Below are 115343 nucleotides of genomic sequence, written 5' to 3'. Positions count from 1 at the left end.
TTGCTGGCTTTGCCCGAGTTGGCAGGTCTCGGTGACAAGGCCGATGCGCATGCCAGTAGCATAAATCTGGTCGAACATTTGCCGGGATGGGCTCATGCGCTGGTAGTCATTGGCGCAATCGGTGCTGTGATCGTTGGCGGAATTTTTCTGAGCAAACCCTTGTTTCGATATGTCGCGCAGTCGGGCCTTCGCGAAGTCTTCACGGCTACGGCCCTCATGCTTGTGATAGGAATTGCGGCGCTGATGGGGCTGGTGAGTCTGTCGCCCGCGCTTGGGGCCTTTCTTGCCGGGGTCGTATTGGCGAACAGCGAATTCCGCCACGAACTCGAGGCTAATCTGGAGCCCTTCAAGGGCCTGCTGTTGGGGCTGTTCTTCATTACTGTCGGTGCCGGCATCAATTTCGACATCCTCGCAGCGGAGTGGGGGACTATCCTCGCGCTAGGTCTGGCGGTCATAGTCGTGAAGGCCAGCATTCTTCTTGGGCTCGCGCTGTTGTTTCGCATCAAGGGTAGTAACGGCTGGCTATTTACGCTGAGTCTCGCCCAGGCTGGTGAGTTTGGCTTCGTTCTGCTGACTTACAGTGTGCAGAATAAGGTCATTGCCGTTGAAACGTCTCAGATTCTTTCTGTAGTGGTCGCCTTCTCCATGTTCCTCACGCCGGCCTTGTTCATAGTGTACGACCGGGTAGTCCTGCCGAGATACCGAAGTGCGCAGAATGAGGGCAGGGAAGCCGATACTATCGATGAGCAGGCCCCGGTCATCGTCGCTGGCGTCGGTCGCTTTGGCCAGATTGTCTGTCGCTTGCTGCGTGCCAACAATATCCCCATCGTGGTGCTGGATCATGAGATCGCGCAGATCGAAAATGTGCGTCAGATCAATATCAAGAGTTTCTTTGGCGATGCCAGTCGTTCGGACCTGCTGGAAACCGCAGGAATAGAGCACGCCCGTTTGCTGGTCGTGGCAATAGATGACCGGGAGCGTGCGGTCGAAATGGTACAGCACGTGAAACAGTATCATCCCGGCGTCTGGATACTCGCGCGGGCTTTTGACCGTGGTCATGGATACCGGTTACGCGTCGCTGGCGCCGATGATATTGTCAGTGAGACCTATCATTCCGCGCTCGAGGCCGGCAGCCATGCGCTCACGGCCATGGGCGTTCATCCACTTCGAGCGAGGCAGATGACCGCCGCATTCGTGGACAACGAAAAAGCGCATGAAGATGAACTTTTTCAGGCCTGGCAGGAGATGGATGGCAGCATCGATTTCAGCCCCCGCTATGGGGAGCTGTTCATGAAACTGGAAGAGGCCTTGAGTAGTGCGATGCAACAGGACTGGGAAACGCCAGAGCAGAGAGAGGCGCCAATATGGATGCCACCAGAATCAGATACGGAACGCTGATCAGGCTGTGATCGAGGCCAGTGCCTCCCGGATTGTTCGATCATTGATTGGCCGGACCAGGCGGTTGATCTCCTGCCCATCCCTCAGGAAGACCAGCGTCGGCCAGAGCTTCACCTTGAATGACCGGCCCAGAGGCTTGCCTTTGCCATCCTCTATCTTGATGTGCGGCACCTCTGGATGCGTGTCCAGCGCAGCTTCGAGATGAGGCTGCGCAGCCTGGCAATGGCCACACCAGGGCGTGCCGAATTCCAGGACCGCTGGCCCATCCATCGCTTCCATCTCTGCGCGTGTAGGTTCACTTGGCTCGTAGTGGGTGCTCATCGTCATGCCGTGTCTCCCTGGTGCCTTGCTGGCTATAGCTTACGACTACAAGGCTTCATGGTTTCAAACAGATAGTGAACCTATATTATCAGATTTGCAGGCCGAAGATCTGAATGAGACCGATAGCGATGAGGTAGATGGCTACCACATAATTCAGCAGTTTAGGGCTCAGCAGAATGAGGATGCCGGCCAGGATGGAAAGCAGTGGTATGAGCTGTATATGTAAGGTCATGTCGTTTTCTCTGAAACAGATGAGGATGCTGGTATAACGCCCTCTCATAGTAGCAGTCACACGAGATTCTCACATTGACCGCTTGGCTTGAGCGGCCACAATATTTTCTTCGGTTGCTCCTGCCCGATAGCCGCTTTAGTATCGATGCTCCCTGTTTCTGGTGAACACGCGAGGATGGAACGATGTCGAAGTGGTGTATCGTTATAGGTGCTTCAGAGGATGAAATGGGTCAGTCGAAGCTCGAGGCAGCCTAGGGTTTGAAAGCAGAGGTCGCAACAGCCCACGCCCTGGTGCTGCTGGCCACTCTGCTCGTTGCGGGCTCATTTATCGCATCGGCCAGATTGGCAAGTGTACTGAATCCGTATTCGCTCACCTTGCTACGCTTTGTATGCTCTGTAATCATTCTGGCGCCGGTCGTTTTGATGCAGCCTTCGCTGCGCGCTCGAATTTTGCCCGCAATGCCACGGGCGCTCATCATCAGCTTCTTTTTCTCCGCATTTTTTGTGTGCATGTTCGAAGCCCTGAAGACGACCACCGCCCTCAATACCGCGGCGATTTATACGCTAGTGCCGTTAATGACGGCGATCATCAGTCGGCTTGTACTCGGGGAAAAGTTGGCGCAGAGCCGGGTCTGGATCTATTTACTAGGCGCTGCAGGCGCTTGCTGGGTTATTTTTACCGGGCGCCAGGCCGATGTTCTCTCGCTGAGCCTGAATACCGGTGACCTGATTTTTTTCGGCGGCGCGGTGCTGATGGCCTGTTATGCCGTTTCGATGAAGCGGCTCTACCGGAATGATCCCATGATCGTGCTGGTGCTGGGGATTCTGTTGGGTGGTTGCTTCTGGATGACCATTGCCTTGCTGGCGACCGGCAATACGCCGGACTGGCAGCTTCTGGACCGCCAGGCGGCCTGGCAGATGGCCTATCTTGTCGTCGGCGCCACGATAGGCACGGTGTATCTCTTCCAGCGTACGATCGTGGTTCTGGGCCCCAGTCGCGTCAATGCCTATATCTACCTCAATCCCGCCTCTGTCGCGCTGCTGAGTATAGTAGTTGGGGACGGGCCGATTCCGCTCATGACATTGCCGGGAATAGCGATCGCCATGCTCGCTACCATTCTGCTTCAGAAGAGAGCGCAGTCTGCGGTGCCTGTCAGCACGCCATCGCGTTATACTGATTAAAGTCTGCGACCACGTGGGTTTTCGTATTAACAGACTTGCCCTTGCGGTATTCGCTTCACCAGAACAGGAACGCACAGATGACCGGAATTGATATTGGTATCAACAAGGACAACCGAGTAGCCATAGCTGAAGGCCTCAGCCGCCTATTGGCTGACTCCTACACGCTGTATCTGCAGACTCATAACTTTCACTGGAACGTAACAGGACCGGCTTTTCGTGAACTCCATCTGATGTTCGAAGAGCACTACACTGAACTTGCGGCTGCTGTTGACGATATTGCAGAGCGAATAAGAACGCTGGATGTTGCTGCGCCCGGGACCTATAAGGAATTCGCCCGTCTCAGTTCAGTCAAGGAAGTAGACGGTGTACCGAGCTCGGATGAGATGGTGGATCTGCTCACCAAAGGTCATGAGCAGGTGGTAAGAACATCGAGAGAAGTGCTGAAAGTTGCACAGGAAGCTGATGATGAATCCACAGCGGCGCTGGTATCCGACAGGATGCGGGTGCATGAAAAGACCTCCTGGATGTTGAGAGCCATTCGGAAGTAGACAGAACAGCTGTATGGCAGGTCGAGCATGAACATCGGCGTCATTGCTGATACGCATGGCCTGCTGCGTCCGCGGGCAGCAGAAGCGCTGGCTGGCTCGGATCTGATTATCCACGCTGGCGACATCGGGCAGGACGCTGTGCTTGATCGCCTGGAACATATCGCGCCGGTCATTGCTATTCGAGGTAACATCGATACGAGCGGTCGCGCTGCCGACCTTCCTGATACCCGGGTGCTAGACTTTGCAGGCCATCAGCTCTTTCTACTTCACGACGTCAAGACATTGGACCCCTGCGCAGCCGCTGGCTGCAGGATCATCATCGCTGGCCACTCTCACAAGCCGCGCAACGATGTCCTCGACGGTGTACTGTACTTCAATCCGGGCAGTGCTGGTCGCCGACGCTTTCGCCTGCCGATCACCGTCGGCCGGCTGACACTGTTGCCCGGTACTGCCAAGGGCACCATAATTCCGCTGGATCTGACCTGAGTTGAAGTGCAGATTCTGCTCTGGTGGCAGCAATGTTGGCGCCCGACTGATCTCCTCCATGCTGGTCTTACTGCGTATTATCTGACGTACACCTGTTTGGACTGCCGGGCCAGGCCCTGCTTGTACTCAGAATGCTCATCAAGGAGCTTGCCTACAGGATGTTGGGATTTTTGATACTGCACATTGCCGCACTGCTGTTCTGGGCGGCAGGGCTGCTTTATCTGCCGGCTGTCATCTCCGGAAGCTCCGATCGACGCCGATCGCTCGCGGGTGGCGAAGTGAAGGATGTCGAGATTGCCCGCTTCCTTTTCACACGCATTGCCACCCCAGCTGCGCTCATCGCTATTGTCGCTGGCACGGGGGTTTTCGTTTTGAACAAGACCGTGGACGCCTGGCTCATCGTCAAACTGACGCTGGTGACCGGACTTGTGATCACACATGGCGGCCTGGGTTTTCTGATAGTGAGGGCGGAATCGCACAGCGAAAAATCAATAGCTGTCTGGTGCTGGCTGTCTGCCGCAATCACAACCTTGCTGATGACAGGGATTATTCTGATCGTACTGGGCAAACCCGAAGTCGGGAACTGGATGTGACAGTAGTGCCTTTCAAGCCAGCTTCAACCGTCGTGTCTGCGTTCCGCCATCTTGTCCGGCGATACAGCGACAGCCTGATCGTAAACGAGCAGGCCACCAAGCAGGCTGGCCAGACCAATCATCAGTCCGCTCAGCAAGGACAGGTACAGACCCCATGGCATGATCACTTCGTCAAAGGGGTTCACCACTCGAAGCAGCCAGTTGAGCGTAGCGATCGACAGCAGCATCACTGCGAGGATGGCATGACACCAGGCCGTGATCAGATTTCGAATTTGCACGACCAGAACGAGATCCATGAAGCCGATGGCGCCCGATACCCAACCGCCAACGGTGCCAACACCGACCAGCCAGATACCGGCCCGGGCCCAGAAGACATCTCCTGTATACAGGTAAGCCAGGTCGGCCGGGATCAGCATGAGCAAGGCTGCGACTGGAAAATGAATCACCATGGGATGGATCGGATGACCCAGAATCGACATTTTGCTTGGAATGGACTCTTTGGCCATGGGTAACGCTCGCAATGATCTAGAGAAAGTTGTTCGACGCCGTGCAGGCAGTATCTACGGGCGAAGGCTGAATAGTAGCTCATTTCGGATGACCGGTATTGCGAGCTGCCTGCTGCTCTCGGCCTGCTCCGGACCCCTCTCCTCACTTGATCCCGCAGGACCTCATGCAGCATCGGCAGCGCTGCTATGGTGGGGGATGTTCGGCTTTTTCACGGTAATTCTGCTGATTGTGGTCGCGCTTTGGCTGTATGCCATCAAACGTGATCCGGGTACTGTATCTGATGTAGAAGCTCAACGGACCCAGAACCGCTGGGTTCTCGGTGGAGGGCTTATCCTACCGGTTGTCAGTATCACCGTGATCCTTCTGGTCGGTATTCCTGTAGGACGCAGTATGTTGCCGTTGCCTCTCGAGTCGGGACAGGCGCTTCGTGTCGATGTGCAGGCGCATCAATGGCGTTGGGAAGTCAGCTACCCTGACACAGATGTGGGTCTGACGAACGAACTGCATATACCAGCTGGCAAGGCTGTTGACCTGCATCTTACCACAGCTGACGTGATTCACTCATTCTGGGTGCCCAGGCTTGCCGGCAAGCTCGATACCATGCCTGGCCGCACGAACATCCTGCGTATCGAAGCCGATGCCCCCGGCACATACCATGGCCAGTGTGCCGAGTTCTGCGGACTCGAACATACCGACATGAGATTCACCGTTATCGCTCACGAGCCAGCCACCTTCGATAGTTGGCTTAAGGAGAAGCAGAACGATGATTGAGAGGATAGCCGAACGCAACCATGGGCGGCATCAGCGACTGGATCGAGTGTGGAGTTACAAGCCAGGCTGGGGCGCCTTCGCGGCGGTCAATCACACGACGATCGGGCTGCGCTTTCTGGTGACCGGGCTGATCTTCTTTCTGGTCGGTGGTCTGCTGGCGATGCTCATACGCACCCAATTGGCCTTGCCCAATCAGAACATCGTGAGTCCCGCTCTGTATAACCAGCTCTTCACAATGCATGGCACGGTGATGATGTTCCTGTTCGCCATACCGGTCCTCGAGGGGGCCGCGATGTATCTCATCCCCAAGATGATCGGGGCACGTGATCTGGTCTTTCCCAGACTCAGCGCTCTAGGCTACTGGTGTTACCTCTTCGGCGGCCTCATCATCATGTCGAGCCTGTTGCTGAACATTGCGCCAGATGCCGGCTGGTTCATGTACACGCCTTTAAGCAGCATCGAATATTCGCCTGGACCTGGTTCGGACTTCTGGTTGATCGGCATCACCTTCGTGGAGATATCGGCGATCTCGGCCGGGGTGGAGTTGGTGGTGTCCATCTTGCGCACCCGTACCAAGGGCATGTCGCTGAACAGGATGCCGGTCTTCTGCTGGTACATCCTGGCCATGGCCTTCATGATCATATTCGGTTTTCCGCCGCTGATTCTCGGCAGCATACTGCTCGAACTCGAGCGGGCCGCCGGATTTATATTCTTCGCAGTGGATGGGGGCGGTGATCCCCTGCTGTGGCAGCATTTATTCTGGCTGTTTGGCCATCCCGAGGTCTATATCATCTTTCTGCCGGCGGCCGGTATCGTCTCTACCCTGATCCCTGTGTTTGCCCAGCGTCCACTGGTCGGGTATCGGTGGATCGTGCTGGCTATCATCGTAATGGGCTTTATCAGTTTTGGACTCTGGGTGCACCATATGTTTACCGTAGGCATCCCGAGTCTGGCGCTGGCGTTCTTCTCGGTGGCCAGTATGCTGGTAGCCATTCCCACGGGCATTCAGATCTTCGCCTGGCTCGCGACCTTATGGTCCGGTCACGTCAAATACAGTCTCCCGATGCTGTGGATCGTAGGTTTTCTCGTCGTTTTCGTATGCGGCGGATTCACTGGCGTGATGCTGGCACTGGTGCCCTTCAACTGGCAGGTGCACGATACCCATTTTGTCGTCGCCCACATGCATTATGTGCTCGTTGGCGGAATGATGTTTCCCCTGGTGGCCGGCCTCTATTACTGGCTTCCACACGTCTCGGGCCGCATGTCGTCTGAAAGACTGGGACGCTGGGGTTTTTGGCTGTTCTTTATCGGTTTCAATCTGACCTTTTTCATCATGCATCTAACCGGCCTGCTCGGTATGCCCCGACGGGTCTACAGCTACGATGCGGGCCTGGGCTGGGAGTGGTTCAATCTGATTTCGTCGATTGGCGGTTTTATCACCGGAATCGGTGTGGCGGTCATCATCCTCGATATCGCCCTGCATTTCCGCTTCGGCAGGAAGGCTGACAGGAACCCGTGGAATGCCGATACGCTGGAGTGGGCTACGCCAATGCCCGTGACGACTTACAACTTCGCCAGTCTTCCCACAATTGAAACCAGGACGCCCATGTGGGATCGGCCCGATCTGCCGGAGAGGATCGAGAACGGCGAGTTTGGCCTGGACGAGCCACGTCATGATCTTCGTGAAACCTGGGGGTCGGATGCCGTGACCGGGGAGCTGAAGGAGATCGTGCATCTACCGGCGAACTCGTGGCTGCCACTGCTGTCTGCCAGCTTCATCGCGCTTATGTGTATATGTCTCCTCACCAAGAGCTACCTGCTTGCGCTGCCAGCCTGCCTCCTGGCCGTCGGATATCTGCTGCAATGGAGCTGGCACAATGGGGCGCACCCTATTGCTGCGCCCTTTTACGATGACGAACCCTATAGCCCGCCGCTGCATTCTCGAACCTGTGATGGGCCGGGGCGCTGGGGCATGATCATCACGATGATGGCGAATGGGACCCTCTATGCTTCGCTACTGTTCGGCTGGTTCTATCTGTGGACTGCGGGGCCATCATGGCAGGCGCCTGACGACGGGCCAATTTCGTTTTGGCCCTTGCTCGCGAGTGGTGGGCTGCTCACCATTTGCGTCTTGCTTTATCGGCAACTAGTTGCTCGTCTGGGACGGGGCGAATCCAATGGACTCGAGCGCGGGCTGTGGCTGGCGTGTCTCATTGGCCTGGTGCACTTTGCTACGCTGTTGTGGGTGTTGCTGGCTGCGCCGCTTCAACCCACCATGTCCGCGCATGACTCGGTATTGACCGTCATGCTCATGTATCTGCTGCTCCATAGTGGACTCGCAGTAATCCTCACCGGCTTGCAGGCTGTGCGGGTTCGAATTCGCTATGTCGGTGCCAGAGCACCTTATGAACCCTTCGTTCTGAGACCCTTCTGGAGCTATACGCTTGGCGTATTCTGGATCAGTTTCGCCGCATTCATACTGCTACCTATGGGCTGGGGTGGGGGATGACATTCGAACGACTGAAACCCGGACACCCGGCTCATCTGGTGCTGGGTCTGGTGATATGGAGTGTATGGTTCGTACTGCTCTACGGCGGGCTGTCAGTGGCCTGCGAGTTGGCGCCGCCAGGCGCAGAGCAGGGGGCTCTGAACTGGCTCAATGCGACCTTGCTGGTATTGGGTGTTTTCTTTTTCGTCATGCTCCTGGCGGGCGCTTACATGAGCTGGCGGCATGCGCCTTCTGCTGAAAGCGACCAACCACAGCAGCGCTTTCTGGGCCGAGTAGCTGCCGCTGTCTATCTGTTCGCTGCCATCGCAAGCCTGGCCATCGCCGTGCCAAGCCTGGTCATGCCACCATGCCTCTGAGACGAAGGCATCTGTACCTGCCTTGTGCCGCAGCAATCGTTGCCCCGAGCCCAGCGTTAGCCCATAGCCCGCTAGCCGGCGATACGGACAGTCAGCTAGCGGCCGGAGTCAGTGCGCTCGTTCTCGCTACACTCTGGTTGCTGTACCTGTCGGGTGCGTTCCGTCAGCCGCCGCGTAAGGTCCGGCTTGCCGGGTTTCATGCGGCTATGTTGCTCAGCTTACTGGCCGTGCTCGGCCCGCTGGATACCTTGGCGCAGGACAGCACCGCTTGGCATATGGTTCAGCATATGCTGTTTCTTGTGGTCATTGCGCCCTTGTGGGTCCTGAGTCGCCCGCTGCCCCAACTCGCTGCGGCCGGAGGACGTCTCATCGCCAGGATGGCTGGGCCGCTGCTGCGATGCGCAAGGCATCCAATGCTCATAGCCTATATTCATGCCTTTGTGATCTGGTTCTGGCATACACCACACTTCTACAGGCTGGCTCTGGACGACCCCTGGTGGCACCTCACGGAACATACTCTCTTCCTCGTGACGGCTGGTCTGTTGTGGTGGGTGGTGCTTCACAGTAGCCGGCGCCACATGGGCTGGGCGCTTGCGGCCCTTCTATTCACCCTCATGAACACCGGCTTTCTCGGCGCTGTGCTCACTTTCGCCAGCAGCCCCCTATACGGCGACGCTCGCGGGCTGGAAGATCAGCAGCTCGCCGGACTGATCATGTGGGTACCAGGCGCTGTGCCGTATCTGCTCGCTTCTGCCTGGGTTGGCTATCGCTGGACCAAGCAGATGCAGCGGACGGTTGTCGCTCAGGCTAGACACTCGGAAGCCTGATAGCAGTCCTTATTTCGCACAAAACTTCTTCGCTTTCTTCTGCGTAGGCATTCACAACCATTTTAATGAGGGGGGCTCTTTTTCCATGCATGACATTCTGCATGTAATCGTCAATAAATATGGCTGGATCCACCTGTCGCTGGGCTTGCTCGGCAACGTCGCCTTTCTGATTGGCAGTATCCTTTTTTTACCCGCTATGGAGGCCTTCAAGCTAGTGGGTGTGTGGCTGTTTATTGCAGGCGCCTTTCTGATGCTGATAGGGTCGACTGGTCGCTTGCTTGTCGACATCTCAGGCGATTAGGCATAAATGCTGCAAAAAAGAATATCGCCACTGTGACTGGCGTGGCTACTCCAGCTTGCCAGTCCATGGCCCACCAGGTTGCACCGCTGTATAGACACCATAGCGCCGGTATGACTGCGAACAACCAGGGTAGGCGGGGCGTGAGTAGTAAAAGACCGAGGGTCACGATCGCGGTGGGGTCGGGCGCTGTTCCGAATAGCTCGATGCCAGCCCAGCTGCGGCCGCTGAGCGGTCCTAGCAGTGGGTAGACGATAAAGCCATAGACAATGAGGGCCAGCCCCAGCCAGGCCCTTGCACGAGTACTTGCGCAGTCATTCACAGCGCGTGCACGCAGTCCCCAAGCCGCCATCAGGGCACCTTGAACGATGAAGGCCCAGCCCATGTAGGTGGCCGCCCAGTTCAGCTCACCATGGAGTTGCATATGAAAACTGTAGCCGACCCAGGCCCAGGCTGATCCGACAATGAGGCCTGCAGCACGTGCCTGCCAGACATGATGTCTCTGCCATATGAGGTAACAGGCAACAAGCCCAAGCAGCAGCGCCACGCCCTGCCATGGCCAGACTGCTTCGTTCTGGCGCACGAACAGCCGGAAGTAGACTTCCGATTCCATCGGCATGAAATCCTGAAGGCTGTAAGTCGAAATATCATTTGGCATCATGGGGTCAGACTGTCCTTACAGAGCCCGAACCGCGTCGACGATCTTTTGGCGTGTGGCCTCGTCAGGCATCTCCCCCTGCGCAGCACCCATGTTTTCACGCACATGTTCAACGCTCGTGGTCGCTGGAATGGCGCAGGTTACGGCAGGGTGCGATACGATGAACTTCAGCAGAACCTGGGGCCAGTTTTCACAATCGATGTCGCGCGCCCATGCCGGTAGTGGCTCGTTAGCATTCTGAACACTGCTCACCAGGCTGCCACCTCCAAATGGGCGGTTGGCAATGACGGCAATACCTTTTTCCTGCGCCAATGGCAGGAGACGATCTTCGACTTCACGGTCAAGAACATTATAAGTCAGCTGAACGAAGTCGATGTCGTGGGAGGTCATGATCTGTTCGAGCTCACGGTGACGTCGTCCGTGTGAGGTCGAAATGCCGACGTGCTTGATTTCACCATTGTCTTTCATGGTCTGCAATGTTTCCAGATGCGGCTCCCAACTCAACAGATTGTGTACCTGCATGAGATCGAATCGCTTCAGGTTCCATTTATCCGCAGACGTGGCGACTTCTTCGCGGGTATCGTCGCCGTCACTCGTCCATACCTTTTCGGCAGAAAACAGTTGCTCTGGATGACCCAGCTTGTCGAGCGCGTAGCCCATGAAATCCTGCGACGATCCGTACATTGGCGAGGAGTCTATCATTTGACCGCCGAGCTCGAAGAAGGCGCTGACCACTTCGGTTCGCTGGTCGCGCAACACCGGATCGCTGCCAACATTGAAAGTTTGCCAGGTGCCCAGGCCTATAACGGCCAGTGATTGGCCGGTGCCGGGAATCTTGCGAGTTGTGACGGCGGCGCCAGGCGCAGCAAGCAACTCGAGTGGCTTCGAAAGCATGATGCCAGCGCCAGCGCTAGCGAAGTGACGCAGCAAGGTGCGTCGGTCCATGTGGGTCATCAGTATTCCTTTTGACCGGGTGTACATGGGTTTACGCACACAAGGCGTATTGAGTCTTCCGGATCGTCAAGACGAACGCTGATAGACCATCACTCGGTTACGGCCAGCGCCTTTAGCCGCGTAGAGGGCCTCATCTGCCTCCCTGATCAGCGCGGAGACGTCCCGTTCGGCTGACTTGGGAATCTGGCTGGAGACACCAACACTGACGGTGACTGGCAGCGACTTGCCTTCCCACTCAAGCGGATGCTGTTCTACTCGTTCTCTTACCCGTTCCGCGACCAGCCGGGCACCTTCAGGCGAAGTGTGGCAAAGCAGAATGGCAAATTCCTCGCCGCCGTAACGAGCCACGAAGTCTCCTGCACGGCTGACGCAGCCCTTGTAGATATCGGCCAGATGCTGCAGACAGGCATCGCCACATTGGTGGCCATAGGTGTCGTTGAACCGTTTGAAGTGGTCGACATCCAGCAGGAGGATCGAAAGATGGGATACGTCACGCGAGCTCTTGCGCCATTCATGATCGATGGTCTCATCGAAGAATCTTCGATTCTTCAGCTTGGTCAGCCCGTCGATGGCATTGAGTTCCTTGAGCTTGTTATTGGCTTCCTCAAGCTCGAGCGTACGCATGCCAACCCGTCTTTCCAGTTCCTGGTTCTGCTCGCGCTGCATGCGCTGATTTTCCGTGGTGACCAGTCGGATGCGATCTGCCAGTGCAAGCGAGAGGAAGATCATCTCCAGTGCAGAGCCAATCTGGATCGAAAACTCCGTAAAGAAATTGATCGGCAGAAGCCCAAAGGTCTTCAGCGCATAGACCAGCATTCCGCACAACAGAATCGTCCAGGAAATCATGAAGTAGCGGGCGGGTTTGAAATCCTGCAACCAACAGCGCAGGCCAACGATGAAGATGCCGGCCGAGGTGATGGCTGTCAGCAAGGTGCCAACCCGGATCACTGGGCCATAAGGCAGGATCAATGAAGTCAGCATGACCCCTATGAACAGGACCAGCATGATGTTGAACAGCTTGTGAGTCCGAGGCGCATTCGTTTTAAGTGAAAGAAACGACTGACTGAAGGCGATGATGAACACCATCCCCAAGCCCATCGTGAAGGCAATGGCGCGATTGTTCCACCAGGGGCTGTCTGGCCAGAGTAGTTCAAACGAGAAGCCGTTCAATGACAGTTGGAAGAGGCCGTAGGTGACGATATAGGCAACGTACAGCAGGTAGTTCATATCCCGGATCGACAGGAAGATGAGCAGGTTGTAGATCGCTAGCGCCAATAGCAGACCATAGTAAAGGCCGTAAAGTCTGCTGGACACGTGGTCCTGCGCGAAGAAGGCATCTTTCGTCCAGAGCACGAGCGGCATCTGCACGGCGCCGCTCGTAGCAGCCCTCAGATACAGATCGACAGTCTGCTCAGGCTCCAGATCGAATGCGAAATTGATGTTGTGATTGGACAGCGATCGCTGCCCGAAAGGCACGGAGTCTCCCGATCGAAAATGCTGGATCTCGCCACCGGGACGGACGATATAGAGCTCGAGAAAGTCCATGATGGGATAGAGCGATTCAAGCACCCATTCATCGTCGTCTGGATGCAGACTCTGCAGGCGAACATGAAACCAGTAAGCGGAGTCAGTAAAGCCGAAATTGAAAGCCTTCGACTGGCCACCCTTGAGTTCACCAGCCTCCTGCAGGTCCTGAACTCGTGCCAGATTCAGGTCATGGGCTGGGTCTTCTACGTATCGGAGCGCTAACGAAAGCTCGTATCGTCCCTGTGGTGCATCCAGCTGAACAGGCGACCGCGTCGGAGAGTCAGGTGATTCAGCGGCGATTGCCGACATGGTAAACAGTAGCAGGAACGCAAGGTATAGCAGCCATTGGGCTGAACAGGTGCCTGCGCGATACAAACCACTCGTCATCGATATTTCACGCTCTTCATCGGATGTTCAAGCCTTACAGTGTAGACGAGTATTTTCCGATGGAGCATCGAGAGCACGGATGCTGGTTAGTTGAGCAAGGTGCCACTCTGAGCAGAGAAAAGCCCCTTTTTCCGACAGGCTCTGAACCAGCGGCTGAACTGGACTTCTGACAGCGGCTTGGCGATGAGATAACCCTGCGCTTCATCGCAATCGAGTAGATTGAGCCGTTGATAGCTTTCGCAGGTCTCGACGCCCTCTGCTACCACGCTGTAGCCGAGATCATGTGCCATATTGATCATCGACTTCACGAGAGTCTGGCCTCGGGTATGCTGCTCCAGGTTTGTGATGAAGCTGCGGTCTATTTTTACCACATGGGCAGGGATATCCTGCAGGTAGGCGAGGCTGCTATAGCCGGTGCCGAAATCATCTATAGCAACGTGAATACCAGCATCGACCAGACGTGAGAGTTGCTCGCGAGCCGCGCGGCCGTTGCTGAGCAGGCCGCTTTCAGTGAGCTCGAGTTCAATGCAGTCCAGTGGCAGATTTTCAGCGGCCATATAGGCCAGCACACGATCGGTAAAATCGGTCTCGATCAGATTGGCTGCAGCAACGTTGATCGCGATTTTCAGGTCAAGACCCTGGCGCCGCCAGACGCCGACCTGTGCGAGCGCATGGCGCAGCACCCAATCTGTGAGCTGACGGCACATTGGCGTTTGTTCGAGAAGTGGAACGAATTCGATCGGATAGATGATGCCCAGGCTACGGTGCTGCCATCTCAGTAGCGCCTCCGCACTCTTACACGCGCCTGTGGCCATCGTCACCCTTGGCTGGTATACCAGATGTAGCTGATCGGTCGACTGGACAGCGTGGCCGAAATCGGAAAGAAGATTGAAGCTTCGTCGATGCAGGGCATCCGATGTCGCAGAATAGATCCCTGCTACCAGATCATGATCCCTCGCGTCACGGGCGGCACAATGGGCGCGCCGCAGTGTAGCTGATGGGGATCCCTTCCCGAGCCGGAACGGTACAATCCCGAACGCGGGGCTCATTGTGAATGAGGTGGTCTCTTCGATATGGGCGGTCATGAGCGCCTCATGCCATTGGTGGGCGCGCTTGATAACTCCGTTGGTCGTGCCGGTGTCCAGATGGACCAGCTGACAGGGTCCGATGTGATAGAGTTTACGCGCTGCTGGCCAGGTGGAATGCGATTCCAATCGCTTGCGAGCGACACAGAGAAGCTCCGATAGATAGGTAGGGCCCATGACCCGCTGCAATGAGCCCAACTGGCTCAGGTCAACCAGCTCGGTACCGACTGCGAAATATGGTTGCCCTGGATGATCGCGAGCGAGATCGTCGAGATCTTCGATGAACTGAACATAGTTCGGCAGGCCACTACTGAAGTCGATGCGACCAACTGCGTGCTGGAGATCTATCTGGTTCATGACCAGACGCGAGCAGTCCTGCAATGCGGTGAGTTCATCATCCGAAGCTTCTCGCGGCTGAAGTCCCAGTACACACATCGAACCAAGCGTGAAGCCATCGTGGGTGACCAGCGGCGCGCCAGCGTAGAATCTGATGCCCGACCTGGCGAGCACGCTATCGACGTAGAAATCCGAGGCCAGCAAGTCGTTGATCACGACTAAATCGGAGGTCATCGTGACTTCATTGCAACAGGCTTTGTAGCGTGGGATTTCCCAATGTTCGACGCCGACACGCGATTTGAACCACTGGCGGTCCTTATCTGTCAGCGAAACAGCAGCGATAGGCAAATCGTAGATCTGTCTGGCCATTCTGACGATGCGGTCGAAGTTTTCACTCGGCGGCGTGTTCAGAAGGTTGAGTTGCCTTAGCGCGGCAAGACGGGCTTTTTCGTAACCATCCATACGTCTTTTCTTTAGGTCAAACGCATTAAATGAACAAGCGGACCTCAGGTTGTCTTACAATCTGATAAGCCATGCCGCTATAACCAAATTATTATTTCTGTTAACCCACCTAGTATATAGTATTTTGACTTTTACTGATCCCATCCAGAGTCTCTATCCAGGATTTAAGGAAACTGTGTGTCCGATTTGAAAGATCCAAGAGTATTGTTCGCCGCCGAGCGAACGCTGCTAGCCTGGAACAGAACGAGCCTCGCGCTGATTGCCTTCGGCTTTCTGATTGAACGCTCGGCGTTATTTCTCGATGCCGTTTCACCGCAGGCGGTGAAGCACGGCACTGATGTCATGACTTTCTGGATCGGTCTTGCTTTCATTGCCGTGGGCGTGTTCGCCGCCGTTTATTCGTCGCGTCAATACAGTCACGTGCTCAATACACTGCAAGCTGCAGAGTTTCCCGACAATTATGCTCCCAGGTGGGGGGTAGGTGTGAATGGCATAGTCGCCCTGCTTGGGAGCATGCTTATTCTGTCGTTATTTCTGGGGCTCGATTGAGTAAAGTCCTGACGATGTGGCTCGGCAGAGGATGACGGGCCTGGACCGCCTGAAAAGCAACAATTTCGATCTTATCAGGTTGTTGCTGGCTGCGATCGTCTGCCTCGTGCATGCCTGGGAGCTCTCTGGTTTTGTCGAGTTGGCCTGGATCGGCACTGTCTTTTCTTCACAGGTCGCGGTCAGCGCTTTTTTCGTTATCAGTGGCTTTCTCATTGTCATGAGCTTTGAGAGAAGTGCGTCATTGCGTACTTATGCGGTCAAGCGTATTCGTCGCATCTATCCTGCCTACGCTATCGTGATCGTACTGTCGGCGTTCGGACTATTCTTCGTCAGTACAGTGCCTGCAGAGGCCTATTTTTCTGAAGCCTGGCTGGACTATCTGCTGGCAAATCTGGTGTTCCTGAACTTCCTCGAGCCGTCGCTGCCCGGGGTCTTTGCCGCCAATCAACTCTCAGCGGTCAATGGCGCCTTGTGGACCCTGAAAATCGAAGCCATGTTTTATATCGCTGTTCCGGTTCTCATCTGGCTGTCCCGGACTTTCAATCCGCTGTCGGTGCTTTTGCTGGGCTACCTTTTCTCGCTCATGTACGCCCTGGGGTTGCAGAACTACGGCGAGCAGATCGGCTCTCAATTTCTCGTCAGACTGGCTCACCAGTTGCCGGGTCAGCTTTCGTATTTTCTGGCGGGCGCCTTCTTTTTCTATTTCCTCGATCTGTTCCTGCGCCGGGTCCTGTTATTTGTAGTGCCTTCAGTGCTGATCATTGCAGTGAATCATGTCTACGCTCTGCCGATTCTCCTGCCTTTTGCCATTGCCACGCTCGTCATATTTTGCGGATTGTTCTGTTTCCTCGGGAACTTCGGCAAGTATGGGGACTACTCCTACGGGGTATATATCGTACATTTCCCCATTATCCAGGTGCTTCTGGCCTGCCAGGTGTTCGTCTCTCAGCCCTGGCAGTTTCTGCTGGCCACGGTCATGCTGACGGCTGTGAGCGCAGTCCTGCTCTGGCATCTGGTAGAAAAGAAATTCCTGCGCTGCGACAGTCATTATATCGGCGGTCCAGGCAGCGAAATGTTCCCAAAAGTGAGCTCCGCATGACTACTCGCACCTTCCAAAAACTGCTGATCGTGTTGGCACTGGGTTTTGCACTTGTTTTTCTTGCGGTGGTCGTGCCCCCGCTTGTGGAGCGTCCGGATCTGATCGGTGCCTTTGCAGCCGGTTTCGTCAACCCGTATGCCTCGGGCTACGCCATGGATGTGTTCTTCTGCTGGTTCGTGTTGGCGGCGTGGGTGTGGTACGAGGCTTCAACCAGGCAGATACGTTATGGCTGGATTGCCCTGGTGCTTGGCATCGTTCCGGGCGTAGCGACCGGATTCGCGGTCTATCTGCTCATGCGCCTTAGCCAGGAAAAGTCATCACATAAGCGCTCTTCGGATGAGCATGTATAGGCGCCCGCGCCGCGGGCTGGAGTAGGCCCTTGATCAACAAGCTACCCCGTTGGGTCGAGTATGGAGCATTTACCCTGGCGCTACTGGCAGGCGTCGTGAACGCCGTGGGTCTTCTTGGGCTTGAACATCAGTCGATTTCGCATCTATCGGGCACGGCGACCTTGCTGGGCACCGGCTTTCTGTCGGGGGCTTCAGTGTTTCATCTGACCGGCATTCTGGTCAGCTTCCTGATCGGCTCAGCCATTTCAGGCTATTTCCTTTCAAGTAGCTCTTTGAAACTGGGCAGACACTATGATTCGATGCTGGTACTGGAAGGCGCGCTGCTCTTCGGTGCCATTTACTGTCTGCAGGAGCAGTCGAGCATTGGCCACTACCTGGCCTCCGCCGCCTGCGGGTTACAGAATGCGCTGGCAACCCGATATAGCGGGGCCATCGTTCGCACCACCCATGTCACCGGCGTAGTGACCGACCTTGGCTTGATGTTTGGGGCGGCTCTACGCGGCGAACCGTTCGACAGGCGCAAGGGCATCCTCTTCCTGCTCATCATTGGCGGCTTCATTGGCGGAGGCACCATTGGATATCTGCTGTTCAGCGCCTTTGCTGTGGCTGCGCTCGCCTTTCCAGCCATCACCTGTTTCTTGCTGGCAGCCGCCTACCGAATGTATGCCCGCGACAAGGTCAAGACAACCTGAGGAAGCAGGGAAGTGATCGTGCTACGGAGCAATGCATTAAATTGCCGCGGCTTTCTTGTGGGATGGCGGTGAGTGTACATACTTGTTGGATTACGCAACTCCATTTCAAAGAGCCGCACTCACCTTCATGAATTCAATTTCTCTGAGTGGCCATGCCCAGATCCATAGCTGAATCCGCCCAGAGGCAGCCGCGCCAGAAGACCATTCTGCGGCGCACGCTGAATTACTCCCAGAAAGATGCTGTGGCGTCAGCCACAATGACCGCATCGAGCGATAACTTCATCAATGCTTTTGCCATCTATTTGCAGGCTTCGGCGGCCCAGATGGGCGTACTGACCGCATTGCCGCAGTTCTTCGGCGCACTCATGCAGATTCTTTCGATCTGGCTGGGGCAGGTGATTCCGCGTCGGAAGCTCGTGTACAACGTAGCCATTATCCAGTGTTGCGGTGTGGCGGTGCTCGCGCTGCTGGCTTTGCCAGTGATCGGCGACAGCGTGAAAGCCTCGAAGGTGCCCTGGCTGATCGGGCTGGTCGTGCTATATCACAGCTGCCTCAATCTTATTCAGCCACAGTGGCGCGCATGGATGGGAGACATTGTACCCAGGCGTCGCAGAGGCGCCTTCTTCGCTGCGCGGACCCGCTTGAGCATGGTAGCGTCACTGGCCGTTTTCCTTGGAGGTGGTGCGCTCCTGACCGGTTTCGACAAGCTTGGCGCGATTGGTATCGGCTTTGCCGTTCTGTTTGCCATAGCGTCCACCGGCAGGGCGGCTTCGAGCTATTATCTCTGGCGGATGCATGACCCTTCAGACCGAAAATACCTGCGTTCGAGGCCCGGCACTGTGGCGCCAGTCGGCCGGTTCGGGTCTTTGAGGGATTACCTGTCGGACCGCAACTTCCTGCACTACACCCTCTTCATCGCCGGGATGCAGGGGGTCGTTGCGATTTCGGCGCCATTCTTTGCCGTGTACATGCTAAAGGTTCTGGAACTGAGCTATCTGCAATTTGCGCTCAACAGCGTCGCTTCAGTGGCTACCCAATTTGCGTTGCTCGGCTTCTGGGGGCGCTTCAGCGATCGACACGGCAACCGACTGGTCATGCTCATAACCAGCTGTCTGCTCCCCCTGCTGCCCATTCTGTGGCTCTTCTCTCCAGACTATTCCTATCTTCTGTTGGTGCAGGTGATATCTGGTTTCGCCTGGAGCGGCTTTACCCTCAGTACCGCAAATTTTCTTTACGATATTCGTCCGCACAAAACGAACTTTGCCGCCTATGCCGCCGTGCAGCAGGCGGTGGGTGCAAGCGCCGTGTTCTGCGGTGCACTTTTTGGCGGCTTTTGCGTCACCTACGCGGATACCATCATGGCCGTGATGCCAGCAGAACTGCGCCTCGAACACGGTGTATTTCTCGTGTTCGTGATTTCAGGTGTTCTGCGTGCCGGCATCGCGTTATGGTTCATTCCACGCTGCAAGGAACCGCGCATTCGAAAGCGTCCGGAGATGTTGCAGATCGTATTCAGAGTTGCCCGCTTCAATCCCATCAGTGGTGTGGTGCTCGACTGGTTGACGGTGACCAGAAAGCGCAAGCTGGAAGAAGAGCGGGATTAAGATAAGCAGCGAGGTCGACATGACTGTTGAACTGGGGATCATCGAAGGTTTTTATGGCAAGCCCTGGCGCTGGCAAGAGCGTCAGGCACTGGTCAGCTTTCTGGCGCCTCATGGCTATAGGTTTTATCTGTATGCGCCAAAGACCGATGCCTATCTTCGACGGCGCTGGCAGGAGACTCACCCGGATGACGCGCTGCGATCACTCACTGCCTTCGCCGACCATTGTCGCGGTCTTGGCGTCCGCTTTGGTGTGGGACTCAGCCCCTACGAACTCTATGCGGATTTTTCCAGTCAAAGCCAGGCTGCGCTGGCGACGAAGCTCGACAGGCTGGTGGATCTTGGCATCGATGACCTGGCCATACTTTTTGATGATATGCCATCGGCCCAACCAGATCTTGCTGCACGGCAGGCGGAAATCATGCACTGGGTGCAAGCTCGCGTACCGCAGCTTCGGCTATTGTTCTGTCCAAGCTATTATTCGGACGATCCCGTGCTCGATCGGGTTTTCGGCCAGCGTCCAGACGGCTATCTCGAAGCGCTGGGTGCGCTGCTCGATCCGGCCATCGAGGTCTTCTGGACAGGCGAGGAGGTCTGTTCGCGGGAAATCTCTCCGGGACATCTGCGAAGGGTCAGTGCTCAGCTCGCGCGTAAACCCTTCCTCTGGGACAACTATCCAGTGAACGACGGCCAGCGAATGTCACAGTTCCTGCATCTGCGAGGAGTGACCGGTCGGCCAGCCGCAAATGCTGAAATGATTGTCGCTCATGGCATCAACCCGGCCTTGCAGTCCACTTTGACCCGGATACCTGCACTGACGCTCGCGGAGAGTTATCAACAGGGCCAGGATTATCAATATGCAGCAGCTTTCAGTCGGGCCGCCAAGCTGGTCGCCGGTGAGCCCCTCGCCAGCCAACTGCAGCGCGACCTCATCAGTCTGAACGATTCCGGCCTGGACAGAATCGGCGAAGACCGCCTCAGGACGCTACGTGATACCTATGCAGCTACAGATCATCCGGCGGCCAGGGAAGTGCTCGATTGGCTCGATGGCGGCTATCGAATCAGCGACGATCTCGTGCAGACCCAATAACGCGCTGGTCAGGGTTTCTTCCCGATCGTATCAGCCACATGCGCGCCGCGTTCGCCCAATGGTTCTTCCGGCCCAACCGTCGAGTCCTTGGCTGTCTGATGTTCCAGCTCGGAGTTCAGCTCTGCCCCCAGTAATATGATGTAGGCGGTAACATAGAACCACATGAGCAGAATGACCACGGCGCCGAGCGAGCCATAGGTCTCGTTGTAGTTTGCAAAGCCCGAAACGTACCACGAGAACAGCGCTGAACCGCCCAGCCAGAGGAGGGTCGACACCACCGAGCCCACGGTGACCCAGCGCCACTGAGGCTTGGCGCGTGACGGACCCAGCCGATACATGGTCGAGAGAATGGTAATGAACAGCAATGCGAGCAAAGGCCAGCGCGCCATGGAAAATGCCTGGGCGACCCAGGAACCGAAGCCGTATTGCTGCAGAATCGCGGGCAGGGCGGCGATGAGCGCGAGTGCCACGATGATGAAGAGCACAGAGGCGATCGTCAGGGCAAAGGCGACCAGCCGAAGCATGATGAAATTTCTGGTTTCCCGCTCTTCATAAACAATATTGAGCGCGATCATCAGCGCCATGGTTCCCCTCATCGCACTCACCAGCGCCAGAAGAATACCGATGACAGCACCAAAACCGAGGGCTTTCTGCGAGCCGCCTGTCAGCGCCTGCATCTGATCGAGCATGAGTTTTCTGGCATCTTCCGGTAACAGGCCCATCATGCTGCTCACCTGTGCCTGGGCGTCGGCCGGGTCGTAGAGCAGCCCATATATGGACACGAAAGCCGCGATCGACGGGAATATGGCGAGCAGGAAGTAAAACGCAACCCCAGCTGATACGAGACCAAGGTTATCCTTCAGGGTTTCGCTCACCACTCTCATCAGAATATCGCGCCAACCCAGGATCGGCATTTCAAGCGGCGACTGGGCTGCCCGACCACGGCTTTTTTCCTTTATCGCCTCATGAGGTAACGGTTCATCGGTATCCTGCTCACGCTCAGGCTTCAAGACTTCGGGGGCATCGCCCGGGTGACTCATGAATCAGACTCCTTTGTCTGCTATCTCTGGTGTTCAAGCGCATACGTAAACCTCCATGCCTGCGGACCCATCGCCGCTCCAGCGTACATCCTGTTTGCGCCGACCTGTTGTGCGCTCCATACTCAGGCCAGCGAATTTCATTGTTCCAGCCAGAGGTCAAGTCATGAGTCCACCGTTCACCGACACCAGTCAGCACCTCATGCTACGCAACGCCACCCTTCGGGATGTGCCTGCCATCATCAAGCTGAGCCGACGTGTCTACGAAGGGACAGGCATGTATGGGTACACGGAAGGTCCTTTGATCGGCCAGATCAACACCTTTCCCGAGGGGCAATTCGTGGCAGTACTCGCCGAAAGCGATGATGACAAAGCAGCCGAGGATGCTGCCGAGGTCGTTGTGGGCTATTGCGCCACATTCCGCGTCGAAGGTGAGGTGGCGCTCAAACCGCATACGTGGACAGAAATCACTGGTAACGGTTACGCCTCACGGCACGACCCCGAAGGCGACTGGCTCTATGGCATGGAGGTGTGTGTCGACCCTGACTATCGTGGGTATCGTATCGGGCAGCGACTCTACAATGAGCGCAAGCATCTGTGCGAGTCCTTCGGTCTGCAGGGCGTCGTCTTCGCCGGTCGTCTACCCACGCTGAGTAGACGGCTGAAGAAATTCAAGACGGTCGAAGCCTATGTCGATGCCGTGGTTCAGAAAAAGCAGCGCGATCCCGTACTGTCGTTCCAGCTGCACAACGGCTTCGAGATTCACGGCATCATTCCACATTATCTCGATGCGGATCATGCCTCGCTGGGCTACGGCATGCATATGGTATGGCGCAATCCAAAGGTCGCCCGTCACGAAGACCATGGCAAACGAAAGAGATATGGCAAACGCCAGCAGAATACAGTTCGTATCGGCACGGTGCAGTATCAGCAGCGACCGGTCGCTTCTTTTGAAGAATTCAGTGAAATTGTGCGCTATTTCGTCGATGTGGTATCGACCTACAAAGGCGATTTCGTGGTGTTTCCGGAACTGTTCACGCTACAGCTGCTGTCGATCGAGCCGGAAAAAGCTTCCCCGGCCGAGGCGATACAGGCGGTGACCAAATATGCCGAGCCTTACCGGGTGCTCATGCGCGACCTTGCGCTTCGCTACAACATCAACATCATTGGTGGCTCCACGCCAGTGATGGCTGAAAACGGCGGCGTCTGCAATATGGCGTATGTCTTTCTGCGCGACGGGCAGATGTTTGAGCAACCAAAGATCCACCCCACGCCCAACGAGGCCTACTGGTGGAATATCACTGGCGGCAATCGTGTTACGGCGATCGAAACGGATTGTGGGCCCATCGGCGTGCTCATCTGTTACGACGCCGAATTTCCTGAGCTGACGAGGCATCTTGTCGACCAGGGCATCCAGATTCTGTTCGTACCATTTTGCACTGATGAGCGTCAAAGCTATCTTCGCGTCCGCTACTGCTGCCAGGCGAGAGCTGTGGAAAATCAGGTCTATGTGGTCCTGTCCGGCAATGTTGGAAACCTGCCAAACGTTCCCAATATGGAGCTGCAGTATGGTCAGAGCTGTATTCTCACACCTTGCGATTTCCCTTTCGCTCGGGATGGTATCGCTGCCGACACGACGCCTAACGTGGAGACGGTGGCCTTCGCTGATTTGCGCAGTGATGTGCTGCTCACAGCCCGAAACAGTGGCACGGTGAAGAACCTGCACGACCGTCGGCACGATCTTTATAACGTTCAATGGAGGGGCGAGTAAGCGTGATTTATTACAGCGAACCTGCGGGTTTGCTGTAAATACTACACGCCCGGCGTGGTTTCGTCATCGCCACCAGGAAGCGAGGGGACCATCGGCCATTCGCTTGTCTCGGAATGATCTGGACATTGACCGGCGAGGCACAGTACTTGCTTCGTTGTCTGTCTGATATGTTCACCAATCCGGACCTTAAGGCATCATCATGGCAATGCGATCACTGTGGAAAGGACAGCTCAGACTCTCACTCGTTTCAATTGCGGTGGAGCTGTATTCTGCCACCCGAACAGGGTCCAGAGTCAGCTTCCGCCAGATTCACGAGCCCAGTGGCAAGCGCATAAAATATGAGAAAACTGCTGAAGGTATTGGACCGGTAGACAAGGACGACATCGTCAAGGGCTACGAGTATGAAAAGAATAATTATGTGCTCCTGAAGCCGGAGGAGATCGAAGAGGTGAAGCTGGAGTCGAAGAAGACTTTCGAGCTGGTTCAGTTCGTCGAAGCCTGTGAGATTCCTCCCTTGTATTTCGACAAACCATACTACCTCGTGCCCGCTGATGATCTGGCGCAGGATGCATACCGGGTGGTTCGCGACGCCTTGCGTCAGACCAGTCGGGTAGGTATCGGCCAGATCACCCTCAGGGGGCAGGAGCATCTCGCTGCGGTAAAGCCATGCGGAGACGGGCTATTGCTGGAGACGCTTCACTATTCTGACGAGATCCGCAATGCCGACCCATTGTTTTCCGCCATCAAGGATGAAGCCGTGTCGGAAGACCTGCTCGATGTCGCAACAGCCCTTATCGAAAAGAAAACTGCGCCCTTCGATGCCGCGGTCTACAAGGATCATTACAGCGATGCACTCAAGGCACTGATTGCGGCAAAAATGAAGAGCAAGTCGGGCAAAAGGGTGTTGGAAGAGAATGAAGCGCCTGCTGCCGGCGGTAGGCAGGATAACGTCGTCGACCTCATGGCGGCATTGAAAAAAAGTCTGGAAGGGGCAGGAAAGGGAGGCACGAAATCCGCAAATGCTCGGAAGAGCCCCGCCAGCAAGACAGCCAGCAGTGCGAAATCCAGTGGCGCGAAGAGTTCGTCGAAACAGGCTGACAAGACGCCGGCCCCCAAGGCGCGTAAAAAGCGGGCCTGATCGATGGCCACATCCAAAAAAGCCAGAGTGTCAGCGAACCCGCTTGATGGGCTTGATACCTATAATGCGAAGCGTGACTTCAGCCGTACAGCCGAACCCGCGGGTGACCTGGCCACCTACGGGCGCCCCAAGGCCAGTGGCGAAACCTTACTGTTCATGGTGCAGAAACACGCTGCCACACGACTGCACTATGATTTTCGGCTTGAATTCAACGGCGTGCTGCTGAGCTGGGCGGTCACGAAAGGCCCGAGTCCGGACCCCTCGCAAAAGCGACTGGCCGTCCGCACCGAAGACCATCCACTGTCATACGCTACTTTCGAAGGCACGATTCCCAAAGGTGAGTACGGCGGTGGCACAGTCATGCTCTGGGATCAGGGTACCTGGGAGCCCATCGGCGATCCAAAGGCAGGTCTGAAGAAAGGCAAGTTGGAATTCAGGCTCTCCGGCCAGCGCATGCAGGGCGGATGGGTGCTTGTGCGCATGCGGGTGAAGGAAAAGACGACACGCGAAAACTGGCTGCTGATCAAGAGTCGGGACGAATTTGCGGTCGATGAGGCTGATAGCCTGACCGAGAGCTTTCAGGTCAGCATTACAACTCAGAGAAGCATGGATGACATTGCGGCCAATGTCGCTGCGCCGGCCAGAAAAACTGGCGGCAGGCAAGCCTCGCCATCGCTGGCTGCGCCCGACTTCTCGAAGCCACAACTCGCCACACTCGCTGCTTCTGCTCCGGAAGGAGATGGCTGGCTCAACGAAGCAAAATTCGACGGGTATCGTCTGCTGTGCAGTATCGGCGCGCGCGGTTCAAAGCGCAGCACACACTGCTTTACCCGGTCGGGTAAGGACTGGACAGCAAAATTCCCGTCTATAGCTGATGCACTGTCCCAGCTTGACTGCCGCTCGGCACTCATCGATGGCGAGGTGATCGCTGCGGGAGATAACGAAGGATCAGACTTTTCTGCGTTGCAGGGCGCGCTGTCTGCCGCGGAAAATGGAGCTGCTGAAGGGGTTGAATTCATGGCATTCGACCTGCTGGAGATCGATGGGGAAGACTGGCGCAACAAGCCACAAATTGAACGTAAGGAAAGACTGCGTCAGCTCTTGCGCTCCACACCAGCCAACAGCCCGATTCGGTTCAGCGAACATATACTCGGCTCCGGTCCGGAGGTGTTCAAGGCACTTTGCGCCAACGGTCGGGAAGGCATCATCGCTAAACAGGCCTCCGCCAGCTATCGCGGTACGAGAAGCAAGTCCTGGCTCAAGATCAAGTGCTCCAGGCGCCAGGAGTTCGTGATAGCGGGTTTTTCACCCTCTGATAAACCAGGACGGCCTTTTGCTTCGCTGCTTGTGGGGAGTTACCTGCATGGGAAGCTGATCTACCACGGCCGCATTGGTACTGGCTTTTCCGCAACGCTGATGGATGATCTGTATGCACGCATGACGACATTGAGGCGCAAGACATCTCCCTTCGAATCCAGGCCCGGTCCTGAGTCAGATCCCGTCCCGACATCCATCGCCAAGACAGCCCAATGGCTGACGCCGAAGCTTGTCGTCGAGATAGAGTTTGCCGAATTGACAGATGGCGGCCATATTCGCCATGGCGTCTTCCAGGGGGTTCGGGAAGACAAGCCTGCCAGAGATGTTCACTTCGAGCAGGCAGAGGCTGCGGTGCAGTCATCCCGACAGCCGAAAGCGCGCGTACCGCAAAAGAAGGTCCGGCCAGAGCATGCGAAGATGAAGCAGGGTTCGAACGACAACCATGAAAAGCAAACCGTACAGGGCATTACGCTGACGAATCCGGACAGGGTGCTGTTCCCTGACCAGGGGCTGACGAAGCTCGATCTGGCGAGCTATTACGAGGCTGTCGCCGACCGCATGCTGCCGCTTATCAGCGACTATCCGCTCTCCCTCGTGCGTTGCCCGTCGGGGCGCTCCTCGAACAGCAAGCGCTGCTTTTTCCAGAAACACGCTTCCGATGGCTTTCCCGAGGCGCTTCACACGCTGCCTATTACTGAAAACAGTGGCAAGGACAAGGATTATCTCTACCTCTCGGATGCAGCTGGCCTGGTGGCAGGAGTACAGATGGGAACCCTGGAATACCATATATGGGGGGCCAAGCGTGACCGCCTCGAGAAGCCGGCACGGCTTGTTTTTGACCTCGATCCGGATGAAGGGCTGGATTTCGAGGCCGTCAAGGATGCGGCAGCACTGGTTCGGGGCGGGTTGCAGGTGCTCGGGCTCGAGAGCCTGCCACTGGTGACCGGTGGTAAGGGCATCCATGTGGTGGTCCCCCTGCGCCGCACCGCCGAATGGCCGCAGGTCAACGCCTTTGCAAAAGCTTTTGCCATGCATCTGGTGGCTCAATTTCCGGAGCGTTATACCGCGACAATGTCGAAGAAAAAGCGAGTCGGCAAACTCTTCCTCGATTATTTCAGGAATGACCGAGGCTCGACTGCGATCGCGCCATATTCGACGAGAGCGAGAGCGGGGGCACCGGTGGCCACGCCTGTCTCCTGGGAGGAGCTCGACAAGCTTGACACGGCATCGACTTTCAGTCCGGCGAGCGTCATCGAGCGCTTGAAACACGCTGATCCCTGGGCAAAGTACGAAGCATTGTCGCAGTCGGTCACCAAGGACATGCTTGAACGTCTCAACGCTGAAACTGTCTGATTCGACCCGCCGACTAACACGCCACACTTCCGTATGGACCCTCTCATCTGCCAGAATGCCGGTCCAATTCCGAGGGCTGGATAGTGGCCATATCTGCAACAGTACTGAGTGTTTTCATACCCACCTTCTTTATGGTGAGCATAACTCCCGGCATGTGCATGACGCTCGCGCTGTCCCTTGGTATCAGTATCGGGGTTCGACGGACGCTCTGGATGATGGCTGGTGAATTACTGGGCGTTGCACTGGTAGCCACCCTGTCTGCTGTCGGCGTGGCTACTCTGATGCTCGAACATCCCGAGCTCTTCATCCTATTGAAATACGGTGGTGGGGCCTACCTGTTGTATCTGGGCATTCAGCTTTGGCTCAGCCGTGGCAAACTCGCCTTTGCTGAAGTGAATGACCGGCTGCAGTCAACCAGCCGCTTCGCGCTGGCCAGCCAGGGCTTCGTAACGGCGATTGCAAACCCGAAGGGCTGGGCCTTTTTTATAGCACTGCTGCCGCCGTTCATCGATTATGCAACGCCGGTCGTGCCGCAGCTGCTGACGCTGGTATCGCTTATTCTGTTACTGGAATTCGCCTGTCTGCTTATCTACGCCAGCGGAGGCAGAACGATGCGGCAAGTGCTGCTACAGCAAGGCAAAGTGCGTTTATTGAACAGAATAGCTGGTGCGATGATGATAGTCGTGGCCTTATGGCTGGCGGTCGGCTAGAAAATATTCGAAGGAATTGTGAAAACGACTGAGCAGGGCTTCATCGAGAATGAATCCCTCAGGATCGTCGTTGAAAACGCCGCTGATCTGAGATTGATGCGCGGCGATTGCCCGTTGTTTTTCGGGCACGACGTGGCGAATATCAATGGCCAGGCAGTCGCGCTCCGCCAGCAGACCAGTATGTGAGGCTAAATCGCGCTCCATACCCCACATTGGATACTCCAGACGACGAGCCAGCAGTTCGCAGTGGTCTAGGGCGCTTGTGCCGATGTGCCAGCTGGCTACGTGATCTCGGTGCTCGTCGTGCTGCCAGGGCAGGAGCACCGTGGCAGGTTGTACCTCACAGAGTATCCGGCAGACCTCAGCGACTGCGGATTGAAAGGCCGCCGGCTGCTTCGGGTCGTCTCCAGGCAAGGGCACCCGTGTGTCCGGCAGACGGAGGAAATGCAGGTTTTTCGGAGTAACGTTGAGTACTGCGGCGGCTGCATGGGCCTCCTCTTCCCTGATCATCCGCCGGACCTGTCGCCTGAAGCGAAGTGAGTTCGGATGAGACATCGAGCCATCACTGACGAACAGAATATGTACCGGGCACTCATAGCGACGTAGGAGGGCGATGGTGCCTCCGCAGCCAAGGCTTTCATCGTCCGGATGTGGTGCCACCACGAGCGTAGACCCAAAGTCGGCCACACTCCTCCCGGGGCGGTACTCGGCGCTTTCGCGCAGGTGGTCGAACAGGGTGCGGGCAGGTGTCATGAGCTGCAGTATCCTTTTAGCCTGCTTACCTCCCGGTTGCCACGGTGAGTGGCAATACAGACTGGCGCAAGACGACTGAATGCCCGCTATTGCCTTGTAAACTCGCCAATTCCGGTCTGACGCAGGTCTTGTATGAAGCACGCGGTCCCGAATCATAAATCGATTTAGCTGCTATTCTCAATAAACAGTTATAAGTGTGTCTTAAACGAGGTCGCTCTATTTGTGATGGTAACACCTGACGACGTCAAATATGGTCAAACTGAATAGATCGGTCGCTCAGCTTGCCGTCTCAGAGTCCCGTGCCCTCGGCTTAGGTGTCTTCCCGGCTTGCTGCGCGGTGCTGCTCGGGCTTGTGTTGTGGTCTGCACCAGGCCATGCGCAGGCGGCCGACTTTGTCTTTTCGCCGGCGATGACCCAGCACAGCCTCAGTAGCAGTACCGAGGTGCTGGTTGATTCGAGCAAGGCGCTGGACTTTAGTCAGGTCCAGCAGCAGCCGGAGTCACGATGGTCGCCAGTGCTCAGCGAAACGCCCTCGTTTGGTTTCACGGGTGATACTTACTGGGCCCGCTTCACGATCAGCAATCCGACATCTGAGCCGCAGCAGCTTCTTCTGGAGGTCGGCTACGCACTACTCGATACGGTGAAACTGTATCAACCACAGGGCGATGGTGAGGTGCTGGTGCAGGAAGCCGGGGATGGCATTCCCTATCGCGACCGAATAATGGATCACCGCGATCTCCTGTTTCCGCTGGCGCTACCGGCCGCTGCCAGTCAACAATTCTACCTGGAGATCGAAAGCACCAGCGCCATGCAGTTTCCGCTGCAGCTCTGGCAGGTCATCGAGTTCTATGAAGACGATCAGTATCACATCTTCTGGCACGGGCTGTACTACGGCATCGTATTCGTGATGGTGCTCTATAACCTGTTTCTGTATGCCAGAATCAGAGATCGTGTATACCTCTATTATGTACTGTATATCTCAAGCTTCTCGGTGGTCCAGCTTACGCTCTCCGGTTTCGCCTATCAGTTGCTCTGGCCGGGTGCCGTGGCCTGGAACAGCGCCGCCGTCGTGGTGGTTGGGTCCTCCGTGGTCCTGTTTGCCTGCGTCTTCGTTCAGCGTGCACTCAAGCTCGGTGAAGGCTTTCCCTTGCTCAAACGCTACCTGGACGTGATCGCGTCGCTTGCCACGGTCTGTCTGGTTTTCGGACTTTTTGCGCCATATGGCCTGATGATCAAGTTTGCTACAGCGCTCATCATTGTCACCTGTGCTTCAATACTGTTGATCAGTTATTACGTCTGGCTGCAGAGCAAACGGCGTTATGCAGCGCTATTTGTGCTCGCATGGACAATGTTTCTGTTCGGGGTGCTTTGCCTTTCTCTGAACAAGTTCGGCCTTCTTCCCAGAAATTTCATCACGGAGTACGCAGCGCAATTTGGCTCGGCTCTGGAGATCATCATCCTGTCCTATGCGTTGGCAGAACGTCTGTACGACGCTCATCGGCAAAGCTACCAGGCTGAACTCAAGGCGCGAACGGCGAACGAGACGCTGCTCGAAGAGCAACAACGGCATTCCATGCTACTCGGGGTGACTGTACGGGAGCGGACCGAGGCACTCGAGCAGGCGCTGAAGCAGGTGAAATCGCTCAACGTCGAACTCCGTGAACTGAGTACTACCGATACCCTGACAGGCCTCAAGAATCGGCGCCACATGGATGACGTTCTGCAACGCGAGTTCCTGCGGGCGAGCAGAAATAAGAGTGAACTCTCGCTGATCATGTTCGATATCGATCATTTCAAACAGATCAATGACAGCGCTGGTCACCTTGCCGGAGATCAATGCCTGCAGGCCCTGGCAAGCGCTATCATGCCCTTGCTGAGGCGTCCGCCGGACGAGATTTGCCGCTATGGTGGAGAAGAGTTCCTGATTATTCTGCCGGAAACGAGCTGCGAGGGGGCCACTACCGTGGCAGAGAAAATCAGACAGACTGTCGGCGCACTCTCCATTCAGACTGACGCGGGCCCGCAAAGTCTTACGATCAGCCTTGGGGTCAGCTGCTTTAGACAGGGCAAGACATCAATCGTCTCTGAAATGCTGCAGCAGGCGGACGATGCCCTGTACCAGGCCAAGGCAGGCGGGCGCGATCAGACCAGGGTTGCCGAAGGCAGCGTTTGAGGGGCGGCGCTGTGCATCGGGCACAGCGCCTGATCGAGCAGTCCTAAAGACCGGCGTTCTTCAACCGGTTGGCCTGCTGACGATACATGGCGATGGGATCATGCCAGAGTTCACGAGCTCCGAAAAGATGGTTCACTGCGTCCACATGATTGGCTGCCCGTGCGCCGATATGATAGCCCATTCGCTGGGAACACTCCGCCACCAGACCGTCGCTCTGTTCCCAACCGAAGGGTAGTGAAGTAATGCCCAGGAAGGGGTCCGTCACGTCGAGTACGTTGGTGAGCACCCTGTCACCGGACCACGAATAGAGCTTGATATTGTTACCTCTGACACTCACCTGACTGGCCCGGTCGTTGGTACAATAGCCTGACGACACGCCGTAACCATGACGACTGTTGAGATCGTTCGTGCCATTGGTCGTGAGCGTCTTCAATGCAGCCAGCGCGTCCTGCGAATGGCTCGCACCAGATAACAGGTTGATGAGCCCGCCCACAGCGTTGGCCAGACCAGCAATTCCACCCTGCACACCAGTCGGGATCAAACCGTTGAGCGCGTCGGCGGTCTTCGAACCCTTGTTGACACCGTGGACCGATGTCACTGATTTGATACGACCGTTGCCCCAGCCGTTCCTGGAGGCATCGAAGGTAATGGCAGCGCGACTGGTAGGGGCGCCCTGGCTGTGCGCCATGATGTTGAACTTGCCAGAGCCGTAACGGTTGTTGTTGATATCGTTCGCGAGCTGCTGACCGCGCTGCTCACTGTAATTGAACGCCGAAACGCTGGCGACCTTGACGTCGGCACCGGAACGGCAAAGGTTAAGCGGGATGGTGTGGAAGTAGCCGATCAATCCACCGACCGTGCTGAATCCACTGACCCCGTGGACGAGCAGAATCGGGTTCTGGGTGTCGGTGTAGCCGCCTCCGGTACCAGACCACGCACTACAGGCAGCAAGCGCCTGGCTTGCTGGAACAGAACAGCTTGCGGCAATCGCCGCCATTGCGATGAGCTTTTTCATGACAGATCTCCGGAATTATTTTTATTGGATACCGTGCCGTGGATTCTGATGCTTACAGGCGTCAGGTGGTCCCAGCTGATGCTAGAAATGGGCTTTTTCCGGTTATCTCACAAGCACCCATACGGGTGATTGCCGCAGTTATTCAGCGTTAGAATCGACACTTGAGTGGGAAATATTTTGCAGGTGTGACGGTAATCACAAAACTCGATGCAGAACTTTGCAGGGGGTTGTCATGAGGAGGTGGCAAAATTAACAGGACAGTGCCTGGCGGCACTATCCTGTGAGTACTGTTCGTTAGCCGCCTGCAGAGACAGCTAATAAAGTTGACGCGGTATCAGAGGCCGGCGTTCTTCAGCCGGTTCGCCTGCTGACGGTACATGCCGACAGGGTCGTGCCACAGTGAGCGGGTGCCCAGCAGATGATTGACTTCATCCACATGGTTGGCGTCACGTGCCCCGAGGAACTGCCCCATGCGCTGTGAGCATTCCGAAACCAGACCATCGTTGGCTTCGCCTTTGAACGGCAGTGAGGTCAGGCCGAGGAAGGGATCAGTGATATCGAAGACGTTCGTCCATACCTTCGTGCCAGCCCATGAATACAAGCGAATGTTGTTGCCTCTCACATTGACCTGAGATGCGCGGTCGTTGGTGCAATAGCCTGAAGAGATGCCGTAGCCATGACGTCTGTTGAGATCGTTGGTGCCGGCTGTGCTGAGGGTGCGCAATGCGCCCAGGGCATCTTGCGAGTTGTTGTTACCAGACAACGCGTTGATCAGGCCGCCAAAAGCGTTGGCCAGCGCTGCCACGCCGCCCTGGACGTTGGAAGGAATAGCACCATTGAGTGCGTCAGCTGTCTTCGACCCCTTGTTAACGCCACCAACAGATGTCAGCGACACCACTCGACCATTGCCCCAGCCATTCTTGGCTGCGTCAAAAGTGATGGCCACACGTCCGGTGGGCGCACCCTGGCTATGGCCGATCATGTTGAACTTGCCGCCGCCGTAGCGATTGTTGTTGATATCGTTGGCCAGCTGCTGCCCACGCTGCTCACTGTCGTTGAAGGCTGCGATGCTCGCTACCTTGACGTCCGCCCCAGAGCGGCAAAGATTCATTGGAATGGTGTGGAAGTAACCGATCAGACCACCGATGGTGCTGAAGCCACTGAGGCCGTGGACGAGGAGGATAGGGTTCTTGGTGTCGGTATACCCGCCGCCAGATCCCCACCACTTTGAACAACCGGCGGCGAGGGTCTGGGAGGATATCAGTGCGGTACAGGCCGCTATGCCTGCAGCTGCAACAAGCTTCTTCATGGTAGAGCTCCAATATTGTATTTATAATTTTTTGGTGCGTCAGTCTGTGCTGACCAGACTTCAGAATCGTTTGGGCCAGGGGGTAAGGACAACAGCCCATACGGGTGACACGGCGCAGGATCAGGGGTTTAGGCCTGCTTCCAGGTCTTGGTATGTGATGCGCATCACACTTTCTGCCTTGGGCTTTCCAGTCGATCTCTACGTATTCTCCCTGGCGATTCTGTAGCAAGCGTCAGAGGCCTATCATGCAAAATTCCATTGTCAGACAGAATGCCACGTTGATAACCGTTATGAACGTAGTCCTCGGGGGTGCACTTGCCATGGCCTCCATATCCACGGCTCAAGCCGCGGAGACCGTAAAGGTAACGCCACTGGGGAGTCATGAAGGTGAATTCTGTGGCCGCGATCGTGCGCTGATTTTTGAAGATCCTGACGGTACCCGCATTCTCTATGATGTCGGGCAGACCGTCACCGGAGTGAATGACAAACGGCTTGGTAAAATCGATGTTGTCCTCGTCAGCCACATGCATGGCGATCATGTCGGGGATCGGCATATGAAGACCCAAAATGCTGGCTCCTGCGCAAAACCCGAGATCAGCGAAGCGGCGCTCCCGGAAACCCTTAGCGTGAAGATAGCCGCCGCGAAAAAAGCGAAGATCATAACCGGGTCCGAGATGCCGAAGTTTTTCGGGGCGAAGCTGAAGTCTGTCGGCGCCAGTGCGGAAGATGCCGTGCTCGTGCGTTTTGGTGGTTCAGTGACCCACGGCGGCGTGAAATTCACCACGGTGCCCGCTACGCACAGCAACGGCGTGGCGCCTGGTATGATCGGTGGGTCGCTGGGTGACACCATGGAAGCTGCAGGGATTTCCGCTTACGTCGGTCCACCTACTGGCTACGTCATCACTTTCAGCAATGGTCTGGTGGCTTACCTGTCCGGAGATACCGGTATCATTGCAGAGCAGAAGACGACCGTGCAGGATCACTACGAGGCCCAGCTCGTTGTCATGAATATTGGTGACACTTACACGACAGGCCCGAAAGAGGCTGCTTACGTCATCAATGAACTCATAGAGCCTGGCGCCGTCATTGCTTCTCACGCCAATGAAGCAGCCACCGATGGAGGCAAGGTGCGGGAGGGCACGAAGACTGAGGCCTTCATGAAGGCGAGCGAGGTGCTGGTGCATCTGCCGCTGAGCGGACGCACCATGGCATTCGACAAGACAGGCAAATGCGTAGACGGCTGTAATTAATAGCGGATATCAACAGAGAACAGGAGACGTACATGAGCAGGGTTCATTTCATAGGTGGTGAGAAGGGTGGTGTAGGCAAGTCCATGACGGCGAGGGTGCTGGCACAGTATCTGATTGACGCTGGACGGCCCTTCGTAGGCTTCGACGCCGACGCCTCGCACAGCACCTTCGCGCGGTTTTACGATGAGTTCAGCTCGCAGATCACCATCGATGAATACGAAAGTCTCGACCAGATCCTGCAAGCTGCAGAGGATCACCCTGATTCCGATATCATCGTTGACCTGGCGGCCCAGACGTCCCGAAGCCTGGAGCGCTGGATCGATGACAGTGATGCCTTCGCGGCGTTCGAGGAGCTTGGTAAAGAGGTGTTTTTCTGGCACGTCATGGATGATGGTGCTGACTCGATTCGACTGCTTGAAACCCTGCTTGATCAGCAGGTGTTCGGCAGTGTCCAGCTCGTAGTTGTGCAAAACGAAGGGCGCGGCGGTAATTTCGGCAAGTTCGAAGCTTCAGAGGCCTTTCGCAAGGCGCAGGGTCGATATGCCAGATTTGTCACGCTGCCGAGGTTGTCTGCGCCGCAGGCACAAAAAATTGATTTCAACAATATGAGCTTCTGGGCGGCTGCCAACAATCGTGACATGTTTTCGATCGGTGAGCGGCAGCGTGTCAGGGCATGGTTGAAAAAAGTGTACAAGTCCCTGCAGGACACGCTTGGCTCGTCATCCACCGAGACAAGCTCGCAGGTGGCTATCTCAACCCCATCCTGAGGGAGATGTGAGACTCCAGTCTATCATGGCGTGATTCATGCATTTTCTCATGTTTGCAGTCTAAAATGTTGATAATTCGATCAATAGGAACGCAAATAAAGAGGAGATGCTCATGCAAGAAACTACTTCAAGCCCAGTGGTTGCGCCGCGCGCAGCCGTGAGCTGGGGAGCAATCATTGCCGCATTGGCTTTTGTAATCGCTGCAAACTGGCTGTTGATCCTGTTCGGATCTGCCATTGGTATCAGTATCGCTGACGTGTCTGACGCGGAAGCTGTCAGTCAGGGGCTCGGTATTGGCGCCATCATCTGGGTGGTGGTGTCGGGCATCGTCACCTATTTCATCGCCGGTTATATTGCTGCGCGACTGGCCCGAAGCATAGAGAAAGGAAATGGACTTCTGCATGGTCTTACCTTGTGGAGTACCGGCGTGGTCGTCACCCTGATCCTGGCCAGCTGGGGAATTGGCGGAGTCATGTCGGCGGGCAAGTCTCTTGTCGGTGGCACCATATCTGTTGGCCAGGCCACGGCAACAGGTGCTGGTGGTGCCTTGGATCAGCTCCAGGATTCTGACGTCATGCAGGATATACAAGGTACGATCAAGACTCGGGCGGCTGAGGCGATTGCGCAGTCTGAGGCCGGCGAGGAGCTGACGCAGGCTGAAGCAAGGCAGGCCATGAATGAGATAGATCAGGACACCTTTTCGCGCATGGCGAGACATCTGGTGATGGGCAACACAGAGCAGGCCAGAAGTGCACTGGCGTCCAGCACCAATCTGTCAGAGTCGGAAGTGGAATCTGTGGTCGAAGGGGTGTCGCAGGGCATGAGCGGCGAACTGGAGCAGTTGAAGGCCGAGGCTGAGCAGGTTGCTGAAACTGCATCGACTTATGCTCAGGCGGTTACCTGGGCCGTCTTCATTGCGGCTCTGCTCTCACTGATCGCCGCGTTGATAGGTGGCAAGGTGGGTTCAAGTGCCGCGCGATCGCATTTCGTCGAGAACGAAGCTCGCCGGCACTCAGCTGTCTCAGTCTGAATCAGCGTCCCGGATGCGCTCGAGGCGAGCAGCCTCTTCTGCGAAAGCGGCCTTGATTTCCTCGAGCACACCATCCACGTCAGCATCGGCTTCGTCGTCTTCGAACAAGCCGGTCAGTTCGCTATCCGGGTGTAGGTCGCCATCTTCGAACAGGGCCCAGATTTCTCTGGCGTAACGGGTGGCTTTCAGCTCCGGTGCGAACTGACCATAATAGCTTGTCATATTTCCGATATCGCGCTCGAGCATCGCTCTGGCGTGATTATTCTGTGTCGCATCGACAGCCTGAGGTAAATCGATGATGACCGGTCCGTAAGAGTCTACCAATACATTGAACTCTGACAGATCGCCATGCACGAGGCCCGCGCAGAGCATCTTCACGATGGAGTGCATCATGAAGGCGTGATCTTCAACAGCCTGTTCAGCCGACATCGAGACATCATTGAGACGTGGTGCGACGTCCCCATCTTCATCGGTGACCAGCTCCATCAGAAGCACGCCATCCACACAGCCGTGGGGTGTAGGCACACGAACGCCAGCTGCCGAAAGGCGATACAGGGCGTCTACCTCGGCGTTATGCCAGGCTTCTTCCTGCTGACCTCGTCCAAACCTGGAGCCTTTTTCCATGGCACGTGCACGACGCGTATTTCGGACCTTGCGGCCCTCCTGATACTGTACTGCCTGACGGAAGCTGCGTTTGTTGGCCTCTTTATAGACTTTCGCACAGCGAAGCTCATTACCGCAGCGTACGACGTACACAGCAGCTTCCTTGCCGCTCATGAGCGGGCGAATGACTTCGTCGACGAGGCCATCTTCGACGAGTGGTTGCAGGCGCTTGGGAATTTTCATAGCGCCTTATACCCTAGATGACGGCGTTTTGGAATCAGAGGCGGCAGCAAGTTCTTGATCAGTGACAGGTTAACGATGAGACAGTCCAACATTTGATCATGAATTCGTGTATAATCCCGATACAACCTGAACCCTCAGCTTACGGAAGGCTTATCATGGCACTGAAATCAGCAGCAGCAATCAAAGCAGCATCACGTCCTAAAACTGCAGCCCCGAAGAAGAAGCAGCCACAGGCTCATGAGACGTCCCAGTCCATTGCAGCCCAGACCGAAGCCTTCATGAAAGCTGGCGGAAAGATCGACGAAATTCGTTCGGGGGTGAGTGGCCAGCAGAGCCTCGCCGGCCCAAAGCAAATAACACTTGGGGGAAAAGCCTAGCCTAGCGCCCCGTGCAACGCTACCGGATTTTGCACCGGACCTACTACAATTTTTCTGGCCAGGTGAATCTCGGACAGCATGTCCTGAGACTTCGGCCACGAGAAAACTTCGAACTGCAGATCGTCGACTTTTCCGTTCATATCATGCCTCAGCCCGTTATTCGCTGGCAGCAGGATGTGGAGGGGAATTCCGTTGGCGTGGCCATTTTCGATGCCCCGAGTGACCAGCTCTTTGTAGAGAGTACGGCCCATATCATCCACTTCAATCAGGACCCGTTCAATTTCCTGGTTGAAGCCAGTGCAATGAATTACCCCTTTGAATATGCGTATGAGGACAGTGTCACGCTGGCCCCGTACCGCATGTTGCCTGAGCCTGCCATCAAGGCAAAGCTTGACGAATGGATCACTTCAATCTGGAAGCCAGGTGAAGCGATACAGAGTTTCGCTTTGCTACAGCGTCTGAATACTGCAGTCAATCAGCGCCTTGCTTATCAGATTCGTGAAGAACCCGGCGTGCAGAGCGCTGCTCAAACCCTCGAATTTGGTTCTGGTTCCTGCAGGGATTACGCGACTCTGTTCATGGAAGCGGCCCGGTGTCTTGGCTTCGCCGCCAGGTTCGTCAGTGGCTATCTGCACTCCTTGCCCTCAATGACGAATTATGGATCAACCCATGCCTGGGCTGAGGTCTATTTACCAGGAGCTGGCTGGAAGGGTTTTGACCCGACTACTGGTGTTGTCACTGCGATAGATCATATTCCTGTGGCGGTGTCCCGCCTGCCAGAGGCAGTACCGCCTATAGCTGGCTCCTTCAGTGGACCGGCAAGTACGGGCATGGAAGTGGGTGTCTGGGTCACTCCGTCCTGAGGCGCTGCGTTCTTGAGCATCCGGGCCGTTCGTGGCGAGATCCTGTACTTTCGCGGTCACCCTGAAGAGGGCTCCGCGAAAGCGTCGAACGACGGCGCGGTAGTTCACCATGACGATGGTATTCTGCTAATCGACAAGGGGAGCATCGTTGCTGTTGGACCTGCAAGCGAGGTGCTGCCCCAGCTTGGGCCTGACATAGCGCTTCAGAATTATCCCCACAGCCTCATATTGCCCGGCTTTATCGACAGCCATATCCATTTGCCGCAGGTCGACGTGATCGCCTCGCATGGCACCCAGTTGCTCGACTGGCTCGAGCGCTATACCTTTCCTGCCGAACAGCTGTTTGCAGACCATGGACATGCCGTGGCCACTGCAGATTTCTTTCTACAACAGCTCATACAAGCCGGCACGACTACCGCCATGGTATTTGCAACCATACATGCTCACGCCGTGGATGCTTTCTTCAGGGCCTCCGAAGCCCTGGGCACCCGGATGATCTGCGGCCGCGTGATGATGGACACCAATGCACCTGATGCCTTGTGTGACACGGCAGAGTCCAGCTATCACGAAAGCCGGGCGCTCATCGAGCGCTGGCATGGTTGTGGCCGCCAGCTGTACGCCGTGACGCCACGCTTCGCCATCACTTCAAGTCCGCAGCAGCTGGGACGGGCAGGGGAGCTGCTTGATGAGTTTCCAGGTGTCTACCTGCAGACGCACCTGTCTGAAAATCTTGGAGAAGTAGAAGCCGTAAGGCAGCTTCACCCCCACAGTCAGGATTACCTGGACGTGTATGACCAGCACAGGCTGGTACGTCGGCACAGTGTATTCGCACATGGTCTTCATCTGAGTGCCAGAGAGCACGCCTGCTTGCATGAGGCCGGTGCTGGTATCGCCTTCTGTCCGACATCCAACCTTTTTCTTGGTAGCGGCCTGCTGGATCTTGCGAAGCTGGATGAGGCGGGCGTGGCCTACGGCATGGCCACTGACGTTGGTGGCGGGACCAGCTTTTCGATGCTGCAAACCCTCAACGAAGCCTATAAGGTGGCGCAACTCCAGGGGCAGACCCTGTCGCCGCTCAAGGCCTTCTATCTGGCTACGCTTGGCAACGCACGCATGCTTGGGCTCGAAGCACGCGTCGGTACGCTCGAAGTGGGCACCGAAGCAGATTTCATCATGCTCGATTATCACTGTACGGATCTCATTCGTCGCAGGGTGCAGCGTTGCCAAAGCCTGGAAGAGCGCCTGTTCGTGTTGATGATGCTTGGCGATGATCGGGCCGTAGCCGCTACCTGGGTCAATGGCCAGTGTGTCTATGATCGGCCGAATGCATCTGTACTCGGTACTTCAACAAACGGTACTCTTGGCACTCGTCTTTAACACAGCATTGAGGTCAGCGTGCCTGAACAAGCCATAGCCCCGGGTGATGAATCGACTTTGCCCGCCGGAGAGCAGAAAAGTCTCGACACTGGGCGCCCGGACGTCAAGCCGATTAACTGGCAAGCGATTATTGCCATCGTCATCGCCGCCCTGCTGATTAATTCAGCTGTCGCTTTCGAAGCGATTCGTAGCTATGGCGAAGTCGCCCAGAACCGCACTGTTTCACAGGAAACGGATACTGCCGTACTCAGTCTGCTCGCTGCCGTGCAAAACGCCGAAAGCGGCAGGCGAGGCTTCCTGTTGACGCTGGACGAGGCCTATCTCGAGCCCTATCAGTCGTCCACCAGTCTGCAGGACAGAGCTCTTGGCGTGCTCGATGAGCTCATTCCGGTTGGCAACGAGCGACGAGAGCACCTGGATAGGCTGCACGAGCTCGTACTCGCCAAGCGCATCGAGATTGATCAGACCATCAGCCTTGCACGTTCCGGGCAGATGAGCGAAGCGCTCGTCCTGGTCAGGGCAGGCAATGGAGACCAGCTGATGAATGATATCAGGGAGCAGATTCGGGCAATTGAGGAGCGTGGCCTGCAGACACTCTCCAGACTGAATGAAGAGCTTGGCAAAACCAATGCCAAGGCGCTGTTGACGCTGGCCTTGTCGCTCCTGTTCAGCCTCGTACTCGTGCTGGCATTCGCCTGGTTGCTTCGGCGCTTCCACACCGAGAGCCGGGAGCATGCCTTACGTCTCGAAGCGGCCAACGATGAACTCGAAGACAAGGTGGCCGCCCGTACCGCAGAACTGAACAGCTTCTCGAAAGAGCTGGAGCGGAGCAACCGGGAGCTTCAGGATTTCGCCTATGTCGCCTCACATGACCTGCAGGAGCCGCTGCGCAAGATTCGGGCATTCGGAGATCGTCTCGCTGTAAAGTACGGTGACGCGCTCGCAGGCACCGGCAGTGACTATATTCGCCGGATGCAGGCTGCCGCCGAGCGGATGGCTGCCCTGATCGACGCCTTGCTGACATATTCCCGCGTGTCGACCACAATCCAGGAGTTCGAGCCTGTCGAACTCGAAACCGTAGTCAGCGACGTTCTGGAAGATCTTGAAGTGCGTATCAACGACCGCAATGCCCAGATCGACTACAAATATCTGCCGCCCGTATATGGTGTGCCGGTCCAGCTTCGCCAGTTGATGCAGAACCTGATCGGTAATGCGCTCAAGTTCGTGGATACTGATGTTCGCCCTCATGTATCTATTTCTGCTACCACCACTTATCTGGAGGATGGTGAAACGCCGGCCGTGGAGTTGCGTGTCAAGGATAATGGGATTGGTATCGACGAAGTCTTCATCGATCGGATCTTTGCCCCTTTCCAGCGCCTGCACCAGCGAGGTATTTATGAAGGCACCGGTATCGGTCTGGCGATCTGCCGTCGCATAGCTGAACGTCATGGTGGCAGTATCGAACTCGAAAGCCGTCCTGGAGAAGGGGCTACCTTCATTGTGACGCTGCCTGCGGTCCCGGCAGACGATCAATTGAGCGAAGGCGAGCCCGATGAGCATGAGACGGTTGCCGACCTGCCTGACCACTCGGTTGAGCCTACAAAAAGCTGACAAATACCCGGTTTCATACGAAAATGAAAATATTCACCGGATTTCAACCAGACCGTGCCAGAAGCGCTGGCCGTGAGACAAGGACATTGTGATGCCAAACACCCGCAAAGCTGTTCGTATTTTGATGGCGGACGATGATGAAGATGATCGTGAGTTATGCCGGGACGCCATAGAAGAAAGTCGCGTGCTCAATACGGTGGACTTTGTCACCGATGGCATAGAGCTGCTTGACTATCTGCATAACCGCGGGGATTTCACAGACAAGGAAAAGTATCTGCGACCGGACCTTATTCTGCTCGATCTCAACATGCCGCGCATGGATGGGCGTGAAGCCCTCAAGGAAATCAAGGCCGATCCGGCGCTTCGGAGAATCCCCGTCGTAATTCTCACCACTTCCAAGGCTGAAGAGGATCTGTTGAGTGGCTATGATCTGGGCGCAGCGTCATACATTACGAAGCCGGTGACCTTTACCGAGCTTGTGGGTCTGATGCGAGCCTTGGGGAATTACTGGGTTGAATTTGTGACGCTTCCCGGGTCGGATCACTAGATGTCGAAGGAAGCAGCTCTGCGGGTAAGCGTGCTTCTGGTCGAAGACGACGAAGATGATTACCTGCTGACGAATGATCTGCTGGGTGATATTCCTAACGTCGAATTTGATCTCGACTGGGTCTCTACACCTGATGATGCCCGGCGCGAATTGCGGCTCAATCGTCATGATATATGTCTGCTGGATTACAGACTGGGACCTGAAGAAGGCACTGAACTGCTGAAGCAGGCGCCATTTCTCGGCTTCACAGCGCCTATCATCATGCTGACCGGTCAGGATGATAGCGAGAAAGACGCGCTTGCCATGAGGCTGGGCGCTGTGGACTACTTGCTCAAGAGCCATCTGGATGCCCATCAGCTCTCTCGCGCCGTCCGCTATGCCCTCGCACGCAGGGAAGCGGAAGTAGAGCGGCTCAAGCGCTTGAGGGCGCAGTCTGAAAACGATTCGAAGAGCCAGTTTCTGGCGCACATCAGTCATGAGATCAGAACGCCGCTGACAGCAATTCTCGGCTTTACCGAGTTGATGATCAATAAGCAGCCGGATAAGGATGTACTACAGGGCCTACAGGTTATCCAGCGTAACGGCCAGCACCTTCGTAGCCTGCTGAACGACGTGCTTGATTTCTCCAAGATTGAGGCCGGACAACTCGAGCTGGAAGTCGCTGAGGTGAGGCTCGGCGACGTGCTGGCCGATGTGTGGTCCATTTTCAGCGTTGCAGCAGAAGACAAGGGCATTGAGCTGCTGTTCAAAACGGGTGAGATGCTTCCGGAAGCCATCATGACGGACGCCGTTCGCTTACGTCAGATTCTCATCAATCTCATCGGTAATGCGGTCAAGTTCACTGACAAAGGGTCAGTGACGCTGACTGTCAGTTGTCCCACATCAAGTAGCGAAACCCTGAATCAACTCAGTTTCGAAGTCAGGGATACCGGCCCTGGTGTTCCGCCTGAGGCGCAGCATCTCCTGTTCAAGCCCTTCGCGCAGGCCGGTACCAGCCTGACCAGAATGGAAGGTACCGGACTCGGGCTGGCCATCAGTCAACAGCTGGCCGAGCGTCTCGATGGCTCGATCCGCTATCGCGCACCTGAGGGCGGGGGCGCTTGTTTTACCCTGGATATCGGCGTTGGTGAGCTTGCGGGGGCAGCTCGTGCTCCGCTGACACTCGATGCCCGAAGAGGTATAGACATCAAGCCGGTGCAAAAGCCTTTGGAAGGTACCGTGCTGGTGGTTGACGATGTCGAGGATATTCGCCACCTGATTGGTCAATGGGTCGGTCAGACCGGCGCGAAAGTGGAGTTTGCGGCGGATGGCGAGGCGGCGGTCGAGAAAGTAACCAGCATGAAAGCGCAGCATCGATCGTTTTCGGTTATTCTCATGGATATCCAGATGCCGTTGATGGATGGTCACGAGGCGACCCGTCAGATCAGAGCACTCGGATTCGGTGGACCAATCATCGCTCTGACTGCAGCGACCTTACAGGGTGATCGCGAAAAATGTCTTGAAAGCGGATGTAACAGCTTTCTGAGTAAGCCGCTCAATCCGGGAGTGCTCACGAGTGCTCTCCGTCGAGCCATGCCGGTCATGCCCCCTGCAGCGAATCAGATCGCGAACGTTCTGCTCGTCGAGGACGACGAAGACTCGGCAAATGCCATGGCCTTTCTGCTGCGCCATCTTGGCTGCACAGTGGCGATCGCGCGCAGTGGGGCTGAGACCTTCGAACAGCTGCAGCAAGCCAGTCCCGAACTCATCCTGCTGGACCTGAACCTTCCAGACACCCATGGCTTCGATCTCGCGGGGCAGATCCGCGAAGCAGGTTTTACTGAGTGTCGCATCTGCATCCTGTCGGGCGAAGCTGTCTCAGCAGACGCCGCGCGGGCCGCCGGTGCAGACGACTGCTTCTTGAAGCCAGTCGACCTCGCCACCCTCAAATCAATGACGGGCTGAGACTACCAAGGCTATTCCCACCAGGCGATTCGACGAGAAACAAGCCTGAATATCAGGTCTGCCGTTGCTGACATGAGGCCTAGCACCACCAGTCCCGCGAGCATCTGCCCAATCTGCAGGTTCTGATGTGATATATCGATGCGATAGGCGACGCCGTAGAAGGCGCCAGCCAGCTCTGCTGCGACCAGCGTATAAAACGAAATACTGACCGAGGTCCTGAGACCAACGAAGATATAGGGCAACGCGCCAGGCAGCAGAACATGCCTGAGCATCTTGTGCTCGGGTGTACCGAGACTTTGAGCTGCGCGGATAAGCGTCTTGTCTACCCTCCTGACACCAAGGTGAGTGGCCAGCCACAAGGTGAAAAAGATACCCCAGAATACGAGGAAATATTTCCCCCATTCTGACAGTCCGAACCAGAGAATGACGATGGGTACAAATGCGATTGGTGGTATCGGCCTGAGGAGGCTGAAGATGGGTGTCAGAAAGCCATCGGCAATGGGAAAGCGGCCGGTGAGGATGCCTGCGAAGACGCCAGTGGCTGCGCCACTCAAAAAGCCCATCACCACGCGTGACACGCTCATGCCGAGGTCCTGCCATAGTGTACCTTCTGCTGCCCAGGTGTAGAGCGCCAGGGCCACCTCGGTGGGCGGTGGGAACAGTAGGGCGTTGACCATGCCGGACCCTGAGATCCATTGCCAGAATCCAAGGAACAGCGGAATCGATAGCGCCTGCGCGATTCGATGGCCAGAAGGCAGGCGCACAGGCCTGAGCACCTGCCAGGCACTGAAGCGGCCACCGGTTTTTCGGTTGAGGACGACAGTCGTCTTCATGTCCTAGAGCCTTACACGCTCAGGAGCGATGGATTTCAGCGGTCCTGTATCGATGATGCTCATGAAGTCGGGCATGCTGGCCTTGGTGGGTGCATTTCCCGTTTCCAGGCGCCACTCGGCATGGGCGTGAAGTACGTCCAGCACTCGCTGGTCAAGCACGACTTCGTAGACGTAGTCGTCCCAGATCGGCTCGAGATCCGCGGGCTTGAGGTTGACGGCGTTGGCGACGACCTCGATGGCTTCGCTTCTATTGGCCTTCATCCATTGTTCTGCCTTTATGAGGGCCTTGAGGAAGTTTTGGACGGTCTCCTGGTTTTTTTCGAGATAGTCTTTCATGACGACGATATTGAAAGTCTCTGCATAAATGCCTTTTGTATCGAGAAGGGCGGCCTTGTCTCCCATGACCCGTTTAGTGTTGGCAATGTAGGGTTCCCAGGTGTTAAAAGCATCTATTGAGCCGGAGGCGAGCGCTGGTGCCATATCCTGGGGTCTCAGGTTGACCAGCTGCACGTCCTCGGTCGTGAGGCCTGCTTTTTTGAGCAGAGCCTGGGTATAGACCTCGCTTCCCGTACCGGCGCTGAACGCAATCTTCTTGCCTTTCAGATCCTGCAGCGACCCGATCTTCGAATGTTCTGCTGTCAGTGTTTTCAGATCGGAATATTCGGTTCTCGCGAGAAAGGCTATCGGTTCCTTCGCCATCGCCGCAGCTGTTGTCGGTGCCTCTGCAGTGGTGGCGATATCAGCGCCGCCACCCTGAACTGTTTGCAGGCACTGCTTGCCGGAGGTGAAATTGCTCACCTCCACGTCAAGCCCTTGCTCTTCGAAGAAGCCCTTGTGCTTGGCCACGATGGTCACACCCGAGATGGGCGAGAGATTCTGCGCGAGCCGAACGGTCTCGGCTGCATGAACACTAACGCTCGTGCAGATACCGAACATCAGCACGCCTAAGCCGTTAACAATACACCTGCTAATACATTTCATTGGAGAACCTCTTTCTGGTGAAGTTATGCTGATTGTCTCTGAGCCGTTGATGAAGCCATTGTGCAGGCAGCAACGAATTGAGAGGCGACATTGGCCAGCTTCGCCTCGGTCCCTGCCGGACCCAGGAAAGTAACGCCGAAGGGCACCCCACTGCTGGTCACCTGGCTGGGCACGGCGACAGCCGCAAGCTGCAGGGGATTTGCGAAGTTGGTGTAGTAGCCATTGTTGAAGCTGGTCTGAAGTGGTTCGCTGGCGACATCATCCAGCGAGAGTACCGAACCTACGGTTGGCACCATGAGCACATCGTACTGCTGCCAGAATGCCTTCAGTGCATGCCTGGCCTCCTTGAGCCGATAGTAGGCCCTATAGGCATCCGCTGCCGTGTGAGTGCGACTGCCGACGATGAGAGAGCGCACAACATCGATGCCAGCCCCCGGATTGCTATCCAGAAAGGTACCTACTGAGACGTCGCGCTCCGCCACAAAAGGGCCGAAGAACATCAGGTCGTTGACCTCGGTGAATGCGCTGAAGTCGATCTTCGCGAGCGGTCCGAAGTGTGATTCGGCCACCGTTTGTCCGCGCATGAAGAGATCAGGCGTTTCTGTATCGCCAAAAAAGCAGAGATCTTCGCTGCGAGGTGTGGCTATACGCATGCTGGTGGCTTCGGCCCCAACTTCCTGCAGTGCATACGCATCATCCGACCAGCAGTCCGCCGGATCGTAGGCGAGCAGATGTCTGAAGACCTCCAGGCCGTCATCTGCTGAAGCGGTGTAGAGAGAGATCGTGTCGAACGACCGGCAAGCACTCACCATACCTCGGCGGCTAAGGGCGCCAGGAGCAGGTTTCAGTCCAGTCACTCCACAGTAGGATGCTGGTACGCGCCCGGAGCCACCCGTATCGGTGCCCAGCGAGAACGAAGAGGTGCCAGTGGCGACGGATACTGCTGAGCCGGAACTGGATCCGCCTGGAATGTAGAGCGGATTGTAAGGGTTGCGAGCAGTGCCGTACGGACTCCGTGTGCCCACCAGTCCGGTGGCGAACTGGTCCATATTGGTCTTGCCGATATAGATTGCGCCGCAGTCGATAGCCCGCTGCACGACCGGGCTCGAGTGCTCGGCCAGGTAGCTGAATTCAGGGCAGGCAGCGGTCGTGACCTCACCCGCAACGTCGATGCAATCCTTCACGCTGAACGGCAAACCAAGCAGGGGGAACTCATCGAGTTCGTTGAGGCGAGTGTCCATCTCTCTCGCGGAAGCACGCAGTCGATCTACTGCAACGGTAGAGATCCACACGCCTTGTTGGTCCTCGTCGACAAACCGAGAGAGCAGGTGCTCGATGACTTCGGAGGGCTTGCGCCCACCGCTTCGATAAGCCGCCCTTAAACGCTGCGGAGAGATGTCCATGATCATTCCGCCTTGCCATTCACTACCTTTTCGAGGTAGGTCGGCTTGAGGAAATCAGCAAACTCGTCGCGAGACAGCGCCTTGGGCAGACGATCCTGCTCGACAAGGAACTTCGCCGTCGATGCCAGGGTCTCGGCGAACTTGCCCTTGTTATCGCTGGTGCCGATATACTCTGCGGTGAGCTGCTCATCACAGGGGACCATCGTCGTGCCTTTCATCATTCGGGTGGCATCATCCAGCGGCAGGCTGAGTTCTTCTGCAATGATCTCGGCCGTCTTGTCAGGATTCTCCAGCCAGAAGTCGATGCCGGCGCACTCCGCCTTGACGAATTTGGTAACGTAGTCCGGGTACTCCTTCGCAAAACTGTCCATCACCACCCCGACGTCCCAGGTGGGAAAGCCACGCTCGGCCATCACGCCGGAGTCAAGGAAGATCTCGCCACCATCCTGAACGGCCTTGTTGAGGTTGGGCTCCCAGAAATAGGCGGCATCGATGTCCTTGCGAGTCCAGGCCGCCACGGTATCAGAAGGTGGCAGGTCCAGAATCTTCATGCTGGCGGGATCAATGCCTTCTTCCCGCAAGGCCGATAGCAGGAGATAGTGTGTAGTCGACCCAAAAGGCGCGGATATCGTCTTGCCTTTCAGATCGCTGAGCGACTCTATGTTCTGATCCTTGCGAACGACCATGGCTTCGACATAGCCGAGCATGTTGAGTACGAACAGGCCCTGTATGGGAAGGCCGCGCGTGACGCCTATTGCAGTAGGCGGATTACCGAGCCCACCGAAATCGACCTGATCCCCCGCAATGGCCTTGAGCATGTCGCCACCACCGCCAACCTTGATGTACTTGATGTCGACCCCGGGCATTTCCTTCTGGTGCAGGCCGAGGTTCTTCGTGACCAGCTGGGCGTTCACCAGATTGAGGTAGCCGATGGTGACCTCTTCAGGCTTTGCCGCATGGGTGGCTTGAGCGAGCGTGAGTGCCGACAGGGCACAGGCGAGCAGGGCGGATGAACGTGAGGTGGACTCGAGCAGCTTCATGGCATTCTCCATTACTTCAGTTGATGACTTAGTTCAGGACAGTGTGCGTTAGAGTTTCTTGCTCCATGGCATCAGTGCATTGCCGAGCAGTCGCATGATCAGGTCGAGCGTGACGCCCGTCAGGCCGAGGACGATGAGTCCCATGATGACGATGTCACTGAGCAGAAATTTCGAGGCATCCCAGATCATCCAGCCTATGCCAGCTGTCGCTGCGACTATTTCCGCCGCAACCAGAACGGTGTAGACGAAGCCGAGCGAGATTCGCATGCCGGTCAGGATCGTGGGTCCAGCTGCCGGCAGGTAGACCTGCAGGAAAAGATCCTTGCCTGAGGCGCCGAGACTCTGTGCGGCGCGAACATAGATGGGGCTGATATTTGCGACGGCCATATTGGTAGCGATAACGATGCCTGGCAGGCCGGCCAGAAAGAGCAGGGCAACCTTGGAGGTTTCGCCGATACCCAGCCACATGACCAAAAGTGAATAAAGCCCGAGCGGTGGCAGTGGCCTGTAGAATTCAATCATCGGGTTGAGCGTTGCTCTGGCTCTTGCTGATATACCCATGACCACGCCAAGTGGGATACCCACGATACAGGCCAGGCCAAATCCACTCATGATGCGCGCCAGGCTCGTCAGCAGGTGCTCATCAAGGGTGCTGCCCTGATAGCCGCTGACCGAAGCCTTGATAAAAGCGTCGTAGACAGCACCTGGTCCTGGCAGGAACAACTCGTTGGCGATGCCGGTCTCAGTGATGAACACCCAGACGAGAAGCAATACGGCAACCGAGCCGAGCGACAGCAGATGCAGCGTGCGTTCCGGGCTCCGCCACCAGCGCCTGGCGAAGCCGGTTGGTGGCGCCACCGCCTGGACTGGCAGGGTCAGGGCTTTCACGACTCGTGGCCGAGTAGATCAAGGATGGTGAGCGCGTAGATCTTCGCCGCTGCAACAGCCTTGTTGACGTTGATGTATTCGTTGATCGGCGGCCAGCCATCTTCGCCGGGGCCGAAGGTCACCGAGGGAATGCCGGCTTCAGAAAAGCGAATCGTGTCGCAGAAGGCGTTCTTGCGATACAGGTCGGGCTCGCTGCCAAGCAATGTGCGGTAGGCGGCTCTGATTGCCGCTACTGGCTGGGCATCATCGTCAAGCTCTTCAGTGGCAGAAACGAACAGTGACTGGGGGTAAAAGTTGGCGGTCACCGTGAGATCGCTATCCTGAGCCCGCGACTGCTCCAGCAGGCCTTCGATGTCGGCCATCACGGTGTCTGCTGTCATCCCCGGCACCATGCCGACGATGGCAGCGACGGCCTTGCAACGGTAAGGCGTAAATTGCATCTCGCGCGGCTCGCCGCCGTGGATGCGCACCACACACGCAGATGGCTTCGTCGCACCATAGCGATTGGGCGACTCATGCGTGAAGCCGATGGTCTCCAGCGCAGCCAGGATCTTCATCATCTGCGAATTGGCGTTGATGCCGCTATCGGGGCGCCAGATATGCGACGGGCTGCCGATCACTTCGAACTCGACGAGACAGTGCCCCGAGTGAGCGACCGCCAGGCTCATACCCCAGTCATTCTCACTCTTCGTCCAGCCGGTTGGTTCGGCCGTTATTTCATAGTCGGCAGTGATACCGAGCTCTTTGGTCACGTATACCGAGCCGTTGGTGCCGTTCTTCTCTTCATCGACGGTATAGATACACAACAGTTCGCCGCGCAGCTGTACACCGGCGTCTCTGAGTGCCTTCACCGCGAGCAGCGTGCAGGCCAGGTTGCCACGCGTATCGGAGGTGCCCCGGGCAATCAGTTTGTTGCCCTGGCGCGTGGCGTTGAAAGGCTTGCCGTCACAGGCCGTCCACAAGCTATGGTCTCCGGCTGGATAGGTGTCCAGATGGTCGTTCAATATCAGTTTCGGGCCTTCGCCGCCTTGCCATCGCCCAATGACGTTCGGCCTGCCAGGCAGTTTGCTGTGCAGGCTTACATCAAGCCCAAGCGCTTGCAGTTTGGCGGCAACGACCTTCGCGATGCCTTCTTCACGACCTGCTGGCATGTCCGGGTCAAGCGGGTTTTCGGCGTCTGGCTGGCCGGCGGCTACGAGCTCCGTTGTCAACGACTCCCACTCAGCCTCGTCTATGCTGTCGACGATCTGCTGCTGTAATGCCGTCAGTTCGGAAGTAGCTGTGGCCGAGGTCTTATGAACGGGCATCGTGATTTTCGCTCCATGTAGATTCGTGTTTGTCGTGTTCGTCCGATTGACGTTCGATATTGAGGCTGTAGCGGAAGGCATCGCCGCGGTAGTAAAGATTTTCGTAAAGGACCGGTGCGCCGTCGGTATCGCAGATGATGCGTTCGATATGAAGCGCTGGACTGCCTTCTTCGGTTTTCAGCAGGTGTGCCAGTTCGTCGTCGCACAGCAGGGCTTCGATATTCAGCCGCGCCTTGCCGAGATGAAGGTGACAGTCGTTTTCGAGTATGGAAAGAATGTCTCGACCTTCGAGGTCGGCCTGGGCGACCCGGTCCCCCACACCGGGTGCGAACCAGGAGACGTCGACCGAGACGGGGGCGCGGTTGAGATAGCGCAGGCGCCGAATGCGTTTTACGAGGGACTTACCGGGGAGTGACAGCTGTTGCTGTATATCGGCCTTGTCGGCCATATCACGAATATCGAGCACCCTTGAAAAGGTCTCGTAGCCGAGACTCGACATGGCTTCACCGAAGCCTCGGAGCCGGCTGACGTCGAGGGAAGCTCTTGGCTTGGAGACGAAGGTGCCTTTGCCGTTGATCTTGAAGACCAGCCCATCCTTCTGCAGTTCCGACAGCGCCTGACGGACAGTAATGCGACTGACGCCGAAGCTTTCAGTGAGGGCTGCTTCAGACGGCAGACGTTCGTGAACCGAGTAACTGCCATCGAGAATTCGTGCGCGGAGTTCTGCCTTGATCTGCTGGAATAGCGGCAGCGGCATTGGAGAAATCTTACCCATGGAATGCTGAACCTGCTTGTTGACCTGTTATGACAGGTATAAAAGCAAGCTTGATGCCATAAAAATATTTCTTTTAGAATCAACGGCTAACGATAATATGAGTGGTTTATATGAAGATGTCCGCACCGATATGAATCATCCTCGTGGTGCGCCGCCTGCTATCAGTGCAGCTCAGGACTCGGTCAGCAGAATCTCAGCCGGCTCGCCGCTTCGCAGGTTCTGCTTCCACAGCTGCCCACCAGTGGCGTGGGCCAGTCTGAAATAGGCCTGAGCCATTGGACCCATTGGGTCTGCCACCACACTGGGGAGGCCAGCGTCTGCACCTTCGCGAATCGACTTGTCCAGAGGAAGAGAGCCGAGCACAGGCAGGTCGTATTCAGCTGCAAGCTTCGAGGCGCCACCCTGGCCAAATATATCGTCTTCGTGGCCGCAGTTCGTGCAGATGTGCGTCGCCATATTCTCGACCAGTCCCAGCACTGGAATGCCGACTTTTGCGAACATCTCGATACCCTTGCGGGCATCGATCAGGGCCACTTCCTGGGGCGTGGTCACAATGAGCGCACCCGAGACCTTGAGCCGCTGGGCGAGCGAGATCTGGATATCACCGGTGCCGGGCGGCATATCGATGATCAGGTAGTCGAGGTCACCCCAGATGGTCTGTTCGAGGAGTTGCTGCAGGGCACGTGTCGCCATTGGTCCGCGCCATACCATTGGCGTCTTCTCGGCGGAAAGGTAGCCGACCGACATTGAGCGCACACCGAAGCGCACTATGGGCTTCAGAAATTTACCATCGACCAGTTCTGGCTGCACATCCTCCGCTACGCCAAGCATGGTGCGCTGACTGGGCCCATAGATATCGGCATCGAGCATGCCTACACTGGCGCCTTCAGCCTGCAGTGCGAGCGCAAGATTGACGGCCGTGGTGGACTTGCCCACGCCACCCTTGCCTGAGGCGACCATTACAATATTGCGTACACCGGCGAGGTGACCTGATTGCGCAGGAGAGGGTGCGGGAACGACATCTGGCTCAAGTCTGATCGCAGTACCGGGGAAGCCTGCGATGTCCATTCTTGACCGAAGGCCGAGACTGAGCGCAGCGAGCTTCGAGTTCATTGGATAGCCCGGTCTGACTGTCAGCGCCAGAGGCTCTATGGTGTCGATCTGCAAGGCGTCGAGCGACAGGTAGCTCTCGTTCAGAACAGGATCGACAAGCGAAGCCAGCGCCGTCTGTAGCTCAGGTGGCAAGCCATGGAGACTGGTGTTCAGATCGTCGTTCGCGCTTGTTTCAGGCATGGCCATCATATACTCACCCTTTGCTTAAATGATCATCAACATCGCGAGGATTGCGATGAACAGCGTATTCAGTAGCAACAGCAGGAAGGGCTTGTGCCCGACCTGCCACATTTCAACGAGGTTGGTCTTGGTGCCGAGCGCTGCCATGGCGAGCCAGAGACACAACTGTGACAGTTCCCCCAGGGTGCCGATGAGAACAGCTGGCATGGCCCCTGTGTTCGCTGCCAGCATCAGCATGATGAATGCGATCAGGAAGGGTGGCAGGAGTGTCCCGCGCTTGCTGTTGGTCGACAGCACCGAATCTCCCTTGATATCGGCCTGGAGTTCGGATGTTGGCTTGCGCTGCGCGGCGACGCGAAACACGAGGACCAGAATCATGATGGTCGGCACGAGCATGGTGACCCGAAGCATCTTGGTATAGGTCGCCAGCTCTGCCACTTCGTTGGAAATCATGTGGCCAGCGCCGAAAACCTGGGCGACGTCGTGAATGCTTGAACCCAGAAACAGACCCATCTGGTACGGATCTAGACCAAGACTGCTGACCATGCCGGGGTAGACGATCATGACGATGGTACTGAGACCAGTCACCCCGACAATCGTGCAGAGCAGAAAGCGCTCGTTGGCCTTACTGGCAGGGAGCACTGCGGCCACCGCGAGTGCAGCTGAGGCCCCGCAAATGGCGACAGCAGTGCCTGCGAGCACGGATTTAATGCGGTCCAGGCCAAGCGCGCGTCCAATCAGCAGGCTAAAGCCGACGGTGGCAATCACAGCAATGATGGCAATGAGGACGGGGCGATAACCCAGATCTGCAATCTGGGTAAAGGTGATCCGTACCCCGAGCAGCGCCACACCGAGTCTAAGAACGGTCTTCGCACAGAGTTCGATGCCCGAAGTGAATTCTTCGTATTTCGAGATGCTGCTGAAGGCCATGCCGAGCAGCAGCGCTGCGAGTATTTGTGGTGTGGCGTAGTGCTCCGAAACAAATTTCGCGGCCATCACCACGAGCAGACAGAAACAGATGCCGGGTGCAAATTTTCCGCAAACAGCTTTCGAGATGGCCAGGCGAGCGTCGAAACGTTCGTTATTGCTGAGCGGCTCAGGCATGGACGCTGTCCATGGCCTTGCCGCAGGCAATAGCGTTGAGATAATCCCAGGGAAAAATGCCGCGCTCATGGCCGTCAGAGAATATGACCTGCAGGCCAGCCGTACCGATCAGTTTCAGTGCTTCTATACGGCTACTGTCGCTGATCAGGGCGGTCCCGACCAGACCGCGAGCACGGCATCCCGAACAGGCGCAATATTGCCTGAGCTGCTGGCCGGACAGCCGAGCCGAAGTACCATCATTCCAGGTGATGGTGACTACCGCGTCCGCTCTGTCCAGATGAATCTGGCAGGGCCTGAGACCGGTAGCCACAGTCACTAGGCCTGCTCCGCGGCAGCTGCGCTATCGATAATGAGGAATTTTCGTTTGTCGGATTTTTCCGCCCACTCTTCGGCGTCTGCCAGTGGCGTTTGTGCTGAATCGATCACTGGCCATTGTTGTGCGAGTTCTGCATTGAGTGCCGTGTACTCCACAAACTGAGGAGGCAGATCCGATTCGTCGAAGATGGCTTCCACCGGACATTCGGGTACGCACAGCGCGCAGTCGATACAGACTTCAGGGTCGATGACCAGAAAGTTCGGACCTTCGTGGAAGCAGTCGACGGGACAGACTTCCACGCAGTCAGTGAATTTGCAGCGAATGCATTGTTCGGTGACGACGAAGGTCATGGCTCAGTGTCCTGTGCCGCTGGCAGACTCTGCGGCAGCAATGCGGTCGCGCGACCAGCGGGCCAGCTTGCGAACATCGGGATCGTTATCGTTCATCGCCTGTTCGACGAAAGGCAGGCCGTCGCTATGGGCAATTTCACCGAGTGCAGCGATGGCCGTCTTGCGCAGGTTACTGATCGGATCCTGAATGCAGGCGCCGAGTGCGGAGATACCATCGACAGCACCAAGCTTGCCGATGGCTTCAGCCGCCTTTTCGCGAACCTGCCAGCGCTCGTCGTCGGTGGCCTTGATGAGCGTATCAACCGCCTGGGTAATCTGAAGCCGACCGAGGCCTTTGATGCCTTCCATGCGCACCATCCAGTTTTCATCTGTCACCGCCGCTGCCAGCGAAGCGGCCACCATGGCTGGCGGTGCATACACCAAAGCACCAACGGCAGTTCTACGGACTTCGGCATCGGCATCCTTGCCGGCCACCGAAATGAGCTGCGGCAGGTTGTCCACGTCCTGCAAGTAACCCAGAACACCAACAGCTTCTCTTCGTACACCAGCGTCTTCATGTGAGAGGAAACTAATGGCGTGAGGACGTGTCTGCGGTATGCGTAACTGCTTGAGCGCGCGAAGTATCGCAGCGAGTACGAACGGATCGTCCTCCTTCAGCGCTTCGATCAGGGCAGGGGCCGCGCTACTGTCCTTGAGATCGGCCAGGGCACTGGCGGCGGCGTTGCGTACGTTCTCGTCGTCGGCTGTGAGCGCACCCACGAGGGCGCCCATCATTTCCCGCGGATCGAATTCATCGATCACGCGAGCGGCTTCGAGTCTTACCGATTCATCCTCATCGCTGAGGGCTGCGATCAGCAGCTCAACGGCTTCGGCCTCAGGGCTATCGACCAGTTCCATGACCGCGACGCGTCGGATTCCGGCATCGCCGTCTTTCAGGCGTTCAGCGATTGAATCCAGCAGGGGATCGTTATATTTCGACATGATGGACCTCAGCGCAGTAAGTAGGGAATGTTGACGGTGACGGCGTCCGTAGGGCAGTCAGCTTCACAGGGCATGCAGTACCAGCACTCGTCGTACTTCATATGCGCTTTACCGGTCTCCTCGTTGATCCAGAGCACGTCCAGCGGACAGACATCGATGCAGGTTCTGCAACCCTTGTCGGCAATACATTTCTCGTCGTCGACGACGACTGGCACCATTGAAATCTGGGTGGCTATTGGCATGAGAACTTCTCCATTGAAACTGTAAGGACGCGCTTTCTGGCAAGCGCGCTGGCTATCGCCTTCGAGCAGCGCTGACCTCAGCCAGCCTGGCCCACTCGCATCTGCTGGTAAGCCAGCTTTTCGGTCTCATCGAGTTCGACCACATAAGGCTCGACAGGTCGCGTCTTACACGCCATCTGTCCGGCTTCGTTCTTGTAAAGCTGAACGTGGCAGAACCAGTCCTCGTTGTTTGTCTCGGGATGATCGACATAGTGGTGATACAGTCCCCAGCGACTTTCCTGTCGGTACATTGATGCCACTGCTGCCATCTGTGCACAGTCGAGAATGTGTTGCGCTTCGTTGGCGCGCAGCAGTTCGTGGGCATCGCGGGCATACAGATGCTCGATGTCCTGCTCCATCGCCTGGAGACGCTGCAGGCCAATGTCCATCTTCTTGGTCACCTTCGGTGGCTGCAGGTAATCATTTACCAGGCGGCGAGCCTTGTATTCGAACTGACTTGGTGGAATGCCATCCGTGCGATGAAGCGGCGCCAGAATGCGTGCCTTCTCTTTCTGGATGTAGTCCATGTCGAGTTCGGGTAATTCACGATGCCGCGCGAATTCAGTCGCATTCTCGCCACAGATCTGGCCGTACACGAAAGCACCGAGCATGTAGCTGTGCGGGATGGAGGCCATATCGCCAGCGCCGTACAAACCGGGCACTGTCGTCTCGCCTTTCTCGTTCACCCACACGCCTGAGGCCGAGTGACCTGCGCAGAAGCCGATTTCGGAGATATGCATCTCCACCATCTTGGTGCGGTAATCGGTGCCACGACCATCATGGAAGCGGCCACGGCTTGGCCGTTCGTTGGTATGGAGAACGTGCTCGATTTCCTGAATGGTTTCCTCCGCCAGGTGATCGAGCTTGAGGAAGACCGGCCCATTGCCGCCCTGAAGCTCGTTATAGAACTCCATCATCATCTGGCCACTCCAGTAATCGCACTCGATGAAGCGATCGCCGTTGGAGTTGGCCGTATATCCGCCGAGCGGGCCTGTGACATAGGCGCAAGCCGGACCATTGTAATCTTTCAGCAGCGGATTGATCTGATAGCACTCGAGGCCGGTGAGTTCCGCCCCGATGTGATAGGCCATGGAGTGGCCGTCACCGCAGTTGGACGGGTTTTCGTAAGTGCCAAACAGATAGCCGGATGCGGGGAGGCCGATACGTCCGGCGGCACCTGTGCACATTATCACGGCCTTTGCACGAATAACGATGACATCGGCATCACGCGTGCCCAGGGCGATGCAGCCACAGGCTACGCCATCCTTGTCCTTGAGCAGTCGGATCGCCTGATAGCGGTTTTCGATCGTCACGCGGTGACGACGCAGGCGACGGTAGAGAATCTTCTTGATGTTGTGGCCTTCGGGCATCGGCAACACATAGGTGCCAAGATGATGCACCTTCTTCATGTCGTATTCGCCGGTTTCGTCCTTCTGGAAATAGACGCCCCAGCTATCGAGTTTCTGGATCATGTCGAAAGAGCCCTGGGCATAAGCCATGACCCCTTTCTGAAGCACAATGCCATCGTTGGCGATAGTGATTTCCTTCACATAGGCTTCAGGAGTCGAGTGCCCCGGAACTACAGCATTGTTCAGTCCGTCCATGCCCATACTGATCGCGCCGGAGCGTTTGACGTTGGCTTTCTCAAGCAGCATGACGACGGCGTCAGGATTGTTCTCCTTGGCGGTTACTGCAGCCATGGGACCCGCAGTGCCACCACCAATGACGAGCACATCGACATCGGTCACTTTTATGTCATCGACAATGGCATCGTCGATAAGCGTTTCGTCCAAATGTGTCATTGTTCATCCTCTTGCTTGTGAGCCTGTGCATCGGTTTGCTGGGGCATCGTTGCCCGTTGGATCTGAAATCTGTACTTGTAGGAGTCACCGCGCACGGCGAGGTATTCGTAATCGATCGGGCGGTCATTGGCATCGCGTGTCAGGCGCTGGACCCACATGATGGGACTGCCAGGCTCCATCTCGAGCAGCTTCGCTATGTCGGCATCGGCCGGGCGAGCTTCGAGGCTGACATCAGCGCGGCCGAGGCGAACCTGCAGCAGGTTTTCAAGCAGTGGAAAAATGTCGCCAGCGAGATTCCGGGAAAACAGCTTCTTGCCCACAGCCATCGGAAACCACGAGGTATCCACCGAAACCGGTTCACGATTCAGATAGCGCACCCGCACCACTTCGACCACGTCTTCCTTGGGACCGATCTCCAGCTGGGTCTCGACATCCTTGCTCGGCCTGGTCTCGCGAATGCTGATGAGCCTGGCGCTGGCTTCATATCCTTTGGCGGTCATGGCTTCAGCGAAGCCTTCGAGGTGCTTCACGTCCTGCATCGCCTTGGGCTTGCTGGCAAAGGTGCCTTTGCCCTGAGAGCTGAAGACCAGTCCTTCGGCATGCAGGTCTCGCAATGCCTGGCGCACGGTAATGCGGCTGACTTCGAAGGCGGCCATCAACTTGGCTTCCGATGGCAAGCGTTCGTACGGCGCGTACTCGCCATTGAGAATCTGCTTTTTCAGGGCGTCCCTGATCTGCAGATAGAGCGGTTGATGAGACATGTTTTCTTTCTTCAGTGATGGCATTCGGTTTCTCCCCGAGGACAATCACAGGCTACTTGTAATAACATGTTATGACAAGTGAAACTTGTTGATAAACTGAGCATTATTGATCGCCTGCTGACGGGCCGATCAGCGGCGCTGTAGAGTTCGCCAGAAACGATGCTAGCGCCGTTATTTCTGCGCGCTGCAGACGGCTGGCGGCACGGAAGCAAGCGCCTGATGCTGAGCTGAATCTGGACGGATCGATGGTTCTCTCGCCGGAGGCGAAGTCTGCAAGCTGTTTCACCAGGTAAGCTTCATGTTGAGCGAACAGTATTGGCGTTTTGCCAGACGGATTCGTATGGCAGTCCGCACAGGCCTGGACACCGCTTTTGCCATAAGCGAAGAGGTGTTCACCGACGGCTGGCGGATCACTTCGAGCGCCACTATCGTTCTGCTGCGAAGTGGCTTTGGGTAATGGAAGATTGGCGAAATAAGTGGCGATAGCATCGATATCGGCAGGGTCGATCTCGCCGATGATCGCTTCCATCTGTCCGCCATCATTTGCCCGTAAGCCGGTTCTGAAATTATGAATCTGTTCACTGATATAGGCCGCATTCTGCCCCGCCAGCTTCGGGAACTTAGGCATCGCGCTGACACCGTCGAGGCCATGACAGAGGCCGCAGACCTCCCAGGGCGCCATGCCGCTTTCGTCAATCATGTCGGCCAGTACAGGCACACAGATGCAGCTCATGGCGCCAGCAAGAATGACATGGCGAGTCAGTACGGGCATGATGCCGCCGAAAGGTTCGTTAGCGGGCACCGAGCTGAACTCCACGAATGATGCCCGCCAGATATTCACTGGCTCGGAAAGCATTGAAGGGCGGTAGTATTCTCGCGACCACATTCCCTGCCGGGTCTATGATCGACACCGCCGCGCTATGCACCACGTCATAACCGGTATCCATGGGAGAGGTCCTTTTCAGTTCGTAAAAGCCCTCGATGCCTTCGATCAGTTTGTCAATTTCCTTGGCCTCACCAGTGATCCCGATATAGTCGGGATGAAAGTGGGCAAGATAGGGCTTGATATGAGCCTTGTCCCGCTGAGGATCTACAGCCAGCAAAACGATGTCTGGAAGATTCTCAGGCCGCAGCCGCAAGCCCAGTTGCGCCCGCACCGCTTCCAGGGCTGCAAGGGTATAGGGGCAGACGTCAGGGCAGGACGTAAAGCCGACAAAGATCATCGACCACTGGCCCTTCAGATCCGCGAGTCCAAAGGCTTGCTCATGTTGGTCCTGGAGCGTGAACTCGGGCAGGGGCCTCGGCGTGTCGAGTTGCTCATAACCTTCTGCCGACGCTGCGGCAGCAGACATCGCGAATACCGCTATTGGCAGTAGTCTCTTCAAGGATTCTGACCAGCCGAAAGCAGGCATCAGTGGGCTTCCTCGGTCTCGAAAGCCTTCATGCTTTCTGCACGGATATAGGCCAGGCACTGCCGTTTCAGGTCTATGAATTCGGGCGTGGTCGCCAACTCTCCACTACGTGGGCGCTCCAGTTTGACCGACAGATCAGCGATCACGCAGCCGGGACTTGCGCTCATGATCAGAATGCGGTCAGCCAGGAAAATGGCTTCGTCCACGTCGTGCGTGACGAACAGGACTGTCGTGCCGAACTCGGACCAGATGTTCAGCAGGCTTTCCTGCATCATCAGACGGGTCTGAGCGTCGAGCGCACCAAATGGTTCATCCATGAGCAGCACGCTGGGATAGTTCGCCAGGGCTCTCGCTATGCCGACACGCTGCTGCATGCCGCCGGAGAGTTCACCGGGTAGCTTGTTCGCCATTTTGGCGAGGCCGATCATGGTAAGAAAGGTGTTCGCTATCGAGGTGCATTCCTTGCGGCTATGCCCGGCAATACTCGGGCCGAAGGCGATGTTTTCGTGAACGGTCTTCCATGGGAAGAGGGAGTATTGCTGAAATACCATGCCCCGATCCGGGCCCGGTTTCAGAATGACCTTCTCATCCACGCGTACCTGCCCGCTGGAGGGATTGACGTAACCGGCCACCGAATTCAGCAGTGTCGACTTTCCGCAGCCCGACGGTCCAAGTATGCAGACGAACTCACCAGGCGAAATCTCCAGACTGGTTTCCTGAACGGCGACGTTAGCTGTGGGGCCGCTGCCAAACACGATGCTGACCTTGTCAATCTCGATTCGACCCCTATCCACGGAGTGCTTCTGTTTGTCCGGCCGAAATGCCCGCTCTTTTTCTATGACTGCAGAATTCATTCGGATTCCCCTACAAGGTTGATTGGAGTTGGCTACTGTTCGTGTGCGAGGTCGCGGCTGCGGGTCTCGGGTCCTGTGCGATGAGTCTGCCGGCAGCCCGTACCGTGGCGATGATCAACAGCGCGAGACCAGCGACATTCATGATGGGACCGAGCGGCTCGAGCCAGAGAGAGGTCGAGACGCCAAGTCCCAGCATGGCGAGCCCCACCACCCAGGTCGGTGAAGCGCAGCAGACCACCCACGACAGGGTCATCGATGCAAAGGCCATGAGACCTGCTCCCAGACCGCCTGCGATATATACCGAGCGACCGCCATCCGTGACCTGGCAGTGCTTCTGAGCCTTTCGCAGCAGCAGGAAAATCGTTGCCACCAGCGCACCCACCATCAGTGTGACGAGCATCTTCGCCGGTGCGAGGAACAGGCTCCATTCCGAAATGCCCAGGCCGTAGTCGTAATTCATGAAGCCGATCTCCAGCACCCATTCGTCCTGAATGATGCGCAGCGTGTCGGACCAGGATGGCGTCGAAGCTATGATGACCTGCACATTGGTGACCCAGTCGAACACGCTCAGGTAGTTCGGCAGCGCCTGAAAGCGCAGCATCAGCCACAGCAGCAGCATCAGGTAGTACAGAACGACCCAGGCTATCGCGATCGTCGCCCACAGCCGCCACTGCGACCGAATCGTTGACTGAATGATGGCGAGGCGTTGGCGCATCTCTGTCAAGCCTCACTTTGCCTTCAGGTTCCAGCGCAGGGCTGGACGCATGGCCGCACGGATCAGCCAGGTTGACAGTGATCCCAGGCCACCGATCACCAGCATGCCCACGACGATGTCTGGATAGTTGATGAGCGAGTAGGCGTTCCAGGTGAAATAGCCGATACCGTATTGACCTGAGATGATTTCGCCAGCCAGCAGTGAGAACCAGCTGATCCCCATTCCGATGGCAAGACCTGCCCCGATACTCGGCAGGGCAGAAGGCAGCACCACGTGCCAGAATATTTCCATGCGTGACGCGCCAAGGGACCTGGCAGCTCGCACGAGTACTTCAGGCGTCTGCTCGACGCCGTGCACCGTGTTGAGAATGATCGGAAAGAGGGCGCCCAGGAAGGTGATGTAGATGATGGAGCTTTCCTCTGTCGGCCACATCAGTATTGCGAGCGGAATCCAGGCTACCGCCGGGATAGGGCGAATGATTTCGATGTAAGGCAGTATTGCAGCTCGAGCTGTTCTCGAGCGCCCGACGATCAGGCCGAGCACCACGCCAAGCACAACGGCAAAACTGTAGGCAAAGCCGATACGACGGAGGCTCACGGCAATGTGGGTATGAAACTCCGGGTCAGCCAGGTGAACAAGAAACGCGCTGCCCACCACCAGTGGAGCCGGGACGTTCTCGAAATTGATGAAGTAATTGAATTTGGTTTCGGTGGCAAAGTGCCAGAGTAACAGGCCCGCCATGACCGAGCATGCGCCTATGAGAACGGCCGTTATTTTCGTCGATGGCAGCGACCGGAGCATATGCAGTGTTCTGCTCGGCACCGCCGCCTGCTGTGTTGTTGCCACTGCAGACACTGAAGTCTTCAATGGCTTGACTTCAGCCTTCGTGGTAGAGCCCTCAGACTGCGCCACTCCAGTTGCATCATCGGTTGGTGCGTCGGCTTTCTTGTCTGCATATGCCAGGTTCATCGCGTTGTGCCCTTTTAGGAAAGTGGGAGAGGTCGGTCTGCGCCCTACAGCGCAGAGACTTCCTCGACGGCCACGGTGGACAAGGCGGCTTCGAGATCCATGACCTGCCCCTCGGTATCAGCAGCGAACTTGTCGGCGTCAGGCTTTCTCAGGAAAGTCGAGAAGCCATCCTTGTTCTGCACGAAGAACGCCGTTTTGCCAAAGAGCTTCAGCCCGGTCGTCGTATCGTAGACATAGGTGGCATTGAGCTTGGCGCCAGTCTGGCGGAACTGGTCGATGGCTGTCAGGAAAGCTTTCATGTCGGGATATGAAGAAATACCGTCACGTGAATGCCACACTTCCAGCGGCAAGCCTGCGTTTGCTTCGACAGGATCCACAATTGTGGCCTTTTCACTGTCATAGTCCTTACCCAGTGCCTTGTAAGCGGCTTTGACATAGTCTTCGGTGATCCACTCCTTGAAGTCGAGCGCAGGGATGGCCTGTTCTTTCGCCAGGACATCATGATCGAGCTGCAGCGCATCGACCCACTTGTCCTTGATAGTCGGATCCAGGGTGAGGTGGCCGCCCTTTGAGAAATAGATGTACAGCACTTCCTTTTCGACGCCTGTCCACTTCTCCATCAGATCGACCGCTCTGACAGGATCTTCGCGAATCCATTCGCCTGCTTCATAGACTGCGGACACGAACGCTACGGCGACTTCCGGATAGTCCTGAAGGAAGTCTTCACGCACGACGACGCCGTGGAGATACGGCACCCCGGTCTCGCTGCCGTCATAGATCTTGCGGCCGGTACCCCTGAACTCCATGAGCTCCGACCAGGGACAGAAATCCGAGTGGGCATCGATCTTTTTCGCCGCAATGTTCGCAGCACCAACGGCAGGGCTCTGGTTTTTCAGCTGGTATTCGTTCGAAGCGATCTTGTTGTCCTGCATCGCCTTGAGCAGCATGCCCCAGGCCGCACTGCCGACTGGCACTGACACAGCTTTGCCCTTGAGTTGATCGATGCTGTAGATGTCCGAACTGACTGGCACGACGATGGCATTGCCACTGCCTTTCAGGTTGTAGCCAGTGCCGGCAATGTACTTGGTTCGCAGTGAATCAGTTTCCTGAAACTTTGCGCCATTGACGATGAGCGGATAGTCGCCCATGACGCCGAAATTAAGCTTGTTCGCCATCATCTGGTTGGTGATGGGGCCGCCTGATGAATAGTCGCTCCAGCTGATGTCGTACTCGGCATCAGCGTATTTTCCGCTTTTCGGCAGGTGCTTCTCGAGCAGCTTCAGCTCCTTGACGACGATGCCTGCGGTGTAGGTATCAGTGCACATGCTCTGATGGCCTATCGCGATTCTTATGGTCTCTGCCTGGGCTTGCCACCCGGTCAGAGACATGACGACAAGTGCTGTTGGAAGCGAAACGTTCTTGATCATGACTGCGCCCTCGTGTGTGTAAGCTGTGGTGGCTCGACTTGTACTAATATGTTATGACCACTGCTATTAATGGGGCATTTGTCGTGCCAGCTCATGCTCAAAGCCTCGCCGAAAAATCCTAAGCGATTGATTGGTATTGCAAAATTTGAGGGGTTCAGACTAAGGGAGCGCTAGCCGCGGCTTGAGAAGGAGAAATCAGGACGCCCGTAAAAAGTGCATTGTGGCGAACGGATGATCATTGCAGTGCGTTGGCGTGAGCAAACCCGCAGCGGGTGTGGCAGATCTTAGTACAAGCGCACAAGTGCCAGAATTCATAGCAAAGGCATCGATTTCAGGCCCGGAAAGCCTGATCCAGCGAGCGAACGACATGGGATCTGAAGGGCTGGACTCGTCCGGGCCAATAGCGCTGAGATTAGGGCTGAGGCTCCTGGGGAAGCTGCATCAGCTTCTGATAGCTCCCGTCGACCTTCATGCTTCTCAAGGCCTGCAGATAACGCTCGGCCATCACCGTATGGTCCGGGGCGAAGTAGGTGTAGGTATCGAACCAGGCGATTGCCGGATCGATGCGGCGAATTTCACTGAATTCGGGATGGGTCTGCAGTAGCGGCTCAACGAGCGGCGGCGTCTCGATGTACACATCAGCCCGGTCGCGTAGCATAAACGCCAGGCCAGCTTCAGTTGAGTTCACCGCTTGAACATTCATCTCGCCCAGGTATTCCTTGACGAACTGCAGGCCCATTCGGTGTACGATCCGATACGGCTTCAGGCTGTTCCAGCCATTCAGGTCGGTGTAGGGTTTGGTCGCGTAGGCATGATAGGCGACGCGTGCTATGGTTTCTTCCACCCGGATCAATTCAGGCCGGGTCTTGCCAAATTCAAGTATCCTGGAGAGCTCTGCATCGATACGCCCGTTTTCCAGCGAATGGGCGCCACGTTCGACGGGTAGGCTGATCAGCTCAATCTTCACGGCCATGCGTCTGCCAAGTTCAGCCAATAGATTCTCCGCCATGCGAAACACTGGTTCGCCCTCGTTTGCCGAGGCAAATACAATCACCAGACGCTGTTCGTCGCTCCCGGCACCGGCCGCATCGGCGCTCGCCACCGTGCTATCTGCGGATGCGGGACCGTGGCCAAGGGAGACCAGTAGAAGTAATGTGAGAAAACGCCTTAGGGCACAGGACATGGCTATGATTCCAGTAGACTGCTTGCGTCATCATAGCAGGGATTTTCTTTCAAATAGCCACATGGCGGGAAGTCGGGGCGAAGGAACCCGCATAGCCGTCTCATAAGACTTGCCTGAAACTGCGAAACCCCGTAGCGTGAGCGCTATCCCGAAACAAGCCTCCAGCCCTCTCAGAACCTCATCTTCATCCCAAGGAATTGCCATGAAGCAGGATGCGTTTTCCGCACTGCAATTACGCCCGGAACTTGCCGATAACCTTGCCGATCTCGGTTTTACCAGCATGACGCCGATTCAGAGCCAGAGTCTGCCTCCGATCCTGCAGGGAAAGGACGTGATTGCCCAGGGCCAGACGGGGTCGGGCAAGACGGCGGCCTTCGGGCTCGGTCTGCTGAATCGCCTGAGTGTGGATACGTTCCACACGCAAGCGCTCGTGCTGTGTCCTACTCGAGAGCTGGCAGACCAGGTGGCACGGGAAATCCGGCGACTGGCCAGAGGCATCCACAATATCAAGGTCCTGACCCTCTGTGGTGGCATGCCGTTTGGTCCGCAGATCGGCTCGCTGGAGCACGGTGCCCATATCGTCGTCGGTACGCCAGGTCGGATCGATGAGCATCTGCGCAAAGGTACGCTGAAAGTCGAGAACGTGTCGATGCTGGTGCTCGATGAAGCCGATCGCATGCTCGACATGGGCTTTCAGGAAGTGCTGGATGGCATTGTGGAGACGCTGCCGTCGGCGCGTCAGAACCTGTTATTCAGCGCCACTTACCCACCTGAAATTCAGGCGATCGCAAAGCGCGTCATGAAAAGTCCCATTCTCATCCAGGTCGAATCTGAACACACCGACGCGACGATCAAGCAGCTGCTTTATCGCGTAGCAGGCATGCCGGTAGGACAGCGCAGTGGCGAAGGTGAGACTGCAAGAACCCTGGCTGTTCGCGCACTGATTGAACATTACCGACCGGATTCCATGCTCGTCTTCTGTAATACGAAAGTGGAAACACAGGCACTGGCGGATACACTTCGTGAAGTCGGGTACAGTGCAGTGGCGCTGCATGGCGATCTCGAGCAGCGCGACCGTGACCAGACCCTTGTGCAGTTCTCCAACAGAAGTGTCTCGATCCTGGTCGCCACCGACGTTGCCGCCCGCGGTCTGGATATCGATTCGATCGATCTCGTACTCAACTACCACATAGCCCGGGATGCCGAAGTTCATACTCATCGAGTGGGCCGGACTGGTCGTGCTGGCGGCAGCGGCCTCGCCATCACGCTTTTCGAAGCTAGAGAGCAGCACAAGATCGACAAGCTGCAGGCCTTTCTCGACAGAACCTTCGAATTGCTGGGCGAGTTGCCTCCACCACCCAAACACAGCACCCTGCCTCCAGCAGCCATGACGACCCTGCAAATCGATGCGGGCAAGAAGCAGAAAGTCAGACCCGGCGATATTCTGGGTGCCATTACAGGCGAGGGCGGTATTCCCGGCGACCAGGTTGGCAAGATCCAGATTTTCGATCAGTTCGCCTATGTGGCGCTGCGTCAGCAGGTCGCCGAGCACGCGTTGAGACAACTCAATGCCAACAAGCTCAAGGGACGTTCCGTGCGAGCACGGCGGCTTTCGCTGTAAATGTCGGCCGATGCCAGGGGGCCGGTATGGGTGGTTGGTGGCTGCTCCATGGACACCATCATCCACCTCGATGATCTGCCTACTGGAGCTTCGCAGACCGTGATGGCGCGTGAAAGCTACCAGGCGGTCGGTGGTACCGGGGCCGGTAAGGCGCTGAATCTGAAAGCACTCGGTCTCGATGTCTGTCTGCACACCATTCTTGCAAACGATGCCGAGGGTAGGACAGTGGAAGCTGTCCTCGCGGAGGCTGGAATAGTGCTGGAGGTGGCCGCAGCGAAGGCGCTAGATGGATCCACTACCCCCACAGAGCAACATGTGAATCTCATGCTCCCCGATGGTCACAGACTGTCAATCTACACTCAGCCACCTGCCGCGCAGGCTGCCACGGACTGGACCGACTTTGCGGTCAGATGTGCGGATGCCAGTATCGTTGTCGCCAACATCCTGGATTATGTTCGCGCCGCGCTCCCCGCAATACGTGCAACGGGAAAACCGGTCTGGACGGACCTGCATGACTACCGCGATGGCGCTGAATACTACGAGGATTTTATTGAGGCTGCCGATGTCATCTTTCTCTCCGACACCAATCTGGATGATTATCGCGCTACGATGGAGAGACTCATCACACGGGCTGAACTGGTGATATGCACCCATGGCGAAGCTGGCGCGACACTCCTGGACAAATCGGGTGGCTGGCATAGTCAGGTGGCATGTACGGTAGACCCAGTGGTCGATACCAACGGCGCTGGCGATGCATTTTTCAGTGGTTTTCTGAAAGGCTATCTATTGGGCTACACGACTGAGGATAGTCTGAAGCTGGCGACTGCCTGCGGGGCACTTGCAGTAGGGTCGCGCTCACTCAGAGGTGAACACTTGTCGATCGAGACAGCTGCTGCTCTGGTGGCGCAACAGCTGTCCTGAGGGCGGGCGTTCTAGCGGTTACCGTTCACATCGGCGCCCTGAGGTGCACGATTGCCGCCGCCAGCGCCACCACCGGGTCGGCCTGACGACCGCTGGGGCCGCTGACCACCTGGGCGACCACCATCACTACGTCCACCCGCACCAGATCTCTGTCCATCAGGACGGGGGCCACTGCGCTGTGTGGATGGCCGTTGACCGCCATTGGACGTGCCACCACCCGGCGCTGCAGCCCTCTGGCCTGAGCGTTGGCCGGTGGCGTGCCGTGGATTCTTCGAAGCTGGCTTGTGGCCCTGGGCATTTTCTCCGCTTCGCTGACCATCGCGATGTCCTGAACTCGGACGCTTCGGACGAGCCTGACGTGGTCCACGAGTATCGAGCATCGCATCCGGCACATCATGAACCGGCTCAAAGCCTTCCACGGTTTCCCGTGGAATCTTCTTCTTGATCAGACGCTCGATGTCGGCCAGCATTCGTGACTCGTCGGCACTCACGAGAGAGACTGCCTGGCCGCTGGCACCGGCGCGACCTGTACGACCGATTCGATGCACGTAATCTTCTGGCACGTTCGGCAGGTCGAAGTTGACCACCTGCGGTAACTGATCGATATCCAGTCCGCGCGCCGCAATATCAGTCGCGACCAGAACCTGCGTACTACCAGCCTTGAACTCGGCCAGCGCCTTGGTCCGCGCTCCCTGGCTCTTGTTGCCATGGATGGCCGCTGCCTTGATGCCCTGAGTTTCCAGGTATTTGGTCAGCTTGTTGGCGCCATGCTTGGTCTTGGTGAAGACCAGCACCTGTTCCCAGTTGTTCTGTTTGATGAGATAGGACAGCAGTGGCGCTTTCTGTTTCTTGTCAACGGTGCTTACCCATTGGCGCACAAGGGCGACAGTAGTATTCGGCGGACTGACAGAGACTTCGACCGGATCGTTGACCAGGCCTTTTGCCAGGGCGCGAATCTCGTTCGAAAATGTCGCTGAGAACATCAGTGTTTGACGCTGCTTTGGCAGCACAGCCAGGATGCGCTTGATGTCGTGGATGAAGCCCATGTCGAGCATGCGGTCGGCTTCGTCCAGAATAAGAACCTCGAGCTGATTGAACCTGACAGCATTCTGGTTGTACAGGTCGATCAGGCGTCCAGGCGTCGCTACAAGAATATCGACGCCCTTGCGCAGCTGCATCATTTGCGGATTGATTTTCACACCACCAAATACCACGGCTGATCGCAGTGGCAGGTTCTTGCCGTAAGTTGCCACGCTCTCAGCAACCTGGGCCGCGAGTTCTCGCGTAGGTGTCAGCACGAGCGCACGCACCTGGTTCGGCTGCGCTCTGTCACCCTTGGAGAGAATTTCAAGCAGCGGCAGGGTGAAGCCAGCTGTTTTACCGGTACCGGTTTGTGCGGCAGCCATCACGTCGCGACCTTTCAGCACAGCAGGGATAGCCTGGGCCTGTATAGGTGAAGGCGTTGTATAGCCCTCTTCAGCAACAGCTTCAAGAATGGCAGTCGACAGACCGAGTGAGGCAAAACTCATAGGCAGATTTCTCTTGGTGGGAATTCACTAAGTATCGGGATGGGCAGAAATGATACATTGCAATGGCTGTTTATACGCCAGAGGCGGGGCAGCTTACCTTAAATGGGTGGTCAAAGCCATGTTAGTGAGCGGCTGTGTTCGGCAGCTGTTATTTTTGACAGGGTAGAAACGCAAAAATCGGCGTGTCCTGTGAGGAACGCACCGATTTTGCGAAACAGCCGAAGAGCCAACCCTTGGACTACTTCAGAGGATCTGCTGAGGTTCAGGCCTTGGCAGCAGCTTTACGCTTGTGGAAGCCTACCAGACCAGCAAGGCCTGACAGGAACAGCCACGCTGCAGCTGGAAGTGGCACTGGGGTAGGGTTGTCTACGCCAGTACCTGGGCCATCACCGCTGCCGTAGATGTTGATATGTGAAAGACCGCCGCCCTGCTCGGGGGCTACGAATAGCTCGAATGAAGTCGCCAGGTTTTCTACTGCCCAGACGGCCCAGTTGACCTTGTTGCCGACCTTGACGCCGATTGCGATATCGTCGTATGAGTTCCAGAGCGAAGCTTCAATAGAGAACGTGAAAGTGTTGTATCCGCTGTTGTTGTCGGTCTGAGTCCAGTTGGCGGTCGCTCCTTCGAACTTATTGATGTAGGAGTAACCTTCGCCGGTTGCGCCGTTAAGGAACGCATCCTTGCTAGCGTTGTCGCCCTGAATGTTACCACTGCCGAAGTTCAGACAACTGGTAGCTGATGTCAGACCGAAGGCATGATTGCCGCCGTTGTTGCAGGCCGTGTACTGCGCTGGAACAGAAGCGCTAAAGGCTACTGAGCTTGCAACTGACAGTGCAGTGAAAGCCAAAAACTTACCGATAGCCGTCATACAACGCTCCAATGTAAAAATATGTTGTGGGAATGTATCTTTGTGTAAGCAGTCTACAAGAGCGTAAGGCAAAGGCTAGCGAATATTTGTAACTGTCAGGGAATCTGTGAGGCAGCCAACATATTGGGGAGGAGAAGGCAGTATAAAGGTCGGGTTAGCTATTAACCGAGTGAAGCGATGCAGTTGGGGCCAGCGGAAAAACTGGCGGAGAGAGAGGGATTCGAACCCTCGATACAGTTTCCTGTATACACGCTTTCCAGGCGTGCTCCTTCAGCCACTCGGACACCTCTCCGTGAAACGGCGCACAGTGTAATCGCTGGGGATTCAAAAGACCAGCTGGTATCGTCGATTGCGTATCGGCGACCGAGATCATGAATCTGTACTCGTCGGCGTTGTCTGCCGCTGGGCTCTTTGCTATAGTCCACCACCTCGCCGGACAGGCATATCGTTCGGCGAATAATAGGGTGGGTCCAGTTGGTCCCCTCGCAGCGATAAGCCGTGAACCTGGTCAGGCCCGGAAGGGAGCAGCCACAGCGGTGGATTCGGGTGCCGGGGTGTGGCTGGCTGGACCTGCCTCCAGTCTTAAGGTCAGACACTCCCATGGACTCACGCTAACCCAATGTCGCATATCGCCCTGGCTCGAAAATGGCGGCCGCGAAAATTCGGGGAAATGGTCGGTCAGGAGCATGTTCTGCAGGCGCTGTCCAACGCGCTTGATTCCGGTCGTGTTCACCACGCCTATCTCTTTACAGGTACTCGCGGCGTCGGCAAGACGACCGTGGCGCGTATCTTTGCCCGCTCGCTGAACTGCGAAACAGGCATTACCTCCGACCCTTGTGGCCAGTGCGCCAGCTGCCTCGAAATCATCGAGTCGCGCAGCGTCGATCTTATCGAAATTGATGCGGCCTCACGCACCAAGGTCGAGGACATGCGAGAGCTGCTGGACAACGTTCAGTACGCGCCCAGCCGAAACCGTTTCAAGATCTATCTCATCGACGAAGTGCACATGCTGTCGAACCACAGCTTCAATGCGCTGCTGAAAACACTCGAAGAGCCGCCCTCGCACGTCAAGTTTCTGCTCGCCACCACCGATCCGCAGAAACTGCCCGTCACTATCTTGTCGCGCTGCCTGCAGTTCAACCTCAAGAACCTCTCGATGGATCGCATTTCCAGGCATCTGAGCTGGGTGCTGGAGCAGGAGCATGTCGAGTTCGATGAAGAGGCTTGCTGGGATATTGCCCGGGCGGCCGCTGGCAGTATGCGTGATGCGCTCAGCCTCACCGATCAGGCGATAGCGTATGGCGACGGTCGCCTGTCCGGCGCACAGGTCACGACCATGCTTGGTACGGTGGACCGCAACACGGTGTATGCGCTGCTGCAGGCGGTTGTCGATCGTCAGCCTGTGAGGCTGAACGCCGCGTTAGAGAGTCTGGCCGAGGCCAACCCCGACTACGGCGGCCTCTTGAGTCAGCTGTGCGAGATCTTCTACCAGATCGCCCTCAGGCAACAGCTGTCTGTCGCTGGCTCGCAGGGCAAGGAGGCGGCGCTGTTTGCGGGCCTGAGCCAGCAGCAGGCGCAATGGCAGCAATCACTCGCCTCGCAGCTGAACGGTGCCGATTTGCAGGTGCTCTACCAGATTGCGCTGCTGGGGCATCGGGATCTGCAGATCGCGACTGATGCGCAGACCGCCATCTCCATGCTGATGCTGCGAATGCTCGCCTTCCTTGGTCCGGCTGAGCCGAGAGGGGCAGACGCTGGGGGCGAGGCCGAGGCTCAAAAAAAAACAGCTGAATCCGTAGCGGCGACGCCTGCACCTGCGCCAGCTGTCGCAGAGACCCAAAGCCCGAACGGGCAGGGCCTTCGTGCTGAAGAAGTCAGTGCCGCCGAGGCAGAGCGTCTGTCAGCAGCTCAAAATGGGGCGCAATCGACCACGGAAGCCAGTCCGCAGGCGGCCCCGCCGGCCGGCACGAAGCCGCCTTCGTCTGCCGAAGACGATGTTCCACCCTGGGTCGACGATGATTTCAATAGCCAGTTCGACGACGAGCTGACAGCGGAAAATCAGAATATTGCCCCCGCATCGCCGCCCGCTGTTGCAAGCCCCCCTGTCGAAGTCTCTGAGCACCAGGAGGTGGCTGCTGCGCGCTCATCGCAAGAGGTCGACCCCACGAAGGACTCTGCTGTTTCAGCACCGTCGGCACCGCGAAAAAACGGTGAGGCTATTGATCTTGGTCCGATGGTGTCAGTGTTTCAAAGCGCCGATGAGAACAGGGCTGGAGAACAGATATCGACCAGCTGGCCAGAGCTGTATCAACGTATAGGTCAGTATGGTTTGCGCGGAATGGGCCATAGTCTCGCAGCCTCCCTGATGCTCACCGGGCTGACCGAACAGGATGATCGGCTTCACTTTGGCTTCGCCATGGCCGAGAATGAAGCTGAATTGTTTAGCGACAAACATCGACAGGGGCTGGCAAACGCGCTTGGCGTGGTGACCGGGAAAACGGTAGATATCGATGTTCAGCCGGTCGCTTCGCAACAGCTCATCGAAGGCGCCGGTCCGTTGTCGCCCATGGCGTATCAGCGCTACCTGCATGAAAGCCGGACTGAACTGGCCAGATCGGTACTGGCGACAGCGCCAGGCCTGGGTTCGCTCAAGTCGGCCTTTGGCGCATCGCTGATCGAAGATAGCGTCGTTTACGATCTCACAAAGATGGATGACGGCTCTCGCCGTATCAACAAGGAATAGTAGCGGACCTGTCCGGTACGCTCAGCATTATTGGAGAACACTATGGTCGGTAACTTGAATGACCTGATGAAGCAGGCACAGCAGGTACAGGAAAATCTTCAGAAAGCCCAGGAAGACGCAGCGAAGGCTGAAGTCGTCGGAGAAGCAGGCGGCGGTCTGGTGAAAGTGACGATGACCGGTCGCCATGATGTGCGCAAGATCAGTATCGATGACGAAATGATGTCTGAAGACAAGGCCATGCTCGAAGACCTCGTCGCCGCTGCGGTCAATGACGCCGTGCGCAAGGTCGAAGCCTCGAATAAGGATATGATGGGCAAACTCACATCAGGCATGGGATTGCCGCCCAACTTCAAGATGCCGTTCTAGCCTATGCAGGTTCGCCTCAGTCCCAGTATCGAGCACCTCATCAGAAGTTTGCAGAAGCTCCCCGGAGTGGGGCAGAAATCCGCTCAGCGAATGGCCCTGAGGCTACTTGGTCAGCGCCAGCAGGAGGCTGCCGATATTGCACTGGCCATCGGTCGTGCTCTGGAAAACGTCAGACCCTGCAGTCGATGCAGAAACCTCTGCGAAGATGATGTTTGCCAGATCTGTGCGGATGACAGCCGGGATATATCGGCTTTGTGTGTAGTGGCTTCTCCACTGGATCTGATCACCATAGAGCATACCGGCATTTTCAGGGGCTTCTATTTCGTTTTGCAGGGTCTTCTGTCGCCAATAGACGGCATTGGTCCGGATGATATCGGTCTGGCTGATCTTGAAAAGCGTCTTGATAGCCCGGGGCTGGACGAAATAATTCTGGCTACCGACTCTACCGTGGAGGGCGCCGCTACTGCGCACTTCATTGCCGAGCTCGCGCAACAGCGTAGCATACGCTTGACGACGCTGGCACAGGGCGTGCCCATGGGTGGTCAGCTCGGCGCAGTCGACAGCATCACTCTCGGTCATGCCCTCAGTGGCAGGAAGCCTTATGCCTGAGCTCCGTCTTTTCGATCAAATTATCCCAGTGGCCCAGCAGCACGATGCCGCAGTGTTCTGGATCGATAATGCCGATGATCTTGCCACGGCCATCTCGATTCTCGAATCCGCTGAGCTGCTGGCGCTGGATACCGAATTCATCAGGGTGGGGACCTTCTATCCTTCGCTGGCGCTCATCCAGATCTACGACGGCAGGCAGTGCTTTCTCATAGATCCGCTTGCCGAGCTGGATCTCACAAGCCTGACATCCATCTTTCTTGCGGAAAATTGCGTCAAGGCCATGCATGCCGCATCCGAAGACATCGAAATTTTCCATATGGTCGGGCTGCCGACGCCGACGCCGCTGTTCGATACGCAGCTTGCCGAACTGTTCGATCCCTCGGAAGCGCAGGGTGCCGGGCTACAGGCGCTGGTGTCATACCATCTCCAGATCGATATAGACAAGGGCGAAACCCGCTCCGACTGGCTGCAGCGACCGCTCAGCGCCGCCCAGCTCAATTATGCGGTAGCCGATGTCATTTATCTCTTCGCTCTCGCGGCCCATCGGCTCGATACCCTTAGCCAGGACGCTGGGTCGCAGCGGCGTCTTGCACTGTGTTTCGAAGAGGCTCAGCAGCGGTATCCGGTGCCGGAGAAGCGCCGCAATGCCGAGTTCGAGATGAAGGATTTCAAAGACTATTATCTTGGTATGCGCAAGGCCTTCGCGCTCCCGCCGCCGAGTCAACGTATTCTGCAGGAGCTGGCCGCCTGGCGGGAAGTCGAGGCCAGAGAGCGGAATATTGCCCGGAAAAAGATCTGTGACGATGACCTGCTCATGGTTATGGCAAAGGAGCAGATTCACGCGCCGGATGGTCTGCATCGTGTTCGGCGGATGGGGCAGAAGTTCAACGGTCTTCGTCGCTATGGTCCAACGCTGGTGGCTTTGACGGCGAAAGCCATGGACGAAGGACCCGGCGAAGCCTTCAGGCTCATTACGCCGCCGCTACCAAAGTCTTTCAAGCAGGTGGTCAAGCAGGTGAAGGCGCATATTGCAGAAGTCGCCGCGCGTGAGGGAATTGCCCCGGAAATTCTGGCGGGGCGAAAACAGATCGAGGAGCTCGTTCTCTGGGTGAATCGCGCCCACATACCTGCCGGTGTCAGAGCCGAAGACGGCGACGCCATCGCGCTGACCAGTGGCTGGCGGGGTGATCTGCTGATGCCGGATATCATCGAAATCTCGCGACTCGACGCTTCGTCGGGGTCCGCATCCACTGGTTCAGGAACTTCCGAATGAATACACAGTCGGCGCTATCGTTCGTTCTGGGCCACGATATCGTGCTGGCCTGGCTGGCTTATCTACTGGCTGCCACCGTGGCCTATGTGTTGTTGCTCTGGCCGCTTCGAGCGGTCAGGCCCATGTGGCTGCAGTTCATTTTCCGAGCCCTGTCGGTAGCGATCCTGTTTACTCCGGCGCTGGTCCAGGTGACCGATATGCGCCTGCTCGTTCCGGCCTGGTTTACTGCGCTCTATGGCGTGCTGCAGAAGGCTGGTGAAGTTGTTCAGACTTCGCTGATGGCGCTCCTGGTCGGCCTGGTAGTGGCTTTGCTGATTGCGGCCGTTCAATCATGGCTGACGCATCGCCAGGATGTGCGGAAGGATCAGGAGCGGAGGCAGGCTGCTGCTGCTCGTCAGAGTCGCGAAGCAAGGCCTGCTCCCACAGCTTCTGTCTAAGGGCTGTTACAAAACCGCAACTTAGCGCTTTGTGCTGATCGCTGCTATAACTTTGAGTGTTTTTATTCAAGGGCAGTGCAGGGAACAGTGATGAGGTATGACCGGGCTCCGGCCGATACTGGTAAGCGTAATCAGGCTGGAATGCTTTGGGAAAATCGGATCTGGCTGTGTCTGGCACTACTCACGATGGCCCTGCTGATCCCTAAGACGGCGACGGCTACGCTTGAACTCCCGCCTGATGCCGATGTCCGCATCCTCATTGATATCAGCGGGAGCATGAAAAAGAATGATCCCGAAGACCTTCGTAAACCTGCTCTCAATCTGATCACCGAATTGCTGCCGGAAGGCAGTCGGGCTGGTGTCTGGACCTTCGGCCAGTACGTCAACATGCTGGTGCCTTACGGCGAAGTCGATGATGCCTGGCGGCAGGATGCCAAGGAAAAATCGAAGCTTATCAATTCTGTGGCCATGTATACCAATATCGGCGCGGCGCTCGAACGGTCCGCAGAAGATGCCGCGAGCAGCAAGGCCGCAGCTCCCCCAGAAGATCTCTCAAATGCCCAGATCATTCTGCTGACAGACGGCGTTGTCGATATTGGTAAGGATCCCGGCGTGAATGCGGCTGAGCGCAATCGTGTGCTCACTTCAATCGTTCAGAGCTTCAAGGACGCTGGAGCCACCATTCACACCGTTGCCCTCTCAGGCAATGCTGACAGTCTGTTGCTCAAACAGCTCAGTGCGCAGACCAAAGGCGTCTATTCGCTGGCAGAAACCTCTGAAGAGCTAAGCCGTGTATTTTTACAGGCCTTCGACAACGCAGTACAGGCTGAAGAGGTGCCGCTGGAAGGCAACCGCTTCGATATCGACTCTTCTGTCGAGGAATTTACTGCACTGGTCTTTCGCGCTGCAGACAGTGAGCCTGTGGCCGTGCTCGATCCCGCTGGCGAGCGATCGACAGAAAAGGCGCATCCCGCGTCGATCAACTGGGTATCGACGAAGCATTACGATCTGATCACCATAAAACGGCCCTCCGAGGGCACCTGGCTTCTCGAAGGTCAGCTTGCTCCGGGGAGCCGGGTCACCGTCGTCAGTAATCTGCGCATGATCATGAAGGATCTGCCTGTGCAGTTCTTCGCGGGGGAGGAGCTACAGCTGAATATAGGGTTCTTCGAAAATGGCGAACCGGTCCTTAGTCAGGACTTGCTGAAGCTGATAGATGTTTCGGTGACTATCGAGGAGGAAGGTGGTAAGTCTGGCACCAAGCTCATCAGTGACGGTGAGGCGCCTCCAACTGATGGCGTTTTTTCTACACCGATTCGCAATCTGCAGAAGACCGGCCGCTATTCAGTGCTGGTCCAGGCGGATGGCAAGACCTTCAAGCGCCAGACCAGGCGAGTCATGGAGCTGAGCCCACCGGTCGCTGTAGAAGCCGAAGCAACCGGCTCAGGTGATGCTACGGCATGGCGAATTCATGTCACGCCTCTGAGTCCTAACATCGACCGCGAAGCTACCAGCATCGTGGCCAAGACGAGAACACCTGATGGCGGCACGCTCATCGCCTCGATCCCATACATTACGGAAGAAGGTCGCTGGAGCTTTCCGATAGCGCCTGTTCGAGGTGACGGTATTTACGAAGTGTCGCTTCAGGTCAAAGGTCGTACCCAGGCCTTGACCGAATTCGAATTCCAGCCGGAGATCGTGCAGGCAGAGTTCCCCAGACAGGAGGCCAGTCCGAATGAATTCAAGTCGCTCATCGACGGCGAGCAGATCGACCAGATCAACGAAAAGCTCGCCGACGATGAGCGAGCTCGTCTCGATCAAGCCGCCAGGCCCGACGAACCTGCGCCCGAGGCAGCTGCAGCGAAGCCTGCTGATCAGGAGGCTATTCCCGAAGCGCCTCTTGGCGAAGCCGCCACCCCAGCCGAGACGGCCTCGGACGATGATGACCTGTTGTTGTGGCTAAGCCTTGGCGGTGGTGGTGCATTGCTGCTGATCGCCGGTCTTGGCTTCTGGTGGTGGAAAAAACGCAAGGTGGTCAGTGCTGCGAACACTGACGACGAGGAGGCTGACGAGCCGGAAGAAGACGTGAGTGCCGAAGAACTAGCCGCTATCGCCGCCGTCACGGCGAGTTCGGACGCCAGTGACGATCTTGACAGCGATCTCTTCGGAGACGAGGCTGCCGAGGGTGAGCCTGAAGCGCCTGTATCAGCCGCAGAAAAACCCGCCCCCGCCGCAGCTGAGCCTAAAAAACCTGAGCCAGTGGCCGTAGACGACGATGAAGACGACCTTCGTGGGCTTGCTGATGAACTTCGTGCTCAGGCAGACCCTGTGGCCAAGCCGAAGCCAGCACCAGAGCCGGAAGCAGAAGCTGTACCCGAGCCGACGCCACCAGAAGAAGACGATGATCTCGAATTTGCGATGGAGCTTGACGAAGAAGGGCCTGAGCCGGTAGCGACGAGAAAAACGGCGCCGCCGCCCAATGATGAAGCTGACTTGCCTGAAGTCGACATGTCCGATTTTGATGACATCGATGACCTGCTGGATGAAGGTCGGGCTGCCGTTGAAGCGGAAGATGAGGCGGCGCTTGCCGAGGATTCAGAGAAGGCCGCGGACGAAGAAAGGCCTGCCGCAGCAGATGCTGACCAGCTCGAGGATGAAGAGTTCAACCTGGAAGACTTTGATATCGCTGATACGGATGATCTGCCAGACACTGAAGAAAGCAGCAGGCAACGACCTGATGCAGACGGCAAGGCAGGCCCCGCGAAGAAATAGGCAGCCGGCTTCGACGGCCGGGCTACCTATCAGGCAGCAGACTTCACGATCTACTGAACGTTTTCCTGATCTCCAAACTGTCCTTCGAACAGGGCAGAGGACAGGTAGCGTTCAGCCATATCCGGCAGAATGACCACGAAATGCTTGCCCGCGAACTCAGGCAGCTCTGCCAGCCGAACTGCCACTGCTGCTGCCGCGCCACAGGAGGTGCCGCATAGGATACCTTCCTCTTTCATTAAGCGGTGAGCAAAGGCCATGGCTTCCTGATCGCTGACCAGCTCCACTCGGTCGATCATCGACATATCGAGGTTTCCGGGGATGAAGCCCGCGCCAATGCCCTGGATTTTGTGAGGAGATGGTTTGAGTTCATCGCCCGACATGGTTTGGGAGATAATCGGTGAGCTTTCAGGCTCGACCGCTACAGTAATGATCTGTTTGTTTTTCTGCTGCTTGATGTAGCGCGAGACACCAGTCAGCGTCCCGCCAGTGCCGACGCCAGCAACGAATACATCGATCTTGCCGTCAGTATCATCCCAGATCTCAGGGCCAGTGGTCTTTTCATGGATTTCGGGATTGGCCGGGTTTTCGAACTGCTGCAGCATGAGATGAGTATCAGGATTTTCAGCAACGAGGGCCTCAGCCGCTGCAATCGCGCCCTTCATTCCCTTGGGTGGCTCGGTGAGCACGACCTCGGCGCCCAGGGCCTTGACCACCTTGCGACGCTCGAGGCTCATGGACGCAGGCATGGTCAGCTTGAGCTTGTAGCCGCGAGCCGCCGCGACGAAGGCCAGTGCGATTCCGGTGTTGCCACTCGTCGGCTCGACCAGCGTCATACCAGGCTTCAGCTTGCCAGCTTTTTCTGCGGCCCAGACCATGTTGGCGCCGATACGGCACTTCACCGAAAACGCCGGATTGCGGCCCTCGATCTTGGCATAGACATTCTTGTTGGTGACCCGATTCAAACGTACGAGCGGTGTATTGCCTATCGCGTAGGAGTTGTCTTCATAGATCTTGCCCATGGTCGCCTCTCTTGTCCTTGTTTCGCTTGGGTGTAGCTCGGGAATCTCTCCCATTGGGTTCATTACACATCACAGGCATACAAATGTATACTGGCTCGCCAATTCACATTGAGGTCGTTGCGCGCTATGAAGTTCACAGGTACCGGCGAGTATGTTGCCACCGAAGATTTACAGATGGCAGTCAATGCCGCTATCGCTCTGCAGCGCCCGCTGCTCATAAAAGGTGAGCCAGGCACGGGCAAGACCATGCTGGCAGAACAGCTGGCCGAATCACTGAACATGAAGCTCGTTCAGTGGCACATCAAGTCCACGACGAAAGCTCAACAGGGCCTGTACGAATATGACGCCGTATCGCGTCTGCGTGATTCCCAGCTGGGCAGCGACCGTGTGCACGACATTGGTAACTACATCAAGAAGGGTAAGCTCTGGGAAGCCTTCGCGGCGGAAGAGCAGTGCGTGCTGCTGATCGATGAAGTCGACAAGGCCGATATCGAATTCCCCAACGACCTGCTGCTCGAACTCGACAAGATGGAGTTCCACGTGTACGAAACGCAGGAACGGATCAAGGCGATTCACCGGCCAATCGTGATCATCACCTCGAACAATGAGAAGGAACTGCCGGATGCCTTCCTGCGTCGCTGCTTCTTCCATTACATCAATTTCCCTGATCGCGAGACCATGCAGCGCATCATCGATGTGCATTATCCCGACATCAAGAAGCAGCTGGTCGCTGATGCCATGGATATCTTCTTCGATATCCGCAAGGTACCAGGTCTGAAAAAGAAGCCCTCCACCTCGGAGCTCATCGACTGGCTCAAGTTGCTGATGGCAGACGACATTCCCAAGGATGTGCTGCACCAGAAGGATTCTGCCCAGGCCATACCGCCACTTTACGGCGCTTTGGTCAAGAACGAGCAGGACGTCCATTTACTGCAGAAGCTGGCGTTCATGGCGCGCCGCCGGGGCTGATCGCATGCTGTTAGGCTTTTTCGACATTCTGCGCCAGCACAAGGTGCCCGTGAGCGTGCGTGAGTTCCTGGATCTCATGAACGCCTTACAGCATCGTCTGGCCTTTGCCGACATGAATGACTTCTATTTTCTGACCCGGACCATACTGGTGAAGGATGAGAAGCATTTCGACAAATTCGACAAGGCTTTTGGACACTTCTTCGAGGGTATCGAGAGCATTGACCTCGCTCTCGAAGCCCTGATTCCGGAAGACTGGTTGCGGGCCGAGTTCGAGCGGCAGCTCTCTGAAGAAGACAAGGCCAAGATCGAATCGCTCGGTGGTCTGGAAGAACTGATCAAGGCCTTCAAGGAGCGCCTTGAGAACCAGAAGGAGCGACATCAGGGCGGTAACAAGCACATTGGTACCGGTGGTACTTCACCCTTCGGCGCCAACGGTTACAATCCTGAAGGCATCCGCATCGGGCAGGAAAAGAGCAGGCATAATCGCGCCGTAAAGGTGTGGGACAAACGCGAATTCAGAGATCTCGACGACTCGATCACCCTGGGTATACGCAACATCAAGGTGGCGCTGCGGCGCTTGCGAAAGTTCGCCAGACAGGGTGCTGCCGACGAGCTGGATTTACCGGACACGATCTCGAGTACGGCCCGTAACGCTGGTTACCTCGATATCAAGATGGTGCCAGAACGGCATAACACCGTTAAAGTCCTGCTGTTTTTCGATATCGGCGGATCGATGGACCCGCATATTCGTGTCTGTGAAGAGCTGTTCTCGGCGACCCGTACCGAGTTCAAGCACATGGAGAATTTCTATTTCCATAATTTCATTTACGAAGTGGTATGGAAGAATAACGTTCGACGGACTACGGAAACCACTTCGATGTGGGATGTGATCAACACCTATGGTGCGGATTACAAAGTGATATTTGTCGGAGACGCCAGTATGGCGCCTTACGAGATTTCCCATCCCGGCGGCAGTATCGAGCACTGGAACGAGGAAGCTGGCGCGGTCTGGATGCAGAGAATCCGTGAGAAGTTCAATAAGGTCATCTGGCTCAATCCGTTGCCAGAGGCCTATTGGGGGCAGGGTGGTTCGCTCGGCATGACCCGACAGCTAGTGGAAGACAAGATGTATCCATTGACCATTGAAGGTCTTGAAGCTGGCATGAAATACCTGAGTCAGTAGTACCTGAGTCAGTAGTACCTGAGCGCACGTGGGCGCAGTGTCCTGTAGATTTGGCATTCGTCACACCCGCTTCAGGCGATGAGTGATAGACTCCCTCCACAAAATTGCTGTTGCTGCAGAGAATAAGGATCATATCTTGAGAGTGGCTTTTGATCGTCTGGTTGGCATGACCGGCAGACTGCGAACAGCACTGGTCGTGCTGACTTTGTTCGTCTGTTTCTGGAGTGTATCGAGTCTTGCCGAGGTGCCAACGGCTGAGCTCGCGAAGAAAACCGAGCAGCTGAAGCAGGATATCGTCGACCTCAATCGCGAACTGCTGAAGCTGGAAGAAGATGTCCTCTATCCGCTGGATACGCAGCTCGTCGTCTTTCTCGGTGTCGACGAAAATGCGCCGTTCACTCTGGAATCGGTGGAGCTGCTGGTAGACAAGAAATTCGCCACCAGTTATCTGTATTCGGATCGTGAAATACAGGCGCTCAAACGGGGCGGCGTGCAGCGTCTCCACGTCGGTAACCTGACGACTGGCGGGCATAGCGTCCAGGCCGTATTCAATGGCCGTGGTGCCGACAACAAGTTCTTTCGTTCGACTGCGAAGGCCAGTTTCAGCAAGCAGTCCGGTGCCAAGTACCTCGAGCTCCGGGTAGAGCCGAGACCGGGGCAGCCGCTACAACCGACTTTCCGCATCGAAGAACTTCGCTGAGCCGCCTGCTTTGACTACTCACTTCCCTGCCGCCTCGAACAGGATGCTGTCCGTGATCAAGCAATCGCTCGATAATCTGCTGGCTGCCTGTCCTGATATGAAGCTGACTCGCCTGTCAATTGCCGTATTGTTGCTCGGCCTCGCGGTGATCAACCCTGCGGTTGCGGATACCGGCAACGACGTGATTGGTGATGAGGCGGAGGCCAGAGCCACCGCTCGCGACAGACTGTTGTACAGAGAGGCTCTTTTCCATCATTACACGAACGATGATCTCGGTACCCTGACCTTGCTGGAAAACCAGCATATGGGCTCAAACCATATCGCCAACCGCTTCCACAATCTCAACCACATTCTGGCTATAGAAGCCGGCTCGCGCTACGGCATGCATGTGGCCAACAAAGACATTGCCGAACACCTGGCTTTCACGGTCCGGGAAAAGGATGTGCTACAGCGCGCAAGACTCTACGAGGGGCGGGTAGCCTACGAAGCCGGACGGTATACCGAAGCGCTCAAGAAGATCAACGAGTCTCTGGACTCTCTCGACCGGGTCGGTCTCGATGAAGCCTACTATCTCATAGCCCGCTGCTACATCCATCAGAAGCGGCCTTCTGACGCCGGCAGAGCACTCGGCAAGGTCACCGAAGGTACCTTCTGGGCGGCCTATGGTTACTACAACCTCGCTGTGTACTACGGCGAGAACGATCCTGACGTCAACCGTGCGCTCATATCCTTCCGGGTCGCCGCCGCCATGACGCCGAATACGGAAGAGGGCCTCGAGCTGAAAGACCGCATCTACCTATCGGCTGGTCATCTTGCTCTGATGGCCGAACAGCATGATAAAGCACTGGCCTTTCTTCAGAATGTTCGGGCCGACGGTGCCAGTGCGGCAGCCGGCATCTACGACTACGGTCTGGCATTCGCTGGTTTGAAGCGCTATCGGGTGGCCATTCAGGCCTGGCATCGCGCCAAGAAGTTTGCGCTCGTGGTGCCCGGTGTGGCTGAAGCCTTCCAGGCGATTGCCTACGGCTATGAGCAGGAGGGACTCAGGGCCACTTCCATCGATGCCTATCTCGAGGCTGTTTCAGTCTACGACAAGGAAATGCGGCATACGTCTGAAATCCGGAAGTCCCTGTTGGCCGATGGCATGCTGGCTGTACTGGACAAGGCCAGGAAGCAGCATAATGAGGCCGCCTGGTTTCTGGCCACGGACCTGGTCACCAACACGCCCACCGTCGCCTTTGTGAATTTCCTCATGTCGGATGACGAGTTTTATGATCTGGCTAAAACATTGCTGCAGCTCGATGACATGCGCACATTTTCCAGGTCTGCACTGGAACGCCTCGATATCTACGAGCAGGCTCTGAACAAGAAGGCTGCCGATGTGAAGCGAGCGCGTAGCGATCGCAAGGCCCTGTTGAAAACGAGCAATCTCAATGCCGTCATCGCACGCCGTAATGAACTGGCTCCAGATCTGAAATCTGCCTCGATCAGTCTTGTAGCAGAGCTTGAGTATGTCGACAGGATACTGGTGCAGGCCAGGCAGGAGTTCGTGTCGCTGCGCAAGCAGATAGCGGCAGCCGAATCAGGTTTCTCGGATCTTCAGGGACGGATATCTACCTTGCGGGATCGTTACTCCGCCGCTTTACAGAGAAGTGACACTGTCATTGCAGAATATGAGGGGCTACTCGCAAAGAGAGGCGACGAGCTTCTGCAGCGGCATTACGACAACATCGAAGACTTTTATCTGCGCAGTCAGCTGTCGCTGGTCAACCTGTACGACGATCTTGCCATCGATGAGCTTGAAAAAATGCAGGCCGACAAGATGCGGACGGAAAGAGAGGCTGAGGCGCAATGATGCGAAAGCTTGGCGTTTTCCTGACCACAGCCTGTCTGCTGGCCCCGCTGTCACCCGTCGTCGTGGCTGAAACCCGGAGCGCATTCGTTGTCATCGACAAGGTGGATGACAACAAGACCATTGGTGAGCTGAAGCCCGCCTATGTCGACTTTGCCTTCAGAGAAGCGCCGCGGGTGTCGATCGACGAAGTTATCGATCGTTACATTCAGCTCATAAACCGGGCCGATGATCCGCGTATCCAGGCGCTGGCACTGCTGCGCATGGAAAGCCTCGAGGATCGCTATGGCAGCCTTCGTCCGGACGGATTTTTCACGGATGCCTTATGGGATACCGCTATAGAGGTGTACCGCAAGGTGATTGCACTGCCGCCTGCGACCGAGAGCCAGCGCGAGCCCTTCAGTCGAGATCTGTTGCAGTACCAGCTAGCGAAGGCGCTCGATATGAGAGGGCGACAGCAGGAAAGTCTCACGGCATTGCAGACGCTGCTCGAACGCTTCCCGTCTTCAGGCTTTGCGACAGAAGCGCAGTTCCGCATAGCCGAAGCCCAATATACCAGGGGGGAGTACGAGCTTGCCGAGGAAAACTATCGGGAAGTAAGCAGAAGCAACAACGCCGCGTTGATACCCAAAGCGCAATACATGCTGGCCTGGTCGATGTACAAGAACGACCGCAATCAGGCCGCTATCGACCAGTTCCTGAATGTGCTGGTGGATATTCAGTCGAATGCCTATCCGGATGAGTCGAACAATCAAGCCGTCGAAGATGACGTGGCTCGTATCATCAGCGTTATCGCCACGCAGAACGGCGGAGAAAGCTTCCTCAACGCCTCGATGGCGAGGCAGGGCAATACGGACCTGGCGGCGGTTCTGTACAAGGGTCTTTATACCTATCAGCTTGGGCAGGAGCGCTTCCAGGATGCTGCCAATGTGGCTGAAGGCTACATTCAGCGATTTGCGCGAACACCTGAGCGTCCCTCATTCCACGAGCTGAAACTTCAGGCCTTTGAAGCCGGTAAATTGCCGCAGCTGGTCTGGCAGGAGCGTGAGCGTTACGTCGATGAGCTCGGACAGTATTCCGATTACTGGAAGCAGCTGACCCCTGAGGAACAGAATGCGCTTCGGCCGAGGCTGTTTGGTTTCCGCGAAGAACTGGGACGGCGTGCCTATTCGCTCGCACAGGCTGATGCGAAGGCAGGTGCCATCACAAATAGCCAGGCTCATTTTGACTCTGCAGCCGAACACTTCACTGCCATGCTGCAACTGAGCCCTGAAGATCAACGAAATGCTGAAATCAGCTTCCTGCTTGGCGATACCTGGCTGCAGCTGGGTGCACTGGCCAAAGCGGTCGAGGCCTACGATCAGGCTGGCTACGCCTATGAGCCCACACCTGCTGCTGCGGATGCGGCCTACGCTGGCATTACGACCAGGACGCGAATGATCGAACAGCTACCGACTGATGACTCGGAAGATCGAAACAGTCTGGTGGAAGCGCGCATTTCAGCAGCGATTCGCTTTGGCGATACATACGCGCAGGACGATCGCTCCGGCAAAGTGGTGCTGCTGGCCGCTAACGATCTCTATCAGGCGAAGCGCTACGACGCGGCGCTAGTGCAGGCGAAACGGGTGATCGAACTCACGCAGAATGCAACGCATCAGCTCGATGCCCACGAAATAGCCGGCAGCAGCGCCTTCGAGCTTGGCGAGTTTGCCCAGGCCGAGCGAAGTTTCGATGCGGCCATCATTCTTGTTGACGATCGTCAGAACGAGCTCAATGCCGCTGAAAGGACTCGCCGGGCTGATCTCATGACATCTTATGTCGCCAGTATCTACAAGCAGGGTGAGGCTTGGGAAGAGAAGGGCGATATGAACGGCGCCTTGCAGGAGTATCTGCGTGTCGTCGCCGTAGCGCCCACTTCGCCGCTGGCCGAGAGTGCCCGATATGACGCCGCCATGCGAGCGCTGGATATCAAGGACTGGGAGCTGGCCATAGATCTCATGAAGGTATACCGGAAGAAGCATCCTTCGACCGAGTTGGCCAAGGGCATACCTGCAAAACTGGCCTTTGCTTTCGATGCGCTGGATCAGCCCGGGCAGGCTGGCGATGCCTTGGCTGAGTCCCTTGAACAGCAGCCGGCAGATGAACGGCGGCAGACCCTGTTGCAGGTAGCAGGCTTCTATCGCGAAGCAGGCAGGAGCAGCGATCTCGTGAAGACCTTGCAGGCTTACGCCCGCGACTATCCACAGCCTTTCGACGCAGCCGTCGATGTTCGCTATGAGCTGTACACATTGGCCAGCGCACCGGCCAGTCCGGCCAGTGTGCGAAAGCAGGTCGCCACCCTTCGGGATGACCTGATCAGTTTCGAACGCTCTGGTGGTTCGAGCAGGACCGGACAGAGCCGTGCACTGGCAGCCGAGGCAGCCTGGGCGCGCACCGAAGCCAGTCGGGACCAATTTGAAGCCATAGCACTGAGCCTGCCTCTAAATGCTTCGCTCGAGAAGAAGACAGCGGCGCTGAGAGCGCTGGTCGCTGATATCGAGCAGAGCCAGAGTTATGCCATTGCCCGATATACCACTGCAGCCAACCATACTTTGGGCGACGCCTATCTCACCCTGAGCAGAGACATTCTGGAGAGCGAGCGACCAGAGGGCTTGAACCCGCTTGAAGGCGAGCAATACACCATCCTGCTCGAAGACCAGGCCTACCCGTTTGAAGAAAAAGCAATTGGAATTCTTGAAGGCAACGTTTCGGTAATGCAGCAGGGTATCTATGATGTGTACGTACAGCAGAGCATCGACTCACTGAGCCAGTTGCTGCCAGTGCGTTACAACAAGAAGGAGACACTGATAGATGTTGCCCCATCGATCCGCTAGGCAGTTCAGCCTGCGTTTGCCGCTCGCAGCATGCTGCCTGTTGCTCGCGCTGTTGAGTGGCTGCGCCCAGCAGACCAGGCCTGTGCTTGCGCCTACCAACAGTGCTGATCAACCAATGGGTAAATATGAGCCCTTCAACCTCGGCGAGAAAGGCGAGTACGAGCAGAAACTGGCCGCCATGGATCTCGTGGCGGCGCAGCAGCAATATGCCGCTGCTCTGGCGCTTATGGAGGATGGTGATATCGAGGGCGCGCAGAGCCAACTGATTGCATTGACGCGTGAGGTGCCAGAGCTGAGCGAACCCTACGTGACGCTTGGGCTGCTGGTCGAGCAGAATGGTAATATCGAGACTACTGACACCAGCGAGACCAGAGAGCAGCAGGCCCAGCAGTGGTACGAGCGAGCCCTGCGCGCCAACCGGCGCGAAGACCGGGCCCATCATCAGCTCGCAGTGCTCGCGCGCAAGCGCGGAGACTTCGAGACGGCTGAGCGTCATTATCAGGCCGCGCTCGAAATCCAGCCTGACCAGCCGCTCTACCATCGGAATATCGGCATCCTTTACGATATTTACCTTGGGAAGCCGGCCGTCGCCCTCGAGCAGTACGAAACCTATCTCGACCTGGTGGGCGAAGATGAACAGGTGAGCCTGTGGATCGTCGATCTCAAGTCGAGAATGGAGAGCGGCTCGTGAACAGTCATGTCCTGTTTCGCACCGCTGCGCATGGTCTGATGGCATTGCTGTGTGCGCTGTCACTTGTAGCGCAGGCTGCAGAGCGAACCGAAATGGAAGGTGCTACAATCCGTGGCGATCAGGAGCAGCCTCAGGTATTGTTCCTGCTGCCGTGGCAGCCGCCACCCAGCCCGGATATCTCGGTTCCACCTCCACGGACCGATCTGGGTGATGTATTGAAGCCGCTTGAGCGGCAGCGGTTCAGGGAAGAACTGTATTTCCGCAAGAATCTGGAGCTCGGAGAGCTGAAAGAAGACTGATTCTTCGCTGAACCAACCAAATTGACAACTACGGCCTGGCCCATACCGGTGTGCAGGCATCATGGAACGTAATCGAGCTGAAATTGCTCTGAGCAGGAGAGAACTAAATGTTGGAGACCATAATCCGCTTTTTTCAGGAAGGTGGGGTTTTCATGTACCCGATCGCACTGGTACTTGCCATAGGTCTGGCTATCGCCGTCGAGCGCTACTTTTATCTCTCGAAAGCCAAACGGTCGAACCGCCATGACTTCGACAGGCTCTTGCCGCTGGTCGGCAAGCGTGATTACCGTAGCGCGCTCGAGCAGGCCAACAGTTCTGGTACGGCCATGGCGAACATGCTGGCTGCTGGTTTGTCGCGTCTGCTCAACAGACAGCCACGTGATGAAATAGAGACCGCCATGGAAGAGGGGCTCATGGAGGCGCTACCGAGACTGGAAAAGCGCACGCCCTACCTGGCGACCCTCGCTAACGTGTCGACCCTGCTCGGCCTGCTGGGCACCATCATCGGTCTGATCGCTGCTTTCACGGCAGTCGCCAACGCGGATCCGGCCGAGAAAGCCAATCTCTTGTCCCAGAGTATTTCGGTAGCCATGAACACCACGGCTTTCGGACTGATGGCTGCGATTCCACTGCTGTTGATGAATGCCGTTCTGCAGACGAAGACCAACGAAATCATCGACAGTTTCGAAATGGCCGGCATCAAGGTGATGAACGTCATTAGTGGGCACGAAGCGAACAAGTCCTGATCATGATGAGACGCAAACACCGCCGCTTACAGCAGGAAGCTGAGCTCGATATCACGGCGTTCATGAACCTGATGATCGTGCTGGTGCCAGTACTGCTCATCAACATGGTATTCGCCTCGAACGGTGTGCTCGATCTTAATTTTCCGCTCGGCTCAAGTGATAATCAGGCTAGCGATGAGAAACTGCAGTTGCAGGTCATGATCTATCCACAGCAGCTGATCGTCAGCGACGATCGCGGTGGAGTCATCGCTAGCATCGCAGCGGACCAGCCATCCGCTGAGGAACGCCAGGTCAGTTACGATTTCGACAAGCTGACCCAGGTCATGCAGCAGATCAAGGCCAGACTGCCGGACAAGCGCGATATCGTCATCATGGCGCGACCCCAGACTGATTATCAGACCCTTATCTCGGTGATGGACAGAGTGCGGGCCTATCCGGCAATGGTAGCTGGCAGTCTCGTTCAGGCCGAGCTGTTTCCTGATATCTCCATAGCTGATGCACCTGAAGCCGCGGCAGGCAGGGCTGAGACGCCGTCGGCCGCCGAGGGGGGTGCGCAGCCATGAAGCAGTCTGCCAAGGCACGCCGCCATAACCGACATTACCGTCGCCACAAGAAGGTGGGCGGGCTCAATCTTGTCTCGCTCATGGATATCTTCACCATACTCGTGTTCTTTCTCATGGTGAATAGCAGTGACGTCAAGGTGCTGGAGACCACCGCCAAGGTCGATCTGCCCTTGTCCATTTCCGAAGGAGAGCTCGGCGAGACCCTGACCTTGAGCGTGACGCCTCAGCAGATCGCCGTGGGTAACCGGATGATCGCTGAAGTGTCTGCCATTCAGGGATCCTCGGAGCTCATCATCGAGCCGCTGCGGAAGGAGCTTCGCTATCAGGCCGAACGGCGGCCACGAACCGACGAGGAGATTGCTGCAGGTGAGGGCATGCCCATCACCGTGTTGGCTGACAAGTCACTGAATTACAGTCTGCTCAAAAGAGTCATGGCGACGTGTGTCGAGGCGGGTTACAGCCGTATTTCATTGGCCACTCAGCGTGAGCTGATGCAAACGGTCGAGCCTGATGACGGCGCGACGACAGGCACCGGAACAGGAGTGTCTGGCTGATATGCTGCTGAAAAACACTCTCCCCTGGAGCGATTTGCCAGATGATCGCGGTCGCTTCAGGCGCATACTTTACGCCACGCTCGTTGTACTGTTGCTGCTGTCGATTGCAATTCCGTTGATTTCATTGCCAGAACCCTCACGAGAAGAACTCGAGGCGATCCCGCCACAGCTGGCTCAGTTGCTCATCGAAAAGGAACCGCCACCTGAGATCGTGGCGCCAGATCCTGAGCCGGAACCTGAACCCGAAGCTGAGTCCGAGCCAGAACCTGAACCAGAGCCTGAGGCCACACCGGAGCCAGAACCTGAGCCTGAGCCCGAACCCACGCCTCAGCCACGCCCGGTGCAAACGATTGAACAGGCGCGGGAGAAGGCCCAGAGTTCAGGCCTGCTGGCTTTGAAGGATCAGCTGTCCGATCTTCGCGAGATCTCCAGCGCGGCGGCTGCAACGTCTCCGCAAGAGACTGCCGAGCCTGCGCCAGCCGGTCAGGCGGCTTCTGCCCGGTCACTCGCACTGGAGACGGGTCGAAGCGGCGGCGCAGATGCGGCGGCAGTCAGCGCGTCAGACAAACAGGTTGAACTGGGACGTCGTAACGTCAAGCAAATTGCCGTGGCGGAGCAGGCTGGCGGAGAACAGGTAGCCCAGGGCCGAGCCCCTGCGAAGCAGGGTCGCAGTCGAGAAGAGATTCGCCAGGTCTTCGACGCCAACAAGTCGACGATCTTCCGAATCTATCAGCGGGAACTTCGACAGAACCCGGCTTTACAGGGCACATTGGTGCCTGAGTTGACCATCGAGCCGAACGGCGCGGTGTCCAAATGCAGAATCGTGAAGAGTAGCCTCGGTGCGCCAGCACTCGAAGCGAAGATTTGCAGCATGCTGCAGTTGATGCAGTTCGAAGCGAAGAGTGGTATCGATCAGTACGTCGTGCCCTATCCGATCGATTTGATCCCCGGCTAGCCGGGGATCAGGATTAGTCCTGGTTGTCAGGATCGCCGATGGTGATCCGTGGCAGACTGGGCATGGTCATACTCATCTTTTCAGTAGGGGCGATGATTCTTGCATTCCCCTCAAGCACAACCTCCTTGTTCTGATTGCAGACCGAGCAACTGATCAGTACCCGGTTCTTGCTCTGCTTTTCCTCTACACGAAGATTGACTGTCAAAGTGTCGTGAATCTTGACCGGTCGAAGAAACTTCATGGTCTGTTCGAGGTAGATCGAGCCAGGGCCAGGCATGACAGTGGCAATGGCCGCAGAAATAAGCGCGCCGGACCACATGCCATGCGCCACTCGACCCTTGAAGATGGTATTTTCCGCGTAATCCTGATCAAGATGAACCGGATTGACGTCGCCGGACATTGCTGCGAATAGGATGATCTGATCTTCCGTGAGCGACTTGGTATAGGTGGCGGTGTCACCGACTTCGAGTTCGTCGTAGGTGAGATTCTCAAGTGCATCCATAAGTCGAAACTCGCTTGGTAAGGTTCTTGTGAGCAACTGCGCCTGCACAGTATCAAAACGGACCTCGAAGGTCCGTAGCGCGGTCAGGCAGCCTGTTGATCAGTGTAGTCCAGTTTTGCTACAAGCCATTGAAGCAGATCGTCAAACACCTCCTGACGGTTGGTTTCGTTCAGCATTTCGTGGCGACCCTGTCGATACAGGCGGGTGCAGACATCATCAGAAGTCCTGCTTCGAAGCAGTCGGCCAAGCGCCAGTACACCTTTGCCATGGTGGCCCACTGGATCATCATCTCCGGCAATCAGTAGATAAGGGATCGCGGGCATCTGGGCGACATTAGATGGCGTCGAGATGGCCTGAAGGCCACCCAGAAAATCAAGCCAGAGCTGCGTCGTACCGACCTGACCACAGAAGGGGTCATTCAGGTAATCGGATACTGTCTCGGGATCGCGCGACAGCCAGTCGTGGTCGGTATCAGGCTGCTCGATATGCTTGTTGAAATGTCCAAATGACAGGTGGTGCAGCAAAGGGTTGGGTTTGCGTAGCCCGAAGATGACGCGGGAGCCTCGTGCTGCGACCTTGCCAAGACTCAGGCGGGCCTGGTCACTCAGGTTGCTGCCAGAGAAAATAGCCGCCTTGACAGGGAGTCGCCGGTTCATGAGCGTTGCCTGGGCGATGAAGCTCCCCATACTATGGCCCAGGAGGACGATGGGTACACCTGGATGTCTCGACGCCGCGGCTTCAATCACCTGCGCCAGATCCTGCCAGACTTTCTTCCAGCCGTCCCTGTCTGCATAGTGACCGAGATGGGTGGCAAAGGGGCCGTGTCCACGATGATCGTGACAGACCGTCATGAAGCCATGTCGGCCAAGGAACTCGCCGAGGGGCGCATAGCGGCGGCTGTGTTCAGCCATGCCATGACTGACGACAACGATGGCGCGCGGACTGCTGCTTGCGGTAGGCTGCGTGTCCGTGACAGCGGACCAGTAGCGAATACGAATTTTATGTGCGTCATCGGCCTTGATAGTGCAAATTTGTTCTGTATCCATATTCATGTTTTTGTTCATGTCTAATCCTGACATATCGACTCATGCAGCAGGCTATTTCCTTCCTCTGTTATAATCAATAGCTCGTTAAGAGTTCTGCCAAAAGTGCACGTAGAAAATACCATGACAGACCAGCAGGCTGCTGGCAGCAGCCAGTTCGACATCGTTTATCCTCCCGAACTTCCGATCAGTGAACATGCGGCCACCATCATCGAAGCCATTCGATCGAACCAGGTGCTCGTGCTGGCTGGCGAGACCGGGTCAGGGAAAACCACGCAGCTACCGAAGATGTGCCTGCAGGCTGGGCTCGGCAGTGCAGGTAAGATCGCGCATACGCAGCCCAGACGACTGGCGGCGCGAGCCCTATCGTCAAGAATAGCGGCCGAGCTGACTGCGTCTGGCGCACCTGAAGGCCTGGTCAGTTATCAGATCCGCTTTGAAGACACGTCAGGACCGAATACACGAGTCAAGGTCATGACAGATGGCATCCTGCTGGCGGAAACGCGTCGGGACAAGTGGCTGCGGGCCTACGACACCATCATCATCGACGAAGCCCATGAACGTTCCCTTAACATCGATTTCCTGTTGGGTTATCTCAAGCGTGTGCTGGCTAAACGCCCAGAGCTGAAGCTGATTATTACCTCAGCCACCATCGATGTGACCCGCTTCTCGAAACATTTCAATGATGCGCCTGTCATAGAGGTGAGTGGCCGTACTTACCCGGTCGACGTGGTCTACCGGCCGCCCGGGGAGCTCGAGTTGCCGGATGCGATTGGTGAATGCCTTGAACTCACGCGTGAGCATGAGCGTGAGACTGGTATCAGTGCCGGCGACTTTCTGGTCTTCATGGTCGGTGAGCGGGAAATTCGCGAAACCGCCAACGCACTACGCAAGCGATATCCCGATGAACTCGACGTTCTGCCGCTGTATTCGCGGCTCAGCAGTAGCGAGCAGAACCGGATCTTCAACGTCAAGTCGGGTGGCAAGCGTCGCATCATACTGGCAACGAACGTCGCGGAAACGTCGATAACGGTGCCTGGCATTCGCTACGTTATCGATCCTGGGCTGGTCAGGATCAGTCGCTATTCCTTCCGCAACAAGATTCAGCAGTTGCCGATTGAGCCCGTGTCCAAGGCCAGTGCCAATCAACGTAAGGGCCGCTGTGGACGGGTCGCGCCCGGTATCTGTTTCCGCCTTTACGACGAAGAGGAGTTCGACACCAGGCCCGACTTCACCGAGCCGGAGTTGCTGCGGACCAATCTCGCTTCGGTCATCCTGCAGATGCTGGATCTAAAGCTTGGTGATATCGAGCAGTTCCCTTTTCTGCAGGCACCTGCGTCCAAGCTCATCAACGACGGCTACAAACTGCTTCACGAGCTCAATGCGGTCGATGCCAAGCGTCATATCACGCCTGTGGGCCGCCAGCTCGCGGTATTTCCGACTGATCCGCGCTTTGGCAGAATGCTGCTGGCGGCTAACGACAATGGCGTTCTGCCTGAAATGCTCATCATTACCTCGATGCTATCGATTCAGGATCCGCGCGAGCGGCCGCTTGAAAAACGCCAGCAGGCCGACGAGATGCATGCTCGTTTTGCCGATGATCAGTCCGATTTCCTCTCGATACTGAAGTTGTGGGACGACTACGAAGCTCAGAGGCAGGCGCTCTCAGGCAATCAGCTCAAGAGCTATGCCAAGCAAAGCTTTCTCTCGTTCATGCGTATGCGCGAGTGGCGTGAGATTCACAGGCAATTGAGCTTGCAGTGTCATCGTCTGGGCTTCAAGCGAACGCAACGGGCGCTTGCTCAGCCGGCCGAGTCAGCAGGAGATGCCGCCCAGCCTCAGGAACAGGCCACCGGACAGATGCTCAGCTACGAACACCTGCACCAGTCGCTGCTGTCAGGGCTCTTCATGCAGACGGGATCGCTACTCGAGATCAAGCCGACAGCAAATGAGCGAAAAGGCCGCGACAGCGCGTCGAACGAACAGCGTACGCCGCTTCGCCAGCAGAAGGGCGCCTACGAAGGGCCCCGCAATCGCGTCTTTTTCATTGCGCCAGGGACGCGCCTGCGCCGCAAGCAACCGAAATGGGTCATGGCAGCAGAGCTGACTGAAACCAGCCGGGTCTTCGCGCGAATGCTCGCGCGCATCCAGCCGGAATGGCTTGAAGCGGCTGCAGATCATGTACTCAAGGATCAGTATCTTGAGCCTTACTGGTCCACCAGCCGTGGTGAAGCCCTGGCCTCGCTGCAGCGCAGCCTGTATGGACTCGTCGTGGTATCAGCCCGGGCAGTGGGTTATAGCGGCATAGACCCGGTGTTCAGCCGCGAACTTCTGTTGAGGGAGGGATTGATCGCGCCCGCGTACTCGCCAGAGTTGAGCACGCAGCAGGCGCTCACCCAGACGCCGAAGGCCAAGAAAGGATCAGCTCGGCGGAGTCGCAAGAATATGCAGGCAAAACTGCTGCAGTTGCCCTTCGTGGCCGCCAACATGAAGATGCTCGAGGATGTGGATGCCCTTGAAGCTCGCCTGCGTCGGCGCGATCTCCTGGTCAGTGAAGATGAGCTGTACAGTTTCTACGACAGCCGAATACCAGCTCATGTCACGCGGGTCGCCGATCTACTGGTCTGGTACAAAAGCCTTGATCCCGGCGCACAGCACCAACTTGAACTCACGAAGGCCGACGTCATGCACACTGCGGTTGGCGATGACCTGCTCAGCGCCTTTCCTGATCGCTTCGACTGGGACGGGATGCAGCTCGGGCTCCGCTATGAGTTCAAGCCTGGCGAGGCAACGGACGGTATTACCCTGAACGTTCCGCTGCCAGCGCTGACTCAGTTGCCAGCCAATCGTCTGGAGTGGCTGGTTCCAGGTCTGTTGCAGGAAAAGATTGCGCTACTGCTCAAGGGGCTGCCGAAGCAGTGGCGGCGTCACTTTGTGCCGGTGCCTGAAACGGCGGCCAGGGCCGCATCAGAGATGACGACACGTCACCTGCCGTTGCGTGAGGCACTGAGCCTCTACCTGAAGCGGCTCAGTGGTATCGACGTCCCGGCCGAACAATGGCCACCCGAATCCGCCTTGCCAGAGTACCTGCGCATTCATATCGAAGCGCTGGACGAGCAGGGCCGCTCGCTGGCTCAAGGCCACGATGTTCATGAGCTGCGCCAGCGCCTGGAAGACAAGCTGTCTGCCAGCGCCTGGGCTGAACAGGATAATACCTTTCAGAAAGTTGAAGGGATAACGGAGTGGAATTTCGGGTCGCTGCAGCCCTCGGTGCACACCGAGCGGGCAGGGCTGGTCATCGAAGTCTATCCCTTTCTCGCGGATGCCAAGAATAGTGTGACGCTGGATGTCCATCTCGACAAAGCCGAAGCTGAATCAATCACCCGGCTTGGACTTGCGCGCCTTTTCCTGCTGCGCATGCCAGGTCGGGTGAGCGATGCTGTCAGCAGTCTCAAGGCCTGGCGCTCGGTAGCGCTGCTGTACAGTACGATCGGTCAGGCACGTGATCTGCTGGATGATCTGCTGTTGCTGACAGCGATCCGCAGCTTTGGCCTCGAGCAGTCGAGTGGCTTTCCGCGCGATGCTGCCACATTCGGCGAACGGCTCAAAACCCAGAGCAAGCGCTTTGACGCCGAAGCCCGCGTTCTGGCCGAAATGCTCGCGGAGATTCTGCAGACTCATCACGACATTCAGAAGCAGCTGACTGGTAAGACGACCCTCGCAGTTGCGCTCTATCAGAGCGAACTCAAGGCCCATCTGGCGCAGCTTGTGTATCCCGGCTTTTTGTTGAATACTCCTTATGAATGGCTTCGGGAGTTTCCCAGATACCTGACAGCCGCTGGTGTACGTCTGGAAAAGATGCCCCGCAATGTTCCCAACGAACGTCTGTTTCAGGATTTCATGACACGGGAATGGTCCGCTTTCAGGGAGCTTCGCGAAAAATTCAGACTCGAGGGTCGTCGCAGTGAGGCGCTTGATCAACTACGCTGGATGTTTGAGGAATACAGAGTTTCCTACTTTGCCCAGACACTGGGTACCCGAGTGAAGGTCTCGGACAAGAAAATCCGCAGCCAGTTCGCTCTGGTACGTGAAGCAGCCGGCTGAACCTCCTTGCCGCTGAAGTTGTCGCCCAATGCAGAGCGCTCCAGCTGGTATCGACTGATACAAGAGAGATTAAGTGAAACACGCAATTATTACAGGAACAGGTCTTTACACACCCCCGTACTCGATCAGTAACGACGAGCTCGTGGCTGCGTTCAACGACTATGTACTGATGTTCAACGCTAACAATGCCGCGGCCATCGCCAGTGGTGAGGTTGAGCCCCTGCAGCCATCCTCGACTGAGTTTATCGTGAAGGCCTCCGGCATACATAGCCGAAACGTGGTGGCCAGAGAGGGTATTCTCGATCCGAAACGCATGCGGCCATTCCTGCCAGAGCGCAGCAATGACGAGCCGGGTATCCAGTGCGAAATGTCTGTAGCTGCCATCAATGAAGCGCTGAAGCGTGCAGGGCGAAAGATCGAGGAGATCGACGGGCTGATTGTCGCCTGCTCCAACCTGCAGCGCCCCTATCCAGCAGTCTCTATCGAAGTACAGGCTGCCATTGGCATGAAGGGTTTTGCCTACGACATGAATGTTGCCTGCTCGTCTGCGACCTTTGGCATACAGGCCGCTGCTAACGCAGTCCGGCTCGGTGAAGCCAAGGCCGTGCTGGTGGTCAGTCCGGAAATATGCAGCGCGCACCTCAATTTCAAGGACCGCGACAGCCATTTCATTTTCGGTGACGCCTGTACCGCAGTTGTTGTGGAAGCTGAAGCCTCACCGAATGCGCAGAAGGTCTTCGATATCGTCGGCACGCGCCTTGTCACACAATATTCAAATAATATCCGGAATAATTTTGGTTTCCTGAACCGTCTGGATGAGTCCGGCGAAGGCAAGCCGGATAAACTTTTCGTACAGAATGGTCGAAAGGTATTCAAGGAGGTCGTGCCTCTGGTATCCGACCTGATTATAAGGCACCTCAACGACAATGATATCCAGGTCGGGAAGATCAGCAGGTTATGGCTGCACCAGGCCAATCTCAACATGAACCTGCTCATCAGCCGCAAAGTGCTGGGCCGGGATGCCAGCGAACAGGAGTCACCGACTATTCTGGATACCTATGCCAACACGAGTTCCGCGGGCTCCATCATTGCTTTCCACAAACATCATGCCGACTTCGAGAAGGGTGATGTTGGCGTCATTTGCTCCTTCGGAGCCGGCTACTCTGCTGGCAGTGTCATCGTCCGTGCGCACTGATATGGAAGGTCTGTTCAGTTTGACTGGCCGTTCACTGCTGACGCCGTGGCTTCTGCTCCTCCTGATCGCGATGCCAGCCCAGGCGCTGGAATCCGGTGAAGCCGCTACGATAGCGGGTGAAGCCTCAGTCGATAGCGAGTCCGATTCAAATCAGCGGGACTACAGCCGACGGCTACATCCCCAGGACCCCTGGGAGTCGTTCAATCGACCGATCTACCGCTTCAACAACTTTCTGGACACATACCTCTTACGACCCACAGCCGTTGGCTATCGCAAAGTAACCCCTGAGGTCGTAGACCGTTCGATCACGAACTTTTTCCACAATGTTGGTGATGTTGTCACACTCGCCAATTCGGTGTTGCAACTCAAGCACCGTCGGGCGGCTGAAACCACAACGAGATTGATGTTTAACACTATTTTTGGTGTGGCTGGTCTGTTCGACGTCGCCACAGGCTGGGGCTTGCCAAGACGGCCGGAGGATTTTGGGCAGACGCTGGTCTACTGGGGCGCGCCTGAAGGTAATTATCTCATGCTTCCGATTCTCGGACCGGCCACGGTCACTGATGCGATAGGAGCAGTGCCGGATGGCTTGATCAGTCCATTGAACTGGCTTGGTGAGCCCGATGTATATTTCGCAAACCTGGTCAATGTGGTCGATCAACGTGCAGACGTGATTCCTGGAGAGCACCTCATCGTAGGTGATGAATATATTTTCATTCGAAATGCTTACCTTCAGCAGCGAAACTACCTGAACAACGATGGTCAGGTGGATAGTGACCCCTTTCTCGACGACGACTTCTAGCGAAGTCAGCTGCCCTGAACTAGCTTTGACAGAGGATAGCAAGACACCCAGCAGGGATTATCGAGCATGAGCGTATTTCGCAGTCGAAAGAACAAATATCGTGAAGCCATGGCCAGCGCGACGAATTATCACAGCTGGCGTGAAGCGGCCCTCGAGCTCGATTATATTGAAGGCAATATGGAGTGGAAGGAGTCGTTCGCTTCCGACCTCTACAATTATGAATTGATCTACGAGCGTATTTCGGCGCTCAAGACAAGTTTCGAGCGTCGCGATTACGACGCGCTCCTGCGCCATCTTCGCGAGGGGCAGCACCACGACCTTGGCAATATGGGCAGCGCCCAGCTGTATACCCGCTCTCATGTCGGTACCAAGCATCTCATTGAAGAGTATATCGGCCAGGTCTGCCTGGTACTGCAGCACCTGCGCGAGACTGAGATTCCGCAGCTACCCTTGCGCGAGAAGTACGATTTCTTCAAGGATATGGCCCTCAGCTATGGGCGTCCGGCGCTGCTGCTGAGCGGAGGCGCTACGCTTGGCCTGTTCCATCTCGGTGTGGTCAAGGCGCTGTGGGAGCGCGGTTTGCTACCACAGGTCATTGCTGGCAGCAGCGTTGGTAGCATCATTGCTGCGATGCTTGGCACACATACCGATGACGAAATACCGGAGATGCTGCTGCCCCACAGGCATAATCTGAAGGCCTGGCGATTCATGGGGTTGCTGCACGGCCTGCGTGGAGGCGGCTTCATGGATGTTCGTGAGCTCGAGCGCTGCCTGCGGGCCAACATCGGCGAGTACAGTTTTCTCGAGGCATTCCAGCGTACCAACCGTAGCATCAATATATCGGTGTCGCCGACGGCGCAACATCAGAAGGAGCGTCTGCTCTGTGGTTATACCTCGCCCTATCTGTTTGTCTGGAGCGCTGCGCTGGCCTCATCGGCAGTCCCCATTATCTTTCCACCAGTCAAACTGATGAAGAAAGACCAGTTCGGAAACGCGGTTCCCTTCATGCCAAAGCTGCGCTGGGTCGATGGCTCCGTGGTGAGCGACCTGCCGGTCGAGCGCCTCATGCACCTGTACGATGTCAATTTTTCCATAGTGAGTCAGACCAACCCCCATATCGTGCCATTTCTCAATAACGACCTGCCTGATGGCGGCAAGACCAGCTTGTCTTCAATCCCGATGCGTGTGATCAGGGCCGAGATGGAGTTTCATGGCAAAGGGCTGTTCGATTATCTGAGAAGCAATCTGAGCTCGAGCGTGCTCCGCCAGGCAAGTGGTCAGGTCTACAATATTCTTGCCCAGAAATATTTTGGCGATGTCACCATCTCCCCACGCTATACCTGGTGGCACTACGCGCAGTTGTTCAAGAACCCGGCCCCCGATGTCGTTCGCCGTCTCACCCTTGAAGGCGAGCGGGCCACCTGGCCAAAAATTTCAATGATCGCTACGCACGCCAAGATTTCGCAAACGCTGGAGAAAAGTATCATCGAGCTGAAGGAGCGGCTGCGCGGTCAACGTGCGGAGCTGTCGGTGGTTGGCAAGCCTACCGTTGGGAAAGCGTCCTGATCCATGTATGAAACCTTTTATGGTTTGCAGGAAGCGCCATTTTCGATAGCGCCTGATCCGCGATACCTCTACATGAGTCAGCGCCATCGCGAAGCGCTTGCCCATCTCCTGTTCAGCCTCCAGCGCGAGGAGGGCGGCTTTGTGCTCCTCACGGGTGAGGTTGGCACCGGCAAGACGACCATCTGCCGCAGTTTCCTTGAGAAGGTGCCCGAACGCACCGACGTCGCCTTTATCGTACACCCGCGACTCACAGCGAGAGAGCTGCTGGCCACCATCTGTGATGAGCTGGGCATCCATTATCCATCTGGTTCATCAATCAAGATTCTCGTCGACGAGCTCAATCATCATCTGCTTGACCGCCATGCTACCGGGCGCCATACCGTCATCATTATCGACGAAGCGCAAAATCTCAGCATCGACGTGCTCGAACAGCTGCGCCTGCTCACAAATCTCGAGACCAGTAGCAAGAAGCTCATTCAGATCATTTTGCTCGGTCAGCCAGAGTTACGCGACATTCTGCAACGCGAAGAATTGCGCCAGCTCTCGCAGCGCATCACCGCCCGCTATCACCTCGAAGCGCTGAACCTCAATGATCTGCACGGCTATCTGCGATATCGGCTCTCAGTGGCGGGACTGCGCGAGACGATGTTTACCGATAAGGCCGTCAAGACGCTCTTCAAGTTGTCCAAGGGCATTCCCCGGCTGGTGAATCTGATCTGTGACCGGGCGCTGCTCGGCGCCTACAGCATGAATGAGCCAAAGGTCGGGCCGGAGTACATCAAGAGCGCAGCCAAGGAGATCGGCCTGTTTGAGCGCAAGCGTCAACGAACGGGGCAGGTCGGTGAACAATGGTGGTATCGGGGTAGCCTTATCGGTCTGGCGGCAGGTTTTTTCGTGCTGGCGCTGATCATGATTCAGGGACCGCCGGAGAAAATTCCTGATCCAGCGGTCGCGGTACCGGGCGCCATTCCCGATATGTTGCGGATGGGGGAGGCTGGTGGCACGCCAGCGTCCACGAACAAGGACAGTGTTGTCACGACAGATCCTGAGGTCATGGCATCCGCAGCTGAAGTCGAATCATTCGAGGAGCCGGCCCCGGAACCCTTGCGTCCGGTACTCGCGCCCCCTATCGTTATCGGTGAATACGAGCCTGCCGAGGACAACAAGCTGCGTGCCTATAGCGCCTTGTTAGCCGCCTGGCGTATAGATGAGACGCCCCCGCGTGGTGAACTGGTGTGTGATTTCGTTGGCCGTTACGGGCTGGCCTGTCTGCACCGGGAGGGCAACTGGCGAAGCCTTCTGCGGCTCGATCGACCCGCAGTGCTGCGTCTTCGCAACGACAAGGGAGAACTGTTTTTCCTCACACTTGTGGGGTACGACGCCAGTAACGATAGTGTCAGCGTGGTGCTCGACAACGAAGTCTTCGACCTGCGTCAGGAAGCCATCGATCGCTATTGGGATGGGGTATATTCCATCGTATGGAAACAGCCGCCTTATATGAGCATGACACCGGCCATGGCCGGCTACGAAGACGAAACCAGCTGGCTCGACCGCACTCTGAAGCTTGCCTATGAAAGGTATCGACAGGATACGCCTGAACCGGCCATGAGCAGTGTCGAGTTTGCCACCCTGGACCTCAAGGGCAAGGTCGTGTGGTTCCAGCGACAGGCCGGCATACTGGCCGACGGTCTGCCTGGCGCCATTACACTCATCATGCTGAATAACTGGACAGGTTCAGATGCACCCAGACTGGTGTATGATCCTGAGCCAGTCGCCCTTCAGCAACATTAGACTACGCCCATGTCCTATATCCTCGATGCCTTAAGAAAATCCGAGCAGGAACGGCACCGCGACCAACTGCCTCAGGAGGCGCGAACCCGTCTGGTCATGCCGGTCAAGTCGCCGCAACCTGCCGGCTTGAAAGTGCTGCTGGTGGCGATTCTGGTGCTGAATGTATGCGCCTTGATTGGCGGTGCGCTGTATCTGTATTTCAATCGTGAGCCTGTGGCGAGCCCGGCGCCAGTGCCGCCTATGTCCCCGGAGGCCACGGCATTACCCGAGTCTCGCGTAGAAGACGCCGTACCGGAAGAATTTCTGCGCAGGGAAGGCCGGCCTTTGCCTCAGCGTGTCATGCCAGCCTCGTCACTGACCGACTATGGCTCGGACTATGATGCTGGCTACGGCGAGCCCTATCAGGAGCCTGAGTCGATTCTGCCGAATGTAGGGTTTGTCACTGCCCCGGAGATGACTCAGGAGAACACCCTTGCTCCGCAGGCTGACGCGGGCACGGGAGACCGCCTCAGCGACAAGCTGGATGCGCGACTCGAGCGCCTTCGTCCACGGGACACTCTAAAGCCCTTGCCATTGACGCCGAAAAATACGGCGACTTCGAGTCGGCCAACAGTGTCTTACGCGAATGAGGATGGGATGGAAGTGATCAGGCCCTCCTCATCCGGTACTGCTGCCTTGCCCATGCCCGCGGCGCCATCTCGACCCGCGCCACCGCCTGTCGAGTCTGAGCCGGCGCCGGTCTCCGAGCAGCCGACCGCACCAACGGCTGCTGACATCAACACCCTGCCTGCAGATTTCAGGCAACAGCTGCCAGCGCTCACCTTTAACAGTCATATTTACAGTAGCGATCCTTCTAGTCGCCGTATCATGATCAACAACCAGTATCTTCGTGAAGGTCAGCAGTTCGACTCACTGCGCATCCGCGAAATTACGCCAGAAGGCGTCGTGCTCTTCAAGGACCCTTATACCTTTCACGTCTCGGTGATCAGGGACTGGAAACCTTGATGGCTCAAAGCATTGGATCACTGTGAGCACTGCTACAGATATTCTCTCGCCTGATCATTACCAGCCGAATGAGACCATACAGTCAGGCTATCGCGCTTACCTGAAGCACCACGGGGTCAGCGGACGCGGCGGCCAGAAGCGCATGATCGCGGACATTGCGCGCTATCTGGGCGCGATCCAGACCAACGCCGATGGTCTTCGGACCAGCCAGGATGCCGTATGCGTCGTCGAGGCCGGCACGGGTACTGGCAAGACGCTTGCCTATCTGCTGGCGACCATTCCCTATGCAGTCACCCTCGGCAAGAAGATCATCATTGCTGCCGCCACGGTTACGCAGCAGCAGCAGATACTCAAGGGCGAGTTGCCGAGGCTGCAGGCGGCTACCGCCTGGCCATTGCAGGTCGAGCTAGCGAAGGGGCGCGGGCGCTTTCTGTGTCTCAACAGGCTTGAACTGCTTTTGGCTGGCAGCGAAGGCTTGTTCCCCGGACTGCCTGCCGGACCGACCAGTGCCGGCGCTGGCGCGACAAATTCGGCTGACTCCGAGCTCATCGAGGGGTTCGCCCGCACTCATTATGAAGGCTTGCTCAGTCGCTTCACCTCCCGCCAATGGACGGGGGATATCGACAGTCTGGACGACGACTTGCCGAATGGCCTCTGGCAAACAGTGATTACAGACAATCGCAGCTGCTTCAACCGCGACTGCGACTTTTTTAGCCAGTGCCCCTATTTCAGGCAGCGGGCGCAGATAGAATCTGCCGATATCGTCATCGCCAACCAGGACCTGCTGTTATCCGACATCAGACTCGGTGGCGGGGTCGTGTTGCCCGCTCTGAAAGACAGCATCCTCATCATCGACGAAGCGCATCAGTTACCCGAAAAAGCGCTCAATCATTTCAGCGCCTTCGCAGGCCTCGGCTCCAGCCAGCAGCAGTTGGCCGAAATGAAAGCACGTGCAGATGCGGCTGAGCACCTGCGGCTCAGCGATCACAAGCTCGGCGAACGCCTCGGAGACATTAGCAAGCATGCCGTCGAAGCCGGTGAGCTGCTGCGGGAGCTGTGGGAATGGCAGCAGACACAGGCACAATGGCCGGAAAAGACCGATCGTTTCGAACAACAGCCGCTGCTTCAGCGCTACGAAGCAGGCGCCTGTCCAGAGACTTTGCGTGAACTGGCAGGCAAGCTCAGTCAGCAGTCCGACAAATTGCAGGCGGCGCTGGGCGATATCCTGGGCGGTATCGCGCAGATGCTGGACAAGGACAATATAGATCCGGACGACAGCGAACGACTGCAGGGTGAAAGCCTCGCCTTCAGCGGGGATCAGACCTATGTCGACACCTTGCAGAGACTCTATCACCAGATCTCCGAGATTCCTGATGAGTCCAGTCGCATGCAGCGGCCCCCCATTGCCGTGTGGTGGACCAAGATGAGTCAGGACAGTGGTGACCTCGTGCTGCACGCCAGCCCCACCCATGGTGGTAGCTATCTCGCTGAACAGGTCTGGCAGAACGCCTTCGCCGCAATCTGCACATCAGCCACGATGAGTGACGGTCATGATCAAAGCGCTTCTGCTTTCCGCCGCTTCAGTGATACCGCCGGGCTGCCTGCCGGCAGCGTGTTTGCAGTGCACGAAAGTCCCTTTGACTACAGTGAGCACTGCACTCTGCGCATCATGAATGCCCGACAGCGTCCGGGCGATTCAGCCAGCTATATTGCCGAGCTGAGCGCTGCGATCGCAGATGCGCTGAACTTCGACGAAGCCACCCTGGTGCTGTTCAGTTCACGCAAGCAGTTCACGGCGGTGATGGCCCGTCTGGAGCAGCTTCTGGAGAAGACACGATTCGAGTCGATGCTGAGTCAGCTCTCGGCACAGCCAGCACAGTTGATCGAAGCGCATCGACAGCGCATGACTGCCGGGCAAGGTAGTGTGCTGCTGGGTATGGCCAGCTTTGCTGAAGGCCTTGATCTGCCAGGCGAGCTGCTGACCCATCTCATCATCTGCAAGCTACCTTTCGCGGTGCCCGATGATCCCGTCGAATCAACGTACTCCGAATGGTTGCAGGCAAGGGGAGGCAAGCCTTTTGACGAAGTGTCGCTACCAGATGCCATCATCCGCTTCAGACAGGCTTTCGGCCGTCTCATCCGAACGGAGAAAGATCAGGGCAGAGTCACAGTGCTTGATTCTCGACTACTGACGAAGCGATATGGTCGACGTTTTATCGAGGCTTTGCCGCGATGCCGCATTCAGCGCTTCGAGCCACCGGCAGGCTGAGGCTGAGTCGATTTGACAGAAAAATACGAAGGTCGGCAAGGAACTGAGAGCAGTGTCACTATGTTGGCAGGAGAGATCTGGTATTTTCGGGACTTGCGATAAAAAGACGACGATTACAGAGCCGAATCCGTAATCGCCGCAAGCGCAAACCGGGGTTTTTACACCCCGTTAGGAAGAACTCGTGGAATAGCTGTACTTGTTTCGCGTCCCGACCCGATACTGGCTGACAGTTGTTAGGTTGCTGCCAGTATCGGATCATCCCGCGGGAAATCATCCTTCTGAATCAGTTGCAAGGCCTGCTAACCAATTCATATGCAGCTATCTTACTGCCGCCGGGTCTAGCGGTAATCGTCCGAAGGGCGTAAAAACGGACTATTCGTTCGCTAAGCCCCAACACTCAGGACTTCAGTAAGCCCCTTGATCTGGCGATGGCCAGCGCTTCGGTACGTCGTCCTGCACCCAGCTTGCCGTAAATATTGCGGATATGCGCCTTTATGGTAGCCGGTGCGAGATTGAGATCATTCGCGATCAGCTTGTTCGGTAGCCCCTTGTTTATCAGTTCCAGTACTTCAATCTCACGCTGGCTGAGCAAGCTTGAAGCCCCCATGTCCTCAGCAGCCGATGAGCTTTGCAACTCGGGCGCGGACACCGGGGTAGTTTGCCTTGCTTCCGTCGGAGCGGTGCTTGCGGAGTCAGCCAGGGCGGAGGGCGCTTGTTCCAGCCAGCTGCCCAGATGTTGTATCCACTGGTTGATAAAAGCCCTGTCGAGTCCACTGGTGACAGAGTCCGACAGCTCCGACAAGAGCTGACGGACCTGGTCTGCAAACAGAAGCGCGCAGCTGACCAGCTTGAAGCGGGTCGCCAACCGGATTGCCGCCACGACGTGATCCCTGACAAGCAATGGATCCCGGCCTGCACGCTTAGCGGTCAGCGCCATCAATAAATGGGCTGCGGTCTGGTGATAATGCAACTCGGTAGGCGTGACCAGCGTTATCAAAGCCGTTGCTGCCTCCAGCGCCTGTTCCGAATGCGCCTCACCGTCGTATTCGCATCGCAGCAGCTGCCATTCAGCATAGGCCAGCCTGGTTTCCACTTGTGTGAGGATGTGTGCGTTGTTTTCGCTCCACTGCTTATCGGGCAGGTCCATGAGTGCCGACCCCATCGAGGCTGACTCAGCGTGCTCATAGCGCATGCGAAACAGGTGAACTTTATTCAGCAGGGCGGTCAGCGGCGGCGCCAAAGCCTGGGTGTCTTCGCTTGCGGACTCAAGAACCCGACAGGCCTGGTGCAACAGTGCGGTGGCTTCCCTGTACTTTCGCTCAACCAGGTGCAGCCGTGCCTGCACATACCATGTGAAAATCTGTTGCTGAGCTTCAGCATCGGCCACAAATTCCAGCATCGGCGACAAGGCAGCCTTCGCCTGCAGAATATTGCCAGCCGCCAGGTGCGTCAGCACCAGGCCGCTATTGAGCCAGCATGAGACCACATTCGGATCACGCTCGTTTCTATGAAAACTGGTAATCCATTCAACCGCACTCTTCCGCAGGGCCAGCGCATCTTCACCAGCCCCACGAATGGAGTAGATCCAGACCAGCAGGCCGATGCTCGACAGGAAGGTCGAATAACGCTGTTCAACCTTTGCCTCGAGGGTCGCCTTGCGTAGTTCCACTGCGGCATTGTCGAGATCACTGGCAATATAACTATCGTTGGCGAGACCGAAATAGGCCAGCGACTTCATCGGCACGTCGATATGTTGCAGCTCCTTCAGTGCCGCAGTGGTCTTGTGGCGGGCCTGGGCATAATCCCCACTGAAGCGGTCCACATAGGCGGCCAGCAGGTGCAGTTCGGGCCGCAGCTGACTGTCCTCGCCAGTGGCAGTCTGATCCGCATCAAAGAGTGCCGGGAAGGCAATAGCCATCTGATCCAGGATGTCAGTGACGGCAGCGAAACGGTTATCGAAGAACAGGCACCAGGCCCGCATCAGCGTGAGGCGTGGCCGGGTCGCTTCAATCTCCATCGGCAGATCCTGCAGCCAGGAGAGCACGAGCTGATGGTAGCCCTGGCGAAGTATGTGATTGCCCACGCGTTCGAGCTCGTCGGCAGCCTGCGCCCAGCGTTCGCGCAGGAAAAGATATTGCACCGCTTCAAGAAAGCAGTCGCTGTCGATCAGCGCCGCTACGGTCTTCTGCAGCAGGTTTTCGTAGCGGGCGGGATATTCGTTCCTGAGAAGGTAGAGGGCGCCATTGCGGAACAGATCATGAAAGCGGTACCACTGCGCCTGCTCATCGAGCTCTATGATGAACAGGCGTCGGCGGAGAAGCTCGTTCAGACATTCGCGGGTGTTATCCTCATCCCGTACCAGGTCGCACAGGTCAAGCGTAAATTGCTGAAAATGAGCAACGTCGAGCACAAACTGCAAGAGGTCTTCGGGGAGCTCGACGAGCACCTCCTGCGCCACGTAAACATCCACCTCGTCCTGATTCAGCGTGCTGGGCAGGGCTTTCCTGTCCGGCTGCGAGCCAGTGCGGGAGCGCATTCGCGCCTCTCCACTGTCAATCAGCCGGAGGGCCGCTGCCCAACCTCCGGTCGCGTTCGCCAATTCGTCGGGTTCGAAACTGTCGCCAAACCAATAGCCGATTTCTTCACTGGTAAAAACGAGATCTGCCGCATGGATCAGGGTGGCATACTGTTTTATTTTCCATCGAGCCAGTGGCATATCGGGCTCTGAACGGGAAGTGGCCAGCACATGCAGGCCGGGTGGCGCGAAGTCGATCAGATAGGCGATGGACCGGAGAATGGCAGGTCGCTGGACCAGGTGGAGGTCATCGAGGACCAGAAAGATCTGGCCACCCTGTTGAGCAGCCTGTCGCTTGTTGAGTAACGAATGCACCGCCTGAATATAGGCCGCTGCAATCTGCTCCGGCTGCGATTCGTCCAGCCACTGTGGCGACGGGGCCTCGAAGGCGGCTTCGCCGGGAATACTATCATCGAGCTTCGTCTCGCGACCAAAAGTGGTCGCCCAGATGTAGTTCCAGAAGCCACTGAAAAAATTGTCCGTGGCGTCAACGGCGTACCAGGCTAGCTGGGCCTTGGAGTCGGTATCGAGATGTTCAGCAAGGATCTGCTGGACGAGGGTGGTCTTGCCATAGCCTGCCGGGGCAAAAAAGCCCGTGAACCTCGGCAGGGCCTGCTGCGCAAACAGCGCCGTCAGCCGCGGTCGGCTGACCAGACGCGCGGGAAGCTGGGGTGGCAACAGTTTCGTTGGCAGTATGAACATCAGAAAAACGCATATTTGAGACCCAGAAGCAGGAGCATCGTGGCCAGAACCGGTCTGAGCACCTCAGATGGCATGTGTTTGCCAAGCTTCGTACCCAGATGGGTCGCGGGCAGCGACCCGAGCAGCAGACACAAGAGCAGGGTGTAATCGATATTCCCCAGTTGCATGTGTCCAAGCCCGGCTACGAGCGTCAGCGGTACCGCGTGCGCGAGATCTGTACCAACGATCCTGACTCCTGTCAGATGAGGGTACAGTACCATGAGAACTGCGGTACCGATAGCGCCTGCACCGACCGAAGTGAGGGTAACGAAAATGCCAAGGAACACGCCCATGGTGAAGGTGAGCGCCGTTGTACGTTCACGCATGATGCCGCTGAACCAAGAGGCGCCTTCTCTAAATGCAAGCAGGCGATTACGGTATAGCAACACGATCGAAGTCAGGATCAACATGACGCCCAAACTGGTGACGAGCACACCCGTATATTGCGAGGCATCACTGAACCAGATGGCCAGCACGATGGTGGTGAGGATAGACGCGGGCAGGCTGCCAGCGGCCATCACGCCGACCAGACGCCAGTTGATCGAGCCATGCCGGCTGTGCGAATACACACCGCTGGCCTTGGTGATCGAGGCATATAGCAGATCCGTGCCAATGGCGATATGTGGCGGAAAGCCGAACAGCAATAATAGCGGCGTCATCAATGAGCCGCCGCCTACGCCGGTCAGGCCGACCAGAAAGCCGACAAAGCCACCTGCAATAACTAGAAGAAGGATTTCAGTCAATGGTCTAGACTCAGGAGGAATTACAGCCACACTACAGACGCTTGATTATTTCTAAAAAGAATATTTAGATATATTTTTATAAGCAACGGCTCAATTCGGCCCCATCTTGCTCAGGTTGTCCCATGAAATTGCAGCAGCTCCGTTATATCTGGGAAGTCGCCCATCACGACCTCAACGTCTCCGCCACAGCTCAAAGCCTGTTCACTTCACAGCCGGGCATCAGCAAGCAGATCCGCCTGCTGGAAGACGAACTCGGCGTAGAGGTCTTCACTCGCAGCGGCAAGCATCTCACCAGAATCACGCCCGCGGGCGAATCGATCATCAGGGAGGCGGGGGAAATTCTGCGCAAGGTCGACGGCATCAAGAAGGCCGCCCAGGAGTTTTCCAATCAGCGAAAGGGGGAATTGAGGATTGGCACGACGCATACCCAGGCTCGCTATGCCTTGCCATCGGTCATCCGCAGTTTCATTGAAGCCTATCCAGATGTTTCTCTGCATATGCAGCAGGGGACGCCGATGCAGATCGCCGAAATGGCCTCTGAGGGCACTGTGGACTTTGCGATCGCGACCGAAGCGATGGAATATTTTCAGGATGTGGTGATGATGCCGTGTTATCGCTGGAATCGCTGCGTGGTCGTTCCGAAGGGCCATCCACTGGCAAGCGTGGGCCGCCTGACCATCGAAGAGCTCGCTGCCTGGCCCATCGTGACATATGTTTTCGGTTTTACCGGACGCTCCAACCTCGACGAAGCCTTCGTCGAAAAGAATCTCAAGCCAAAGATCGTGTTCACTGCCGCGGATGCCGACGTGATCAAGACCTATGTCCGCCTGGGGCTAGGGGTAGGTATCGTCGCACGCATGGCCTTTGACGAATCGAAGGATTCAGAGCTGGTCGCCCTGGATGCCAGCCGCCTGTTCAAGCCAAGCACCACCAAGCTTGGCATGCGCCGAGGCACCTTTCTCAGGGGCTACATGTACGAATTCATCCAGCGCTTCGCACCGCACCTCACCAGGGAGCTGGTCGATGCGGCGCTGGCCTGTCATAGCCGTCAGGAAGTCGACGCGCTGTTCGAATCGGTGGTTCTGCCTACCTATTGAGCGGCTTACTGCTGAGCGGCGTACTGCCGACAGATGTCATTGAGTCGCTGTCGTCGACCGGCTGTAGCTCGATATTCCCCTTGTGCAGGCCACATTCTTTCTGCGTGGCCTCTTCCCACCACCATCGGCCTTCACGCTCATGCTGGTTCGGAAGCACTGGCCGGGTGCAGGGCTCGCAGCCGAGACTGATATAGCCCTTTTCATGCAGGGCGTTATAGGGCACATCCATCATCCGAATGAAGTTCCACACATCCTCTGAAGACCAGTCTGCCAGGGGATTGAACTTGAACAGCGTCCTGTCTGCCGTACCGAACGCCGTGTCGACCTGCACCAGCGGAACATTTCCACGCGTAGGGCTCTGATCCTTGCGCTGACCGGTGATCCAGGCATCGACCGTCGCCAGCTTGCGGCGCATTGGCTCGATCTTGCGAATACCGCAGCACTCTTCATGGCCGTCCTTGTAGAAACTGAACAGACCCTTCTTGCTGACCATCGCCTGCAGCGGCTCAGGCTGCGGATACATCACTTCGAGCGTAATGCCGTAATGTTCCCGCACCCGGTCAAGGAACTCATAGGTCTCGCGGGGCAGACGGCCAGTATCCAGCGTGAAGATATTGATGTCCGGCTTGATCTTCGTAGCCATGTGTACCAGCACCACGTCCTCAGCACCACTGAAGCTCAGTGCGATGGAATCGAAGCGCTCTATGGCGATGCGCAGTCGCTCCCGAGGAGACTGTCCCTCGAGGGCTGTGGTGAGCTCGTCCAGCTCGGCAGTGGGATCGTTCAGCATGGTTGACCTTGCGTTCTGTGTCGGGTTGCCTATGTTGCCGTCAACCGGGGCGCGATGCCAGTCTGGTATTTGCCAATCAGGCCATTTACACTCGCCCGGCATTCAGCAGGAGAGGAAATTACAGTGGAACTGGCGTGTCTTGATCTGGAAGGCGTTCTGATACCGGAGATTTGGATAGCATTTGCCGAGAAGACGGGCATCCCCGAACTTCGTGCGACAACAAGGGATATCCCCGACTACGATGTGCTGATGAAGCAGCGTCTGAAGCTGCTGGACGAGCATGGTTACGGTCTTGCCGACATTCAGGCCGTCATCGAGACGCTCGACCCGCTACCAGGTGCGGTTGAATTCGTCGAGTGGTTGCGCGAGCGCTTCCAGCTGGTGATTTTGTCGGACACCTTCTATGAATTTGCCCGCCCGCTCATGAAGAAGCTCGGTGATCCCACGCTGTTCTGCCACAAGCTGGTCACGGACGATTCCGGCCGGGTAGTGGATTACACTCTGCGCCAGAAAGATCCCAAGCGCATGTCAGTCAAAGCCTTTCACAGCCTGAACTACTACGTGATTGCGGCCGGCGACAGTTACAACGACACCACCATGCTGTCTGAAGCCGACGCAGGCATTCTCTTCCATGCCCCAGATAACGTGATCAGGGAGTTTCCACAGTTTCCTGCGGTGCATACCTACGACGACCTGCGCCAGGAATTCCTGAAAGCCAGCCAAACCGTCAAGGCTTAACAGACGCTGTCTCTATAAACGGGACAATCCCTCCATGAGATGACGGATCTTGTCGACCGATTCGTCGTATTCCGACTCACAGATCGAGCCAGTGGTGATGCCGCCGCCGCCGCTGATGCTCGCGCTGTTGTCCGCGCAATGCACCGAACGTATGGCAATATTGCTGTCCAGCAGCCCGCTGCGGCTGTAGCTGAAGATAGTCCCGCAGTAATAGTCCCTTGGCACCGCCTCAAGTTCATCGATGATTTCCCTCGCGCGCTGCTTCGGCGCACCAGTAATCGATCCACCCGGAAAACAGCCAAACAGCGCTTCGAGTGGATGAAAATCCGGGTCAATGTCGGCGGTGACATGGCTGATGAGGTGATGCACGTTGCTGAACGAGTGCAGCGCGAACAGTTCCGGTACGCTCACACTGCCTTTCTTCGCGAAGCGGCTCAGATCATTGCGAAGCAGGTCGACGATCATCAGGTTCTCGGCACGGTCCTTCTCGCTGTCCGCCAGCGACTCCCGCTGTTGCCTGTCGAGGGCCTCGTCGGCGAGCCTGGCACGCGTACCCTTGATGGGGCTGGTGAGCATCTTTCCTTGTTCTATACGCAGAAAGCGCTCTGGGCTAAAGCAGAGCAATGCATCGCTGTCGTGGTCACTGCCAAGCCTGACATAGGCACTGAATGGTGCTCGTGCCTTTTCCCTGATCACTCGGTAGGCCTCGAAAGGGTGGCCAGTAAAGCTTGCCCGGCATTGCTGCGTAAGATTGACCTGGTAGCAGTCGCCTGCGGCCAGATAAGACTGTACGCGGTCAAAGGCCGTCTTATAGTCGCCTGCCCCCCAGGTCCATTGCCATTCGCTGGTCAGCGAAAACGGGGCACGAGGGTCCAGGGCAAGATCATTGCCTGCGATTCGCTCAATCAGGTCATGACTCGCCTGATCGACCACAACCGCAAAAATGCGCCGGGTGTCGTGCTGGATTTCTACGAAGTTCCTGTAATCGCCGACGGCGGCAGCGCACGGGCTTGCCTTGAGGCGATCGAGTGCGGGGTAGGGCAAGGCGCCTGCCAAACCACCGTGAAAGCGCAAGGCTGGTAAATGTTTTTTCAAGGCCGCCGTATACAGCTGTTGCTTCACTTCAAGCCAGGCATCACAGCGCTTGAGTAGTGCGGGCAATACTGCATCGTCTTTGAATTGCCAATCCGGATTGAACAGCAGAAGCTCATTGGGATGGTCTGCAGCGCCGGTCCAGGGGCTGGCGCTGTCCAGCCATATGAAGCCGCTGGCCTGCTCGCAACCCTGTCGCAGCCGGTCGAGCATATCTTCTGTGTAATCCAGTGTAATGATCTGCATCAGGTGCGATGCACTCCTGTGTAATGAGCTGTTGTCTAGCAAAACCGTAAGCGGCAGCCAACGAATCCGCAACGCGCTAATGCCTGGCCGAAATCTAAGTGCATGATATTATTCTCATTTGAACGGATTTCCTCAGAATAACAGACGGAAGGGGCTAGTTGGTGACAAGGCAGGTCGTATGGCCGCCGACCCTGGTGAGTGCGATGCCAGACACACTTCGTGAACAGCTAATTACGAATTATAAAGAAAATGTGAGTAGTGTCACGGAACGTAAGCGGGTGTATCCGTAAAGTAGGCATCGTTAGGTTGCAAAACGGGTTGTAAGACCTCCGAGTCGTAACCGGGCCAGAGAGCCACCAGGCGCTCTGATCTGTGGGAGACTTACAATCTTTTGTGAAATTGGCTTCATCGGGAAGCCTAGGTATAAAAATAATCCTTCTGGAGATTTAATATGAAAGGCCTGAACAAATTAGTACTGGTTTCTGCAATCGTTGCTGCTTCTGCTGCAAACGCTGAGCTCAAGTCTATCGACGACGCAGCAATGGCCGAAGTGTCTGGTCAGAGCGGTATCGTAATCGAAGCTGGCTTCGGCACCATCGCTGGTGTTGACGCTGCTGCTGCCAACGCTTACACAGCTGAAACAACTCTTGCTGACGGCACTGTAGTTACTCAGGAAGGTTCTGCTGGTGACTTCTACGGCGTTGATTGGTCAAATGCTGGTATCACTATCGAAGCATTCAAGTGGATCGTAGACATCGAAGGCGGCTGGGATCAGGACACCAACACTGGTGTTAACGTGAACTCTGGCAACCCAGTTCCAGCACTCGGCGGCTTCATCGCTAAGGACATCGCAGTAGCTGGTGCGGTCGACATGACTATCGATGCGACTGCTGACCTTGCCAACGTTGTTGCCAACGGTGGTGCGGTTGCTGAAGGCGACGGCGGTATCGGTATCACTTTCGCGAACTCAAACATCAACTTCAAAGTTGGGGACATGGGCGTATTCGTAGAAGAGTATGACCTGGCCAACGTTGGTGCGACTGGTACTGTTGCTGCTGGCCAAGTGTCAAGCTTCGGTGGTATCGAGCTGATCGGTATGAACATCGATAACCTCCAGCTGGTTATCCGTGGTAACGGCCTGTAAGGTCCGCTTAACGCGAATAGTAAGTTAGAGCTTCGTGCTCAGGAAAGGGGCGCTTCGGCGTCCCTTTCTGTCTCTCCCTCCTGCAACTTTTTAAAGGTGTATATGGTTCATTCAGCAAAATATCAAAGCCAGCTCTGCTCTGGGTCATCTGCGAAGAGCAGTCTGCCCCTTACTTGCGTCCGCTTCGGTGGAACAGCGCGCGCAGCCCTGGGTTTTGGTCTTTTGCTGAGTGCACTGTCGGTTCAGGCTGATCTCAAGCCGATCGATGACGCCGCCATGAGTGAAGTGACTGGTCAGGCGGCCCCTGTCATCAACATGAGTGGTCAGATTACCTATGAGGCCATTGTCTATACCGACGCCCAGGGCAACAAGGAAACAATTCGTCAAGGTGAAAGCTCTACTACCGGCGCTGTTCAACCATACGATCGTGCGATCAAGGGCATTACGTTTGCCAATCAGACGACTGGCACCTTGATGGATGTGATGTCCTTCGTCATGCCCCTGCGCTATGGCGCTGTGGATATTGACGAGGACGGCATTCTGGATCGTGGAGCGGCCATTTTCAGTTTTGCGCCGAGTATCGGAATGGGCACGGGTGCCTTGCCTATCGATATCAAGGCTGAAGATGTCACTACAGTGATCAATGATCAGGTTTTTGTTACAAATCAAGGTATTGTATTTTTGAACGCGCCAGCTGGCGGTGACGGTGCTTTCACCGTTCCCGGCTACGACGCGTCCCTGGCGCCTGTGCCCGTCAAGCATTTTCAGTGAGTCAGCGCTGCTGATATAGCAGCCGTGATCAATGAATGCAGAAAGCGCAGTCCGCAAGGAGCTGCGCTTTTTTATTGGCGCAATAGAATTCAGGAAAGAAAAAGCAACGCAAGCGCAGACCGAACCATAAAAATCATAATTCACTAATAATTAAATTCGATAGGAAGAACCCGATGAGCAGCCACAACAGATGCGGAAGCGACTCCGCGACATTTACAAGACGTACTTTATTGACAGCCGCCTTTATAGCCGTAGCGACCAGCCCTTCAGCCTTTGCTGAAATTCAGGAGCTCGAAGAAGCCCAGCTGGCTGATATTACAGGGCAGAGCGGAATCGTGCTCGAGATTGGCATCGGCTCTATCTCAGGTGTAGACGCGAGTGTAGGGGATTTTTACGGCGTCGACTGGAGCGAAGCTGGTGTCACCATCGAAGCGCAGAAGTGGCTGGTAGACATAGAAGGCGGTTGGGATAGCGATACCAACCTCGGTGCGAACACTTCGTACGGGAATGGTGAAAAGTGGATCGGCGGCGCGATATCCAAGGATATTGCCGTAGCCGGAAGTCTCGACATCACGCTCGACGCCACAGCTGACCTGGACAATGTCGTAGCGAACGGCGGCAATGTTGCCGAGGGGGATGGCGGTATTGGCTTGACCTTCGCTCGTTCGGAACTGAATTTCAAAACTGGTGACATGGGCTTCTTTGTCGAAGGTTTCGATCTGAGCTCAGTGCCTGGCGGGTCGGGAACTGTTGAGGGTGGCATGCTGAGCAGCCTTGGTGGTACTGAGTTGCTAAAGCTCAACATCGATGGACTTGATGTAGTAGTACGCGGCAACGGCCTCTAGGATCTGGTGATCCGACAAGCATAAAAAGCACCTTCAAGGTAATGCCGATCAGATAAGCACT

General features: G+C 56.6%; 104 protein-coding genes, 1 tRNA gene and 1 other RNA gene (1 of these 106 running past the window's edge). 62 read left to right on the top strand and 44 right to left on the bottom strand.

All coding sequences use genetic code 11. The features are described 5' to 3' along the window. Positions 1 to 1398: the 3' portion of a monovalent cation:proton antiporter-2 (CPA2) family protein gene (locus tag ABD735_RS11665; RefSeq protein WP_344806569.1), read on the top strand. It extends 498 nt beyond the left edge of the window; 1398 of the gene's 1896 nt are visible here — the last part of the coding sequence; its start codon lies beyond the left edge, outside the window; the stop codon is at positions 1396 to 1398. Here ABD735_RS11665 and ABD735_RS11660 read toward each other — a convergent pair whose 3' ends face one another. Then, positions 1399 to 1725, bottom strand: a complete 327-nt coding sequence (locus ABD735_RS11660) for a thioredoxin family protein (RefSeq protein WP_344806567.1) — start codon at positions 1723 to 1725, stop codon at positions 1399 to 1401. It abuts the gene before it with no gap. An 82-nt stretch (positions 1726 to 1807) separates the two neighbouring features. Continuing rightward, positions 1808 to 1951 carry a DUF3096 domain-containing protein gene (locus tag ABD735_RS11655; RefSeq protein ID WP_344806565.1) on the bottom strand — a complete coding sequence of 48 codons (144 nt, stop codon included), beginning with the start codon at positions 1949 to 1951 and terminating at the stop codon, positions 1808 to 1810. Positions 1952 to 2208: 257 nt separating this feature from the next. Between ABD735_RS11655 and ABD735_RS11650 the strand changes: the two genes are divergently transcribed. From ABD735_RS11650 to ABD735_RS11635, 4 genes are all read left to right on the top strand, one after another. Then, a complete protein-coding gene (locus tag ABD735_RS11650) occupies positions 2209 to 3132 on the top strand; it encodes a DMT family transporter (RefSeq protein WP_344806563.1) in 924 nt (307 codons plus the stop codon). Positions 3133 to 3209: 77 nt separating this feature from the next. After that, on the top strand, positions 3210 to 3680 hold the full coding sequence (locus ABD735_RS11645; RefSeq protein WP_344806561.1) for a Dps family protein: 471 nt from the start codon (positions 3210 to 3212) through the stop codon (positions 3678 to 3680). A gap of 27 nt (positions 3681 to 3707) precedes the next feature. Further along, positions 3708 to 4166 carry a metallophosphoesterase family protein gene (locus ABD735_RS11640; protein WP_344806559.1) on the top strand — a complete coding sequence of 153 codons (459 nt, stop codon included), beginning with the start codon at positions 3708 to 3710 and terminating at the stop codon, positions 4164 to 4166. Positions 4167 to 4324: 158 nt separating this feature from the next. Beyond that, positions 4325 to 4759, top strand: coding sequence for a CopD family protein (locus ABD735_RS11635; protein ID WP_344806557.1), 435 nt, complete (start codon positions 4325 to 4327; stop codon positions 4757 to 4759). 23 nt (positions 4760 to 4782) lie between these two features. On the opposite strand, the gene ABD735_RS11630 is transcribed toward ABD735_RS11635, so the two are convergent. Next, positions 4783 to 5265, bottom strand: coding sequence for a DUF2231 domain-containing protein (locus tag ABD735_RS11630; RefSeq protein WP_344806555.1), 483 nt, complete (start codon positions 5263 to 5265; stop codon positions 4783 to 4785). On the opposite strand from ABD735_RS11630, the gene coxB reads away from it, so the two are divergent. The 5 genes from coxB (at position 5264) to ABD735_RS20185 (ending at position 10030) form a co-directional block, all read left to right on the top strand. Continuing rightward, positions 5264 to 6037, top strand: coding sequence for a cytochrome c oxidase subunit II (gene coxB / locus ABD735_RS11625; protein WP_344806553.1), 774 nt, complete (start codon positions 5264 to 5266; stop codon positions 6035 to 6037). The two genes, ABD735_RS11630 and coxB, sit on opposite strands and share 2 nt — an antisense overlap. Next, on the top strand, positions 6030 to 8546 hold the full coding sequence (gene ctaD / locus ABD735_RS11620) for a cytochrome c oxidase subunit I (RefSeq protein WP_344806551.1): 2517 nt from the start codon (positions 6030 to 6032) through the stop codon (positions 8544 to 8546). The genes coxB and ctaD overlap by 8 nt, the downstream gene beginning before the upstream one ends. After that, entirely contained in the window at positions 8543 to 8902 is a 360-nt protein-coding gene (locus ABD735_RS11615) for a hypothetical protein (RefSeq protein ID WP_344806549.1), read from the top strand. The genes ctaD and ABD735_RS11615 overlap by 4 nt, the downstream gene beginning before the upstream one ends. Next, positions 8893 to 9729 (top strand): cytochrome c oxidase assembly protein, encoded by an 837-nt coding sequence (locus tag ABD735_RS11610; protein WP_344806547.1) that lies wholly within the window; start codon positions 8893 to 8895, stop codon positions 9727 to 9729. Before ABD735_RS11615 ends, ABD735_RS11610 begins: the two co-directional genes overlap by 10 nt. A gap of 85 nt (positions 9730 to 9814) precedes the next feature. Then, positions 9815 to 10030: a YrhK family protein gene (locus ABD735_RS20185; protein ID WP_425548606.1), complete on the top strand. Its 216-nt coding sequence runs from the start codon at positions 9815 to 9817 to the stop codon at positions 10028 to 10030. On the opposite strand, the gene ABD735_RS11605 is transcribed toward ABD735_RS20185, so the two are convergent. The 4 genes from ABD735_RS11605 to ABD735_RS11590 form a co-directional block, all read right to left on the bottom strand. Beyond that, positions 9960 to 10688, bottom strand: a complete 729-nt coding sequence (locus tag ABD735_RS11605) for a DUF6064 family protein (protein ID WP_344806545.1) — start codon at positions 10686 to 10688, stop codon at positions 9960 to 9962. The genes ABD735_RS20185 and ABD735_RS11605 overlap by 71 nt on opposite strands. 15 nt (positions 10689 to 10703) lie before the next feature. Beyond that, positions 10704 to 11639 (bottom strand): aldo/keto reductase, encoded by a 936-nt coding sequence (locus ABD735_RS11600; protein ID WP_344806543.1) that lies wholly within the window; start codon positions 11637 to 11639, stop codon positions 10704 to 10706. A gap of 66 nt (positions 11640 to 11705) precedes the next feature. After that, entirely contained in the window at positions 11706 to 13553 is a 1848-nt protein-coding gene (locus ABD735_RS11595; RefSeq protein ID WP_344806541.1) for a sensor domain-containing diguanylate cyclase, read from the bottom strand. Between the two features lie 86 nt (positions 13554 to 13639). Next, the gene (locus ABD735_RS11590) at positions 13640 to 15436 is read right to left on the bottom strand and encodes a sensor domain-containing phosphodiesterase (protein ID WP_344806539.1); all 1797 of its coding nucleotides are present in this window, start codon (positions 15434 to 15436) and stop codon (positions 13640 to 13642) included. 177 nt (positions 15437 to 15613) lie between these two features. On the opposite strand from ABD735_RS11590, the gene ABD735_RS11585 reads away from it, so the two are divergent. From ABD735_RS11585 to ABD735_RS11560, 6 genes are all read left to right on the top strand, one after another. Beyond that, positions 15614 to 15985 (top strand): YidH family protein, encoded by a 372-nt coding sequence (locus ABD735_RS11585; protein ID WP_344806537.1) that lies wholly within the window; start codon positions 15614 to 15616, stop codon positions 15983 to 15985. 31 nt (positions 15986 to 16016) lie between these two features. Next, on the top strand, positions 16017 to 17084 hold the full coding sequence (locus tag ABD735_RS11580; protein ID WP_344806535.1) for an acyltransferase family protein: 1068 nt from the start codon (positions 16017 to 16019) through the stop codon (positions 17082 to 17084). Continuing rightward, complete coding sequence (locus ABD735_RS11575; protein WP_344806533.1) at positions 17081 to 17434, top strand: DUF2834 domain-containing protein; 354 nt, start codon at positions 17081 to 17083, stop codon at positions 17432 to 17434. Before ABD735_RS11580 ends, ABD735_RS11575 begins: the two co-directional genes overlap by 4 nt. Before the next feature lie 29 nt (positions 17435 to 17463). Continuing rightward, entirely contained in the window at positions 17464 to 18126 is a 663-nt protein-coding gene (locus ABD735_RS11570; protein ID WP_344806531.1) for a YoaK family protein, read from the top strand. Between the two features lie 152 nt (positions 18127 to 18278). Beyond that, on the top strand, positions 18279 to 19730 hold the full coding sequence (locus ABD735_RS11565; RefSeq protein WP_344806529.1) for an MFS transporter: 1452 nt from the start codon (positions 18279 to 18281) through the stop codon (positions 19728 to 19730). A 19-nt stretch (positions 19731 to 19749) separates the two neighbouring features. After that, entirely contained in the window at positions 19750 to 20817 is a 1068-nt protein-coding gene (locus ABD735_RS11560) for a beta-N-acetylglucosaminidase domain-containing protein (RefSeq protein ID WP_344806527.1), read from the top strand. An 8-nt stretch (positions 20818 to 20825) separates the two neighbouring features. Here ABD735_RS11560 and ABD735_RS11555 read toward each other — a convergent pair whose 3' ends face one another. Further along, complete coding sequence (locus tag ABD735_RS11555) at positions 20826 to 21857, bottom strand: YihY/virulence factor BrkB family protein (RefSeq protein WP_344806525.1); 1032 nt, start codon at positions 21855 to 21857, stop codon at positions 20826 to 20828. 163 nt (positions 21858 to 22020) lie between these two features. On the opposite strand from ABD735_RS11555, the gene ABD735_RS11550 reads away from it, so the two are divergent. The 4 genes from ABD735_RS11550 (at position 22021) to ABD735_RS11535 (ending at position 28143) form a co-directional block, all read left to right on the top strand. Continuing rightward, positions 22021 to 23625 (top strand): carbon-nitrogen hydrolase family protein, encoded by a 1605-nt coding sequence (locus ABD735_RS11550; protein WP_344806523.1) that lies wholly within the window; start codon positions 22021 to 22023, stop codon positions 23623 to 23625. Positions 23626 to 23824: 199 nt separating this feature from the next. Further along, positions 23825 to 24763: a non-homologous end joining protein Ku gene (gene ku / locus ABD735_RS11545; RefSeq protein ID WP_344806521.1), complete on the top strand. Its 939-nt coding sequence runs from the start codon at positions 23825 to 23827 to the stop codon at positions 24761 to 24763. Positions 24764 to 24766: 3 nt separating this feature from the next. Further along, positions 24767 to 27433: a DNA ligase D gene (gene ligD / locus ABD735_RS11540; protein ID WP_344806519.1), complete on the top strand. Its 2667-nt coding sequence runs from the start codon at positions 24767 to 24769 to the stop codon at positions 27431 to 27433. 89 nt (positions 27434 to 27522) lie between these two features. Beyond that, positions 27523 to 28143 carry a LysE family translocator gene (locus ABD735_RS11535; RefSeq protein ID WP_344806767.1) on the top strand — a complete coding sequence of 207 codons (621 nt, stop codon included), beginning with the start codon at positions 27523 to 27525 and terminating at the stop codon, positions 28141 to 28143. Here ABD735_RS11535 and ABD735_RS11530 read toward each other — a convergent pair. Continuing rightward, on the bottom strand, positions 28123 to 28896 hold the full coding sequence (locus ABD735_RS11530) for a PIG-L deacetylase family protein (RefSeq protein WP_344806517.1): 774 nt from the start codon (positions 28894 to 28896) through the stop codon (positions 28123 to 28125). The genes ABD735_RS11535 and ABD735_RS11530 overlap by 21 nt on opposite strands. A gap of 250 nt (positions 28897 to 29146) precedes the next feature. On the opposite strand from ABD735_RS11530, the gene ABD735_RS11525 reads away from it, so the two are divergent. Continuing rightward, complete coding sequence (locus ABD735_RS11525; RefSeq protein WP_344806515.1) at positions 29147 to 31069, top strand: sensor domain-containing diguanylate cyclase; 1923 nt, start codon at positions 29147 to 29149, stop codon at positions 31067 to 31069. A gap of 43 nt (positions 31070 to 31112) precedes the next feature. Here the strand turns inward: ABD735_RS11525 and ABD735_RS11520 are convergent, their stop codons facing one another. Then, positions 31113 to 32084 carry an esterase/lipase family protein gene (locus tag ABD735_RS11520; protein WP_344806513.1) on the bottom strand — a complete coding sequence of 324 codons (972 nt, stop codon included), beginning with the start codon at positions 32082 to 32084 and terminating at the stop codon, positions 31113 to 31115. Positions 32085 to 32418: 334 nt separating this feature from the next. After that, complete coding sequence (locus tag ABD735_RS11515) at positions 32419 to 33393, bottom strand: esterase/lipase family protein (protein WP_344806511.1); 975 nt, start codon at positions 33391 to 33393, stop codon at positions 32419 to 32421. A gap of 245 nt (positions 33394 to 33638) precedes the next feature. Between ABD735_RS11515 and ABD735_RS11510 the strand changes: the two genes are divergently transcribed. The 3 genes from ABD735_RS11510 to ABD735_RS11500 all read left to right on the top strand — a co-directional run bounded on the left by ABD735_RS11510 (position 33639) and on the right by ABD735_RS11500 (position 36440). After that, complete coding sequence (locus tag ABD735_RS11510; protein WP_344806509.1) at positions 33639 to 34643, top strand: MBL fold metallo-hydrolase; 1005 nt, start codon at positions 33639 to 33641, stop codon at positions 34641 to 34643. 32 nt (positions 34644 to 34675) lie between these two features. Continuing rightward, on the top strand, positions 34676 to 35410 hold the full coding sequence (locus ABD735_RS11505) for a nucleotide-binding protein (RefSeq protein WP_344806507.1): 735 nt from the start codon (positions 34676 to 34678) through the stop codon (positions 35408 to 35410). Positions 35411 to 35522: 112 nt separating this feature from the next. Then, positions 35523 to 36440: a hypothetical protein gene (locus ABD735_RS11500; RefSeq protein WP_344806505.1), complete on the top strand. Its 918-nt coding sequence runs from the start codon at positions 35523 to 35525 to the stop codon at positions 36438 to 36440. Here the strand turns inward: ABD735_RS11500 and ABD735_RS11495 are convergent. Continuing rightward, positions 36432 to 37286, bottom strand: coding sequence for a PA4780 family RIO1-like protein kinase (locus ABD735_RS11495; protein WP_344806503.1), 855 nt, complete (start codon positions 37284 to 37286; stop codon positions 36432 to 36434). The genes ABD735_RS11500 and ABD735_RS11495 overlap by 9 nt on opposite strands. A gap of 155 nt (positions 37287 to 37441) precedes the next feature. Between ABD735_RS11495 and ABD735_RS11490 the strand changes: the two genes are divergently transcribed. The 6 genes from ABD735_RS11490 to ABD735_RS11465 all read left to right on the top strand — a co-directional run bounded on the left by ABD735_RS11490 (position 37442) and on the right by ABD735_RS11465 (position 44005). After that, complete coding sequence (locus tag ABD735_RS11490; protein ID WP_344806501.1) at positions 37442 to 37663, top strand: hypothetical protein; 222 nt, start codon at positions 37442 to 37444, stop codon at positions 37661 to 37663. An 11-nt stretch (positions 37664 to 37674) separates the two neighbouring features. Then, a complete protein-coding gene (locus tag ABD735_RS11485) occupies positions 37675 to 38526 on the top strand; it encodes a transglutaminase family protein (RefSeq protein ID WP_344806499.1) in 852 nt (283 codons plus the stop codon). Between the two features lie 12 nt (positions 38527 to 38538). Then, positions 38539 to 39903, top strand: coding sequence for a guanine deaminase (guaD, locus tag ABD735_RS11480; RefSeq protein ID WP_344806497.1), 1365 nt, complete (start codon positions 38539 to 38541; stop codon positions 39901 to 39903). Positions 39904 to 39921: 18 nt separating this feature from the next. After that, positions 39922 to 41514, top strand: coding sequence for a sensor histidine kinase (locus tag ABD735_RS11475; RefSeq protein ID WP_344806495.1), 1593 nt, complete (start codon positions 39922 to 39924; stop codon positions 41512 to 41514). 91 nt (positions 41515 to 41605) lie between these two features. Beyond that, positions 41606 to 42061: a response regulator gene (locus ABD735_RS11470; protein ID WP_344806493.1), complete on the top strand. Its 456-nt coding sequence runs from the start codon at positions 41606 to 41608 to the stop codon at positions 42059 to 42061. Then, positions 42062 to 44005: a response regulator gene (locus ABD735_RS11465; RefSeq protein WP_344806491.1), complete on the top strand. Its 1944-nt coding sequence runs from the start codon at positions 42062 to 42064 to the stop codon at positions 44003 to 44005. A gap of 11 nt (positions 44006 to 44016) precedes the next feature. Here ABD735_RS11465 and ABD735_RS11460 read toward each other — a convergent pair whose 3' ends face one another. From ABD735_RS11460 to ABD735_RS11355, 22 genes are all read right to left on the bottom strand, one after another. Continuing rightward, positions 44017 to 44838 (bottom strand): ABC transporter permease, encoded by an 822-nt coding sequence (locus ABD735_RS11460; protein ID WP_344806490.1) that lies wholly within the window; start codon positions 44836 to 44838, stop codon positions 44017 to 44019. A 3-nt stretch (positions 44839 to 44841) separates the two neighbouring features. Next, positions 44842 to 45819, bottom strand: a complete 978-nt coding sequence (locus tag ABD735_RS11455) for an NrtA/SsuA/CpmA family ABC transporter substrate-binding protein (RefSeq protein WP_344806487.1) — start codon at positions 45817 to 45819, stop codon at positions 44842 to 44844. A gap of 23 nt (positions 45820 to 45842) precedes the next feature. Next, positions 45843 to 47222 carry an allophanate hydrolase gene (locus tag ABD735_RS11450; RefSeq protein WP_344806485.1) on the bottom strand — a complete coding sequence of 460 codons (1380 nt, stop codon included), beginning with the start codon at positions 47220 to 47222 and terminating at the stop codon, positions 45843 to 45845. A gap of 2 nt (positions 47223 to 47224) precedes the next feature. Then, on the bottom strand, positions 47225 to 48262 hold the full coding sequence (locus ABD735_RS11445) for a taurine ABC transporter substrate-binding protein (RefSeq protein ID WP_344806483.1): 1038 nt from the start codon (positions 48260 to 48262) through the stop codon (positions 47225 to 47227). A 48-nt stretch (positions 48263 to 48310) separates the two neighbouring features. After that, on the bottom strand, positions 48311 to 49150 hold the full coding sequence (locus ABD735_RS11440) for an ABC transporter permease (RefSeq protein ID WP_344806481.1): 840 nt from the start codon (positions 49148 to 49150) through the stop codon (positions 48311 to 48313). Then, positions 49147 to 50457, bottom strand: coding sequence for a M20 family metallopeptidase (locus ABD735_RS11435; RefSeq protein WP_344806479.1), 1311 nt, complete (start codon positions 50455 to 50457; stop codon positions 49147 to 49149). The genes ABD735_RS11440 and ABD735_RS11435 overlap by 4 nt, the downstream gene beginning before the upstream one ends. Then, positions 50444 to 51232: a GntR family transcriptional regulator gene (locus ABD735_RS11430; protein WP_344806477.1), complete on the bottom strand. Its 789-nt coding sequence runs from the start codon at positions 51230 to 51232 to the stop codon at positions 50444 to 50446. The genes ABD735_RS11435 and ABD735_RS11430 overlap by 14 nt, the downstream gene beginning before the upstream one ends. A gap of 171 nt (positions 51233 to 51403) precedes the next feature. Further along, a complete protein-coding gene (apbC, locus tag ABD735_RS11425) occupies positions 51404 to 52525 on the bottom strand; it encodes an iron-sulfur cluster carrier protein ApbC (RefSeq protein ID WP_344806475.1) in 1122 nt (373 codons plus the stop codon). 24 nt (positions 52526 to 52549) lie between these two features. After that, positions 52550 to 53629 carry a YeiH family protein gene (locus tag ABD735_RS11420; protein ID WP_344806473.1) on the bottom strand — a complete coding sequence of 360 codons (1080 nt, stop codon included), beginning with the start codon at positions 53627 to 53629 and terminating at the stop codon, positions 52550 to 52552. Beyond that, the gene (locus ABD735_RS11415; RefSeq protein ID WP_344806471.1) at positions 53622 to 53945 is read right to left on the bottom strand and encodes a DUF971 domain-containing protein; all 324 of its coding nucleotides are present in this window, start codon (positions 53943 to 53945) and stop codon (positions 53622 to 53624) included. The genes ABD735_RS11420 and ABD735_RS11415 overlap by 8 nt, the downstream gene beginning before the upstream one ends. Then, complete coding sequence (gene fdxA / locus ABD735_RS11410; RefSeq protein ID WP_344806469.1) at positions 53945 to 54295, bottom strand: ferredoxin FdxA; 351 nt, start codon at positions 54293 to 54295, stop codon at positions 53945 to 53947. Before fdxA ends, ABD735_RS11415 begins: the two co-directional genes overlap by 1 nt. 3 nt (positions 54296 to 54298) lie before the next feature. Further along, entirely contained in the window at positions 54299 to 55276 is a 978-nt protein-coding gene (locus ABD735_RS11405) for a HEAT repeat domain-containing protein (protein WP_344806467.1), read from the bottom strand. Positions 55277 to 55284: 8 nt separating this feature from the next. Beyond that, on the bottom strand, positions 55285 to 55518 hold the full coding sequence (locus tag ABD735_RS11400; protein ID WP_344806465.1) for a 4Fe-4S dicluster domain-containing protein: 234 nt from the start codon (positions 55516 to 55518) through the stop codon (positions 55285 to 55287). Between the two features lie 77 nt (positions 55519 to 55595). Further along, positions 55596 to 57359, bottom strand: coding sequence for a fumarate reductase/succinate dehydrogenase flavoprotein subunit (locus tag ABD735_RS11395; protein ID WP_344806463.1), 1764 nt, complete (start codon positions 57357 to 57359; stop codon positions 55596 to 55598). After that, a complete protein-coding gene (locus tag ABD735_RS11390; protein WP_344806461.1) occupies positions 57356 to 58144 on the bottom strand; it encodes a GntR family transcriptional regulator in 789 nt (262 codons plus the stop codon). Before ABD735_RS11390 ends, ABD735_RS11395 begins: the two co-directional genes overlap by 4 nt. A 79-nt stretch (positions 58145 to 58223) precedes the next feature. Next, positions 58224 to 58922: a c-type cytochrome gene (locus ABD735_RS11385; RefSeq protein WP_344806459.1), complete on the bottom strand. Its 699-nt coding sequence runs from the start codon at positions 58920 to 58922 to the stop codon at positions 58224 to 58226. Continuing rightward, positions 58912 to 59532, bottom strand: a complete 621-nt coding sequence (locus ABD735_RS11380) for an SCO family protein (protein ID WP_344806457.1) — start codon at positions 59530 to 59532, stop codon at positions 58912 to 58914. The genes ABD735_RS11385 and ABD735_RS11380 overlap by 11 nt, the downstream gene beginning before the upstream one ends. Next, entirely contained in the window at positions 59532 to 60386 is an 855-nt protein-coding gene (locus tag ABD735_RS11375; protein WP_344806455.1) for an ABC transporter ATP-binding protein, read from the bottom strand. The genes ABD735_RS11380 and ABD735_RS11375 overlap by 1 nt, the downstream gene beginning before the upstream one ends. Before the next feature lie 10 nt (positions 60387 to 60396). Next, on the bottom strand, positions 60397 to 61110 hold the full coding sequence (locus tag ABD735_RS11370; protein ID WP_344806453.1) for a hypothetical protein: 714 nt from the start codon (positions 61108 to 61110) through the stop codon (positions 60397 to 60399). A 3-nt stretch (positions 61111 to 61113) separates the two neighbouring features. Then, positions 61114 to 62070, bottom strand: a complete 957-nt coding sequence (locus ABD735_RS11365) for an ABC transporter permease (protein ID WP_344806451.1) — start codon at positions 62068 to 62070, stop codon at positions 61114 to 61116. 44 nt (positions 62071 to 62114) lie between these two features. Next, a complete protein-coding gene (locus ABD735_RS11360) occupies positions 62115 to 63497 on the bottom strand; it encodes an ABC transporter substrate-binding protein (RefSeq protein ID WP_344806449.1) in 1383 nt (460 codons plus the stop codon). Between the two features lie 412 nt (positions 63498 to 63909). After that, complete coding sequence (locus ABD735_RS11355) at positions 63910 to 64680, bottom strand: substrate-binding periplasmic protein (RefSeq protein WP_344806447.1); 771 nt, start codon at positions 64678 to 64680, stop codon at positions 63910 to 63912. A 202-nt stretch (positions 64681 to 64882) separates the two neighbouring features. Between ABD735_RS11355 and dbpA the strand changes: the two genes are divergently transcribed. Next, positions 64883 to 66301 (top strand): ATP-dependent RNA helicase DbpA, encoded by a 1419-nt coding sequence (dbpA, locus tag ABD735_RS11350; RefSeq protein WP_344806445.1) that lies wholly within the window; start codon positions 64883 to 64885, stop codon positions 66299 to 66301. Further along, positions 66302 to 67222, top strand: coding sequence for a carbohydrate kinase family protein (locus ABD735_RS11345; protein ID WP_344806443.1), 921 nt, complete (start codon positions 66302 to 66304; stop codon positions 67220 to 67222). Between the two features lie 11 nt (positions 67223 to 67233). On the opposite strand, the gene ABD735_RS11340 is transcribed toward ABD735_RS11345, so the two are convergent. The 3 genes from ABD735_RS11340 to ABD735_RS11330 form a co-directional block, all read right to left on the bottom strand. Beyond that, positions 67234 to 68751 (bottom strand): DEAD/DEAH box helicase, encoded by a 1518-nt coding sequence (locus ABD735_RS11340; protein ID WP_344806441.1) that lies wholly within the window; start codon positions 68749 to 68751, stop codon positions 67234 to 67236. A 262-nt stretch (positions 68752 to 69013) separates the two neighbouring features. Continuing rightward, positions 69014 to 69619, bottom strand: coding sequence for a VPLPA-CTERM sorting domain-containing protein (locus ABD735_RS11335; protein ID WP_344806439.1), 606 nt, complete (start codon positions 69617 to 69619; stop codon positions 69014 to 69016). Between the two features lie 202 nt (positions 69620 to 69821). After that, a tRNA-Ser gene (locus ABD735_RS11330) sits at positions 69822 to 69911 on the bottom strand. Positions 69912 to 70091: 180 nt separating this feature from the next. Between ABD735_RS11330 and ffs the strand changes: the two genes are divergently transcribed. The 7 genes from ffs (at position 70092) to ABD735_RS11295 (ending at position 77819) form a co-directional block, all read left to right on the top strand. Then, positions 70092 to 70188, top strand: an RNA gene (gene ffs, locus ABD735_RS11325) — signal recognition particle sRNA small type. Between the two features lie 50 nt (positions 70189 to 70238). Continuing rightward, complete coding sequence (gene dnaX / locus ABD735_RS11320; RefSeq protein ID WP_344806437.1) at positions 70239 to 72362, top strand: DNA polymerase III subunit gamma/tau; 2124 nt, start codon at positions 70239 to 70241, stop codon at positions 72360 to 72362. Positions 72363 to 72404: 42 nt separating this feature from the next. Continuing rightward, the gene (locus tag ABD735_RS11315) at positions 72405 to 72728 is read left to right on the top strand and encodes a YbaB/EbfC family nucleoid-associated protein (RefSeq protein ID WP_344806435.1); all 324 of its coding nucleotides are present in this window, start codon (positions 72405 to 72407) and stop codon (positions 72726 to 72728) included. 3 nt (positions 72729 to 72731) lie between these two features. Continuing rightward, positions 72732 to 73337, top strand: a complete 606-nt coding sequence (recR, locus tag ABD735_RS11310; protein ID WP_344806433.1) for a recombination mediator RecR — start codon at positions 72732 to 72734, stop codon at positions 73335 to 73337. Then, on the top strand, positions 73330 to 74610 hold the full coding sequence (locus ABD735_RS11305; protein ID WP_344806431.1) for a ribonuclease D: 1281 nt from the start codon (positions 73330 to 73332) through the stop codon (positions 74608 to 74610). Before recR ends, ABD735_RS11305 begins: the two co-directional genes overlap by 8 nt. Beyond that, the gene (locus tag ABD735_RS11300; protein WP_344806429.1) at positions 74607 to 75047 is read left to right on the top strand and encodes a hypothetical protein; all 441 of its coding nucleotides are present in this window, start codon (positions 74607 to 74609) and stop codon (positions 75045 to 75047) included. Before ABD735_RS11305 ends, ABD735_RS11300 begins: the two co-directional genes overlap by 4 nt. A gap of 90 nt (positions 75048 to 75137) precedes the next feature. After that, positions 75138 to 77819 carry a VWA domain-containing protein gene (locus ABD735_RS11295; RefSeq protein WP_344806427.1) on the top strand — a complete coding sequence of 894 codons (2682 nt, stop codon included), beginning with the start codon at positions 75138 to 75140 and terminating at the stop codon, positions 77817 to 77819. Positions 77820 to 77869: 50 nt separating this feature from the next. On the opposite strand, the gene cysK is transcribed toward ABD735_RS11295, so the two are convergent. After that, positions 77870 to 78838, bottom strand: coding sequence for a cysteine synthase A (gene cysK / locus ABD735_RS11290; protein WP_344806425.1), 969 nt, complete (start codon positions 78836 to 78838; stop codon positions 77870 to 77872). Between the two features lie 126 nt (positions 78839 to 78964). Between cysK and ABD735_RS11285 the strand changes: the two genes are divergently transcribed. The 11 genes from ABD735_RS11285 to ABD735_RS11235 all read left to right on the top strand — a co-directional run bounded on the left by ABD735_RS11285 (position 78965) and on the right by ABD735_RS11235 (position 90223). Beyond that, positions 78965 to 79807: an AAA family ATPase gene (locus tag ABD735_RS11285; RefSeq protein WP_344806423.1), complete on the top strand. Its 843-nt coding sequence runs from the start codon at positions 78965 to 78967 to the stop codon at positions 79805 to 79807. 4 nt (positions 79808 to 79811) lie between these two features. After that, entirely contained in the window at positions 79812 to 80990 is a 1179-nt protein-coding gene (locus ABD735_RS11280) for a vWA domain-containing protein (RefSeq protein WP_344806421.1), read from the top strand. Positions 80991 to 81132: 142 nt separating this feature from the next. Then, positions 81133 to 81690 (top strand): hypothetical protein, encoded by a 558-nt coding sequence (locus tag ABD735_RS11275; RefSeq protein ID WP_344806765.1) that lies wholly within the window; start codon positions 81133 to 81135, stop codon positions 81688 to 81690. Between the two features lie 52 nt (positions 81691 to 81742). Then, positions 81743 to 83545: a hypothetical protein gene (locus tag ABD735_RS11270; protein ID WP_344806419.1), complete on the top strand. Its 1803-nt coding sequence runs from the start codon at positions 81743 to 81745 to the stop codon at positions 83543 to 83545. Next, the gene (locus tag ABD735_RS11265; RefSeq protein ID WP_344806417.1) at positions 83542 to 86415 is read left to right on the top strand and encodes a tetratricopeptide repeat protein; all 2874 of its coding nucleotides are present in this window, start codon (positions 83542 to 83544) and stop codon (positions 86413 to 86415) included. Before ABD735_RS11270 ends, ABD735_RS11265 begins: the two co-directional genes overlap by 4 nt. Next, positions 86393 to 87106: a tetratricopeptide repeat protein gene (locus tag ABD735_RS11260; RefSeq protein ID WP_344806415.1), complete on the top strand. Its 714-nt coding sequence runs from the start codon at positions 86393 to 86395 to the stop codon at positions 87104 to 87106. The genes ABD735_RS11265 and ABD735_RS11260 overlap by 23 nt, the downstream gene beginning before the upstream one ends. After that, positions 87103 to 87405 carry a hypothetical protein gene (locus tag ABD735_RS11255; protein WP_344806413.1) on the top strand — a complete coding sequence of 101 codons (303 nt, stop codon included), beginning with the start codon at positions 87103 to 87105 and terminating at the stop codon, positions 87403 to 87405. Before ABD735_RS11260 ends, ABD735_RS11255 begins: the two co-directional genes overlap by 4 nt. A gap of 107 nt (positions 87406 to 87512) precedes the next feature. After that, a complete protein-coding gene (locus tag ABD735_RS11250; RefSeq protein WP_344806411.1) occupies positions 87513 to 88151 on the top strand; it encodes a MotA/TolQ/ExbB proton channel family protein in 639 nt (212 codons plus the stop codon). Positions 88152 to 88153: 2 nt separating this feature from the next. After that, positions 88154 to 88714: an ExbD/TolR family protein gene (locus ABD735_RS11245; protein ID WP_344806409.1), complete on the top strand. Its 561-nt coding sequence runs from the start codon at positions 88154 to 88156 to the stop codon at positions 88712 to 88714. Continuing rightward, the gene (locus tag ABD735_RS11240) at positions 88711 to 89268 is read left to right on the top strand and encodes an ExbD/TolR family protein (protein ID WP_344806407.1); all 558 of its coding nucleotides are present in this window, start codon (positions 88711 to 88713) and stop codon (positions 89266 to 89268) included. Before ABD735_RS11245 ends, ABD735_RS11240 begins: the two co-directional genes overlap by 4 nt. A gap of 1 nt (position 89269) precedes the next feature. Beyond that, complete coding sequence (locus ABD735_RS11235; RefSeq protein WP_344806405.1) at positions 89270 to 90223, top strand: AgmX/PglI C-terminal domain-containing protein; 954 nt, start codon at positions 89270 to 89272, stop codon at positions 90221 to 90223. 13 nt (positions 90224 to 90236) lie between these two features. Here ABD735_RS11235 and ABD735_RS11230 read toward each other — a convergent pair whose 3' ends face one another. Together ABD735_RS11230 and ABD735_RS11225 are read right to left on the bottom strand one after the other, a co-directional pair. After that, entirely contained in the window at positions 90237 to 90725 is a 489-nt protein-coding gene (locus tag ABD735_RS11230) for a MaoC/PaaZ C-terminal domain-containing protein (RefSeq protein WP_344806403.1), read from the bottom strand. An 83-nt stretch (positions 90726 to 90808) separates the two neighbouring features. Next, a complete protein-coding gene (locus tag ABD735_RS11225) occupies positions 90809 to 91789 on the bottom strand; it encodes an alpha/beta fold hydrolase (protein WP_344806401.1) in 981 nt (326 codons plus the stop codon). Between the two features lie 102 nt (positions 91790 to 91891). On the opposite strand from ABD735_RS11225, the gene hrpA reads away from it, so the two are divergent. From hrpA to dinG, 7 genes are all read left to right on the top strand, one after another. Then, positions 91892 to 95872: an ATP-dependent RNA helicase HrpA gene (hrpA, locus tag ABD735_RS11220; protein ID WP_344806399.1), complete on the top strand. Its 3981-nt coding sequence runs from the start codon at positions 91892 to 91894 to the stop codon at positions 95870 to 95872. 73 nt (positions 95873 to 95945) lie between these two features. After that, positions 95946 to 97067 carry a beta-ketoacyl-ACP synthase III gene (locus ABD735_RS11215; protein WP_344806397.1) on the top strand — a complete coding sequence of 374 codons (1122 nt, stop codon included), beginning with the start codon at positions 95946 to 95948 and terminating at the stop codon, positions 97065 to 97067. After that, complete coding sequence (locus ABD735_RS11210) at positions 97057 to 97869, top strand: MlaA family lipoprotein (RefSeq protein ID WP_344806395.1); 813 nt, start codon at positions 97057 to 97059, stop codon at positions 97867 to 97869. The genes ABD735_RS11215 and ABD735_RS11210 overlap by 11 nt, the downstream gene beginning before the upstream one ends. Positions 97870 to 97935: 66 nt before the next feature. Further along, entirely contained in the window at positions 97936 to 99435 is a 1500-nt protein-coding gene (locus ABD735_RS11205; protein ID WP_344806393.1) for a DUF3336 domain-containing protein, read from the top strand. A gap of 3 nt (positions 99436 to 99438) precedes the next feature. Further along, positions 99439 to 101226: an ExeA family protein gene (locus tag ABD735_RS11200; protein WP_344806391.1), complete on the top strand. Its 1788-nt coding sequence runs from the start codon at positions 99439 to 99441 to the stop codon at positions 101224 to 101226. A 9-nt stretch (positions 101227 to 101235) separates the two neighbouring features. Next, positions 101236 to 102231 carry a general secretion pathway protein GspB gene (locus tag ABD735_RS11195; RefSeq protein ID WP_344806389.1) on the top strand — a complete coding sequence of 332 codons (996 nt, stop codon included), beginning with the start codon at positions 101236 to 101238 and terminating at the stop codon, positions 102229 to 102231. 22 nt (positions 102232 to 102253) lie between these two features. Further along, positions 102254 to 104500, top strand: a complete 2247-nt coding sequence (dinG, locus tag ABD735_RS11190; protein ID WP_344806387.1) for an ATP-dependent DNA helicase DinG — start codon at positions 102254 to 102256, stop codon at positions 104498 to 104500. 397 nt (positions 104501 to 104897) lie between these two features. On the opposite strand, the gene ABD735_RS11185 is transcribed toward dinG, so the two are convergent. Beyond that, positions 104898 to 107777 (bottom strand): winged helix-turn-helix domain-containing protein, encoded by a 2880-nt coding sequence (locus tag ABD735_RS11185; protein WP_344806385.1) that lies wholly within the window; start codon positions 107775 to 107777, stop codon positions 104898 to 104900. Next, positions 107777 to 108559, bottom strand: coding sequence for a sulfite exporter TauE/SafE family protein (locus ABD735_RS11180; RefSeq protein WP_344806383.1), 783 nt, complete (start codon positions 108557 to 108559; stop codon positions 107777 to 107779). Before ABD735_RS11180 ends, ABD735_RS11185 begins: the two co-directional genes overlap by 1 nt. A gap of 122 nt (positions 108560 to 108681) precedes the next feature. Here ABD735_RS11180 and cysB point away from each other — a divergent pair, with 122 nt between their 5' ends. After that, positions 108682 to 109656: an HTH-type transcriptional regulator CysB gene (gene cysB / locus ABD735_RS11175; RefSeq protein ID WP_344806381.1), complete on the top strand. Its 975-nt coding sequence runs from the start codon at positions 108682 to 108684 to the stop codon at positions 109654 to 109656. Here cysB and ABD735_RS11170 read toward each other — a convergent pair. Continuing rightward, entirely contained in the window at positions 109646 to 110446 is an 801-nt protein-coding gene (locus ABD735_RS11170) for a phosphoadenylyl-sulfate reductase (RefSeq protein WP_344806379.1), read from the bottom strand. The two genes, cysB and ABD735_RS11170, sit on opposite strands and share 11 nt — an antisense overlap. Positions 110447 to 110569: 123 nt before the next feature. Between ABD735_RS11170 and thrH the strand changes: the two genes are divergently transcribed. Next, the gene (thrH, locus tag ABD735_RS11165; protein WP_344806377.1) at positions 110570 to 111184 is read left to right on the top strand and encodes a bifunctional phosphoserine phosphatase/homoserine phosphotransferase ThrH; all 615 of its coding nucleotides are present in this window, start codon (positions 110570 to 110572) and stop codon (positions 111182 to 111184) included. 12 nt (positions 111185 to 111196) lie between these two features. On the opposite strand, the gene pabB is transcribed toward thrH, so the two are convergent. Next, positions 111197 to 112522, bottom strand: a complete 1326-nt coding sequence (gene pabB, locus ABD735_RS11160; RefSeq protein ID WP_344806375.1) for an aminodeoxychorismate synthase component I — start codon at positions 112520 to 112522, stop codon at positions 111197 to 111199. A 451-nt stretch (positions 112523 to 112973) separates the two neighbouring features. Between pabB and ABD735_RS11155 the strand changes: the two genes are divergently transcribed. The 3 genes from ABD735_RS11155 to ABD735_RS11145 all read left to right on the top strand — a co-directional run bounded on the left by ABD735_RS11155 (position 112974) and on the right by ABD735_RS11145 (position 115282). After that, positions 112974 to 113666 carry a DUF6160 family protein gene (locus ABD735_RS11155; protein ID WP_344806373.1) on the top strand — a complete coding sequence of 231 codons (693 nt, stop codon included), beginning with the start codon at positions 112974 to 112976 and terminating at the stop codon, positions 113664 to 113666. Between the two features lie 102 nt (positions 113667 to 113768). Continuing rightward, positions 113769 to 114437, top strand: a complete 669-nt coding sequence (locus ABD735_RS11150; protein ID WP_344806371.1) for a DUF6160 family protein — start codon at positions 113769 to 113771, stop codon at positions 114435 to 114437. A gap of 230 nt (positions 114438 to 114667) precedes the next feature. Then, complete coding sequence (locus ABD735_RS11145) at positions 114668 to 115282, top strand: DUF6160 family protein (RefSeq protein WP_344806369.1); 615 nt, start codon at positions 114668 to 114670, stop codon at positions 115280 to 115282. Positions 115283 to 115343: the final 61 nt, after the last annotated feature.

Source organism: Allohahella marinimesophila (assembly GCF_039538005.1).
GTDB classification, from domain to species: Bacteria; Pseudomonadota; Gammaproteobacteria; order Pseudomonadales; family Oleiphilaceae; genus Allohahella; species Allohahella marinimesophila.
This window is presented reverse-complemented; position numbering and strand designations above follow the sequence as displayed.

Bases quoted from the DNA above. Each gene is read 5' to 3' on its own strand.
- ABD735_RS11510 (WP_344806509.1), top strand. From the start codon at position 33,639: ATGCAAAATTCCATTGTCAGACAGAATGCCACGTTGATAACCGTTATG.
- ABD735_RS11610 (WP_344806547.1), top strand. From the start codon at position 8,893: ATGCCTCTGAGACGAAGGCATCTGTACCTGCCTTGTGCCGCAGCAATC.
- ABD735_RS11615 (WP_344806549.1), top strand. From the start codon at position 8,543: ATGACATTCGAACGACTGAAACCCGGACACCCGGCTCATCTGGTGCTG.
- ABD735_RS11605 (WP_344806545.1), bottom strand. From the start codon at position 10,688: ATGATGCCAAATGATATTTCGACTTACAGCCTTCAGGATTTCATGCCG.
- ABD735_RS11335 (WP_344806439.1), bottom strand. From the start codon at position 69,619: ATGACGGCTATCGGTAAGTTTTTGGCTTTCACTGCACTGTCAGTTGCA.
- ABD735_RS11450 (WP_344806485.1), bottom strand. From the start codon at position 47,222: ATGGACATCTCTCCGCAGCGTTTAAGGGCGGCTTATCGAAGCGGTGGG.
- ABD735_RS11645 (WP_344806561.1), top strand. From the start codon at position 3,210: ATGACCGGAATTGATATTGGTATCAACAAGGACAACCGAGTAGCCATA.
- ABD735_RS11240 (WP_344806407.1), top strand. From the start codon at position 88,711: ATGAAGCAGTCTGCCAAGGCACGCCGCCATAACCGACATTACCGTCGC.
- ABD735_RS11420 (WP_344806473.1), bottom strand. From the start codon at position 53,629: ATGCCTGAGCCGCTCAGCAATAACGAACGTTTCGACGCTCGCCTGGCC.
- ABD735_RS11555 (WP_344806525.1), bottom strand. From the start codon at position 21,857: ATGAGTCACCCGGGCGATGCCCCCGAAGTCTTGAAGCCTGAGCGTGAG.
- ABD735_RS11595 (WP_344806541.1), bottom strand. From the start codon at position 13,553: ATGACGAGTGGTTTGTATCGCGCAGGCACCTGTTCAGCCCAATGGCTG.
- ABD735_RS11340 (WP_344806441.1), bottom strand. From the start codon at position 68,751: ATGAGTTTTGCCTCACTCGGTCTGTCGACTGCCATTCTTGAAGCTGTT.
- fdxA (WP_344806469.1), bottom strand. From the start codon at position 54,295: ATGACCTTCGTCGTCACCGAACAATGCATTCGCTGCAAATTCACTGAC.
- ABD735_RS11300 (WP_344806429.1), top strand. From the start codon at position 74,607: ATGAATACACAGTCGGCGCTATCGTTCGTTCTGGGCCACGATATCGTG.
- ABD735_RS11380 (WP_344806457.1), bottom strand. From the start codon at position 59,532: ATGCCTGCTTTCGGCTGGTCAGAATCCTTGAAGAGACTACTGCCAATA.
- ABD735_RS11560 (WP_344806527.1), top strand. From the start codon at position 19,750: ATGACTGTTGAACTGGGGATCATCGAAGGTTTTTATGGCAAGCCCTGG.
- coxB (WP_344806553.1), top strand. From the start codon at position 5,264: ATGGGTAACGCTCGCAATGATCTAGAGAAAGTTGTTCGACGCCGTGCA.
- ABD735_RS11235 (WP_344806405.1), top strand. From the start codon at position 89,270: ATGCTGCTGAAAAACACTCTCCCCTGGAGCGATTTGCCAGATGATCGC.
- ABD735_RS11185 (WP_344806385.1), bottom strand. From the start codon at position 107,777: ATGTTCATACTGCCAACGAAACTGTTGCCACCCCAGCTTCCCGCGCGT.
- ABD735_RS11195 (WP_344806389.1), top strand. From the start codon at position 101,236: ATGTCCTATATCCTCGATGCCTTAAGAAAATCCGAGCAGGAACGGCAC.
- ligD (WP_344806519.1), top strand. From the start codon at position 24,767: ATGGCCACATCCAAAAAAGCCAGAGTGTCAGCGAACCCGCTTGATGGG.
- ABD735_RS11225 (WP_344806401.1), bottom strand. From the start codon at position 91,789: ATGAACAAAAACATGAATATGGATACAGAACAAATTTGCACTATCAAG.
- ABD735_RS11345 (WP_344806443.1), top strand. From the start codon at position 66,302: ATGTCGGCCGATGCCAGGGGGCCGGTATGGGTGGTTGGTGGCTGCTCC.
- ABD735_RS11305 (WP_344806431.1), top strand. From the start codon at position 73,330: ATGCCTGAGCTCCGTCTTTTCGATCAAATTATCCCAGTGGCCCAGCAG.
- ABD735_RS11660 (WP_344806567.1), bottom strand. From the start codon at position 1,725: ATGACGATGAGCACCCACTACGAGCCAAGTGAACCTACACGCGCAGAG.
- ABD735_RS11250 (WP_344806411.1), top strand. From the start codon at position 87,513: ATGTTGGAGACCATAATCCGCTTTTTTCAGGAAGGTGGGGTTTTCATG.
- ABD735_RS11495 (WP_344806503.1), bottom strand. From the start codon at position 37,286: ATGAAAATTCCCAAGCGCCTGCAACCACTCGTCGAAGATGGCCTCGTC.
- ABD735_RS11375 (WP_344806455.1), bottom strand. From the start codon at position 60,386: ATGAATTCTGCAGTCATAGAAAAAGAGCGGGCATTTCGGCCGGACAAA.
- ABD735_RS11295 (WP_344806427.1), top strand. From the start codon at position 75,138: ATGAGGTATGACCGGGCTCCGGCCGATACTGGTAAGCGTAATCAGGCT.
- ABD735_RS11155 (WP_344806373.1), top strand. From the start codon at position 112,974: ATGAAAGGCCTGAACAAATTAGTACTGGTTTCTGCAATCGTTGCTGCT.
- ABD735_RS11575 (WP_344806533.1), top strand. From the start codon at position 17,081: ATGACTACTCGCACCTTCCAAAAACTGCTGATCGTGTTGGCACTGGGT.
- ABD735_RS11550 (WP_344806523.1), top strand. From the start codon at position 22,021: ATGAGTCCACCGTTCACCGACACCAGTCAGCACCTCATGCTACGCAAC.
- ABD735_RS11630 (WP_344806555.1), bottom strand. From the start codon at position 5,265: ATGGCCAAAGAGTCCATTCCAAGCAAAATGTCGATTCTGGGTCATCCG.
- ABD735_RS11520 (WP_344806513.1), bottom strand. From the start codon at position 32,084: ATGAAAAAGCTCATCGCAATGGCGGCGATTGCCGCAAGCTGTTCTGTT.
- ABD735_RS11205 (WP_344806393.1), top strand. From the start codon at position 97,936: ATGAGCGTATTTCGCAGTCGAAAGAACAAATATCGTGAAGCCATGGCC.
- ABD735_RS11150 (WP_344806371.1), top strand. From the start codon at position 113,769: ATGGTTCATTCAGCAAAATATCAAAGCCAGCTCTGCTCTGGGTCATCT.
- apbC (WP_344806475.1), bottom strand. From the start codon at position 52,525: ATGCCTGAAACAAGCGCGAACGACGATCTGAACACCAGTCTCCATGGC.
- ABD735_RS11395 (WP_344806463.1), bottom strand. From the start codon at position 57,359: ATGACACATTTGGACGAAACGCTTATCGACGATGCCATTGTCGATGAC.
- ABD735_RS11505 (WP_344806507.1), top strand. From the start codon at position 34,676: ATGAGCAGGGTTCATTTCATAGGTGGTGAGAAGGGTGGTGTAGGCAAG.
- ABD735_RS11655 (WP_344806565.1), bottom strand. From the start codon at position 1,951: ATGACCTTACATATACAGCTCATACCACTGCTTTCCATCCTGGCCGGC.
- ABD735_RS11260 (WP_344806415.1), top strand. From the start codon at position 86,393: ATGTTGCCCCATCGATCCGCTAGGCAGTTCAGCCTGCGTTTGCCGCTC.
- ABD735_RS11530 (WP_344806517.1), bottom strand. From the start codon at position 28,896: ATGACACCTGCCCGCACCCTGTTCGACCACCTGCGCGAAAGCGCCGAG.
- ABD735_RS11435 (WP_344806479.1), bottom strand. From the start codon at position 50,457: ATGCCCGTTCATAAGACCTCGGCCACAGCTACTTCCGAACTGACGGCA.
- cysK (WP_344806425.1), bottom strand. From the start codon at position 78,838: ATGGGCAAGATCTATGAAGACAACTCCTACGCGATAGGCAATACACCG.
- ABD735_RS11405 (WP_344806467.1), bottom strand. From the start codon at position 55,276: ATGTCGAAATATAACGATCCCCTGCTGGATTCAATCGCTGAACGCCTG.
- ABD735_RS11470 (WP_344806493.1), top strand. From the start codon at position 41,606: ATGCCAAACACCCGCAAAGCTGTTCGTATTTTGATGGCGGACGATGAT.
- ABD735_RS11490 (WP_344806501.1), top strand. From the start codon at position 37,442: ATGGCACTGAAATCAGCAGCAGCAATCAAAGCAGCATCACGTCCTAAA.
- ABD735_RS11525 (WP_344806515.1), top strand. From the start codon at position 29,147: ATGGTCAAACTGAATAGATCGGTCGCTCAGCTTGCCGTCTCAGAGTCC.
- ABD735_RS11390 (WP_344806461.1), bottom strand. From the start codon at position 58,144: ATGCCATCACTGAAGAAAGAAAACATGTCTCATCAACCGCTCTATCTG.
- ABD735_RS11500 (WP_344806505.1), top strand. From the start codon at position 35,523: ATGCAAGAAACTACTTCAAGCCCAGTGGTTGCGCCGCGCGCAGCCGTG.
- ABD735_RS11580 (WP_344806535.1), top strand. From the start codon at position 16,017: ATGACGGGCCTGGACCGCCTGAAAAGCAACAATTTCGATCTTATCAGG.
- ABD735_RS11355 (WP_344806447.1), bottom strand. From the start codon at position 64,680: ATGTCCTGTGCCCTAAGGCGTTTTCTCACATTACTTCTACTGGTCTCC.
- ABD735_RS11200 (WP_344806391.1), top strand. From the start codon at position 99,439: ATGTATGAAACCTTTTATGGTTTGCAGGAAGCGCCATTTTCGATAGCG.
- ABD735_RS11445 (WP_344806483.1), bottom strand. From the start codon at position 48,262: ATGAAGCTGCTCGAGTCCACCTCACGTTCATCCGCCCTGCTCGCCTGT.
- ABD735_RS11315 (WP_344806435.1), top strand. From the start codon at position 72,405: ATGGTCGGTAACTTGAATGACCTGATGAAGCAGGCACAGCAGGTACAG.
- ABD735_RS11600 (WP_344806543.1), bottom strand. From the start codon at position 11,639: ATGACCCACATGGACCGACGCACCTTGCTGCGTCACTTCGCTAGCGCT.
- ABD735_RS11515 (WP_344806511.1), bottom strand. From the start codon at position 33,393: ATGAAGAAGCTTGTTGCAGCTGCAGGCATAGCGGCCTGTACCGCACTG.
- hrpA (WP_344806399.1), top strand. From the start codon at position 91,892: ATGACAGACCAGCAGGCTGCTGGCAGCAGCCAGTTCGACATCGTTTAT.
- recR (WP_344806433.1), top strand. From the start codon at position 72,732: ATGCAGGTTCGCCTCAGTCCCAGTATCGAGCACCTCATCAGAAGTTTG.
- ABD735_RS11280 (WP_344806421.1), top strand. From the start codon at position 79,812: ATGCTGTTAGGCTTTTTCGACATTCTGCGCCAGCACAAGGTGCCCGTG.
- ABD735_RS11265 (WP_344806417.1), top strand. From the start codon at position 83,542: ATGATGCGAAAGCTTGGCGTTTTCCTGACCACAGCCTGTCTGCTGGCC.
- ctaD (WP_344806551.1), top strand. From the start codon at position 6,030: ATGATTGAGAGGATAGCCGAACGCAACCATGGGCGGCATCAGCGACTG.
- ABD735_RS11365 (WP_344806451.1), bottom strand. From the start codon at position 62,070: ATGAACCTGGCATATGCAGACAAGAAAGCCGACGCACCAACCGATGAT.
- dnaX (WP_344806437.1), top strand. From the start codon at position 70,239: ATGTCGCATATCGCCCTGGCTCGAAAATGGCGGCCGCGAAAATTCGGG.
- ABD735_RS11590 (WP_344806539.1), bottom strand. From the start codon at position 15,436: ATGGATGGTTACGAAAAAGCCCGTCTTGCCGCGCTAAGGCAACTCAAC.
- ABD735_RS11285 (WP_344806423.1), top strand. From the start codon at position 78,965: ATGAAGTTCACAGGTACCGGCGAGTATGTTGCCACCGAAGATTTACAG.
- ABD735_RS11430 (WP_344806477.1), bottom strand. From the start codon at position 51,232: ATGGGTAAGATTTCTCCAATGCCGCTGCCGCTATTCCAGCAGATCAAG.
- ABD735_RS11245 (WP_344806409.1), top strand. From the start codon at position 88,154: ATGATGAGACGCAAACACCGCCGCTTACAGCAGGAAGCTGAGCTCGAT.
- ABD735_RS11460 (WP_344806490.1), bottom strand. From the start codon at position 44,838: ATGAAGACGACTGTCGTCCTCAACCGAAAAACCGGTGGCCGCTTCAGT.
- ABD735_RS11400 (WP_344806465.1), bottom strand. From the start codon at position 55,518: ATGCCAATAGCCACCCAGATTTCAATGGTGCCAGTCGTCGTCGACGAC.
- ABD735_RS11565 (WP_344806529.1), top strand. From the start codon at position 18,279: ATGCCCAGATCCATAGCTGAATCCGCCCAGAGGCAGCCGCGCCAGAAG.
- dbpA (WP_344806445.1), top strand. From the start codon at position 64,883: ATGAAGCAGGATGCGTTTTCCGCACTGCAATTACGCCCGGAACTTGCC.
- ABD735_RS11640 (WP_344806559.1), top strand. From the start codon at position 3,708: ATGAACATCGGCGTCATTGCTGATACGCATGGCCTGCTGCGTCCGCGG.
- ABD735_RS11170 (WP_344806379.1), bottom strand. From the start codon at position 110,446: ATGCTGAACGATCCCACTGCCGAGCTGGACGAGCTCACCACAGCCCTC.
- pabB (WP_344806375.1), bottom strand. From the start codon at position 112,522: ATGCAGATCATTACACTGGATTACACAGAAGATATGCTCGACCGGCTG.
- ABD735_RS11360 (WP_344806449.1), bottom strand. From the start codon at position 63,497: ATGATCAAGAACGTTTCGCTTCCAACAGCACTTGTCGTCATGTCTCTG.
- ABD735_RS20185 (WP_425548606.1), top strand. From the start codon at position 9,815: ATGCATGACATTCTGCATGTAATCGTCAATAAATATGGCTGGATCCAC.
- ABD735_RS11465 (WP_344806491.1), top strand. From the start codon at position 42,062: ATGTCGAAGGAAGCAGCTCTGCGGGTAAGCGTGCTTCTGGTCGAAGAC.
- ABD735_RS11455 (WP_344806487.1), bottom strand. From the start codon at position 45,819: ATGAAATGTATTAGCAGGTGTATTGTTAACGGCTTAGGCGTGCTGATG.
- ABD735_RS11635 (WP_344806557.1), top strand. From the start codon at position 4,325: ATGTTGGGATTTTTGATACTGCACATTGCCGCACTGCTGTTCTGGGCG.
- cysB (WP_344806381.1), top strand. From the start codon at position 108,682: ATGAAATTGCAGCAGCTCCGTTATATCTGGGAAGTCGCCCATCACGAC.
- ku (WP_344806521.1), top strand. From the start codon at position 23,825: ATGGCAATGCGATCACTGTGGAAAGGACAGCTCAGACTCTCACTCGTT.
- ABD735_RS11230 (WP_344806403.1), bottom strand. From the start codon at position 90,725: ATGGATGCACTTGAGAATCTCACCTACGACGAACTCGAAGTCGGTGAC.